The sequence below is a fragment of the Calothrix sp. UHCC 0171 genome (assembly GCF_034931845.1).
GTDB lineage: Bacteria > Cyanobacteriota > Cyanobacteriia > Cyanobacteriales > Nostocaceae > Brunnivagina.
Map to the genome: position 1 here is coordinate 11,400 of NZ_JAYGHN010000020.1, position 101,684 is coordinate 113,083.

The following is a 101,684-nucleotide window of genomic DNA, read 5'->3' on the forward strand; positions in this document are numbered from 1 at the left end:
ATGCTCCCACTACAAATTGTATTTTTGCAAAATTGAGATGCTCCCAAACTTGCAGTCTTTTAATTCTAATTTCTGAATTTACCTCCTATCAAATATCAGTAAAAACATGTTGAATTCAAAACGAAACTATCCCAAATATTTACTTGGTTTTGTAGTGTTATCTCTGGGAATTTCTCCTCTGGATATTGGAGGCGATCGCACAACTTTAGCAATATCAAAAGCAATGTCAAGCCCCAGTCAAAATCTCAATAATATAAATTATTTACAGCCAGAAAATACACTCATATCTCAACAATATACAGGTTGGATCGCAAATATTTTTCAACGTCGTCCCCGCCGCCGAAATGGTGCGAGAAATGATGTTTGCTCAATTTCTCCAGGTTGGGTAGATACCTATATGGTTTGGAACGATAAACCGTTATTTTTATGGCGAGCGATGCCAAACGGAGAACAAATAAAAAATCCAGAAACAAAATTAATAGTTCGCGAATACGAGAGTCAAAAAGTCATTTGGACAGAACCAATTAATCTGGCTCAACAAAAAGCATTGTACAAGGGTACAGAAGCTCTACAACCAGGAAAATTATATCAATGGTTAATTGTTCAACAATCTCGCGAACTTACCAATCCCGGATTATTTAAAATTATGCCCACCGAAGAACGCGAAAAAATCAAAGTTGAATTACAAGCGATTGAACAACAAGCAAAATCAACAAGAATTTCCCCAGAAGAAATAGTTTTGAAAAAAGCAGATTATTTTCTTAATTATCAAGTTAAACATAACACAGATAAAAAATCTGCAAATCTTTGGTCTGATGCCTTAACTCTACTCTACACAGTCGAAAATCCATCATATGTACAAGAACGGGAAAAACTCGTTCAAGATATTTGTACTCCATCAACATCTACAAGTAGTTGATGCAAAATTGCGATCGCACAATCCGACAGACTGAGAAATGGGAACATCCCAAATGTGTAAATTGTTTTTTTGTAGTGCGGGCTTCTAGCCCGCTTCCTGGAGATTAGGGAGCTTCCTGCTCCCACTACAAATTATATTTTTGCAAAATTGGGATGCTCCCCTGAGAAAGTGCGATCGCATTTCTATAAATTTAACCTATCAAATGCAACCTAAAAATAAAACTGAATAATCGCTTGATAATTGCTGTATTAGTTGATTATCAGCAAAAATACTGGTAAATGTAAGGTTAATAAGAAACATTCATAATCATTCACAGAATAATCGGGACTGGGCGATGAATCAGGTAGCAAACTCACTCGGAAAGTTGTTGACATGTGGTTTTTTAGTATTTGCCGCACCAATATTTCCAGTTACAGCACAAATTACTCCCGATAATACCCTGGGCACAGAATCATCCCGTTTAGATACGAATGTTTTAATTAACAATGTCTTAGGGGACAAAATTAATGGTGGAGCGGTTCGAGAAAGCAATCTTTTTCACAGTTTCAGTGAATTTAATATTAATGATGGGCAAAGAGTTTATTTTAGCAATCCCTCTGGAGTGATAAATATATTAACGCGGGTGACTGGTGGGAATGCGTCGAATATTTTGGGGACTTTGGGCGTTGATGGTAATGCGAATTTATTTTTAATGAATCCGAATGGAATCTTGTTTGGGCAGAATGCCAGCTTGGATGTACGAGGTTCGTTTGTGGGGACGACTGCCAATGGTTTGCAGTTTGGAAATCAAGGCGTTTTTAGTGCGACAAATCCCCAAGCACCAGCTTTGTTGACAGTGAATCCAAGTGCGTTGTTGTTTTCTCAAGTACAGTCGAGTGCGGGAATTACAAATCAATCACAAGCTCCCGCAGGTGTGAATCCAAATGGTGATAATACTACTGGGTTGCGAGTACCCGATGGCAAAAGCTTGCTGCTGGTAGGTGGAAATGTCAATTTAGACGGTGGTAGTTTGAGAGCCTATGATGGCAGAATTGAGTTAACAGGTTTGACTACACCGGGAAATATTGGATTGAATGTTGCAGGAGATATTTTTAGTTTAAATATTCCCAATGATGTCGCCTTTGCAGATGTATCTTTAGATAATAATTCTGTAATTAGTATCTTTGGCAATCAAGGTGGAGAAATTGTCATTAATGCTGGCAATATCGGGATTGATAATTCGTTTTTGTTTGCAGGAATATCGGCAGGTAAAGGAACCCCGACAACTCAAGCAGGAGATATAAATCTCAGCGCTACTGCCTCAATTTCTATTTCTCAAGATAGCTTTATTGATAACTCCGTTTCTGGAAATGGTAACGCAGGTAATATATTTGTGCGAGCCAAAGATGCTGTCACGGTTAACAGTGGTGGTATTTTCAGTAATGTAGAAGCTGTTGGCATTGGGAATGCTGGTAACATCGATATCCAGTCTGGTTCTCTGAGTCTAAATAACCGTGCTGCCTTATCTACGGGTATTTTTGGGCAGGGAAATGGTGGTAATATTTCGCTGGAAATTTCTGATGGAATTCAACTTTCCAATGCTTTTATGTACAGTAATATTACATCGGGGGGCGTGGGTAATGGAGGTGAGATAAATATTAAAGGGGGTTCCCTTTCCCTAACTGATAGTTCGCAAATTCAATCGCGGATTGAAGATACTGATGGGAATTTACCAGGAGGACAGGGTAATACGGGTAATATTAACATTAACATCAAGGGTAATATTAGCTTCAGTCAACCGATACCAGGGAATGCAAATGGAATTATTACCGAAGTGGGTGTAGGGGCAATCGGTAATGCTGGCAACCTAACTATTAATGCTGGTTCATTAGAAATTAAAGAGGGTTCGGAAATTCAAGGTAGTACCCGTGGTAAAGGGAATGCAGGGAATATTACAATCAATACCCGTGATAGTTTAACTATAGATGGTAGAGATGGGAAACAACCTTTTTTTAGTCGCATTATTGCCGCAGTTCAACCAGGTGCAGAAGGTAATGCCGGAAATATCAATATTACTGCTAATAACTTGAACATCATTAACGGTGCTTTCTTTAGCAGTAGCACTTTCAGCAAAGGAGATGCTGGTAATATCACAGTTGATGTTCGTGATACTACTAAGTTTGAGGATAGAGTTTTTATAGCCAGTAATGTCTTTGGTATAGGTAAGGGTGGAGATATTCGGCTGAATACGGGAACTCTCTCCATGACTGCTGGTTCCTTTTTATCTACCAACGTTCTAGGACAAGGTAATGTAGGTAATATTATTGTTAATGCTAGAGACACAATAATATTAGATGATGTGACAGGAGACAAACTGACTGGAATTCAAAGCAGCTTGTTGACTGGAGGTGTCGGTAAAGGTGGCAATATAGATATTACAACAGGTTCACTGTTCGCCATAAATGGAGCGTCATTGTTAGCCGTTAGCGATGGGCAAGGAGACGCTGGTAATATTACTATTAATGCCCGTGATGTAATTAGCTTTGACAGTTCTGAGGGAAACAAATTTAAAAGCAGTGTTGGAAATGAAATCGGTTCTGATACTGTTGGCAATGGGGGAGATATCCGCATCACAGCTAGGGAAATATCTTTTAAAAATGGTAGTAAAATTGGTGCTTCCAGCTTTGGACAGGGGAATGCAGGAAATATTTTAATTGATGCTAGCGATAAAGTTAGTTTTGATGGAGTTGGCGGTAGTTTTCAAGTTTCAAGTGGTGTCGATACTACTACATCCAAGACAGGAAATGGTGGCGATATTTCGGTGAAAACCGGAACTCTTTCTTTGATTAATGGCGCTCAAATTAATGCCAGTACAGCAGGAAAAGGTAATGGTGGTGATATTACCATTGATGCACGCGATCGCATAAATTTTGAAGGCATTGGTAGTAATCAAAATTTCAGTGGTGTTTTTTCTATTGTTAATGCAAATAGTGTAGGTAATGCAGGCAATATTAAACTCACAACTAATTCCCTCTCTTTAAGTAATAGTGGACGAGTGAGTGCTTCAACTGTTGGCAAGGGAAATGGGGGAGATATTACGATTAATGCTGGTGAGATTACAGCTAGCGGTCTTGCAGATGGTCTTTATCCGAGTGGTATTTTTAGTACAGTTGAGGCAACTGGTGTAGGAAAAGGAGGTAATATTAATGTTAATGCTGATTCCCTGGCACTAAGCGATCGCGCTCAAATTAATGCTAGTACTTTGGGACAAGGAGACGCAGGTCAAATATTTCTCAACATCAACAAAGCACTCACTCTCAACGAAGGTTATATTTTAAGCAGTGTTAGTTCAGGAGGGGTGGGAACTGCTGGAGATATTGAGATTAGAGCAAGTACGTTGTCAGCTACAGAGGGTTCTCAAATCCAATCTGCACTTTTGCGTCCTTCCAAAAATCTACCTGCTGCTCAGGGACGTGGAGGTAATATTCGCGTCAATGCAACTGATACTGTTAACCTCTCCGGTTACGGTAAGACGGGATTTTCTACTGGTTTGATAACTGTTGCTGACAGAGGAACATCGGGAGAAGCTGGAGATATTACCGTGAACACAGGTAATTTTACAGTTAGTGATGGAGCAATCGTTTCGGCTGCAACCTCCAACTCAGATAACGGTGGCAACATTACAATTAATGCCAAAAACTTTACAGCAAATAATGGCGGACAATTAGCAACAAATACCCGTGGTAGTGGGAATGCTGGTAGCATCAAGCTGAATGTTACAGACAACATTACCATAACAGGCAGTGATCCCAATTTTCGCGATCGCGTTACCAAAGTAACTCAGAGATTACAGCAACCTGGAGAAACAGACCAACTCAACGATGTAATTTTCAATCAAGGTGCTGAAAGTGGACTTTTTGCCAATACTGAAATTGGTTCCACAGGTAGAGGTGGTAGTATTTTCATTGATCCACCGCAAATTACCATCAGAGATGGAGCTAAAGTATCAGTAAATAGCGATGGTACGGGAGATGCTGGTAATATTTCCATTCTTGGTGGTACTCTAAGCTTGGATAATAGGGCGACAATCTCCGCCCAAACCGCCAGCAGTCAAGGTGGTAACATCAACTTGCAACTTGCTGATTTTGTACTACTGCGTCGTGGAAGTTTGATTTCAACTACCGCAGGTAATACACAGGCTGGGGGTGATGGTGGCAACATTACAATAAATACACCTTTCATAGTTGCCGTACCTGGCGAAAACAGTGACATATCCGCTAATGCCTTCACGGGAAAAGGTGGTCAAATTAACATTGCAACTCAGGGAATATTCGGTATCGAACCCAGTGCCCAAGCATCAGACGCAACCAACGACATTACAGCGAGTTCTCAACTGGGTATTCAGGGAGAAATTGCCATTAACAACCCAGAAATTGACCCCACAAAAGGGATTATCGAACTACCAAATGATGTAGTAGACGCAACTAATCAACTGAGTCAACTTTGCCCCAGAGGTTATGACGCTTTTATCAAACCTTTAAGTAGTTTCACGATTACCGGACGTGATGCTTTACCCCTAAGTCCCCTCGAACCCCTACAAGGTACAGCAACTATTCCCCTAGCGACTTTGGATAATGAAGGAAATGCAGGGATACAACAAAGAACTAATTATACTTCCCCCCTCTCCGCGTCTCCCCCTCTCCCCCTCTCCCCATCTCCGCGTCTTCCCTCTCCTCCTTCTCAAATTATTGAAGCGCAAGGATTGGTAAAAAATTCTCGCGGTGAAATTTTTCTGGTTGCTCAAGCGCCACAAACTACACCTTCATCCCAGCCAACGGTTTCTGCATGTCTTCAAAATTACTCCAAAAACTAAAATCTGATATCAACCTCATAATTGCTGTATTAGTTGATTATCAGCAAAAATACTGGTAAATGTAAGGTTAATAAGAAACATTCATAATCATTCACAGAAGAATCGGGACTGGGCGATGAATCAGGTAGCAAACTCACTCGGAAAGTTGTTGACATGTGGTTTTTTAGTATTTGCCGCACCAATATTTCCAGTTACAGCACAAATTACTCCCGATAATACCCTGGGCACAGAATCATCCCGTTTAGATACAAATGTTTTAATTAACAATGTCTTAGGGGACAAAATTAATGGTGGAGCGCAACGAGACACGAATCTTTTTCACAGTTTCAGTGAATTTAATATTAATGATGGACAAAGAGTTTATTTTAGCAATCCATCGGGGGTAATAAATATATTGACGCGAGTTACTGGTGGGAATGCGTCGAATATTTTGGGGACATTGGGTGTTGATGGTAATGCAAATTTATTTTTAATGAATCCGAATGGAATCTTGTTTGGGCAGAATGCTCGGTTAGATGTGCAGGGTAGTTTTGTGGGGACTACTGCCAATGGTTTGCAGTTTGGAAATCAAGGGGTTTTTAGTGCGACAAATCCGCAAGCACCAGGTTTGTTGACAGTGAATCCAAGCGCGTTGTTTTTTAATCAATTAAATCAAGGGGAAATTCGTAATCGTACCCGTTTTAATGAGAATGACAGTGCAAATAGTGCATTATTTTTTCCACAGCAGGGAAGCAGATTTTTTGTGGGTGGGGATGTTATTTTTGATGGTGGTCAAACATTTACACTAAACAATCGCCTGGAATTAGGGGGATTAAAAGCAGAGGGAAGCATCGGGTTAATTGGTAATGGGAATGAAATGCGGTTAGCATTTTCGGAAGATGTACCAAGGGCGGATGTAGTGCTGCAAAATGGTGCTGCTGCAATTACACCTGGAGGGGGAGCAATTACTGTCAATGCTCGTAATCTCAGTTTCTCGGCGACTAGTTTTATCGGTACAGTTCTTAGAGATGGGGAAGGAACACCAGGTGTTGCAGCAGAAGACGTGACAATTAATGCAACTGGTACTGTTAGTTTGGACGGTGAGAGTTTTATTACCAATCAAGGTTTTGATAACTCTCTCGGTGATAGCGGCAATGTGATAATTAATGCCCAGTCTATCCGTCTTAACAATAACAGCCAAATTGCTACAGGTGGTCAGAGAAATCGAGGAAATATTAGTCTTAATGCGACTGAGGATATCACCCTAGATAGTAATAGCTTAATTAACACCTTTGGAAGCCGAGACTCAATTGGTAAAGCTGGTGATATTAACTTGAATGCAAAGACAATCAATTTAAGCAACCAAGCAGCAATTAATTCTGGCAATATTGGTCAAGGACAAGGGGGAAAAACAACCCTGCAAGCTCAAGAGAATATTTTTCTTTCTAGTGGAGCTATTATTTCTAGCGCTTCTGGTGCGTCGGTTTTTGGCGGAACAAATAACGAACCCAGTGGTGATATTGAAATTAAAGCTAGGAGCCTTTTCCTGGATGGTGATTATACTTCGATTAGTTCCAGAAATTTCGATGATGGTAGGGCTGGAGATATTCGCATCACAACAGATAATTCTATTTCCCTGAATCAATTCGCAAACATTACATCTTCGACAACGGGAGAAGGTGAGGGGGGGAATATTCAACTACAAACAGGAAGGCTAATAATTTCTAATGGTGGTGTCATTGATACACTGACACGGGGAGTTGGAAATAGTGGTGATTTGTTGATTAATGCTGCTGATTCCGTTACTTTAACTGGCTCCAAATTAATCAGTTCAGAAAGAATTGGTAGTTTTTTGGCAACGAGTAGGATCGACACAAATTCCCAAGGTTCCGGGAACGGAGGGAAACTAACTATTAATACTGGAAAACTCAGCCTGATCGATGGTGGAAAAGTCAATTCTGTAGTTGGTATTGGTCTACCCGGTCAAGGGGGAGATATTAATATCAATGCAACAGAATCCATAGAAGTTGTAGGAGTTACACCTAATGGTGACTTATTAAGTGGGATTGTAGCTGGAACCCTTGGCTCAGGGAATTCTGGAAATCTAAGTATTACAACCCCTAGTTTAAGCGTCCGAGATGGAGGTACTGTTAGTACATCTGCTAATAAAGATAGTACAGGGGAAGCTGGTAATTTAACTATTAATGCTTCAGACTCTGTTGAGGTTGTGGGTGTTTCTCCCGATAATCGATTTTTTACCGATATTTCATCTATAACTTTAGGTTCTGGCGATGCTGGAGATATGACCATTAATACTGGTCGCTTAAGTATTCGTAGTGGTGCAATAGTGGGTACAGGTAATCGTTCTGGAAGCAAAGGACGAGGGGGAAATTTAATAGTAAATGCTTCCGAATCAGTTGAGGTTGTTGGTAGAAGTCCAGATGGTCAACTCAGTAGTATCCTAGAGGCATCATCTCGAGGGGCTGGCAATGCAGGTAATATAACCATCAATACTCGTCGTCTGAGTATCCGTGATATTGCTGTGGTTGGAACAAGTACATTTTCTAGCGGACAAGGAGGTACTTTAACAGTAAATGCTTCCGACTTAGTTGAGGTTGTAGGGAAAACTCCAGACGGTCAATTTAGTAGTGTTTTGTCTGCTTCTACTTTTGGTTCTGGCGATGCTGGCAATATTAATATTAACACTCGTCGTCTCAGTGTCCGCGATGGTGGATTTATTTCGACAGATGTGCCCGAAGGTAGTACAGGGAAAGGTGGCGATATGACCATTGACGCATCAGATTTGGTAGAAGTTATTAGTAACACTCCCGACGATGCATTTAGCAGCAATATCACAACTTTTACCTCAAGTTCTGGCGATGCAGGACGCTTAAATATTACTACCAGTCGCCTTAATATCGGTAACGGGGGATTTATCACCACATCTACAGGTGGTTCTGGTCAAGGTGGTGATATAGATATTAATGCTACGGACTCCGTAGAAATCTTTGTCAACCCAAATGATATAGACTTAACTGATGGAATATTTGCAGGAACATCTGGTTCGGGAAGAGGGGGAAATATAAATATTCGCACCCAGCGTTTAAATGTTCGTAATGGTGGAAGTATTGCCACAGGGACAGTAGAAGGTAGCACAGGTAAAGGTGGCAATCTCACTGTTAATGCTTCTGAATTTGTAGAAGTTTCAGGTACATCAAACGACAATCGCCTCCAAAGTTTCCTCTCGGTTCGCAGTCGAGGTGAGGGACAAGCGGGAAATATCCTCGTAAATTCGCCCCGTATTACCGTTAAAGACAAAGGTGTCATCAATGCGGAATCCTTTACCACTGATGGCGGTAATATCACCCTCAACAGCAATCTATTACTACTGCGACGTGGTGGTACTGTTTCCACTACCGCAGGTACTCAACAAGCGCCTGGCAACGGTGGTAATATCACACTAAATACGGTTTTCATAGTTGCTGTACCTGGCGAAAACAGCGATATCACTGCCAATGCCTTCACCGGAAAAGGTGGTCAAATTAACATTACAACTCAGGGTATTTTCGGGATCGAACCCCGTGCCCAAGCATCAGACGCAACCAACGATATTACAGCGAGTTCTCAACTGGGTATTCAGGGAGAAATTGCCATTAACAACCCAGAAATTGACCCCACAAAAGGGATTATCGAATTGCCAAATGAAGTAGTAGACGCAACTAATCAGCTGAGTCAACTTTGCCCCAGAGGTTATGACGCTTTTATCAAACCTTTAAGTAGTTTTACAATTACCGGACGTGATGCTTTACCCCTAAGTCCCCTCGAACCCCTACAAGGTACAGCAACTATTCCCCTAGCGACTTTGGATAATGAAGGCAACGCAGGGATGCAACAAAGAACTAACAATACTTTCCCCCTCTCCGCATCTCCCCATCTCCCCCTCTCCGCGTCTCCCCATCTCCCCATCTCCGCGTCTTCCCTCTCCCCATCTCCGCGTCTCCCCCTCACCTCTTCCTCTCCTTTTCAAATTATTGAAGCGCAAGGATTGGTAAAAAATTCTCGCGGTGAAATTTTTCTGGTTGCTCAAGCGCCACAAACTACACCATCATCTCAGCCAACTATTTCTGCATGTCTGTAGATGTCTTGCAGTAAAAGTCTCGACAGAATTTCGACTCAAATTATGCAACTAAAATCATGCAATTTTAAATCACAATATAGTATCTCAAGATGAAAAAATCTCCAACCAAATTCAAAAAATACCACAAGATATTACTGCGTTTTTTCATGCCAATGGCGATCGCAGCTTTATTATCTATTACATCACCAATTTTTGCCCAAATTATTGCTAATAATCCTCCAACTCCATCCATAGTTCAAAGTCAATCGGGAATATCCCTCGATAAACAAGCACAAGCTTTATATCAGCAGGGTGATTTCTCGACAGCTGCAAAGCTGTTTCAAGAAGCTGCACAAGCTCACAAATCCACAAATCCCATCCGCCAAGCCCTGAGTCTCAGTAATCTGTCACTGTGTTTTCAGGAATTGGGACAGTGGGATACCGCTAATAGTACAATTAATGAGGCGATCGCATTATTAGCAGCAAATAAAAAATTAAATCCAGAACAATTATCTGTATTAGCAAAGGCTTTAGATATCCAAGGCTCGTTACAGCTAGCACAAGGGAAAGCAGACATTGCCTTAAAAACCTGGGAACGTGTAGGCAAGATTTACACCCAGTTAAATCAACCAAATCGCCTACTGGCAAGTCAAATCAACCAAGTCAAAGCATTGCAACATTTGGGACTTCATCGCCGAGGTATTGAATTACTAGCTAAGGGTTTAAAGTTACCGCCATTGCTAACTACTGAGACAGAAAAACTCAAGTTATCATTATCTATGGTTGCAGCATCGCCCGAAAGTGCAACTGCATTAAGGACTTTGGGAGAATCGCTGCGAACAATTGGTAATTTACCCTCAGCAAAACTACTATTAGAGCGTAGTCTGGCTATTGCCCAAGAGTTAAAGTTACCGGAAACCACTGCGCTGGTACAAATTAGTTTAGGTAATACCGCTCGCGCCCAACTGAATTTTGACAAGAACTTTGGTAATAGAATCGGGGATGCAGAAAAAACAGCCGCAAATCTACAAACAGCAATCAATTTTTACCAACAAGCTGCCAAAAATGCCTCTGGAACTCCCAAAATTCAGGCACAACTAAATTTACTCAGTTTGCTGGCAGAGAATAACCAACAGGATGCAGCAAAAAACCTTTTACCCCAAGTCCAACAAGAAATTGAAGCCCTACCCTCAAACCAAGCTGCCATTGATGCCAGGGTAAATCTTGCTCAAACCATGATACAAATGCAAGGAGCCCAGGCAAATACACCCATCTCTGCAAAGGGTGAAAATATTGCCCAACCTGCCCCAATCTCAGAATTAGAAGCAGCAAAACTCTTGGCAACTGCAATTAAAGACGCAAAAAAACTAGGAAATCCGCGAACAGAATCCTATGCATTGGGTACTTTAGGTAACATTGACGAACGTCAAGGAAGATGGGCGGATGCCCAAAAGCTGACAGAACAAGCACTACAACTTGCTCAACAAATCAATGCCAGTGATATTTCATACATTTGGCAATGGCAATTGGGAAGAGTCGCCAAAGCCCAAGGTAATAACGATCGCGCCATTACATATTACCAAGAAGCGATCGCCACAATCAAATCCCTACGTTCCGATTTAGCTGCTGCCAATCCTGACATCCAGTTTTCCTTCCGTAACGCCGTCGAACCCATCCATCGTGAACTTGTAGAATTACTTGTAGAATCCAATCAAGAAAAGAATTGGAAAGTAGCACGGAATGTCATCGAAGGTTTGCAGTTAGTGGAACTAGATAACTTCTTCCGGGAAGCTTGCTTAACCGCCAAACCGGAACAAATCGATCAAGTCGATGCCAAAGCTGCGGTAATTTACCCAATTATTTTACAAGACAAACTAGCGATCGTTGCCAGCTTACCGAAAGTAACCCAAGATTCGCCAAATCAAAAACTAAATAAACTAAATAAACAACAAAGCAAAAATACAACCCCAGAAACACGAGATTTCCGTTACTACAAAACAGATATTAGCAAACAAGAAGTTGAACAGTTAGCCTCACGTCTACGGGAAAACCTCGGACAAGCAACCGCATTTGACGTGACTTTGCCTCAACTCCAAAAAATGTACGACTTGGTGATTCGTCCGGAAGCGGCAGATTTAGCTGCCACCAAAGTCGAAACACTAGTATTTGTTTTAGATGGGGTACTGCGGAATATACCAATGTCTGCATTGCATGACGGCGAGCAATTCCTCGTGGAAAAATACAGCGTCGCCCTCACACCCGGCTTACAACTATTAACACCACGTTCCTTGAAGCAAGGGCGTTTAGGCGCTTTAGTCGGGGGAATTGATGCAGCCCGTCCAGGATTTACAGCTTTACCCTATGTTGGCGAAGAAGTCAAAAAAATTCAATCTGAAGTTCCCAGTCGAGTTTTATTCAACGAGAAATTTACCAATCCCCAATTTCAAAATCGTATCTCGACTGCCTCATCACCAATTATACATTTAGCAACCCACGGTCAATTTAGCTCCAATGCCGACGAAACCTTTATTATTACCTGGGATGGCAAAATCAAAGTCAACCAACTCAGTAGCTTGCTGAAAACAGTCGAGCTATCAGGGAATAACACCCTCGAACTCCTCGTACTCAGTGCCTGTGAGACAGCCACAGGAGACGCACGTTCAGCATTAGGGCTGGCAGGGGTTGCTGTGCGTTCCGGTGCCCGCAGTACCGTTGCTACCCTCTGGCGCGTCAACGATAAAGCCTCAGCAATACTCATGAGTCAATTTTACGACCAAATCGCCAAAGCGAATACAACAGGTGTATCCAAAGCCGAAGCTCTGCGTCGTGCCCAAGTGGCAATTTTGAAAAATCCTGACTCTGACTACACATCACCCTACTATTGGGCTGCCTACGTACTATTGGGCAATTGGATTTAGGGAAATAATATCATGTCCGGTTGAATACTTATTATTTAAGACTGACACGGAGACTTAGAGACGCGGGGACACGGAGAAATTTTAATTGTAAGTGATTAGCCGAACATGATATGAAGGGAATAAATTGAGACAGTTGTGAAGAATGTAAAAAATTATCTAAGTGTGGTAATTTATTCTCAATTTCAACCACCAACTGCAATTGGAACCTTATCAATTACCCTCATAGCTTGAGAAAAGATAAGGGATTGCTCATATTTTCAGCAAAACCAAGAATACCGCGATCGCGATGCTCGTAAATTAATTTACCTTGAGAATCAAATAGAAAAGTTCCTCCCCTCTGGGTCAAATAAGATGCATCTGGGACATAAGTATTCCAGTTGCTCAACACTTCCGTCATGTTTCGCAGGCGCAGGGTTGCTAATTCAAAAGGACGCTGAAAGCCTTCTCCTCCAGCAGCTTTGAAAAAGGAACCTTTCATCGGTGGTAGGGGAGTACCACGAACAACTTCCTCATCTGCAATTAACTGAGGGGCTTTTTTATCACCTTTATAACCTCGAAAAACTTCCTTGAGAGTTCCGGGACTACCAATCCCAGCACACATGAGCATTAAATTCAGCCAAGCTTGTTGTGACGTTGATAGCAAAGGCAGTTGTAGAGATAAACCGCGATAAAGCCCTAAAAGAGCGTGAATTTCCGCCTTCGTATCCACAAACAGCCATTCAGTCGGAAATTCCGTATACTCACAAAACTTGATCCCAGAATTGCGATCGCCAATTCCAATCGCGCGAATGCTAATTCCCTTTGCTTCGAGCTTTTCTCTTTCTCTTCGCAGCCACCAAGCATATTCTAAATTATCAAAATCTCCCAATTGTGACCAAATTAGTACAAGCAACTGTGAACTATTCGAGCATCCATCTAAAACGGGTTTAATCTCGCCATCGCTCACTCGCAAGCGTTGAGTTTGATGCAAAATCGAGTAAATATCTGGAGAATTGGAGCGTGTTGGGCTATTCATTTCGGTGAGGTGAGAGCAAAAGTCTTTATATCATGTCCGGTTACATACTTATCATTAACACTGACACGGAGACTTAGAGACGCGGGGACGCGGAGAAATTCTAATTGTAAGCGATTAGGCAAACATGATATCATTCCCGCTTATGAAAAAACAATCCTGTTTTATACCAAAACACAACTTGTTCCTTGTCTCTGGCAAGGAAACAGAATTGATGAGGCTCTGCCTCCAGTTTATACAAGAGGCTCTGCCTCTTGACTATCGGTTCCCAGGCAGAGCCAGGAGAACCAGTCTACAACACAAAAGTTGTAGGAACAAAATGTCGGCAAATTCTACCAAAGTCAACACCCTAGCTAATAGCTAACCGCTTGCAGTATACTTAATTCCCAATAGGTTCAGCTTTCTCGACTGAGTTATCTCCAACTCCCAAAGTCAATTCTAAGGGTGTACGTGATGGATATGCTTTTACTACCTGCCTGTAGACTTCATAATTAGTAGTCAATGTGTTTTTTTCGGAGCCGACTTGATAAGTTAGTTCGTACTTTACAGATTTTAATAATTCGGGCTGACCTGACTGTTGTCCCTCTTGGCGTTGTTCTACCTCATCAACTGTTGGTCGTGGTGGTAGTGTAGTCCACCATAGTCCTTTGTCATCAGGACCTGTAACGGCTCCCGATGGTTGCAAACCATTACGATTGAGTAGGGAAGTTGTCGCGAATTCTTCCAAACGTGGTGATGGTTCCGAAGTTAAATCATTCGCATATTTTACCTGCCAGGTATAAGTTGTCAGCGCTGTCGCTTCATATTGGCTGGTAGTGACATTGCTGCAACCAGTTATTACAGCCGAAAATAGAAGCGAAAATAATAATTTTTGCATTATTCCTGTAATCCAAAGAAGGGCTGGCTAGAAGCAGAACTATATCCTAGCAGCTATCAAGAACCATTTTCATGTTGCGATCGCGTCAAAGCTGGGTGTTATTCTCGTAGGTTCTTTGGTAATTTCGGGTAGTTCAAAATCATTCTAACAGCAGCTTTTAGTCTTAGCCCCTTTAATCCAATACGGTTCAGTTAAGGTTATTAGTCAATCGATTTGTTGAGAACCAAGATTTGGGGGATTCTCCCCCAAGCCCCCTCCAAAAAAGTCGATCTGTTTTATTCGCAGTAATTGATTTTATTCTTAACTGAACTGTATTGACCTAAAAGGAGGTGATGAGAGGAATTGCGAGATAAAAGAGAGGGATTAAACCAGTACGTTTGTCGAGATTCCTAGGCGATTTGCAGTCACTCCATTCAAAATCGCCAAAGTGCTGAAGTTCGTTCCACCTGCTGCGCCATTCGGGTCAATCTCTACCAGAGTATTGCTACCAGATTGGGTGAATCTCAGGAAGTCGTTGGTGACGGAGGTGACACCAAGGGATACAAATACACCACTCAAATCCAAGATGTCTTGACTGGGGTTGAAATCAGTTATGGTATCCATTCCTTCATTAAAGGCTTTGTAGACAAAGCGATCGCTGCCGTTACCACCTGTCAATAAGTCATTTCCCTTACCACCATACAGCAGATCATCACCATTTCTACCTAGTAAGGTATCGTTACCGTCATCGCCATATAAGGTATCATTACCATTGCCGCCATCTAGGCTATCATCCCCAAGACCACCATACAACAGATCATCGCCATTTTCACCTAGTAAGATATCGTTACCGTTATCACCATATGAGGTATCGTTGCCATTGCCGCCATCTAGGCTATCGTCCCCAAGACCACCATATAAGGTGTCATTACCGTTGCCACCTCTCAAGGTATCATTACCAGCTAGACCCCGAATAATATCATTTTGGTTAGTACCTGTGAGATTATCGTTGCCTGTGGTTCCTAAAATCCCATCAATATTTAGGGCAGAACCTAAGGTAATGACTTCGCTGCGGAATTTTTGGAAGTTATCTTGAGATAAGTCTTTGGAAATTGTGCTGTTATTGTACCAAATGCTATCGCCATTATCTACCAGTAGTTGAATTTGGGTAGTGTTGGTGAGGGAATCTGGCACTTCTACAATCGACTCAAAGCTACCGTCAGCAAGCAAAGCTGTTAAATCGGCACTACGCAACACAGGCGCATCAATAGGATTACCAGTCCAGGTGTAGAGACGGAAATCGTTGGGTACGTTTCCTGTAGCAGCACCGGCGGGTCCAGCAATGATGAGGTATTCGTTATTAGCATTACGCTCGATACTGCGGATACCACGATTCTCCAAATCTAGGAAGATAGGCGCACCAAAGTTTGCAGAACCAGTTGTTCCACCTGTGGAATTAAGAATGCTGGTAAAATTAGTGACAGGAATAATTAGGGCTTGGGTGCGATCGCTGGTGGGTTGATTGGGGGCGCGGAAGGCAACGTAAGCTGTGTTACCATCGGGAGCCACTGTCAAGCCTTCAATATTAAATCCGTTGGGAATTTCGGGAGATACGCCATTTGCAGCACTCGCAGCCAGTCCCAGGAAGCCAGCACCTAAACCATGACCGTTGCTATTATCCCAAGCAATCATGTCATCTTCAAGAAACTGGTAGTATCCCTGGAATGTCAGGGTGGTATTGGCTCCCGTACCAGAAATCTGCGTAGCGAAAATCCGCTCGCGGTTGGGTCTATCTTGACTGCTGCTATTATTACTATGGGAACCTGACCAGTAAATTACGTCACCAATGCGGGTTGAGGCTTCAATGTCTACTTCGCTAGAACCTGATAATCCCAGTAATGAGGTAAAGTCAAAGCTAGCTAATGGTAAACCCGAATTATTGCGATCATACAGCCGAATTGTTTGGTCTTCGTCGTCGGCAACGAACATATAATTGGTATCAATCGCGATCGCACTAGAAGCGTCACTTGTGCCTGTCAGGAAACGAGTAGTAGGACTTATGGAACCTGCGGAGGCGGCGTAGTTAATGATGTAGGAATTACTGAGTGTACCGTCACTAACGGTGACAGTAATATTTGCCAGACCAACACCAGTAGGATTAATCTTTAAATTCCGGTCTGCACCAGTACCAGTCAGACTGAGGTTGCCATTAGAAACAACCGCTTGATTGCTGCTGGTGACTGTCACTGTGAGGTCGCCAATTGCTGTATCCGGGTCACTCAGGGTAAAATCTATACCCAATGTCTTAGCAGGATCGGTAGGATCGTTAATTACACCACTAATTGCACCAGCACCAGTTAGAGGTAGGGGAATTGGTAAATTTTGCCCATCGAGGAAATTAGTTGTGCTGGGATTAATTGCAATTCTCGGTGCGCCAACAGTTGATACAGGGTTAGGAATGTAAATACCTGGGTTGCCAATATCGCTACCTGTAGATGTGCGAGAATTTTGGGCATCATTGATGGTGGAAAGCTGCCAATCGGTAGTAATTGTGAAAGAATCGAGATTAGCTGCATTTGTCCAGCCACTAGCATTTTGGGTACGAATTGTGCCTGCAAATCCTTGGTCGTTGTAGGTGAGGCGATCTATGAGTTGTCCAGCATTATCATATAGGTTAATCTCATCGTCGCGTCCTAAACCTTGGTTGGAGTTACCAATGATTTTTACTGATGCGGGTAAGTTCCATGCAGTACGGAATGCTGCTGCTGAGGCTTCTGTTAAAATTACTGACTCTCCAGGTTGGACAATACCAAATGCACTCAGGGAGAAGGAACCAGGAATGCGAGTATTGTCATCGTAACTCCAACCAGTGAAATCTACTGCTGTAGTACCGAGGTTTGTAAATTCGACGAATTCCCCATTAGCACCAGTGTACATATATTCAGTAATTTGAATATTGACATTGGTGTTGGGTAGTGTATCGTTGTCAGTAATATTTACGGTGATGTTAGCGATCGCAGTTCCATTATAGTTAGTATCACTACTGCTAACGCTGTGGGTAATTGTGCCTGTATGTGTCCCTTCAATGAAATCATCATCAACAGCAGTCACAGTTACAGCTTGGGCTACATTCCAGTTCTGGGGAGTAAAAGTTAAAGTTGGTGAATTGGTGGTAACTTGATTATCAACTGTGATGTTGATAGTGACATCTGCTGTGGGCTGAGTCTTCAGCACGATTGTATAAGTGTCTGTAGCACCACCTTCAGCTACATCAGTGCGATCGCCAGATTCAATAATGGTTATACCTGGTATGGGTGCAATGTTAACGTTATAAAAGCCTGGGTTGCCAATATCACCACCTATAGACGCGCGAGAACTCTGAGCATCACCGACAGCAGAAGATACCCAATCAGTATTAATATTGACAGCATCTAGATTACCTGGGGCAGTCCAACCACTCACGCCTTGAGTACGAATTGTCCCCGCAAATGTTTGATCTCCATAGGTAAGGCGGTCTATCAGATTGCCGTTATTATCGTATATGTTGATTTCATCAGCCCTTCCTAGATTCCTAGTCAAGCCACCAATTACCTTAACTGAAGGTGACAATCCCCAAGCTGCACGGAAAGCTGCTTCTGTTGCTTCTGTGAGAATAACTGACTCTTCAGGCTGAACAATCCCGAAAGCACTTAAATCGATAGTACCAGGTGTGCGACCACTATCATCAAAACTCCAACCAGTAAAGTCTACTGCTGTGGTGCCAAAGTTGGTAAATTCGATAAATTCACCGTTAGCACCTTGGTACATAAACTCGGTGATTTGGATATTTGCCATGAAAATTCTCCGTGAAAGATTGGTGTCTGCTGGTGTGATTTGCAGTCTTACCTGCATCACTACTCCTAGGAGTCAAAGGAATGAAACTCCTGCCCGCTACAAAAAGAAGAAATTACCCATGAAAAGACAGCACAGCAAACTTTGCTATGCACTTATAGTAGTTGCTGTAAAATTACAGAGTAATTAGGTAATTTTGCGCGGTTACGCTAATCAACCTCCCACATGGGGTTTAAAGAAATATTAAGAAGTGATTAATGCTAAGTAAATCACAGGAAAATATACTGAATCTTCATAAAAACTCGCTATTAAAGGAAATGCTATTTTTGAATTTAAGAGATTCCGGCTTGTTGAAAAATCTGCTGAGGTGTAATTTGTAACCCTTCCAATAGAGAATCCTCCAAACTATCATTACCCTGTTTGGTGCGAGATGGAGCATCTGGATAGTAAACGGTAACAGTTTTTGCTCTTGCATCCACCACCCAAAACCGTAAAATACCAGCATTAAGATAGTCAGTGGCTTTAGCACTAATTTTCCCAAAAGTTTGTTCGGGGAAATAATTTCAATGGCTAAATCTGGTGGGATTGGACAAGCTTCATCCAAGATATTATCTTGTGGTAAACGGGAATAGGATATGTAGAGTAAGTCGGGGACAGGAACCCAGTCTTTACCGTTTCGCTTTAATTTAACAGCCCATTCGATACCTACCTCGCCACGATTTTGTGCCCATAGGCTGATGAGGGTATAAATTACACCTGTGATTCAGGAATGAAAACGTTTTGGTGACATTTTCGGTACTGCTTCCCCGTTGATTAGTTCGTAGATGATGTCCCCTTCGGGAAGTGCGAGAAATTCTTCGAGGGTAAGTTGAGTTTGAAGTTGAGTCATGGCTGGTTTAAAGGTTAAGGGATGACTCTATTTTGAACAAGATTAAGAAATTTGAGTCAATTCTTTTGTTTGTGAATTTTGGGCGACAATACTGCCTTTGTTTCCCATATATTCCTCTAAAGTAAACGAATCTACCTGAATTGCATCATTACGGGCAAATTGGGCTTCGCAGAATAACTCAACTTCTGGTTCTCCAATAATGCCAGCATGTAAAGCTGCCGATATCAGTAATTCCGGTTTTTGAATTGGTAATTTTCCCTCATGACTAGCATTTTTAATCTTTTTCAAAATTGGTTCCACTTGATGCAACAAATTAAATGCACGTTCTAAACGTCCTAACGATTCATCTACAGCTACAGGAATATAAATACCTGCGGTAATGCGATCGCGTTGTTGTCCTGGTATTTGTATAATATGGGCTATCTGACTACCAAGTGTGTCGCTGGGCATTGTCCCAATTGGATTCATTCTCCACCACCAGGCGAGGATATTACCCAAACTACGGATTATCAGTGAGATTGACGCGGAGATGAGGTGACGCGGGGATAAGGAGAGGGAAGATTTATTTGGATTTTGCTGTCTTTCTGGTTGTATGGATAAGTTACTAAATATACCTGTAAATCCTTGTTGAATTTGAGCAAAGGCATATTGCATTGCCCAATCTACAAACAGTAAATCTTCAGCTTTACGTCCTTCAGCTTCAAAACGTCTGAGGGTGGCGCTGCCTAAATACATCCACGAAAGAATATCTGCAAACCTACCAGTAATTTTTTCGCGTCGTTTCAAACTACCACCAAACATAAACATCGCCAAGTCGGTGAGACATGCAAAGGTTGCTGATGCCCATGCTAGTTTGCGGTAATATTTTGCTGTTGCCCCTGTGACTGGAGACACAGCTAAATAACCACGAGAAATACTCAGGAAAATCGCTCGGAAAGTGTTACGAATCATCCAGCCCAGATGATGCCAAAAGGCAGTATCAAAGGCAATTGTTGCCGGAGACACCGAGAATAGATGCGGAAAGGGGGAGAGAGAAGATTTCTGTAAGTCTTTGTCCACCTTCCCCTTGTCCTCTTCCAGTGCTGCAATCTCCGCATACACATAAGGATGACAGCGAATTGCACCCTGTCCAAAAATCATCATAGTGCGGGTAAGAATATTTGCACCTTCAACGGTAATGGAAATTGGTGTTGCCGTATAAATATTTGCCAGCAAATTTCTCTTGCCTCTGCAAATTCCCGCACCCCCCATAATATCCATCCCATCATTAATTATCTGACGCGAAAGTTCTGTTAGATTGTATTTAGCGATCGCCGAAATTACCGCAGGCTGTTCACCTTTATCTACCGCCGCAGCAGTATAAATTCGAGCCGCATCCATTAAGTAAGTCAATCCACCAATCCGTGCTAAAGGTTCTTCAATCCCTTCAAATTTACCGATAGATAAACCAAATTGTTGTCTGACAACGGAGTGAGCGCTGGTGACTCTTGTGACTAACTTGGCGACACCCGTACAGGTAGCAGGAAAACTAATACCCCTGCCCGCCGCGAGGGACTGCATCAGCATCTTCCAACCATTACCAGCTTGTTCGACACCACCGATAATTTGGTCAATTGATACAACTACATCATGTCCTTCTGTGGGAGAATTATAGAAAGGAACCCCCATTGGGTCATGTCTGCGTCCCATAATCACACCGGGAGTATTGGTAGGAATGAGGGCACAAGTAATGCCAATATTTTTACCTTTACCTAAGTAATTTTTGGGGTCTTGGAGTCGAAATGCTAATCCCAGAAGAGTTGCGATCGCGCCCAAGGTAATATATCGTTTTTTCCAATGCAAACGGATGTAAAGTTTACCGTCTCCACCTTTAAATACAACTCCTTCCGACTGGATACTTGCTGCATCTGAACCCGCAGTCGCTTCAGTCAGGGCAAAACAGGGAATTTCTTCACCCCTTGCTAGTCTGGGTAAATAGTCATTTTTCTGTGTGGGAGTGCCATAGCGTAATAGTAATTTAGCTGGTCCGAGGGAATTAGTCACGCCAACGGTGGCAACATGGGTAAAAGAACGTGATGCGAGCTTTGTCATCACTGCACTGTAAGCAAAGTTGGAAAAGCCCAATCCGCCGTATTCTTGAGGAATCATCATTCCTAAAAATCGCTCTTTTTTCAGATATTCCCAGACTTCGGGGGGTAAATCCTGGCGTTGGTAAATTTCCCAGTCACTAACCATTTGACAGACTGTTTCCACTTGATTATCGAGGAAAGATTGGAGTTCAGGTGTGACTTGGGGATATGGTTCGCTGTTGATGCGTTGGAAGTTGGGTTTACCGGAGAAAAATTCCCCATCTACCCAGACTGTTCCCGCTTCAATTGCTGCACGTTCGGTATCAGAAATTTTCGGGAGGATTTTGAGTGTTTTGATACCATACATCAAGGGGGAGGTGATGATTTTTTGCCGCAGTATGGGGATATTGAGGATTAATAGAATTGTGCTAAACGCTACTAATACCCAAATATTTGGATTGAATATTGCTAATAATATCAGGAAATAAAGTGACCACACCCACAGGGGAACACCGATGTAACCGAGAAGTAGGATGAGGATTGACGCGGTGAGGATGTGAAGAGAATCTAGAAAGGGGGATATTGACGCGGTGACGCGGTGAGGGGGGGACGCGGTGAGGATGTGGAGGTAGTTTAGTGAAAGGAAGTTAATCATAGTTTTATTGCCATACATTTAATATTTGGAGACGCGGAGATATGGGGACGCGGGGACGCGGGGATGCGGGGATGCGGGGATGCGGAGATGCGGGGATGCGGGGATGCGGAGATAAAGAGATATATAGGACTCCTATTTGATTTTTGAACAATCAAGCTGCCTAAAAGCTTGACATACAAAGCTTAAGGGACTTCTCAGTATACTGAGCAAGATTCAAGTAGGATTCCTATATAGAAATATGTAGGAATAGAAAATTTTATTCGTGTCTCCTCCTCTCCGTGTCTCCCTCTCTCCGTGTCTCCCCTCTCCCCCTCTCCCTGTCAGCATCATCTCATCTCAAATCATCAAATTCTCAAACACCGCAGCAGCACCCATGCCGCCACCAATGCACATTGTGACTAAGCCATAACGGACACCGCGACATTTCATTTCGTGGAGGATAGTTGCAGTCAGTTTTGCCCCTGTACAACCAAGGGGATGACCTAAAGCGATCGCACCTCCATTCACGTTTAATATTTCTTCGTTTAATCCCAGTTTGTGAATTACTGCTAAACTTTGGGCTGCGAATGCTTCGTTGAGTTCGATTAAGCCGATATCTGCTAATGTTAGTCCGACTTGTTTGAGTACCTTGGGAACTGCTTCAACGGGACCAATACCCATGATTTCCGGGGGAACTCCGGCAACTGCAAACCCTAACATTTTCCCTAAAGGTTTGACATCGAGTTCACGGAGCATGTGCTGACTCATTAATACCGTTGCTGCTGCACCATCGGACATTTGCGAAGAATTTCCAGCAGTCACAGTGCCACCGAAACGAAAAGCAGGTTGTAATTTAGCGAGGGCTTCCATACTGGTATCTGCACGCACTCCTTCATCAACTTGAAAGACTGTTTCGGTTGTTTGCGGCTTCCCATCTATGTATAAAGTTTCTCTGACCGTGAGGGGAATAATTTCCTCAACAAAACGATTTTGACGAATAGCAGTTAAAGCCTGTTGATGCGATCGCAATGCAAAAGCATCCTGTTCCTGTCGGGAAATTTGGTACTGTTGCGCCACATTCTCAGCTGTAATTCCCATCGTACAATAAACCTTGGGCATTTCCGCCAGCATCTCTGGATTGGGCGCGAGATAATGTCCCCCCATGGGAATCAAACTCATCGACTCCGCACCACCCGCAACAATCACCTCCGCACCACCAGCCAAAATTGCTTGATGTGCCATGGCGATCGCTTGGAGTCCAGAAGCGCAGAAACGGTTCACAGTCACACCTGCGACTGTATCGGGTAAACCTGCACGTTGAGCAATCACCCGTCCCAAATTAAAACCCTGTTCGGCTTCGGGAAAAGCACAACCAAAGATAACATCGTCAATAAATACAGGTTCTAAATTCGCAACTTGATTAATTGCACCTTTGACAACAACAGCACCCATATCATCGGGACGCATATTATGTAGAGTCCCGCGAGGCGCTTTACCGACGGCTGTTCTCACACTACTGACTATGTAGACTTCTTTCATAGTTTTTTACCGATTTTATATGTAGAAATGACACGGAGAGGGGGAGATGGGGGACGCGGAGATTTATTTTATGTGTTGCCAGATTTTGGAGAAAGGATATAAGTGATATGAGTAAGCAGAAGCAGGGAAGAATAAGGGGGTAGAAAAGAAATATAGGGGAGATGGGATGATGGTTAATATTCGGTCATTCAAAGATTTGAGGGCGTGGCAAAATGCAATGGATATCGCGATGAGGATTTTTGAGTTAACTAAATCTTTCCCAGTAGAAGAGCGTTATTCATTGACAGATCAAGTACGACGTTCCTCTCGTTCTGTGGCTGCAAATATCTCAGAAGCTTGGAGAAAAAGAAGATATCCAGCAGCATTTGTCAGTAAATTGAACGATGCTGAAAGCGAAGCCGCAGAAACCCAAACCTGGATTGAAGTTGCTTTGAGAAGTGGTTATCTCAAAAAAGAAATAGCTTTTGAATTGGATTCTCAATGCGAAGAAGTGCTAAGTCAATTAGTCAAAATGGCTTCACATCCTGAACAATGGACTATTAATTCTCATCATTCTAAACCCCCGATTTCTCAGACACATAAAACTGACACGGAGACACGGAGATAAAGGGATGCGGAGAAAAACTAATAATAACCCACTTACCAAACTTGATACCAGTTCCCCAGGTAGTGCTTTGCGCTACCTGAAAAGAGAAATTTTTAACCATAAGTGATTATAGTAATTAAGCAGACTTGATCTAAAATTCCAAACTTTTCTGCCCATTCCTCCTGATATATTCCCGCATCTACCCATCTCCTCTTGATATTTCCCCGCGTCCCCACGTCTCCCCATCTCCCCATCTCCTCTTGATATTTCCCCGCGTCCCCGCGTCTCACCATCTCCCCATCTCCTCCTGATATTTCCCCGCGTCTCCGCGTCTCCCCATCTCCCCATCTCCTCTTTCCCCTCCCTAATTCCGCAAAGGCTTCTTCGTTTTCAAAATATGGGCTATCCGTTCCTGCGTCTTCACCTGTTGTAATAAGGGTAGAAATGACTCCCTCTCCAACTGCAAGAGGTAATCTTCACTTACCAAACTCGGCGTAGACAACTCTCCACCAGTCATCACATAAGCCAAACGATTCGCTAGATAATTGTCATACTCGGAAATAAATCCTCCCTGTTGCATTACAGCCGCCGCATGTTCTAAGATTGCTCTTCCTTGCCTACCCAGTACCATAATGTGATGACGCTCTACAGGTGGAATATAACCCGTACGTTCCAAACAAATTACCTCTTCCTTCGCCACATACAAACGACTGTCTGCATTCATGACTATCTTGGTTGTCGGTGGTAGAAAACCTAACTCTACTCCTTCCTCGGCACTACTAGATACCTTCGCCATGCCGATGGTTGCAAATACTTTTCGTAGGAATGGCTGAATATCTTGCGGTGATTCACTTGCGGCTTTGTCAGCAGCCCATGTCACCATCCGCATGATGCCACCCGCACCGGGAATTAAACCGACACTGAGTTCGACTAAGCCAATATAGGTTTCCGCAGCCGCGACGACATGGGGACAAGCTAAAACTAATTCACAACCACCGCCCAATACGCGCCCAACTATCGCTGCCACAATTGGTTTGGGAAAGTATTTAATCCGTTGGAGTAGAGCTTGGAATCTGACAATTAAATCGGCAATTCCTTGTCCGTTGTGAGTTTGTGCCAACATTGCCATTTCCGCCAAGTTTGCACCACCGGAGAAGTTGGCGTTATCGTTACCAATGACTAATCCTCGGTAATTACCATTTTCAATTATATCTAGCGCGATCGCTAAACCATCAACTACCTTGAGGCTGAGGGTATTACCTTTGGAACGGAATTCATACAGGGCGACTCTATCACCCAAGTCTATCAAAGCGGCTTCGGAGTTTTGCCACAAGATATTTTTGGAGTCAGATTTTAATGCAGCTAAATTAATTCCTGTTGTCAAAGGCGATGTGGGTAGACAAAAATCATCAGCACATTCAGTCACAGGAGGGAAGTAAATTTTTCCTGGTTTGGCAATATCCTCACTTTTGTGTAATCTTTTCTCAATTTTTTCTGGTACAGCAATATCAGCAGCTTTCATATCTGCTAATACCCTTTCATATCCCAAAGCATCCCAAATTTCAAAAGGTCCCAGTTCCCAACCAAATCCCCAACGCATAGCTTTGTCAATATCACTGGGATTGTCGGCGATTTCGGGAATCCGACGGGTACTGTATGCGAGGATGTGCAGAGTTAGTTGGCGGAAAAATTCACCCCCACGACTTGTATCTTGATACAAAGTACGTAACCGTTCTTTCAAATCAGGAATTTTGGCGATCGCCTCTATATTACCTAAATCAAGAGGTTTTGCTGATTCATAAATAAAGGTGCGTGGATTGATGGAGAGAATTTCTTTTCCTTGTTTCTTGTAAAATCCTTGACCTATTTTTGCTCCTAATGTCCCAGTTTCTACCAGTTTCCGTAACAGGGGAGGAACACGGAAAATTTCCTGACTTTCATCGTTGGGAATTACTGGATACAAGTTTGCTAATACGTACATGAGGGTATCCAATCCGACGATATCAGCAGTGCGGAATGTCCCTGATTTTGGTCGTCCGGCAATTGTCCCTGTTAATGTATCAATTTCTTCGATTGTATATCTTCCTTCCGTAAAAGCATGGATAGCAAACATGGTTGCATACATGCCAATGCGATTGGCAATAAAATTAGGTGTATCTTTGGCAACAACTATACCTTTACCTAAATACAGTTCACCAAACCACTTCATTCTCGCCAGAGTTTTCACCTCAGTATCAGTAGTAGGAATTAATTCTAGTAATTTCAGATAGCGAGGTGGGTTGAAGAAGTGAGTACCCAAAAAGCGCTTACGGAATGACTCTGAACAACCTTTGGCAATTTCCCGAATTGGTAAACCGCTAGTATTGGTTGAGATGATTGTGTCATCACGAATCACTTTTTCTAACCTTGCCATTAATTCTTGTTTAATTGCCAGATTTTCCACCACTGCTTCAATTACCCAATCGACATCAGCAAGACGATGAAAATGTTCGTCAAAATTCCCCAAAGTGACACGGCGAGCGATTTTTTCGCTAAAAAATATAGGTGGCGATTGTTTTACAGCTTTTTTAAATGCAGTTTCCACTAATTCATTTTTTTTGCCAGTTTTTGCGGCAATATCTAATAAATGAACAGTTAGTCCTGCGTTGGCAAGGTGCGCGGCTATTTGGCTTCCCATCACTCCTGCACCAAGAACAGCAGCAGTTCGGAATGGTTTATGCATCATGTTTAAACCTGCCTTTTTTGGATTTTGAATTTGAGTTTTCAGTAAGTAGATTTAATTAATGATTATTAATGTATAAATATTAGTAGATAAGATGCCCACTATATTTTAATTGTTTAATTCCAACTACTTACTTCACTTTTTTCGATAACTTAAAAACTACATTGGCAACTAAATTACGAGCTTAAAGATTGAGCATACACAGGGCAGTATGAAGTCGGAATTACCGGACAAATTTCATTTAAATCAGATATTTTTCCTGCATCTAATTGTCCTCGCTTCTCCCAATCTCTTCCCCAAACTTCCCCATACATAGCATTGATTTCTGGAGCAAAAATCTCTGCAACTTGGGCACGATTTACTTGTTGATTTGCTGTTAGTCCTCCATTTTCAATAGTCAGACTATAATTAATTAGTTGAAAGCGTTTAATAGTTGACCAATAGGGTAAATGACAATTGGCTTCGTCAACTAACATTTGATATAAAGCAATGATACAAGGATGTTTGAGTAAAGTTTCACTTGCTAAATTCAACCCTACAGATAAAGCATACTCATGAAGATTTTCCAAATGGGGAAAAATCAACATGCTGCAAAACTTACGTTCGGAACCAACAGTGACAGCTTTGGCAACTAAAGATGATTTTTCCAGCTTGCTTTCTAGCGGTTCTGGAGTGACATATTTACCAGTCGAAAGTTTAAAACGGCTTTTCTTTAATCCAGTAATTTGCAGAAAACCTGCTTTGTTAATTTTGCCTAAGTCACCTGTATGTAACCAACCATCTACATCAATTAACTTTTGAGTCGCTGCCTGATTTTTGTAATAGCCTTGAGTCATGTAAGGGCTACGAGTTAGAATTTCGCCATCAGTTGCGATCGCAATTTCGACTCCTGGTAAAGCTACACCAACTGTTCCTGCATAGTTGTACTCTCCTCGACAGCATGTCACAGCCGAAGCTGTTTCTGTCAATCCATAGCCTTGTAATACTGTAATTCTAGCAGCCGCTAGCAAGTTTGCAATCTCTGCTTTTAAAGAAGCTCCTCCACAAATCAGATATTTGAGATTACCTCCAAATACAACTCGCCATTTGGAGAATACTAATCTATCGAATAATTTCAACATTAAGGCATATCTACCTCGTGGTATTTCCCCAAGTTTGTATTTTTTCGCCAGATTTAGCGACCATTTTAAGATTAAGCGCTGAGGAGAGGGAGGGGGAGAGGGGGAGAAAAGATTTTCTTGTCTCCGCGTCCCCCCGTGTCTCCGCGTCTCCTTGTCCCCTTGTCCCCGCGTCCCCTTATCCCCGCGTCCCCTTATCCCCGTGTCTCCGCGTCCTCTTTTCGCTTCTTCAAGAATCTTGCTATAAAATTTCTCCAAAAATAGTGGAACCGTGGCAAATATCGTCGGTTTCACTTCTGGAATCAGTTTCATTACTTTGGTGATAGTCGTAAAGTAAATGCTGTGTCCATAATTCAAATGACCATATAGTAAAACACGAGCGAAAACATGGGTGAGGGGTAGAAATGAGAGAACTACCTCTTTTGCTCCCAATTCCAAATTGGGAATCCCAGAAAATGCTGCTAATGCATTTCCAGACAGGTTCTCATGGGTGAGCATGACTCCTACAGGTTCTCCCGTTACTCCTGGAATATAGACAATACTCGCAAGGTTATCTGGGGCAAGTTCTGTACGTAGTTGCACACATCTCTCCTCAGAAATGAGAGCTTTTCCGCGACTACGAAGTTCATGCAATGAAAATATACTTTCCGCATCTCCCCTTCCCCGTCTCTCACCCTCCTCTTCGGCAACTATCACCCTCTGCAAACTTGATATATCTGGCAAATAAGATGCAATTTGATTAAATAAATTCAGATTAGAGACAATTAGTACCTTTGCTTCCGAGTGGTGCAGAATAAAAACGATGTGTTCGATAGTCTGGGTGATATCGATAGGTACATTTACTAACCCAGCTAGGAGAGTACCCATATCCGCGATCGCCAAGTTAATATCGCTATGCATGAGTAATGCGACTCTGTCTCCCTTCTCTAACTGCAAATCTAGTAATCCGCAGGCGACTTCTTCCACAGCAGACTGGAATGCTTGGTTAGATAAAGATTGCCAAGTTGATTTTACCCTTTGATTAAAGGCGGTTTGATTGGGCGATCGCCTACAAGCTTCATCTAGTAAAGATGGCAAAGTTCGCCCCAAAAATACTTCTCCGGAATTAGGAGGTGCTTGATAAGTTTGCTCGCAACATACCATTCTATTTAAAAAGAGTGTTCAACTCTTCCCTCTTAAATAGTTTTGTGGGTTGATGACTAATTGAATATAAGCAATTTCAATGCTGAAAAATATCTATGTTTATGCCTCTATTTCCTGTTCTACTCTTATTGATGTGGGATTAGAAAACATTTATTTATCTGTGATATTTCTAGCTATACCAACAGTAGAAAATAAAAGTTTTAGCACTTGATTCAATCCACATTTTTAAGTCCAAGCTTCACTGAAAACACAATATACAAAACTCAACACATCAGTATTTGCTGACTTCTGATATCTGAATTTATATTTTGCGATTTTCTCCTGATTCATTGGTAATTAATAGCAGATTTATTTTTTTCTAGACTTAGGCTGCTGCTAAACCTAAGTGGTCTTATACCTATGTACTTTGTACATATTACTAATGTAGAACATAGCAGGGATCAAAATCCACTATTGTATCTTTTTTGTAAAAAATAAAACGAAAATATCGATAAAAAGCAGAGTTTAGACTTGAGTAGATAGTTTTACAAATCAGAATAACCAACTTGGACTATGGGTGCTGACTCTTGGCTCCTGAGTTCTATTTTCAGGGAACTTGATTGTAAACTAGGGGTTTGAATCTGACATTGGCTGGCGCGATCGCTCGTGACTTTATCTAAATGCTTTTCTAGCCAATTCTCTAAGTCTGTCAGCATCACTTTGTAGTTAATGTCTTGGTGCAGGTCGTGGTAGTCCCCTTGATATAGATAGCGTTCTTTATCGACAAAAGTGACTTGTTGAAAAAATGCCAAACTCCCCTCTGGAGGTGCGACTTTATCTTTACTGCCATGCAAGATTAATAAAGGAACTTCTAATGTAGATGCGTGTTTTGCCACCCATTTTTCGGTCGTAAAAAACTCTGTTGCCAGTCTTGCTGTACCGTATTCATGCCTTAATGGGTCTTTCGCATTTGCAGCTATTACTTGTGGGTCGCAGCAACTTGTACCCTGTTTAATGCCAACTTTGAGGGTAAAACGAGGATAAACTCGCGAAAGCATTCTTCCTAAGACAACTTTGAGCGGTGGAACTTTGACTTTTCCCAATGCCGGCGCTGTTAAGATGAGTCCCTGTAAACTTTCGGGAAACCGCAAGGCAAAGTCTAGGGCAATAGTTGCTCCTAAACTATGTCCCCACAAAAAACAGGCGCAGGTTGGTGCTTGTTCCTGAATCCGCATTAAAAAGGTATGTAAGTCTTCCCGAAACTCTGCCCAACTATTTATATGTCCCCTTTGTCCAGGCGATCGCCCATGCCCCCGGAGGTCAAATGCATAGGCTGCATAGTTTTGACTAACCAAGTCCTGAACAGCAGTTGTAAACAATCCACTATGTCCTCCCAGTCCATGAACGATCGCAATAATTGCCTTGATTTGCCCCTCTGGCTGCCAAGTTTGGTAATACAGGTTAAATCCTCCCGTACCAACGAACGTTCCTTCTATATGCGACATTTCTCAACCTCCACATGCATTATTTTTATTGAAGAAGAATAATTCCGGAGTTATCACCAGAATTAGTCCAAGTTATGTCTGATTTCTTGGCACTAAATAGTGGAATCAAACCAAAATTTCAAAGTTTGATGATATCTTGAAAGTGATTTCCAGAATTTGTGAGAAACATTTATGATAGGCAAGTGAATCTCTAATACTTAGATTTTTGTAATCAGCAAATAACCTAGTATTAAAAGTTAACATTTCCTAAAATTTAGTCACTAAATTTGTGAAGCTATATTGCGTTAGCTTGAAGACTCAGAAGTCAGCGTTGATTTACTTATTATACTGTTTTTTAGATGGAGATTGCACAAATTACTCTTAGCCCTTAAAGGGATTAAGAACTACTGATTCACCAAGCTGAAATTGACTGCTTGAGGTTGACTAGTATAAAAATATCTAAACTAGCAATAATTGCTTTGTTAACATAGGCACAAATCTGCAATAATCACCAATAATTAAATGTTGCCAACATTTCCCGTACTTTTGTGGCGGAATCTTGTTTGAGTGCTTCTGAGGCGATCGCTTCGGCTTCGATTAAACTTAATCTGGTAATGGATTTTTTAAATCTTGGTATTGCTTGCGGGTTCAAACTCACGTCATCGATGCCAAAACCTAATAATATTGGTGTGGCAATGGGGTCAGAACCAAGTTCCCCACACAAACTGACTGCAATTCCGGCTTTATGTCCCGATTGTACTGTTTGCAATACCATTCTTAATACCGCAGGATGGAGGGCATCCGCTAAACTGGCAACTTGGGGATTTGTGCGATCGCAAGCCATGACATACTGACTGAGGTCGTTAGTACCAATACTAAAGAAATCGACTTCGGCGGCAAGTTGATCGGCAATGGCGACTGCGGAAGGAACTTCCACCATAATACCTACTTTAATGTTTTCGTCGAAGAAAATTCTCCCTTGTCGAAGTTCATTTTTTACTTCTTCTAAAATGATTTTCGCTGCATGTAGTTCCCCGATTGTGGAAATCATGGGAAACATTATTTTTATTGTCCTACTGATACTAGCCCGTAAAATTGCCCGTAATTGGATTTTAAATAATTCCTGCCGATCCAAACAAAATCTAATTCCTCGCCACCCTAAAAATGGGTTATTTTCTGGTGGTAAGTTTAAATATGGTGCGGGTTTATCGCCACCGACATCAAGCGTGCGAATTACAACCGGACGAGATTCTAAGACTTGAGTAATCCCTTGATAAACTGCAAATTGTTCTTCCTCACTGGGTGCTGTGGTTCGATCTAGATACAAAAATTCGGTACGCAACAATCCGACACCCTCTGCACCCATACTGACTGCAACTTGAGCATCCGCAACACCACCAATATTTGCGAGGACTGTCATTTGTTTCCCATCGGTAGTAATGGCTGCACGATGGGCATTTTCCCGCACCTTTTGTTGGGAGGTTTGCCATGCTTCAGATTCGGCTGCCAGGGCGGTGACTATATCTGCATTGGGTTCGATCCAAACATAACCCTTGTCACCATCAATCCCAATTACCGTGCCATCATCAATCCGCAAAATCTCGTCCGGAATGCCGACAACTGCGGGTATCCCCAAACTCCGGGCAATAATGGCTGTGTGTGATGTTGAACTACCTGCTGTAGTACAAATACCTAACACCTTACTCGTATCCAGTTGTGCCGTATCAGAAGGGGTGAGGTCTGTGGCAACTAAAATCGCTGGCTGAGTCAGATTCAGATGGGCAGCCGCAGTACCCAGTAATAAACGTAACACACGCTGTCCTACGTCCAAAACATCCGCAGCACGCGATCGCAGGTAGGAATCGGAGTGGGTGCGGTATTGGTTGGAGAGTTCTTCGACTACAGCTTGCCATGCGGAGGCGGCGTTGATATGTTCGACGAAAATGTAATGTTGTAAGGCTTCAAGAATTATCGGGTCGCCAAGGAATAATAAATGCGCGTCAAATATTGCTGCTTCTGCGTCACCGATTTGGGTTGATGCTTGGGAAAGCAGGGTTGTAATTTCTTGGGCAGCAGAGTTGAGGGCATCTTGTAAACATTGCCACTCATGCCCTGTGTCTTCTACATAATACTGCGGTGATTTGAGGGTTGGAAGTTGATGTCTAATCAGCGAGACAACTGAGTAGCGGTAAATAGGAGCGATCGCCACTCCTGGGGATGCGGGAATGCCTTTGAGGGATGGGGCAGCAATGGATACTGGTGTTGTTTCCCTGGGAATCTGGGGAATTTCTTCGGGAATATAGATTGGGTTATCGCCTTCGCCAAAGTTATCTTCTACTAGGGCTTGTAATGCAGCTAGTGCGGCATCCGCATCAACTCCGGTGGCGGAAATTGCCAGTTCATGCCCATGACGGACTCCGAGCATGGCAACTTGGTTAATGCTATCGGCACGGACGTATTCTGTTTTCTTGGTAATATTTCTAACTTTAATTTGAGCCAGAAAGCGAGCGGCTGTAGCGACAAATTGGGCTGCGGGACGGGCATGTAAGCCCATGCGGTTACTGACAGCAAGATGGATTTCTTTTGTTTGTGATGTTCCCGGTGTTGGCGCTGGTTCGTAGCTATTAGTTACAGGCACATTAATCCCTAACTGCGAAGCCTTTGCCATTAAAGCGCCCCGTGCTTCGGCAATCACCTGTTCAATATTACTACCAGCCGCAGCCGAAACCACAGCTGCGATCGCTCCTTCAACTAATGGTGCTTCACAAAGGTGAATATTTTGACGTTGTGCTTCCGTGAGAAATTCCAGTGCCATTTCTGCACTCATTAAAGCACTGCCCATATCCATTAAGACAACAACACCAGCATCACTGTAAACAGATTCAATCGCTTGATGAACCTGTATCACATCAGTTCCCAGTGGATTTTCGACATCATCAACACCACCAGCAACCGCGAGGGGAACAATACCTTGAACCATCTGCACTGCGAGTTCCCGTACGCCTTCTGCTAGTCGCTTGCTGTGAGAAACAATGACAATTCCAACCACTGTTACGTTGTTAACCCCGACGCAAAGTTACATTCAAGCTAAATTATAGTTAATTTGTTAGTGGGTAATAGTTACTTGGTAATTAATTACTAACCATCAATGACTAACATTAACTATTCCCTATTTTTACAAACTTTCATACAAACACTTCAACATTAAGTAACATGAAGTTGCTCCAGGGTCTTGATGTCCGATGCTACGCTCGCCGAGATAACTGGCACGTCCTTTTTTTGCCTGCATGAGTGCTGTATCTTTCATGGCTTGTTCGGCGGCGACTAAGGCTTGCCCCATGGCATCACGCATTTGTTTTCTCTCATCCACGGCTTTTTCAAATGCTGTTACGGCTGGAAAGAGTACATCCAGCATGGTTTTATCACCTAATTGGGTTTTTCCGCGTTCAATTACACCATTTAAACCAGCGCGGAGCATATCTAGCATATCCTGTTCATCGAGTTCTGAGCGATCGGCAACGGCAGAGCTAGCTCTTAAGAAAAAAGTCCCATACAAAGGACCACTAGCACCGCCAATACTAGAAATTAGCGTCATACTAACTGCTTTTAAAATGCTACCAATATCCTTATTTGTAATAGTTGGTAATTGAATCAGTAATTTCTTAAAACCACGCTCCATATTAATACCATGATCCGCATCACCAATTGCTGCATCTAATTCCGTCAAATATTCTTTATTCTGTTCAATTTTGGTTGCGAATCGCTGCAACCACCGCAAAATTTGTTCTGTATTCATATAACTTATTGCAGTTATTAATTATTAGTTAATTAATGGGTGCTGCTGAATAGATATTGGTAAATAGGTATTGGGAATTACCCATTCATCCTTGTTCCTTTCCCCGATTAAACTCCCCAACGCCAAGTAGGAGTATTGACGGGCGCATCCCACAACTCAATCATCTCATCATCTAATTTAAGTAAAGTTATTGAGCAACCTTGCATCTCCAAGGAGGTAATATAGGAGCCGATTAAATTACGAACAATTTGGATTCCCCTGTTTTGGCAAATCTCCGCCAGCTTTCTATAAACAATATAAAGTTCTGAAATTGGAGTTCCCCCCATCCCATTGACAAAGGCTAAAATGCGATCGCCTCTTTGAAATGGTTGATTAACTAACTCACAATCAAACCATTTACCGTTATCCATATCCCACTCCCGCACGACACGGGTATATGCTGAATCTTCGAGAATAGATAAAGCTAACATTGATACCAACTCATTCGCTGGCATTAAATCCATCCGCTTTCTACCAGGTTCCCCGTGGATGCCAATACCTACTTCTATCTCCTTTGCACCTAGAGCAAATGTTGGCGACATTCGCATCGGTACAGTACAGGAACTCAAGGCGATTCCCATACTGCGTCCACTTAAATTTACCCGGCGACACAAATCTGCTACTTGCTGCAAACTATATCCCCTTTCTGCCGCCGCCCCACAAATTTTCTCGGCTAAAACTGTTGTGCCGACACCCCTTCTACCTTGGGTGTATATATCCCTCACCGCCACATCATCATCAATTAAAATATTCAGTACCCGAATACCTTCAGAGTGAGCTAATTCCGTCGCCATCTCAAAATTCATCACATCGCCACTATAGTTTTTGACGATATAAATTACACCAGCACCACCATCAACTGCCTGTGCTGCTGCCAACATTTGGTCGGGGGTTGGTGAAGTGAAAATCTGTCCTGGACAAGCTGCATCTAGCATCCCCATGCCGACAAACCCCGCGTGCATCGGCTCATGCCCGCTACCACCACCGGAAATAATTGCTACCTTTCCTGACTTCGGTGCATCTAGGCGATGAATAAAAGTTGGGTCAAAGTTAATTTTAATTAAATCTGCATGGGCAGCTGCCATACCTTCGAGACTTTCGCGAACAAAGTCTTCCGGATTGTTAATCAGCTTCTTCATGATTCTGTCACTCCCGGTTCCAAGGGTGTATATACCCCCAGTCACAGATTACCACGTCCAAAGTGGGCAGTGTTGTAGCTTACTTTTCCCTAGGTTAATTCCTGAAAGAAGTCCGAATCTAAAATTCAGGAGTCAAAATAGAAAGGAAGACTCAGTTGAATTGAGATTCTCCTAAGTCCTTTTCACAAGCAAAATTATTCATAATTGTGGATATATGTTGTCTTTTTCAATCCGCCTGTTGTTCGTAACTATTTTGGTGCTACCCTTTGTATTTGGATGTACTAATCCGATTAGTTTTGCTGTCCCCAAAAATTCTCACTCTGCCAATACTCAACCACAACTGCAATCAGGGCAAGCTCAAGGTGTAAGTGGTACTGTTGTCCGTGTCACAGGTAATCAAATGCCGAGTGTTGGTGAAAATCGTCAACGCAGTCAACCACAACCCGTAAAAACTGACGTTTGGATTTTTTCTGGGCGTATCCCAGCCAAGGGAACTCGTATACCGGTGACGGAAGCAAAACAAAATTTTCAGCTAGTCACGCAAGTGAAAACTGACAAAAATGGTAAGTTTTTTGTCAAATTACCTCCGGGAGAATATACAATTTTCGCTCAGTATGGTAGCGATTTGTACTTAAATTCTTTTTTGGGTGATGGCAGTTTTAAAACTGTGCAAGTTACTGAAGGAAAGATGACAGAAACACGCTTAGTTAATCGTGAAACTGCCTCTTTTTAAGCTCTGGAAATAGAGACATAAAAACCGGGCGGAAAAGCCCGGTAACAAAATGCTTAAAATATGGGAAAAACTAGTGGTTCGCCAACCCATAATTGACGGGTTGAGATTGACTCGGAGATTTTTGTCCCTGCTAAAGTTACTTTGGTGAACTACTAGAAGAAATTATTTTTTACCACCGGGTGTACGTCCACCTTCGTCATTGCTGCCACCGCGTGGCTGGGAGTTTCCAGGGTCGCACCCTTCAGCTCCGTTACCAATTCCTTGGTTACAATTACGTTTGGGTTTATCGTCGTCGTCATCGTCGTCATCGGAACGCTGACCTTGTCCAGACATTTTATCATCGTCATCATCGTCATCATCATCATCGTCATCCGAGCGCTGACTTTCCCGCGACATATCCATTTGTTGTTGAGTCTGATTTTGCTCAACAGCATATTGGGAAGAAATATCTGTGGCTTCCCCAGTGCTAACAAGGGCTTTATATATTAAAGCTGCGACTTCAGCACGGGTGGCAACTTTATCGACATTGAGAGTGGCAGCATTCGGATAATTGACAATTATACCTCTTTGAGTCAAAGCCGCGATCGCATTGCGTACGTCACTACGAATTGTTGTGGCATCGCTATAGGCATTCAATATGGCTTCAGTAGAGCCAGTAACAGTGTAGTTCAAACCGCGTGCGATCGCCAGTAGAGTTTCTAAACGTGATAGCTGGGCTGTCGGCTGAAATTTAGTCCCAGAAGTTGTTAAAAATCCAGTTTGATGAGCTTCACGGATAGCATTAAATGCCCAGTATCCCTGGGAAACATCTGTGAATTTTACTTCATTGCGAATTTTGGCTTTGGTAAAGGCTTGGGCAATCATCGCCGCAAATTGGGCACGAGTCACCTGTTCATCGGGACGGAAATTACCATCGGGGAATCCTTCAATAATTTCCATTGCTGCTAATTCAGCAATAAAATCTTTTGCCCAATGATTTACGGATACGTCAGAGAATTGGATTTGAACACCGTTGGCGACACCTACTTCCCGGTAAGCCATCAACATTTGCCCAACATCATAAGCTGATGTCTCATCATCACTGACTTCGTTGATTTGCACTAATTGGTTTGGTGTAGCTTTGAGGGCAGCAGCGAGGTTAGAACCAAAAGCACTCATGGATTTCTGAACTAGTGCGTACTCTCCTTTGGTAAAAGATGTGGGATAGACGCTATTAGTAAAGGCTGACATGCCTTGAACTTGGAATTGGCTAACTTGAATTTCGCGGGAATTACTGATAAAGCTGACATTTTGGTTGCTAACTTGGGTAAAGTAGTCGTACGTGGTGCTACCGGAGTCAACTTTGCCATCGAAGTCAGCATCTAAGCCATAAATAGTACGTACAACTTTGTATTCATTGGGCTTGGCGGATAACACCAAGTTCACAGTGCTATTTGCCGACAAACATTCAAATTCACTGTAGCCCAGAAACCGATTTTGGGTATCGTACAAGCGAACAACAATTCTATCGCCAGCTTTCAAGCCCTTCGCAAATTTGGCTTTTTGCTTGATTTTGTATTTGTAATCACCAAAAAATCGCTCTTTGGCATATCCTTTGCCACGTTTTGCTTTCACCGAAATACGGGCAATAATGTCCTCAGAGAAATTCCCGGCTGGTTGCAAAATTCCCAGGGTAAAGCCAGGTTTTTTGCTCTTGCTATCAACTGTGACGGTGCGATTTGCGGCAACAGTTTGCACTGTACCCATTTTCACTTCTTGACTACTACTACTGCTAGTAGTACGAGCCGACAAAACTTCACTACGACGTTGAATAGTGCTTCTGCTGGTAATTTGTTGCCTGGTACTTTGGATTTTCTGCATGGTTGCAGTTAGGGTTTGACTGGAACTTTCGTCGATTTTGGCAACAGTACCAGTTTCATCGGTGCGGTAAGCCCAGGTTTGCTCACTACCAGCAACAATTACTTGCCAACCAGGAACCAATGCTTGTGTACAGCTTGCATTTGATTTTAGACCCAAGCAGCCATCTGACCAAGTTATTTTTTCTGCTTTGAGGATACGCAGAGATGACATCTCTACATTTGTGCGTTCTGTAACATCTTTGAAAATCGATGCTTTGACTGCTTCTGGTAAATTTTCAGTTGTTGATTGGTTGGCTTGTTCGTCAACCATATCCTGGGCAACTAGTGGGAAATTTTGAGTATTTTGAGTATTATTTAGCTTTTCTTCAATGCTGGTAGGCAACCCTGATGCTGCAAAAGCCGAAGCAACCGGCGAAACCATTGCTACATAGGCAGTTGCGAAAATTACTTTACCGAAGGAAGTCAATAGATTTTGATTTTGCTTGCTCATTTTATACTAGTCCAGCCGAGTAAACAGTTTATAAAGCAAATAATGTGCTTCTGGGTTTAGTAATCCCGGATGAGCTAGAAAATAAACAAAAAATGCATATCCTTAATGAAACTTTTACAATTTGCGCGATCGCACGTAGTCATATTATGTCCGGTTTAATACTGCTAATTTAGACTGACACGGAGGCTTAGAGACGCGGGGAAATTTTAATCACCGGGCATGACAATAAGTCCCCGACACTCAGTCAGGTTTGATACTTGATCGAAGTCTTCATCACAAAACTTAATTGCGAATTAATTTATGAATATCCTTTGGCATCACATTCTTTATGCCAACAACGTTCTAAAAGTTCGATGTGATAAATTTGTGCGAAACGCCGGGGATTAAATATGGGTGGTTTTTCTGCACTTAGTAATGGCTGGTTAAGATACTGCCAAAACGGAAATTTTATTTTGGTTTCTTCTGGTGTCATAAGAGAAGCAAACAAATTTAGTATAAAAATGTTGTTACAGTGTTTGACTTCTGGTAAAAATCCATGCCATCCACTGAATATACAAGTTAAAGATGACACATCACTTATACTGGTGTCTTGGTGACAATTGCGGAATATTCAGGAACGATGAAGCAGCATACTGATAGGGGAATATATGGGGAAGAAAAAATGCGCCAGTCACAACTAGCGCACTCTCAACAGTTATCTTTGGCAGTTAGAACTCAGAATTCGGCTGAAGAATAATTATTCATGGCAGCTTAATAATAACTACCAGACTTACGGTGATGAATAGCTGTCATCGCATCAGGCTTAAGTAGCTTACCATTATCAACGATCGCGTACATTACCCAATGATCACCGCATTCCATCCGCTTACTAATGGTACATTCCAGATAAGCAACAGCATCCTCTGCTAAAACAACACAACCGTTATCAGCCGTAGCGGTGGCAAACCCAGCAAATCTATTTTCTCCTGGGGCAAAACTCTTACGGAAGTGTTTCATATATTCCTGATGCTTGCCTTCCGCGAGAATATTCAAGGCAAACTTGCTACCAGAATGTAATAATGACTCAATTGCTCGTTCCTTGGCGATCGCAATTGTCAATCCTGGTGGGTTAAATGTTGCTTGTGATACCCACGCCCCCATCATGGCGGTGGAAATTTCTCCTTGCTGTGCCGTAATCACACATACCGAGCCGATGATACGACCGACGGCTTGTTCGATAGGGCTGGCGGCTGGTTGGGGCAATCTGAGTTTCCTCGCACGTTTTAGGGTTTGGGCAAAATCAATTGCCGCTTCTTCGCAATCTTTCAGTATTTTGTCGGATGGTTTAAATCTAGCACGTATCGTTTCAAACCCAAATTTAAAACCTGCTTCCTTGAGTTTACCTTCGATTAAATCAAATGCTTCCCCACTCCAACCGTAGGAACCAAATACACCCGCTAATTTGTTATTGTCACCAATAGTTAAAACTGTGCCCAAGGCGGTATGAATCGGTGTGGGTGCATGTCCACCAATAGTCGGAGAACCAATAATAAAACCTTCCGATTTTTGGACTGCGTCCTTAATTTCGTCAGCCTCAGCAAATTCACAGTTGATTAATTCGACTGCCACACCACCCTTAGTTAAGCCCAATGCGATCGCCTGTGCTAAGGTTGCTGTATTTCCATAGGCGGAAGCATACAATAAGGCAACTTTAATCTCCCTCTCTGCCTGCGATTGACTCCATTGTTTATAGGATTTGATCAGTTCCATCATGCCGTAGCGCAGCAGAGGACCATGTCCGGGAGCAATGAGACGAACTTGATAATCGGCAATCTTTTCTAAGGCAGCTTTGATGTGGACGGCATTTGGAGCCATGACACTATCATAGTAATAGCGCTGGTCTTCCTTAAATTTGCCCCAATCCTCATCAAATATTTCATCACCGCAAACATGGGCACTAAATAACTTATCGGTGTAGAGTATTTGTGTTTGCTGGTCGTAGGTACATAGCCCTTCCGTCCATCTAGGGCTGGGAGTCGGGATAAATTTGAGGACATGACCTTTACCCAAGTCGAGAGTTTCCTTACCCCGCATCGCCAATACTTTGAGATTGGGATTTAAATTGGAGTTAGAAAAAGCCGTTTTCAGATAATTTGCACCCGTAACCGTAGTTACAAAAGTTACATCTGGAGCCATTTCCATCAAGAACCGTAGTGTTGGCATCCGGTTCGGATTAAAATGACCAATGATGACATAGTCAATTTTTTCTAATTCAAAGCAACGACGGATTGCTTCCTTATATATTTCCGTAAAACTTTCCGAAGGTGGGTCAATAATCGCGATTTTGTCAGCTTGGATGACATAGGAATTTGACGTTGTACCCCGAGAAAGTGCATATTCAATTTCAAAACGTAGTCTCGTCCAACTGCGCGATCGCAATACTGTGGTGTTGGTAGCAATTGGCAACACCTGTACGTCACGAGGATTTTCGCTCATATTTTATTACTATTTATCTGCGTGTGGAGGGATGAGAAAAAAGGATGTGGAGATGTGGAGACAGGAGAGAAGCTTAATTTCTTATCCCTCCCTATGAAGGGAGGGACGGTTTTTGCATAGCAAAAACTAGGGAGAGGTTCCGTCGAACTCACATCTAATTAGTAATAATTACCAACTTTGCGGTGACGAACTGCCGTAACACCATCCTGTTTCGCAACTTTACCTTCTGTGACGGAACAGTACATAATCCAATGGTCGCTACATTCCATGCTGTCGGTAATTTCGCATTCCACATATGCTAGGGCTTCAGTGAGAATGGGGCAGCCATTTTTAGCAGTTTGGGTTTTGACTTCCGCAAACCTATCAGCACCGGCAGGTAAACGCTTCAGGAATTGTCTTTTGAGTTCCTTGTAGTTGCCTTCTTCGAGGACGTTGAGGACTATTTTGTCACCAATTTGCATAAAGGCTTCAATCGCCCTATCTTTAGCGACAGCAACGGTAAAGCCCAGTGGTTGCAAGCTTGCCTGGGCTACCCAAGAGGCGAGCATCGCACTTTTTGCACCGTTTTTCTGGCTAGTAATGATATACAAACCACTACTAATCCGTCCCAAGGCTTTTTCCATGTTGACATCAAGGGATTTCACCTGCTTGATGTTGCGATCGCGAACCAACAATTGTCCAATATCAGTCCCAGCTTCTTCGCAGAGTTGGAATGTGTCTGGATTGGGACTTTCTTTGATTTTGATGGCAGAAAATGCTTCCTTAACACCTTGTTCGGTAAATTGTCTGCGTAAAGAATCAATTGGTTCGTCGTCACCACCAAAGGATTCAAATAAACCGACAAATTGTTTCTCTTTAGCCACCGCCAATAAGGAGCTAACCCCAGCTTGTGCCGCTAAATTACTACTGGGTGGCATCCCCACAACTATACCTGCTGCACGTCCGGCAAGTCCCTGAATCTCCTGGACATCAGCATTGCTCAAGTCGAGGACTTCGACACCCACACCTGTTTTTTGGATGCCGTGGGCGATCGCATGGGCAAGTTTATCACCATAGCCGTACCCAGCCACATAAAACATGCCAACGGTGGTTTCTGCTTTGGCTTGTACTTGACTCCAGTTCTGATATCTTTCCCGGAGGAAATCGAGGTGGTGATATAGTAAGGGTCCATGTCCATTGGCAATCATTTTAATGTCACCAAGTTCCCGCATTTTCTTCATTGCATTCAACAACGAACGGGCATTTGGTCCCATCAAACAATCGTAGTAAAAGCGGAAATCAGGCTCGATCGCTTCCAAATCGACATCAAAGGTATCATCGCTACAGTAATGCATCCCAAATGCATCACAGGTAAATAGGGTTTTTGATTTGCGATCGAAGCTAAAAATGGTATCGGGCCAGTGTAAATTTGGCGCACTCACAAATTCAATTTCGTGACCATCACCTAAGTCTACAACATCCCCCGACTTCACAATCCGCTTACTGAAAGGGTCGTGAACTAAATTTTCCAGGAATTGTAATGCCACTTTTGATGCAAGTACAGTCGCTCTCGGCGCTAACTGAAGCACATCTTCGACCAATCCACTATGGTCGGGTTCGGTGTGACTGACAATAATATAATCAATTGCTTTGGGATTAACTAAGGTTTTTAGCGTTTCTAAATATAAATCGCGAAACTTGCTATGGGAAGTATCAACCAGGGCAATGCGATCGCCTTTAATTAGATACGAATTATAGGTTGTACCGTTTTGTAGACCAAATTCAATATCAAAGCGATCGCGATCCCAATCGAGCGATCGAATCGCCGTGATATTGGGGGCAATTTCAACAGTTTGTATAGTTAAACGACGTTGGACGTTCTCTGTGACAGCTACCATGATTTGTCTCCGAAGCACCAATCATCTTATAGTTTTGCTGTCTTTATTTTGCTCATAAATATTTTTGTAAAGTTGTCAAGTATTTTAGTTTTCTCAAAAGTCAAGATGTATTCAAAATATCTATTTTTGGGAAATTCTCTATACTCAAAAACTGTTCATCAAGATGTCTTTTACTATGACGCATATTATAGCGATTCATAGTGTAAATTTATATAAATATTTATGAGAATATTTCTGAAGTACATAAATTGAGGAGCGAGGTGAGAAAATGCTGAATTTCCATCGCTCACAACTTGGGAAACATTTCGCTAAAATTATCTACACTGGTAGTATTGCTGACTAAAATTAACCAGAGGAATTTACTGTGGACAATCTGGAGGAAAATCGGTTTATCGAACCTTTCCATCGCCAAAAATCAACATCAAGGGTAGAAGTGCTTGATTGTGTTTCTGGAGACAATTTCAAAGTCGAGATTCTTGGTTATAAATCATTATCAGGTATTAATGACCCGGAAACCGCGCAAGCAATTTATTACGCCAATCAAGTGGGGATGCAACTCAAACAGGTAAAAATCACCCTGCAAGGCGGAGAAGCGCAAATTGAAGCGGGTGCATTGCAATATTTATATGGACATATTCAAATTGAAAGTAAGGCTGGGGGAATGGCTGGTTTAGGAAAAGCCATGCTCAACAAGTTCATTACCAATGAGTCGGCGTTTATTCCCCGCTATCAGGGACATGGCTGTATTTTCCTCGAACCTTGCTTCAGTCATTTCTTGACTTACTACCTCAATAACGAAGAAATTATTTGCGATCGCGGTTTGTTTTATTGTGGTGAAGGTTCCCTGGAAATTAGTGCGGCAATCCAAAAGAATGTTTCCTCAGCTTTGTTTGGTAATGAAGGTTTATTCCAAACTAAGATTCGCGGTACGGGGATTTGCGTGTTTGAGTTACCTGTTCCCGCTTCCGAAGTTCATTGTGTGCAGTTGAATAACGAAACTCTGAAGGTGGATGGTAATTTTGCTTTAATGCGTACTGGCAAAATTGAGTTTACCGTTGAAAAATCCACAAAGACTATTTTTGGGACTTTGACGAGTGGTGAAGGATTATTACAAACCTTTCGGGGTACTGGTAAAGTTTGGTTAGCACCAACCCAAAGTGTTTACGAACAAATGCGGGTGGCTGGTATTGATAGTTTAACTCATGCACCAAAGTCATCAAATAATTGGACTGATTCCTAATTCTCAGTATTCATTAAATACTCACGATTCTATTCAAAGCATCAATAATCAATGGTATTTCATCACTTTCAGATGATTTAACTATTTCTATAGCTTTGTCGATGATGCGACTGGGACTAGCAACAATATGCCCTAAAAAGGCGACTTTTTGATCCAGTGAAATAATCGTTGCTTGCTGCTGTTCTGTTGTTTGTTGTACCAGAATTTGTGCCTGATTCCAAGCTTCTTGACGTGCTTTTTTGATGCTAAAACTGATGATTGCTTCATCTGTGATACCACCAACCTTATCCAAAATTTCCAGAAACGGGGAAAATTGATTGACAACATCCTGAATGGGGTTGAGCAAATCGACAATGATATTATTTATTTTCTCAAAATCACCTGCAAAATTTTGTAATTCTTGCTCTGGACAAATTTCTGCCGCTACAATTCCTAAATCTAAATTAATATGAGCATTAATACCCAATAAAAGGTGCTGAAGAATGATAAAATCGGGTTGTAAAGCTGCTTCAAATGAAACTTTCCAGCTTTTTGTGGGTTTACCACCACTTCTGTATGTATCGATCGCAACTAAATAACGGTTTGCAAATGTAGCAGCAAATTGATTCATGCGATCATAATCATCAAAATGATTACTTTCCATTCCCATTTTAATCTTGAGCGTCACCTGACGATATAATGCAGCAAAGAAACCAATACGATCGCGCGTTAAAGTTGCTTCAAAAATAATCGAGTCTAATGTCTTGATTACCTCGTCAATATTTGTCGTCAGCATTGTTGTATTTTTAACTACCTAGTATTGCTTTAGCCAGAATACAACTATCCGGTAGTTATTTTGTTGATGCAACTGATGAATTTGTTAGCGATCGCATTAAAAAAGGTTAGAGAACCTGTAGGTTTTATCTCTAACCTCAATTTACTGAATGGGCAGTACCAGACTCGAACTGATGACATCCTGCTTGTAAGGCAGGCGCTCTACCAACTGAGCTAACCGCCCGTTTTGTCTCACAAGAACTAATATTAGCAAAGTTTTTTGAATTGCGCTAGTCTTTCGGAAATTTTTTTTTGCTGAGGAATCGGAACTGGGGGATGGGGAGATGGGGGGATGGGGGGATGGGGAGACGCGGAGATGGGGAGACGCGGAGATGGGGAGATGGGGAGACGCGGAGATGGGGAGATGGGGAGATGGGGAGAAAAATGAGCTATTACTGATTAGCCGGATTTGATATCAAATCTGTAACTTGGGAGCATCTGCAATTTTCTCAGTCAAGAGTTATTTGCAGAAACTTATTTAAATTGCCTCCACTCAGGAGGCAGAGCCTTGGAACAAGTTACAAGTCATGTCGCAAAAACTGTATGAACTCTTATCCCCTAAAAATGCACAGAGTCAACAGCCTAGTTTCCGGGTAGATGTTCTTCACGGAAAACTCCGGGGCATCTTGCCTGCGCCTTATATACTAAATTAGATGCGTCACAGCCTATTCGGTTTGTAATAAAGCTTGGAATGCGGGATTTTCACGAATTTTATCAAAGTCTGAGTCTGTTTTCGCATCGTTAAGATACAAATCTGGATTCAAACTAATGGCTTTTTCTAAGTTGTGGATTGCCAGTTCTAAATTATTTTCCTGAGCGTAGCAACAAGCAATATTGTAAAAAGCGGGAGCAAAATCTGGCTGAATTTGAATAGCTTGCTGGTAAGCTGGAATTGCTTCTAGATGATTTTGCGTCGCAGTTAATGCTAAACCTTTCTGAAACCAGGAATCTGCATCTTCTGGTTTGCGTCTGAGGGTTTTTGCCGCATTTTGTTTTGCTTGTTGAAATGAAATTTTTGCTTCGTTGTCACGATTTAGTTTTTGTAATATCAAGCCACGACGGTTCCAAATATTGGCATTCTCTGGCTGATATTTGAGCTTTGTATCGTAAATGGCGATAACCTCTTCATATCTTTCTAACTTTTCTAAAAGCTGGACTAAATTATGCCAAGCGTTAGATTTTGGCTCTATCTTTAAAACCTGTTGATATGCATTAATCGCTTCTACATCATGTTGTAATTGACTGAGGGCATCACCCTTCCCATACCAAACAAAACTATTATTTTTATCTATGGCAATTGCTTGCTCGAAATCTGTCAGTGCTTGTTCATAATTTTCCTCATCCAATAACAAATAGCCTCGCTGACATAAAGCATCTACATAATTTGGTTGAATTTCTATCGCTTTATTATAACTATCCAATGCTTGATTAATTTGCTGCATCTCTGCAAAAATAATACCTTTGTAATACCAAGGTTCACCCACATCAGGTTGCAACTCGATCGCTTTATCGTAGGAAACTAGTGCATCTTCATAACGTTCCAGTCGATACAGCCCATAACCACGCATCATCCAAGCACGATTATAACTGGGTTCTGCTGCGATCGCTCGATCTAAAATTGCGATCGCCTTTTCGTATTTTCCGTCAGAAATTAACTGAGTCCCTTTTCTATATAAATCTTTACGTTTATCGCGAAATAACCACAGCAATGCAATTAAGCCTAAAACTATATATTGTGCGTGGGTTCTAAACATAGAACCACCAACATCAACAAAAATATTGGGTATGGAAAGAAGTGAAATAATACTATCGCTGATATTCCGCAAAAATTGACCAAACGGGCGATAAAACCAGAGTAAAGCAATTAAAATCCAGAATCCATAGGAACTAAATTTCTCTAACTTTTTATTAATAGCAACTGGCAACCAAGGTTGAATTATTCCATATCCATCTAAACCGGGAATTGGTAACAAATTAATGAAAATTACGTATATATTCAGAAAAATCACATAGGCAATGCTCAGAATTACGCTGATGTAGAGACTATTTTCCCCATTCCTTTCCAGATTAAATTCCTCTTGATTCCAAATAGCATGGAATAACACGGCAAGTGTGATGACGACAAAAACTTCCGCTACACACCCAGCAGCAGAAACGGCACTATTCCACCAACGACTTCGTAGTTTCTGAGTGTTTATATATACAGCGCCACCTGGCAAGGCAAATCCACCCAGCATGAGAAAAAATAGAGGGAAGAGGAGACTTAAACCTGGGTCGGTATACTTAAGAGGATTTAGAGTTAGGTATCCTTTCTCTTTGACTGAAGTATCTCCACCCCAATATGCCACAATCGCATGACCAAATTCATGCAAACATAGGGAAATCATCCAACCCAGACAGACGAATATTGCGACTAGCCACATGGAATTTTCAGTTTTAAAGTTTAAATTTTAAAGTTTCAATTTTTGGTTTACAGTGAGTTTATAAAAACAATCTTAAGTTTTGGCATTATTTTGTGAGTATGTACTACAGCTAATATTTTTTAATTCTTAATATTATTTTTATGGATCAGGTTTCAATCCTTAGTATATACCTAAATACTGGAGTGTCTAATTTTCCATTGAAAATATGCGACTTTGAACATATCTAAAGTTAGAGGACAGTTACTTACAAGCTTAGGGATAATAAACAGTTACTTACAAGCTTAGGGATAATAAATTTAACTAAAACCAAAATATCAATAGAATAATTATTATGTTTAAATTTCAGTCAGAAATGGATAGTCTAGAAAAGTATATTCTCATAGTTGACGATGTTCCCGACAACTGTTGGATGCTACAAACATTTTTAGAAATGGAAGGTTATAAAGTTAAGATTGCAAAAGATGGTTATGAAGCCTTAAATGCGATCGCATCTCATCCACCAGCACTGGTATTATTGGATATGATGATGCCTGGGATTACGGGGTTAGAGGTGGCAAAAAGAGTTCGCGAAAACCAAAAGCTGCCTTTTATCCCCATTGTGATGCTAACAGCTTGGGAAAATTTATCGGAGTCGATTGATTATGATAGTAAAGTTGATGGCTTAATTACTAAGCCAATTGATTTTGAGCAATTGTTTGCCAAAATAGAATCCTTCTTACCTGCTCGCCCGCAAGAATATGTGAAAGCCTCCCAGAAAAATCATGTAGAAGTGAGAATGTAGATTCTTTGACTCTCTACTGACTTCCTAACATCTGCAAGTTATGCAGAGTCGCATACAAGCCACCTTGACTGACTAAATCGTCATGACTACCTTGTTCGATTAATTCACCACGCTTTAATACAAAAATTCGATCTACATTCCGAATTGTCGATAAACGGTGAGCAATAATAATTGCTGTTCTTCCTAATAATAATTCATCTAAAGCTTCTTGAACTAAAGCCTCAGTTCCCACATCCAAGCTTGCAGTTGCTTCATCGAGTACCAAAACTTGCGGATTCCGAATTGCTGCACGGGCAAAAGCAAGCAGTTGTTTTTGACCACTTGATAAATTTGTCCCGCGTTCGCGCATTTGAGTATGATAACCTTGGGGAAGCTGTTCGATAAATTGTGATACATTTGTCTTTCCGGCGGCGGCTTGGACTTCTTCAAATGTGTAACCGTCACCCAATGTAATATTACCCTTCACATCCCCAGCAAAAATAAATCCATCTTGGAGAATTACCGCTAAATATCGCCGTAATTCGCCTTGGGGAACATCACGAATATCAATACCATCGACAAGGATGCGTCCTTTTGTGGGTTCGTAGAGACGACATAATAGCCGAATAATCGAGCTTTTACCTGCACCAGTGGGACCAACTAAAGCAATTTTTTCACCTGGATGAATGGTAAAATTTAGGTTTTTAATGACATAGTCGTCATCTTTGTAAGCAAACCACACATCTTCAAATCGGATTTCACCACGGGCAGCTTCATTTTCGTGATTTTCAACAGTATCGAGGTTTTCGATGATTTCATCAATGTACCCAAATTCAAATCCAGCCAGAGTGCGAGAATTTACTTTATCCCGGATTTCAATGGGTTCATCTAAAATATCACTCACCCTTTCAATTGCGGTAAAACCTGATTGAATGACGGTAAATTTTTCGGCAAATTGTTGCAACGGTTCAAATAATTTTTGAGCGTAGAAAATAAACGTAGATAAGATTCCGAATGTTAATTGCTCTTTGAGTAGCAACCAACCCCCAATCAATAAAACTCCCGCAACAGCAATTAATGCAATCCATTCCAAGGTTGCGGAAACAGAAGAGTCAAAAAAGATAGTTCGATCTACTTCTCTGACATAATCTTTGTTAGTTTGGTAGAATAGGCGACTATTGAATTTTTCCCGTCGAAATAACTGTACAACCCGAATTCCCGTGATATTTTCTTGGAGTTGTGAATTTAATCCCGAAAGTTCTTCCCTGGCTTTGTAATTGGCTCGGCGATATTGCTGTTGGAAGTAGATAATTAATAAAGCGATGGGAATGAGTATAATGATTAAAAACAATGCCAATTGCCACTGAATTGAAAACATAAATCCGGCAATCACTAACATTGAGAATAAATCAGCGATAATACCAATCGCCCCAGTTGAAAATACATCTCCTAAAACTTCAACATCACTAGTTAATCTTGTAATTAATTTACCTACAGGAGTACGATCAAAAAAACGTACCGCCAACGATGTGACATGATGGAATAAATCTTGGCGAATTGAGGCAGTAATTTTTTGTCCGACTTGCTGGATGAGATAACCCTGAATCCCGTTCAGAAAAAGTTTGATAAGTACCGTTATCAGTAAACCGATTTCAACAACATATAACCCTTGCATGAGGGTATCGCGTTGGAAAAACCCATAGGTACTAGGTTCATTGCGGATGAGGGAAATTGCTTGTCCAATTAATAACGGTTGTGCCGCATTGGCGATCGCGATCGGTACTAACATAGACATAGCGATGATAAGCGATCGCTTGTGTTGTTTAGCGTAGGGTACTAACCGTAAAAATAACCGCCAATCGGTTTCACGACGACGGTGGGCTGTATTGTGGGATTTGGCAGGAGATTTACCAGGAAATGTAGTATTGCTCATAACAGCAATTATATAGATTTTTACCCACTAACCAATATTGCTTCCCGCATCTTACTAATCAAATCACTCATATTACCCACATTCAAACGATAACTTAAAGGATGAGCAATTAATCTGGCAGTGCTTTCATACAGAGTTTCAATCTCAATTAAGCCATTTTCCTTCATCGTTCTTCCAGTGGAAACAATATCAACAATCGCCTCAGATATACCCGTAATTGGACCTAATTCTACTGAACCAGATAAAGGAATAATTTCCACAGGTAAATCCAAATTTTGGAAATATTCACGGGCACAATTGACATACTTTGAGGCGATTCTCACCTGTGCAGGTAAATCTAAACTCGAACGATACGTACTCGACTCTTTCACTGCTACAGATAGGCGACAATAACCAAATTTTAAATCGACTAAATGAGCCACATTCGGCTTTTTCTCACGCAAGACATCATATCCAACAATGCCCAATTGAGCCTGCCCATAATCTACATATACGGGAACATCTTGCGCCCTCACTAGCAATCCCTTGGCTTTTCCACTTGCATCGACAATTTGCAACTGCCGAGTTCCTGAGTCTAGAAAAGCGCTAAAATCTAATCCAACTGTTTGCAGTAGGCGAATGCTATCTTTTAAAAGTCCGCCTTTCGGCAATGCGACGGTAATCATAGGATTTGAGATTTTAGATTTTGGATTTGAGATTTAGATCAGAAATCAGAGTTATCAGCAATTATTGTATTTTTAGAGTGGCTGGAAAATGCTTTTTTCACTCTGTTAACCAATAATTTTAAATTTTTAATGCTGCATTCTGAATTAGACCCGATTTTTACACCAGTAATATTTGATTTTATCACCAGTAATATTTGATTTTATCAATAGTGTGGCTCAAGTTTTACTAATCCCCAATTTAAAATCTGATTATGCGAATACTCTTAGTTGATGATGAAGCCGAATTAACCGACCCACTAACTCGCTTACTGAGTCGCGAGGGCTATAATGTCGATACAGCATACGATGGAACTAAGGGCAATCAGTTAGCGCAAAGTGATAATTACGACCTTTTGATTTTAGACTGGATGTTACCCGGAAAAACAGGACTGGAAATTTGCCAAGAATTGCGTCGCCAAGGGAAAACCACCCCAGTATTGTTTCTCACAGCCAAAGATACCCTTGATGATAGGGTGGAAGGTTTGGATGCTGGTGCGGATGATTATTTAGTCAAACCCTTTGAACTGAGGGAGTTGCTGGCTAGGGTACGTGCATTGTTGCGTCGTTCAACTACGCCCACGCAGGAGGCAACTACAGAAAAATTAATAGTTGCAGATTTAGAACTCGATCGCGAAAATCAAGTAGCATATCGTCAAGGTAGAGTCATCGAATTATCGGAAAAAGAGAGTCAGTTATTGCAGTATTTTATGGAGAATACCGGACAATTGCTAACTCACGCCCAAATTATGGAATATTTATGGAGTGAGGACGAACAACCTAGTAGTAATGTGATTGCAGCTTTGATTCGCCTGTTGCGGCGGAAAATTGAAGTTACAGGGGAAATGCAATTAATTTACACTGTTTACGGTAAAGGTTATCGTTTTGGCATTTCGACATAATTAATTTGTTGAGAATTTCAGTAAATCACAAAGTTTCTTTCAATAAAAAGAAATTACGAAAAGATGTAGCTATATATACAATTATTTTAAAATAAACCTTAAATTTTAGAAACAAATAGATTATATTTACTTATGCATGATTTGCTACGAGTAAGATATTTAATTAAGTTTTAATATCTAAATAACAATAAATATGAATTAAACAAACTCGAAGAGTGTGGTGAATTCAAACTCTTCAATAAAGATGATAAAATAGAAATTAATTCCAGCACAAAATTGACTTTCTATGACTGACTCGAAAATCTTATATTTATTCAATGTAATTTATCGCTAATTAATCAGCATTCATTATTAATGTTCAATCTCGGATGAATGCTGACTAAAAAGCTTTATTAATTAGATGGGATATAAATATTTCGAGCCGTTAAATATTTTTGCTCAATAACTTGACGTAAAAAAGCAAGCATTTGCTTTAATCCAAATAGCTTTAAAAAAATTATTCTTTTACCTTTTCGAGGGCGACTAACTTTAAACCAGAGAAGATAAATCCAGATATTAATAAGAATGAAAGAGAGACCAACAAATGGTAATCTTAAAGCAGGTTTTTTATTATTAGTTCTAATACGACAAATATTTTTTAGTCTATAACTACTTTCAATTCCAAATCTTTTTCTATAATCTTGATGCACATAACTTAAATTAACTTTTACGTTATATACAACATAAGCAAAATATTCTACACCACGTTTTTTTCTTTTTCCTTTTCTATATTTACAAACAATCCATAAATCAAAAGTTACATCATCATCTTTACCTCTGCTCATTGTATAAGTTTTTTTAGAACTACTTTTACCTTTTAAAAATTGTTTTATCCCTTTTTTCTTTCCTCTTCTAATCGCTGGCATTATAAAAGGAATATTTAAAGCTTTGAACCATATAATAACAGGAACATTAAAGAAACCTCTATCTAAATAAAGGCTCTTTATATCTATCTCTAAATTACTAATTTCAGCTAGTAAATAGGTAATTATAGCGACACTTGTATCACTCCAACGAACTCCTCTAACAGCTAATGTAACTCTTTTATTTTTGGTTATTATATATAGAGTCGCGTAAGCGTAAAAAGAACAAGTCCCAAGTTTGGCTTCACTTCTATAGATATATTCTTTTTCGTTTTCGTCTGGTTCCCCATAATAGGGAATCAAATTTAAGTCAATTGCTATTTTGTGACGACCTTTTTTAATTCGATGGGGTATCCGACTTTTTAAAGCTTGATTGATTTGACTTTCAAGCTGCTCAAAATTATTGATTTTATTCAAGTGATACCTAATATCATTACCCGATGGGCTTTGATTTAAAACTTTGCTTGTATTTTCGATGCTATCACCGATGCTTGCCGCTCTTACTAAAATCTCAAATAGATTTTTTTGATTAAAAGCTCCTTGGGTTTCAATCGTAAAATTTTCAGTTAAACAATCTATAACTTCGTCTAATGTTTCCTCGTCTGTAAGAGCTAGTTTTTTTGATATCATTGTATTAAAAGAATAAATGTCACCCTTCATTTAATTTAATTCAAGAAGACATAACTCTCATAATTTTTTGTAAAAAGAAATATTTTTATTTAAGAAAAATTATTATTTTTAATACCCGACTGTGATAGAGATTCTAAAATGTAATTCATAAAAACTTCTTAACGGGTGACAAGGCGGCTCAAGATGAGATGTGGCAATAATTTGAGAAAATAAAGTGGTAAAAAAATAGGGGGAATTCATCCCCGCTCAAAAAAAATAAATGTTGCCACAATCATACCAAACTATCTTCCGAAAGCATTTGAGTGAACAGCAGTATCTGACGCTAGAAGTATTGTTGCTATTGATACAAGCACATCGACAAGTAAAGCTCTCCACATTGGCTAGTTTATTTCCTCAACCAATAAAATATGAAAGTCGTAAACGCAACCTGCAACGGTTTTTAGTTGTAGGTAAATTCTGCGTTAAATTATTGTGGTTTCCATTGATAAAATATTGGATTAGACAAGAGCAAACAGGAAAAAACATCAATCGAGAACAACGCCGTTATCTGAAAAAACAAAAGCATAAAAAATATGGTTATTGGATGATTGCTATTGATAGAACTCAATGGCAAGGACGCAATTTGTTTATGGTTACTTTAGTGTGGGGTACTCATGCATTACCCTTGTATTGGGAGATGTTGAACCATGTGGGTAACAGTAATTTCTCAACTCAAAAGCGTTTATTAAGTGTAGCTCTTAAGCTGTTGAAGAACTATCCGGTTCTAGTATTAGGAGACAGGGAATTCCATAGCCCAAAACTCGCTCAATGGCTTGATGAAAGGGGAATATCCTTTGCTCTACGTCAGAAAAAAGACCTTCATTTTCAAGAACATTCTGGTGAAGAATATCAAGTCCTGAAAGAGCAAGGATTTAAACCGGGAATGTCTCAATTTTATGTAGGAGTGAGGTGCAATAAAGGTGATGGTTTGGGTCTGTTTAATATAGCTATTTATTGGAAACGAAAATATCACAAAAAAGGTCCGAAAGAGCCGTGGTATATCTTAACTAATCTCCCAACTCTGAAACAAACTTTAGAGGTTTATCGATGTCGGTGGGGAATTGAACAATTCTTCAAGGATTGCAAAACTGGAGGATATAATCTAGAGGATGCTAAAGTGAATGAAACTCGGTTTTTATCCTTAGTATTACTAATTGTAATTGCTTATAGTTTGGCGACAATACATGGTCAACAGATGCAAACACTAGGGATCGAAACTTACGCTGGACGTATTCAAGAACACAAGGACAAGACCCCACGTCAGAGCGATTTTAGCTTTTCTCTTTATGGACAAAGATGGATATATGGTATGGAATTATGGGCAGATTGGGCTTTCAGGTTGATGGCACTCAAACCTCATAAACGGCTCTATTTTCAGCGTGGATTTCATGCTCTATCCCTTATGAAACAAGCTGTGTAGCTATGTTGTCACCCGTTAAGTAAAAACTTTATCTATTATTGATTTTTAAACATAATAAAAACTTATAGACTAAGTATTTAAAGTTACTTGCCTATACTTGGTGATTGAATGAGCATAAGCCTAGTAAAAAACTTTGTGATTTACTGAATCTGTTTAACAGCAGATTTAACTCCGCCAGAACCGATGGAGCATAAGCTTTCTTGGGAAAAATACTCGTAATTGACAATTCGTTCTGAATGCTTTTTGATGTAATTAATCAAGTTTTGGGCGGACTTTTTTTTCAAATCTGCATATTTTATTACACTGTGTACACACTCCATGCACGAATAGCTTCCTTTCTACCCCGATTTTTTGAGCGGATACCTATTATCTACCTTGCTATGATCCGTATTATGGTGAGGCGATTGGCATAACATTTGACTTCTAAAACCTTTTCAAACACCCTCTAAGTGATGAGGATTTTTTGCTACTCTTTCAATTGCTCAAAGAAAAACTCTTTATGCTGAAATCCAGCAGGACATTCAGTTTTACCAGCAGCTAGAAAAGCGTATTTGCTCAACATGAATTTTGCATGTTCCATTCCTTGAGGGGAATGCTTGGTTACAATATTCAAGCTGTCCTTGGGCACAATAGCTCGATTAACAATCACAATTGGTGAATTTGCATTCACACGCGCAATTGACTGAAAACGAATTACACTGTCATTATCGCGTATAATTAAAAAGCCATGCATTTCGTTCTTGGAATTGATACAAGAACCAATGTAAGCGTTACCAGTCCGTGGCAATTTTGAAGAAAAAGCTGGATATTCAATGTTAGCAACCTTGATACGTTGAGCATTAGCAGTTTTGACGGCTGTCAATAACAATACTCCAGCGACCAAAACTGATGAAAGCAATTTACTTTTCATGAGAAAATAGTACCATTAGATGTACTTAATTAGACTGAGAAACGCTACGAAATATCACTTACAATAAAAATGACATTTATAAAACAAGAATAAACCTAAATACAGGTAATTTTACAGTTAACACAAAAACTTTAAAAAAACTATTTAGTATCTTTAAAAAATAACAATAAAATGTAAGTATCTACAAGCCTAAAAAATGGTTAGCATAGACAAACACAATAGTTTTAGAGTCAGTTAGTAAATATTAAATAAAGCTAAATAAATTAGCTCCTAAAGATACAGCAGATTGCAAGTTTATAGGGTACATTAAGCAAACCAAATCGTAAAAGCTAAACACTTTCCCTTCCATTGCTGTACCTCACTTACCTGAAAAGTACTGAAGATATCTTATGCCGCTCTAAAATTAACCCCTACACATATCTTCCACCTTCTCAATAAGCTCGGAAACAAACCTAACTGCTTGCGATAAATCAAGGCTTTCAAGTCCTAATTTTCTCAATAGTCTTTTGGTGCAAGATGTCAGCCTACGCTTGCATTAAACGATTCCAAGCGATAAAAACCTAATTATCAACGCCCAATTTCCTCTAACCGCGAAAGCCACTGATGAAAATGTTGACACTGCCCACGAATGGCATCTAAACCAATATCCATCGCTATCAAGGAGCCATGCAAAGGATTGTCATAACCTGGACATGAGCGTAAAATCCGCTTAGATGGTGCAGTTTGCGGATCATCGTTAATATGTTCTGGTGATGGAAATTCATTGCGCTCTGCCTGTAAACCTTCAACCACATTTTGGTCAAACCACGCTAAAAATGCTTGCGGAGAGGTGTATAAAAGCCCTTCAAACTCATGCACCGGTAAATTAGGAAGAAAATTCAGTAAACCAAAAAGTTTTTTCTAAAAAGGAAATTATCAACAAATTTGTATTGTGTAATACTTTTTCTCTTAATTCATCTCACCAGCAGACAGTCCTTGAGTTTCAATCGGAAAATGTTCTATCAAACACTCAATAACTTTATCCAGCGTCTCTGAGTCGCTGAGAACCAATTTTTTTGATGAAATAGTCATTTTTTGTCCGAAAAGGTAAATGCTACTTCCATCATTTCATTTTTAGAGACACCTCAATGTGTTATAAGTTCTTATTATATATTTGGTAAAATAAAGCACTTTAATATACGTAAACATTTATTAGCGATCGCCATTGAGAAAAACTTTTTGGTTTACTGAATTTCTATTCCTGATTTTCTGGCAGATTTTTTGGTAAGCCAGGGGATTAAATTTTTCTTGAAATAAACCTGATATTTATCAAATACGTTCATTAATTTGCATTTGCATATATTCGCGTAACTTTTGTGCTTTTTGATAAGCTGCTGAACGTTTATTATCTAATTCACTATCATTGAGATTTACATTTTCAACAGGTTGAATAAAATAATTTAATTGCGATCGCATTGCCCAAACTCCCATTGAGGGGAAAAGAAAAAACAGAATAATTAAAGGTGATAATGGGAAGAATGGCATTTTTAATAATCGCTGCAACCAGCGAACATTGATTGTGAATGGATGCAATTTTTCATTGCCAATACAAATAATAGGAAGAATGGGAACTTGGTAATTTTCACTTAGTTGAACAAAGCTAATATCAAAAGTTTGTAATTGATAACGTTTTGCCCATCCTTTCATGGGACCACGTAAACCTTCGGGTGCATAAAGTACATTTTTATGTTCTTGAATTGCTGCTTTAAAACTATTGCGATCGGCGCGCACACCACCTAAAATTTTTGACCATCCACTAGGTAGCCACCACTCCATCAAAGCATGGTCAAATAATGCTGTACCCGCTAATGGTTGAACTATCCAATTATATTTTTCACTGAGTAAATAAGCCAAGGTAATAAAATCCCAAGGAAAAGACATCCCCGCATGATTCATAATCACAATGACTGGTTCTTCTCTGGAAATATTTGCAATGGGCAAATTTTCAAGTTGATGTAATTGGGCTTGAAAATAATGTTTAACAATGGGGGCTAATATTTCTTGACGAAATAACTTTTGGTAATTGGGATTAAATTCTTGATTATTATTAGTACCTGGCGAGCGAAAACCTAAACGTAACCAACGAATGAATAATGCTAAATAAAATCCCAAGGGAATTAAAAATAAACAATATTCAAACCATTTCCAGCCATCTGGCTCCGAGTGATAATGTTGCCAATGACGATTAAATAAGATTAACCAACCTGGTGGATACCATAAACAAAACCAGTCTAACCAAGTAAATTGATAACCCTCAATCTGAGGATTTTTAAGTTGAGTATTCAAAGGACTTTTTGAATCTGGATTCATCACAAATATACAAATATACAAATATAAACAAACTGAAGTTTGAGTTCAGAAATTATACCTAATCTGACATGGCAAGATTAGAAATTGCTCCTTTTAGTTAAGCAAACTAAATATTTGATTTAAATAGACATTCTGTGGTTAGGAATCATATAAAAATTAAGTAGTGCAAGCCTCTCGCTTGCTATTTCCCAAAGGTGGATGCTCCCGCGTGAGCGCGGCTCGACTGAGGGCTGCCCACATTACTGGTTCAATTTATTTTTACACGAATACTTATATATTCTTTCTATCTTTGGATAGACTAAATTTCTACCTGTATGCAGATACATGAATCAAAATTTATGAGGTTTGTGTTCTGACATCTAATAATATTCGTACTCAATTTTCAGAGTCTTCTCCTTTGAGAGAATAATTATTAAATTTATGTAACTACCGTCTCCTGTCTTTCTAAGAAATCTCTCATACAATTTTTAAGAAACTTTCACAAACAAACCCTACTGTAGAAGTAGTCAAGGCTTACGAGTCCATTCACATCAACTAGGGTAGTTCCATGAAAATTACAAACATATTAGCGATCGCTACTTTTACAAGTCTGAATCTTGCTATTGCTCCTGCTATAGCTGAAGAAATCTCCTGTCAAGGTTCTCTGGGAGCCATCACTGTTGATAATGTGAAAGTACCTTCTGGTAAAACATGTACTCTCAATGGTACTCGTGTCGAAGGTACTGTTAAAGTCGAGTCTAATGCCACGCTGAATGCCAAAGGGGCAAGAATTAAAGGAAATGTCCAAGGTGAAAATGCTGCTGCTGTGAATGTTTTATCGAATTCAACAGTGGGGGGCAGCGTACAAGTTAAACAAGGTCTGGCGGCGAATGTTTCCTCATCTACTATTAATGGAGATATTCAATTTGATGAAAATAGCTCTCGGATAGTGGCAAACAACAACCGAATTGGCGGTAATTTGCAGGCAGTTAAAAATACTGGTGGTATCCGCATTCAGAGTAATCGTATTAACGGTAATCTGCAATGTAAAGAAAACCAGCCCGCTCCCCAAGGCAGTGGTAATATTGTTCAAGGTAGCAAGGAAGACCAGTGCGCTAGTCTATAGAGCAGTTTTTGGTGGTGTTGGGGTAAAGTTTAATATTGCTGTTCTTGCTTTTGCTGTGCTATCTGTGCCTTGGCTTGTTGCCAAAGTGCTTCCAATTCATCCAAACTATAATCAGTTAAGGGACGATTTGCAAAAGCTTCCATTTTCTGTAAACGCTGAATAAAGCGCTGATTTGTTCCTTGTAATCCTTGACTAGGGTCAAGTTGATACCATCTAGCAACTTGAATCAGAGAAAATATTAAATCACCTAATTCAGCTTGCTGTTCTTCGGGTGTTTCGTGAATTAATGCATGTTGAAATTCTTGTAATTCTTCGCGAAATTTATCCCAAACACCATCAATGTTTTCCCACTCAAAGCCAGCTTCAGCAGCTTTTTTAGAAATGTTCATTGCTGCTGTTATCGGTGGGAATTTGCGCGCATAACTACTTAATTTACTACTCAATAATTGTTTTTCTGGTGCTGCTTCTCCCTTTTCTGCGGCTTTGATTTCTTCCCAATTTTTGCGAACATCATCAACATTTGTGACAGACACATCACCAAATACATGGGGATGGCGACGAATTAACTTTTGGGAAATTCCTTCCGCAATTTCTTTTAATGTAAATTGTTGGGATTCACTAGCTATTTGTGCTTGCAATACAACTTGTAATAATAAATCTCCCAACTCCTCACAAATTGCTTGATTATCCTCACTTTGAATCGCATCCACCACCTCATAAGCTTCTTCAATCACGTAGGGGGTAAGGGTTTGTGGAGTTTGCGCTAAATCCCAAGGACAACCACCATCTGGATTTCGCAATTTGGCGACGACATCGATTAATTCTTGGAGTGCTGTTAATGTATTTGTCATTGGTTATTGATGATTGAGTATTACGTAAATAAATTACCGTTTTCTTTTTCCGATTCTTCTTTTCCCTTTCCCCTTTCCCCTACTACTTTTTGGAAGTATGCCGGCAATTCCTTGTTTTTTAAACCGCTTGTAAGCTGAACCAGTCCAATCGCTGAGGGAATGACTCATTGCACCAACTTCTAACCCTAAAAATAACGCGAAAAATTCTGTTTTATATTTGGCGATCGCACCTAATATACCATCACCCAACCCCTGCCAATTCAATGGCATATTCCCGACTTTCTCGACAATCAATAATCCTAATGTCGTAATAACACTCAATAATATAGTGATATAAATAACTCGTATCGTCGTACCAATTAACGGACCATGGGAAAAAACCGAACGATGTCGCAGACTCTTTTGATATGGCAACCAAATCCAGCGCAACCATCCCCAGCGTTGAAACTGTCGCGAGTAAATATCCAAATCGGGACCAAACATTAATCCCCCTAACATAAACCCCGTCGCCACCAACAAAGTCAGGTTGCCACTGCGCGTTTGCCAAAAGGTAATCGCAACGACGATAGGTAAAGTCCAAATTGTAATGCGATCGTGCGTCCGTCCTGATGGCATAAAGGGAAGGAGGATGAATGCTGAACTCTGAGTAAGTATATTACGTTTACTAGGAAAAAATACTCTAAGTTCAAGCTACACCTTGACAATATTCCAGAGTCATATCAAGTCCAGCTAATTCTCCCCATCTTTGCATCAGCTTTTTCAGACAAACCGGATATCACGTACCAGTCGCATAACTTCTATTTTGTTGTAGACTCACAACCTTTTCGGAAGCCTTCCACAAACTAGTAACAGAATATTTTGTAAATACCGATTCCTTAGTCGCACCACAAGAACTTTTTAATTCTACAGTTTTCGCATCATCTCTAACTAAATGCGCTCGATGACAATAGGTACAACCATCGGGTTTTTCAAATGTTATTTCCGCCAAAATATTCCCTTTATCTTGACTCTGTTCAACAATTCTCCCTGTGACTTTATACTTGAACCAATCCCAGCCATAACGAAGAATCAATTCCCTTTCCAACACTTGAATTTCCGGCGGTAAAATTCCCCAACCTCGGTAAATTTTACTCAAACATTCAATATCACCAGAGTGCATCAAAACAGATTTGAAATCATCTTTTTCAAACCTGCCATAATACCTTCCCTCTGGTAAATCTATAACGGTAGGTGCAAATCTATGCCCACCAAAATGTGTTGATTTCCAAATACGCACATTATCAAGATGCGAATCAGCAATCATTTCTGACGCATAAAAATAAAAAGGATTTCCATAACGCGCACAACAGCGATCGTGACTTCCGTGAGCGCAGACTAAAATATCCCTAGTGACATGTGCTTCTAGGTCGCAAATTGGCAGTTTTCCCCACAGCCACGCTCTAATAATAGGGGTGACATCTTCTATACTTGGTAAATTAAATTCTTGCTTCCTATAGCCACTTCCCAGTCCTTCTTTTCGCTGGTAAATTAGCAATGTCGTACTACTAGATTTATGTGATAAATTATTCGCAATTAATAAAAATTTTATTGGTAATCTAGCTTTTTTAACTTCTTCCACCAGCGATTTTAAATTACTCGGAACCCACTTAGAATTAAATGCATCCGATACCCAAGGAGGTGGACATTCTATTAATATATAAGCCTGACAATTGGCAGCGCTACCAATAATATCCTCCCCAAGTTTTTGGGAATTATCAGAACAAAAAACATTATTATCCATTGTACTTGTAGTGTATTGATGTGATTTACGAACAAAGGATTTTACCGACAGAGATACTTTGATTCGCTCATACCTCAATGCATTCAGTAAACTTTCTATGGCAAATTGATACCAATAAACAAAACTTTAGAACATACATAACTTGAGAATTGAATTTTGGCGATCGCAGAGCGTACTGGAGAGTTATCGCTCTATTCCATAATCATCATCTACTGGAAATTTATCTCGGCAAAATTATTTTTACAAATATTTAAGCGCAATCTAGAAATTAAATAATTCCCTCCTCAATCATAAAATTTAAACTTTTCTTACTGTTGTCGCCAACAATACGATATTTGACTGAACTGGCATAAATTGAATTTATTTAAACCTGTATAAAAATCAGTTTTGAGAAAATTTGCGTTTTTCTCAGATTCTCTCACCGTATTTAAATGTAATCTATCCATCTACAGATAGATTATCGGTAACTTTTAGCAACACACGATTTAAGTATTTCTGAGCATAAAGTTTTATTAACAAAAGTCTTATGTCTTTTCGCAACATCAAAGTAGGAGATTCACTACTATTTTGCTCGCAGACAATAGTCAATTCCTGGACTCAGGAAAATTGTTTAGTTATTTTTGCACTGTTATCCTTGTTCTCCTCCTGAATATTGGATCAAGACTGGATTCAAGAACAGACTAAAAAGTGTAACTTGAGCCATGCCTAGACTCTAACTCAAGTCAATAATAAATGCAAGCAATTGCAAATAATTCTCTTTTATATCCAGAAATATAGAACATGATTTCTTGGCTAAATGCCTTGAAACAACCTTTTCAAGAAAGTAATCCTATATATAGAAGTAAATCTATGTCTAAAATTTAATACTAATTTTTATTAATAAAATTCCTAATATCGTTTCTCCAAAATCTGGCAACACATTAATCTTTGTGTCTCCCTATTCCCGCGTCATCATCTGTGACTTGATATATCGTCAAGCCCCCATTCTGTAAGTGTCTGCATGACGATGAGTGACTCCAAGCAAGCCCTAAATAATCAAGCGTGAAAATCGCACATTTAGTATTCGTGTAAAATAAATTGAACAAATAGTACGGGCAGCGCGTTTGGGAAATAGCAAGCGAGACGCTTGCACTGCTAATTTTTACATGATTCCTTAGGCGAAACTGGTAGAAACATATATCCCCGACTTTTTTCAAAGCTGGGGATATCGATGATTTTACGAATCTACGAAGAAAGATAAGTGTACCTACTTAAACTTTGCTCATATGTCTGTAACAACCTTTGCGACTCAGCCAATGTAATCCGCTTTTCTTCTAACGCCAATTCGCAGCGCTGACGAATATTTTCCACCATGTCTTCAGCATCATACTGCACATAGCTCACCACTTCGCTCATGGTATCACCCTTGACAACATGCTCGATTTGATAACCTTTCGGTGTCAGTTGGATATGAACCGTGTTGGTATCGCCAAAGAGGTTGTGTAGATTACCCATAATTTCCTGGTATGCACCATTGAGGAACATACCCAAATAATAAGGCTCTCCACGTTTGTATTGATGTAATTCCAGCACAGGTTTGACATCCCGCAAATCGATAAAATTATCGATTTTACCGTCACTATCGCAAGTTAAATCAGCCAATATTCCCCGTCGAGTTGGTTCTTCACCCAAGCGATGAATTGGCATAATCGGAAATAACTGATCGATCGCCCAACAATCGGGTGCTGATTGAAACACTGACAAATTGACGTAGTAAATGGAAGCCATGATTTGCTCGATATCTTCCATCTCATCGGGCACGTATTCATGCTGACGAGTGAGGTAAAGAATTTTATGACAGCAAGCCCAGTACAACCGTTCAGCCTTGGCACGTTCCGTGAGGCTAAAAATTCCCAGTTTGAAACGACTAATAGCTTCTTCCTTAAATTGGGTTGCGTCGTGGTAAAGTTCTTGATAATTATCGTTATTAATCGATTGGTAGGTTTCCCAAAGGTAATTAATAATGTGGGACTCTCCTTCCTTGGGTGGTTCCGGTTCTTCCCGGAGAACTTCGCAAGTGCTGAGAACATCAAAAATTAATACCGATTGATGAGATGCGATCGCTCGTCCGCTTTCACTAATTAGGGTTGGTACAGGTATATTCCGCTCAGAACATGTATCTTTTAACTCCGCCACAATATCATTAGCGTAGTTTTGCATGTTGTAATTTTTGGATGCATAGAAGTTGGTTTGGGAACCATCATAATCAACCCCCAAGCCGCCACCAACATCGAGATACTTCATATTTGCACCCAATGCCGCCAATTCTACATAAATTTGGCTAGCTTCTTGGATAGCATCTTTAATTACATGAATTGCAGATATTTGCGAACCGATATGGAAGTGTAAAAGCTGCAATGAATCCATTAAATCAGCATCTCGCAACTTATCCACAGCTTGGATAATTTCGGGAATACTCAAACCAAACTTGGCTCTATCTCCCGATGAAGTGCCCCACCTCCCCATACCTTGGGTACTGAGTTTGGCGCGCACACCCAATATTGGTTTTATCCCTAACTGACGATTAGCTTCAATTACCAAATCAACTTCTTCAACTTGTTCAAGAACAATAATTGGTGTTTGCCCTAATTTAGTCGCCAGCATCGCCGTTTCGACATATTCACGGTCTTTATAACCATTACATACCAATAAAGCCCCAGGAGTATCAAGTAAAGCCAAGGCAATCATTAATTCTGGCTTGGAACCAGCCTCTAAACCAAATTGATGGGGTTTGCCAAACTTAACTAAATCTTCGATGAGGTGACGCTGTTGGTTGCATTTAACAGGAAATACCCCACGATACACACCAGGATAATTGTAGCGGGCGATCGCCTTGGCAAAGCAAGCATTTAACCGTTCAATTCGATCTTCCAAAATATCGGAAAAACGAATTAACAAGGGTAATCCTAAATTACGCTGTTTGATGGCATTAACCAACTCAAACAAATCCAGCGAACCACCCCTATCACCCTTCGGGGAAACTGTGATGTGTCCGGCTGCATTAATCGAAAAATAAGGTTGTCCCCAGCCCCCAATACGATACAAATCTTCGCTATCTTCAATTGTCCATCGGCGGGCGGTATTTGACTCACTACTTGGTAAAAGCAGTTGTTTTTGCTTGCGCTTGTGTTCCATAGAAGCCTTTTTACCATTAGCGGCTGGAGGCTTTTGCACCTCATCAGTTGTAGTAGTTGACTCAACACCCATTTCTTACTAAACCTCTTCTTTTCACCCACGAATCTACAATGTAACGCATTCACTAGGTCAGTGAAAAACACTTTTTTATTGGGAATGCTGTAGGGGGGATTGGCTATGGAAAATGATTAAAAAAAGATTAACGGTAGGTAAATAAAAATAGTGATTCGCCACCAACTAATAGCTAAACCATTGACAAAGAGCAAACGACGAAGGACAAATAACAATGGTATATAAACTTTGAGGAGTAACTGCAATGGAGCGTACTTTTTTAGCAATTAAACCTGATGGAGTACAGCGTGGACTTGTTGGCGAAATCATTCGCCGTTTTGAAACCAAAGGTTTTACGCTGGTTGGTTTAAAATTTTTGCAGCCTACTCGCGAATTAGCAGAAGCACACTATGCTGTGCATAAGGAAAGACCTTTTTTCCCTGGCTTAGTTGAATTTATAACTTCTGGTCCTGTTGTGGCAATGGTTTGGGAAGGTGATGGTGTTATTGCTGCCGCCAGAAAAATGATTGGTGCAACCAAACCTTTAGAATCTGAGCCAGGCACAATCCGAGGGGATTTTGGTATTAATGTTGGACGCAACATCATCCACGGTTCTGATGCACCGGAAACTGCACAAAATGAAATTGCTTTGTGGTTTAAATCTGAAGAGTTAGTTGGTTGGAAACCCCAGATGACTCCTTGGTTAACTGAGTAATTGATGTAGAGAGGCGCGGGAAGTGATTTACTGGTTATTTCTCCGCGTCTGTTTTATAGACTCGGTGAAGATGACACAATTATTGAAGAAAACGCTAAACTTGTACAATGAATAGTACAGGTTCGCGGAAAATGAAAGTTATCTCTTTTAGCGAGGCGAGAAATAACCTGAAGACGGTTTTAGATCAGGTGACTGAAGATGCTGACTATACGATTATTACCAGACGGGATGCAGAGGATGCGGTGGTAATGTCGTTAGAGTTTTTCAATAGCTTAATGGAGACTGTGCATTTATTGAAGTCTCCAGCTAATGCAGCCCATTTAGAACGTTCGATTGCTCAATTTAAACAGGGAAAGGTGGTGGAGCGAAATTTGTTCAATGACTAGAATGTTGGCATGGACAGATGAGGCTTGGGCTGACTATCTTTACTGGCAAGAGCAAGATAAGAAGACTCTCAAAAGAATTAATAAACTGATTTTGGAGACAATGCGGATGCCTTTTGAGGGTATCGGCAAACCAGAGCCTCTAAAGGAAAATTTAGCTGGATTTTGGTCGAGGCGAATTGATGATACAAACCGTTTGGTTTATGCCGTAGAGGATGTTTATTTAACAATTATTTCTTGTCGATATCATTATTGAACCTGAGAAAAATCGTGCTAGGTAACATCAAGCCTATGGTTATATTTTGATTACTCCCAGTTGCCCATTTTTTCATCTCTAAAAATTCTATTTTTAGGCAATTTCAAATGGGCAAATACTGAGTGAGCAAATGATTTTTTATTCTGTAACTTCCTGTTTTTCTAATTCAGGCGTTGGTGTTGGTGTCGGTACAGAATCATCTTCGAGCAAGTTGCGTTTCGAGAAACCCCAGGCGAGAATAATTGCGATCGCACTAATTACGACCCATTCTGGGGGAACAAGTGATTCATTGACAACTCTGAGCAGCAAGCGCACACCGACAAAAGCAACAGTAATATAGCCCGCATCTTCTAAATGGGTAAATTCATCCAACCAGCGAATAAATAAACCCGCCATAAACCGTAGGGTAATCACGCCAATTGTTGTCCCCGTCAAAACTAACCAAGTTTCTTGAGAAAATGCGATCGCAGTTGTGACACTATCCAATGAAAATGCTAAATCTGTGAAGGCAAGAATGGGGATTACCTGCAACAGCGAAGTGAAACGGGGACCATGATGTTGATGTTCTTCATCTTCTTCCGAGGTAAAATGCTGGAAAACCAGCCACAGCAGATAAGCCGCACCAATTAATTCAAATTGCCAGTATTTTTGCACCCAAGTCGCAGTTAGCAGCAAGGTAATACGCAGCACATAAGCAATTAATAAGCCAAAATTTAAAGCTTTAGCTTCCTTTTCCTTATCCTCTAATCCTTGGGCGATGGCTGCAAGTGCGATGGCATTATCCGCAGATAACACTGCCTCTAAAAATATCAGCAACAACAGCACGATAGATGCCTCAATGCTGAAGTGGAAGTGAAGATAATCAAAAATTTGGTCTAGCATTCCCGTATTCTCTGACTGTAAAAATTAACAAAAATAGCGGAATTAATATAAAGTACGGCAGTTGCCAAGGTAAGTAAGACAACCTCAAAAACTCTGATACTTACTTCAGATAAGAGTTGGAAAAAGCTGACTACTGATAACTGAAGGCTATCGGTCACATTTTTCTACCTTAATCAAGCTTAACTTGTGGCTGGATATTTATAAAATACGGTTTTCAACCCAAGCTGTGATTCGCAATTAGTGACAATCTATCTCCAATTCTTAAATTTTTCTAAACAAATGTCTCACGTTGGGGTGTTCTCAATCAACCTAAATTCAATTTATTGTATAAATAGTTACTACAAAATTATGATTTTCTTTTAACGCTAATATCATCATTTTCAAACAATAATCAATTATTTTCCAGGGTAATAGCTGATTTTTCTGATTGATTCGGGAGCAAAAATTATGTATTCACTGTAATTAAATATGTAAATAAAGTAACTATACTATCATTAATAATAATTAGATATAAATTAAGTACGATTTTGATACGCCAAGCGATCGCACCACCAAAGTGAGAAGTTATAGATGAAATTATACTTACAGATATCGTTATTTTTGCTAAATGGACTGTTGATATGGGGAACTAATACAACAGCAAATTTGGCGCAAAACACTCCCAAGTCAGTTCCACAAACCTTGCCCCCGCCCAATTGTAAAGACCCCCAGACACCGCGAGATAATATTGAATGTGGTAGAAGCGCCTATCGCGAAACAGATAAAAAGTTACTTTCTGTGTATAAACAATTGCAATCTAAATTAGGGGGAACTCAAAAAAAACGTTTAATTGTATCCCATGAAAACTGGATGAAATATCGGGATAGTGCCTGTGCCTTTGAAAGTGGGATGTATGAAGGTGGGAGTCTGGAACCGCCAACCAGAATTAGTTGTTATGCCAGGGTGACAACGCAAAGATTGAGAGATTTAGATGTGTGGCTGCAAGAATTAAATCGGCGCTAATTACTTAGAGCGCGTTTATAAATAAGTAATTAAGGACACCACAATCATTTCCCAAAAAACTCATTCTCTTTGTCAGAAGTAGTGTTTTTTGAAGTAAGTGTAATGAGTTGAAAACCTTATCCTACAGACGTTTACGATGCATAGTGGGATTTAATTAAATCACTAACTTTCCAGAGAATGTAAGGGTAAAAGAGGAAAAACGCGAAGTTGATATCCCAGAAGTGGTGAATGCCAAAAAATAAATTGCAGGTGTTAGTTTTTCTTTTCTAAGGGGAGCATAATAAATATATACCTATCTACCTCTGGGTGTACTACTGGTAAATCTATTGTGATGCGAATTGCTTTCTTACATACCAAGCTGCAAAAATTAGCAAATTGGAAAATACAAGCTGACAAGTTAGTCGGGGACTCATCTTTTCCCACGGTGCTAGGACACCTTGAGTTACACTGTTGCCTCAGTCTAGATTATTATGCTAGTAGGCTCCGCGTTAACACTGTCTCTGTGTTAGAGAAGCTATTGTGGAAAAAGCCAATAGCAAACGGATACAGTGTTCTACATACGTGCTATGGGAAGGTTAATGCTAACGTACTTAGTGGATTTGAAGTATGATAACACTTGGTTCGTTGGTACGTTCCCGAAATAACAGCTTGGGCATAGGGAAGGTAATTGATATATCTGATACTCAAGCAACAGTTGAGTATTTTTGCTCAGTAAATCAGCGCAGAGAAAAAAGTTTACCCTTAAGTTCGCTAGATCGGTTCAAACTGGAGCGTCAAACTCGATGCTATATTTACCTAGAAAGCCAAGAAATATGGCTGATGGGCAGAATTTACGAATGGGATGAGGAAGTTCATAAATATCGCATTGACTTACCTGATAAAAAAACGATCGCAGTAAGTGAGCAGGGAGTCTACGTGCGTTGTAGTTTACCTCAACCAGACCCCATCGAAACTCTGGCAATGAAGGGGCAAGAAACGCCCTATTTTCACGATAGACGCTTTGCTTTTGTTAAAAGCTTAATTTTACAACGCGCCGTCAGTCGGGGAATAACAGGATTAATTTCCGCCAATATTCAGCTTTATCCACATCAAGTTGAAGTTGTCCGTCGTGTACTCGAAGACCAGATTCAACGCTATCTACTTGCGGATGAAGTTGGACTCGGAAAAACCATCGAAGCTGGGGGGATTCTTCGTCAATACTTATTGGATGAACCTTCTGGATATGCGCTAGTGCTAGTTCCGCAATATCTACTTCAACAATGGCAGCAGGAATTAGAAAATAAGTTTTACATCTCCCACTTTCCCAAACGGTTAGCAGTGCTGGCGATTGAGGACATTCACAAAATCAACCCAAAAGCGAATATTGGCTTGCTAATTTTAGATGAAGCACACCATATTGCGGCAATGGCAACCTCTAGCGATGCAGCAGTACGCCAGCGTTTTGAGACTTGCAAAAATATTGCCCATAAAAGCGATCGCCTGCTTCTATTATCGGCTACCCCGGTTCTTAACCACGAGCAAGATTTTCTCGCCATGCTGCATCTGCTCGATCCGACAACTTATCAACTTGATGACTTAGCAGGTTTTCGTGAAAGGGTAGTAAAACGCCAAGAGATTGGTCGAATTCTGCTGTCATTTAAAGAAGGTGCAAACCCTTTCGTCCTGAAAACTAATCTCAAAAATCTCCGTAAGCTGTTTGCTGAAGATGAGTATTTACTGGAATTGGTAGACAATGTAGAAAATAGTTTACAAGCAAAGACTGGCGATACAGTTGAAATTGTCAGGGCAATTCGTACCCATATTAGCGATACCTACAGACTTCATAGAAGGATGCTTCGCAATCGTCGTGCTTCCGTAGAAGATGTGATTTTTGACCGTAATATTACACCCAGAGCCGAATACGATTTAGATGAGCGATCGCCTGACATCCACGAACTAATTGAGGAGTGGCGTGAAGTAGCTCCTGACAACAAACAATATCACCACATTTTTCTATTGTTGTTCCGTGCTTCTGGTACTTGGCTGGGTATTTTAAAACAGGTAATTCAAGCACGTTTAAGCGGTGTGTCCACTGCGGAATTAATTCAGGAGTTTGGCGCTGATAGTGTTCGTATCCTGACTGAAACTCCTAAATTTGCTGGGGAAGTAGAAATTTTGCAAACCCTACTGCGAATTATAGAACAACCTTCAGAGGATGGCGATCGCCTGGAATTACTCCAAACAGTCATACTTTACCAACTCTGCGAACCTTTAAAATTACAATCCTTGAAATTCAACCGCCCTAAATTGCTTGCAGAGGTTCAACAACGGCTAAAAAGACCGATACCGGGCGACAGTCTACCCAAAATTGTTGTATTTACCAGCTTTGTGCAAACTTGCGCGGAAATTGTTCGTTACTTGAGCGATCGTTTTGGTGAGGAGACTGTTGTCAGTCATCAAATTGGACAAACCCCCTCTCAAGTGGAGGAAAACTTAAATCGGTTTAAAAAAGACCCCAAATGCTTTATTTTAGTTTGCGACTCCTCCGGCGAAGAGGGTCGTAACTTACAATTTACCAACTACATGATATGTTTTGACCTACCTTGGTCGCCAAATCGTCTAGAACAAAGAATTGGTAGGATAGACCGGATTGGTCGTCAATTAAAAGTTGAGTTTACAGTATTTGCTGGCGTAGACTTACCGGATAGTCTCCATGATGCATGGTATCGCTTATTAAAAGAAGGCTTTAATATCTTTGAGCAATCTATTGCCAGTCTCCAATTTTATGTAGATGAAAAATTACCAGTATTAGCAGAAATATTGTTTAAATTTGGTGCAGATGGAATTTTAGAAAGTATCAATGTAATTCAGCAAGAAATTGAGCAGGAACAAGTCAAAATCAGCGAACAAAATGCCCTAGATGAAATAGATGCTCTGGATGAAAACGCTACCCAATATTTTCAAGCTTTAGACGATTATGATGCTCGTCATCAAGAAATCCAGCAAATAACTGAAAATTGGATTTGCAATGCGTTGAATTTTAAAGCGATCGCTAATCCTAATTTATCGACAATAAGGCGTTATCAACCTACCGGAAATACATTAATTCCAGCAAATGATTTGAGCAGCAATTTTGCCGGGGTTTTAGAAAAATTTGGGACTTTTAACCGTAGGGTAGCAAATCAACAGCCTGATGTGAAACTCTACCGCATTGGTGAACAATTTATCGAAGCACTATTATCTTATATTCATTGGGACGACCGAGGTAAAGCTTTTGCGATGTGGCGAGTTGAAGAAACTTGGGACGCGGGCGAAGGTGAAGAGTGGTATGGTTTCCGATTTAATTACGTTATTGAAACAAATTTAACAAATTACAAAGAAACCACTACAAAATCTAAAATTTTGCAAAGACGTGTCGATGGGTTATTCGCTCCAATTGTAGAAAGTGTATTTATTGATGCCAGATATGAACCAATGTGTGCTGTTGAAGATGAGACTCTATTAAATATTTTGAAACGGACTTATAAAGGCAAAGGGAATAAATGCCGAGATTACAACTTAGCTAAAAGTCGTTTATCTATTCTTGATAATTTTATAGATGCGAGCAATTGGTCAGAATTTTGCTATCAGGCGCGTAGTAAGTCTTTAGAATTACTTAGCCAACGTCCCGAATTTATTGCATTATGTGAAGATAGCGCCATTCGGGCTGAACAAAAGTTAGGTAAGAGACTAGACCAATGGCGCTTGCGTCTCAACCGACTTACTAACCAAGAGCGTATTTCTAATAAAGTAATGGAGCAAGAACTCAATAACGAAACGGCATTAAGCCAAGTAATTATCGAAGGAATTCGTCATCCTACCATTCGTCTTGATTCTGTTGGTTTTATTATCGTTTCTGGGCGACTTCCAGCTAAATCTGAGGAGGATGATTTATGATTGACTCATTCTCAGAACTTCGGGAAATTCTTAAAACAGGTAAAATCCCTGAAGATATTAGTAATGTTTCAGAACCTTGTCATCGGCGCTTGTTGGATGCGCTGCAAAACTCACCTGCGTCTGGGGATATTGTTAGTCTGGTGCGTCATGTGTTGCGACGGGAAGATGAAAAACAGGGTGGAAGTTCTCCAATTTATCTCCAAATACCTCGAAAACCGCCTTTTCTCGATAGCACTATTTGGGAGCAGGCTAGTATAACCGTGCTGCGCGAGGATAAAGAACACTATCTCATCAGCGCCCGTCCTTGGCAACCGGAATGGCTTAACCTGGCTGACCAATATCCGCCAGATGCACCTTTATTTAAAGAAGAAAACCGACGGAATTATGAACTCGTTGTCGGCGACCCGTTTTTGCAACTCGTAGAGTTAGACGCATATCGCAGTAGCGGACAGCGTGAAGCAATTCGTGCAGTTTTGACTGCTCCTGATAATTCAACTTTAATTATTAACTTACCTACGGGTGCGGGAAAAAGTCTTTGCGCTCAACTACCTACATTGCTCAACTCCAGAAACAATAATGGTGTCAGCGTGGTAGTTGTCCCGACTACAGCATTGGCTATTGACCAAGAACGGGCATTAAAACCTTTTGTACACCATGCCACAGCTTATTATAGCGATGATACTGTGGAGGGTAAAGAAAGAAGAGCAGGGATACGCGATCGCATTCGTGCTGGAACTCAAAGAATAATTTTTACCTCTCCTGAAAGTTTAATGGATTCTCTGGCACCTGCTCTGTATGAAGCAGCTAAACTGGGAATTTTGCGGTATTTTATTATCGATGAAGCGCACATGGTAGAGCAGTGGGGTGATGATTTTCGTCCCGCATTTCAAGAAATTCCTGGTTTGAGAAGAGATTTATTGCGTCTTAGCTCTTTTAATACTTTATTACTAACAGCAACTTTAACTGAATCCTGTTTAGACACCCTAGAAACATTATTTGGTCAAGATTTACAAGTTATATCTGCTGTACAGTTGCGACCAGAGCCTGCTTATTGGTTTAAAAGATGTGCGAGTGAAGAAGTTAGAAAACAAAGGCTACTTGAGGCAGTTCATCATCTTCCTCGCCCGTTAATAATTTATGGGACTAAAGTTGCAGATGTTGAGTATTGGCAACGAGAATTAACCCACGCTGGGTTTAAAAGATGTGACCTGATGACAGGTAAATCTACTACTCAGGAACGTGAGCAGCTAATTGAAAAATGGCGGTCAGGAAAGATTGATATAGTTGTTGCTACTTCTGCCTTTGGATTAGGTATTGACCAATCAGATGTCAGGGCTGTAATTCACGTTTGTATTCCTGAAACCATTGACCGTTTCTATCAAGAAGTCGGACGCGGAGGAAGAGACGGTAAAGCCTCATTATCGCTCACATTATATACAACAGAAGACTTCAGTATTGCTCGTGGTTTAAATGAAAAATCGACAATTACTATCGAGAGAGGATTACAGCGTTGGCAAAGTATGTTTGCGAAAAAAGAAGCCTTAAAAAACGGTAAATATTGCGTGCCTATTGATAATCCTCCGTCTTTTCTAGAAAAAGATATTGATATGCAAAGTGACCAAAATAGGGCTTGGAATATTCGCACTTTGACGCTGATGAACCGAGCAAATCTAATTGAAATTGACTCAGCAGAACCTCCCCAGAAGAAAAACTTTGAATCAGAAACTGAAGAAGCTTATCAAGCAGCTTGGGATTTGTACCGAAATTCTCGCATTATTCGTATTTGTAATGAGTTTCATTTAAAAAAATTCACTTGGGAATCTGAAGTTGAACCAGTGCGCCAAGAACGTCAAAGCTGGAGTTATAAAAATCTGCAATTAATGAAAGAGGCTTTAAAACCCCAACGTTGTATTTCAAAAATATTTGCACAAGCGTATAGTATTCCCTCACGTCACACTCCAGAACCCAGAAATCCCGTGATAGTTTCTCATGCTTGTGGAGGTTGTCCTGTTTGTAGAAAAAATGGAGTCACACCTTTTCCCGGAATAATGCCTGCTTCTAGACCTGTATGGCAAAAACCCAATTTTATTCAGGGTAAAGAAATCCAAAGGTTGCTTGCAGGTGAAAAAATTCTGCTTATTTTCTATGATTCGCTGGAACAATTAAATAAGTTGTCAAGAGGTCGAAAATTGTTTAAGTGGCTAATAGAACAGGGGATGAAGAATATTGTAATTTCTCCAGAATATAATCAATTTTTGAAAGAAAGTAGTAAAATACATAACTCATTTATTTTTCTATTTGATAGTTACGAACCTGTACTTATGCCACGAATACCCACTCTGATTTTTCATCCTCCAGGAACACCTCTACCTGCAAAATATTTATCTAATTACAGTACATCAAGCAGAACGCGCATCATTTTACTTCCTATAAATACACCAGACCTAGAGAGAGAAGACCGACTATTAATTAATATTTTTTCAGGCAGATATTTTAAATTTGATGTATTTTGTACCGAGGTTAGTATATGAGTGTTCTAAAAACAGGTTTGGCTCATCCCAGTAGAATGCGGGGAATATTTAGATATTTACTTCATGCCGAAGGACAGAGGGAAAAGAGAGACGTATTAGAAAGAATATTATCTCCTGATAAATTAGTTGAACATCTAGCAATCGAAGAAAAATCGAAAGACAAAAAACCCTCTCATCCCATGTTCAATGATGCTATTAGGGAAAGCATAAAATGTAAACTTTTAATCGAAGAGAATGAAGAAGTTACAATTAATCAAAATTTACCAAAAGATGCAATAAATCCTCAGCTTGGTGACAAGCTATTACCTGATACTTTCACTTACCTGTTTTTAAACTGTGATAATGAAGATGAAGCAGACTTTGGTCGGATTTGTGCTTGGTATTTAGCACAGGATATTTACGATGCGCCTGGGACTTGGGAAGAAGTGGAAAAGCGTATTAGTGAACAAAAAGTAGGCGATTTTTTGAAAATGTCAAGCAGTCGCCTCTTTGTCCAAATGGATGACTGGATGCGATACCTGGGTTTCGCATGGGGTCACACTTTGGGAGGAAAAACTGTCACAGTTCCCGACCCGACAGCTTATATTAAACGCAATCTCAAGCATTTGTTTAATGGACAAAAAGAAATTACAATCCAAGACTTTATTAATAGATTAGCAAAACAATGTCCTTTATTTGAAACTGGAAAATTTCGAGAAGAGGTAGAAACACAAATTGGCACACGCGAAACTAATTTTCTTTCTACCAGTACAGCTTTTGCCTTATTTCGACTTCACGATGAGGGTGATATTCAGCTTTATAGACAATCTGATTTAGCCTTTATGATTTTACCGAAAGTCAATAACCAAGTTGATAATGATGGGCGAATTTCTCACATTATTTGGAAAGGAGAAAAATCATGACTTTTGAAAAGTTTGTCTGTTGGAAGCTGGATATGATTCGTCAGGTGATGAATGTGGAAGCAACCCAAACTGCAAATCATTTATTTTTAGCGACACATCATCCTATTGCAATGTATCGTCAGGACTCTATTAAGGCGTTATCACAAAAGGAATATGATGAAGCACAGTTTCTCAAAGATTTTTTAGGTGAAAACGATTTTGCCTTTGTGCCTGTTTTGGGTGAGACTGGTACCGGAAAATCTCACCTGATTCGCTGGTTGCAAGCTCACATAAATTCAACGGATAGAAGGAAAGTGCTGTTCATTCCCAGAATTGGCACAAATTTAAAAGATATAATTGAAAAGATTTTAAATATTGCAGAATTTGAGGCAGATAAATTAGATGAGTACCGCAAACGTTTAAATCAATCTAGCCGTACTTTCACAGATAAAGGTGCAAGAGAACAATTATTAAACAATTTAGCTTTTCAAGTTGGTATTAACGGACAACATACACGCGCTAAACTTGCTGATCAAGAGACTCAGGACTATCTGATAAAATATTTACCTGCTTTGCTATATGATGATTTTTTTCGAGAAAATTTATTAAGAGATGGAGAGATTATTCATCGTTTAGTAATTCATATATTGGGATATCAATATACTATTGAAGATATTAACGAACGTCGTGAGTTTTCTATCGAAGATTTGCCTCTTAATATTTTAGATATTCAAAAAGCTGGAGAAAAGGCACGAGAATTTTATAGTTTATTAATAAATGATGAGGATATACAAAAACAAACTGTGACTTGGTTGAATGATCACTTAGATGAAGCTATCACCCAAGTTTTGAATTTTGGTCGAGAAGACTTGCAACAATTAATGCGCGAAGTCCGAGAGACATTAGCCGAAAAAAATATTGAATTAGTGCTTTTAATTGAAGATTTTGCTAAATTGCAAGGTATTGATAGAGAAGTATTGGAAGCAGTTTTAGCACGACCTCAGCAAGGTGAAAATAAGCCACTATGTGCTATGCGTACAGCCTTAGCTTGCACTACAGGTTACTTTAAAAACTTGATTGATACAGTGCAACAGCGTGTTACCTTCAGCGTCAATCTTAATATTGATACAGTTGGTGAGAAATCTTTAATTACTCAGGATGATATTCAAGTATTTGTTGCTAGATATCTGAATGCTGTTCGCTTAGAAGAAAAGGAAATTGAAAACTGGGCTAATTCTCAAAATAGAGATGAAATAGAAAGTGCTTGTAACGAATGCGAACATTCCCACGCTTGTCATACAGGTTTTGGTCATGTTCAGGGAATGGGTCTTTATCCTTTCAATGCTAAAGCTTTAGAACAGATGTTTAATAGAGTAAATCCAGGTGAATTTAACCCCAGGATTTTAATTAGAGATGTATTAAAATACACGTTAGAAAATTCTATTGATGATATTGAAAATGGGCGTTTCCCTTCAGTTACTTTAGGAAAACACTTTGGTAACATGAGATTGAGTGCTGAATTTAGGTTAAATATCCAAGCTAAAGACGCGCAAAATATCAAGCGTCGTGAGGTATTTTTAGACCTGTGGGATGATAGTAATGAGCTTTGCAATTTGTCGCCAGAAGTTCATAGTGCTTTTAATTTACCTCTGCTTGATGTCAAGACTAAACCAAGAGAAATTCAGCAGGTTACACAACCTCGTCAAGTAACACCAAGTGTTGTAGATACTCCAGGGTATTTAGTACAAGAGATTCCAGAAACACTGACAAAAAAGTTGGAAATCCTCGACAGTTGGAACAATCAAGAAATTCTACCAGATGCGATCGCCAAAGATATCCGTGAGTTGCTTTTCCCCGCTATCATCGAAAAAATTGAATGGGATACTGAAATGCTAGTGAAAGGTAGTTTTGTCGGTAGTGGTGGTAAGTTAGTTCAGCAGCGAAATCTCATTTTCTATAACCCTAAAGTCAAGAGAGGGACTTATTCTGGGGTTGTTTTATCGCTTCCCCTGAACCCAGACGATGAGAACGAATTTACAGAAACTGCATACGTATTTCAAGGTATTTTAAAGTACAACTATTATAAGAACTGGAAGTTTGAAAATGGCGATCGCTATTTTCGGATGTATGCAAAGTATCTAGAACGTTGGAGTCAGTATGTCATCGAAAAAATTCGCCTTTATCCCCGCGAGTCTGGTGAAGCTTGGAACCCTGTACCGGCTGCGGTGGAATTGCTAGCGATTAGCGCCACAATGGCAGGATATCCTACTAATACGCTCGAAAATCTGATTAATTCTTTGTTTATCGACTTAGATAAAAGCGATGATACGACTCGTGCATCTAGTTGGAAAAAGCTGTTTGATACCTTTAGTCTCAAGAAAAACCGGGAAGCATTATTAGATATTGTTAAAAGTCGAATTGCTTGTACAAAAGGCAGTAATTCAACGTTTCAAATTATTGATGCAATTCAAATTATTGAACCTCTAGAAAAAGTGCGTAAATCTTGGCAACCTCAAAAGCAAATTCCTGAAGATATCCGCGATAAGTTTCCAGAGTTGCAAAAAGTACGTCAACAAGTCGATGAACTTCTAGAGAAAGCTATTCAAGAAGAATACGAACGACAGATTAATATTTATCAATCTCTAGTATCTGAGTTGGGAGAGGAGATTAATAAAGAGAAAGTTATTAAGACTCTCGACACTGCAATGATTTCAGCACAAAGTGAGGGGTTGTTTCGTGGTAGAAAAGACTTTGTTGGGATGAAAGATATACTAAATAAATTTAGACGTACCGCAATTAGCAAGTATCAAGATACAATGAAGCGCGTACAAACTGAAAAAGAAAACCCAGAAAATAACATCGGTAAATTACTTCAGTATTTGAGTGAAGATTATCAAAAAATTATTACTGATTCTTCAGAATTTCTCGATAACACTAATAATTTTCTGGATGCTTCGATTCTTGAAGCTAAAAGTCGGATTGCAGAATTAGAAAAATCTGAAGGTGCCACAGTAGAGTCTAGTTACCAAAAAATTTGTGAGGGGTTAGCTAATTTACGAAATCTCATGAATGAAATTAAAGGAGATACAAAATGCTCTTAGATAAAGCACAGGAACTAGTCGAGTTATCTCAACGTAAAAAATCTCTGCAAAGTTTTGCGGCTAATCTTCAAATTATTCAAACTAGGCAAAAGCAAATTACTGATGCACTTACAACTATTCAGCCACTTGTGGAAGCATTAAAGGCTTTTCGACAAAGGGGTATCAACAATATTGATTTAACTCAGAAGGCAGATTCTATCTTAAGTTTTGTTATCAATGCTGAGGAGAATTTAGAAAATAATCCTGATTGGATTCTTGGCGATAAAAATTTTAAAGGTGATATTTTAAAGCGCTATGTTGATAACCTAAAAGCTACACTAGAACAGCAACTGAGCGAAGCATGGAAAAACTACCGGGATAAACAAATGCCTAGCACTAACAATGAAATTCTGAATTTGCTGGCTAAAGTGAAGGCTTTTAAAAACACAGTTCGGGACATTCAGATTATAGATAGAGAAATAAAAAACGTTATTTATCCGAAAAACAGTGCTGAGTTTGCCGTATATGAAAGTAAAATTGAACAATTAAAATATTATTGGAATAGTCTCAGTTCTGATGAAGTTCCACAATCTGTATTAGATTTTCTCCGAGCAGCAGCAAATCAAGGAGCGCCTTTAAATCTTTGGACTCCAGAAGTTGAAGATTGGATTAATCAATATAATATTTCTAATTCTTTTAAAATTCGCTTGACTTAAAGTCAAGGCAGAGCAAGGGTGACTACCAACTGGGATAAAATAATTAGGGAATTTTTAGATAAGTTGGAACGCCATTACAGTCAATAAAGAAATTGTAACTTATGAAACATCCCCAGAAGCGATCGCCGAACAACAGCTAATTTTTACTAACCGATGGGGAGGAGTGTAATCCTCTATACTCATCTGCTCCATTTCTGCTGTCAGTATGGCGATATCATCGACTCGTTTTTATAATTATGGGTTCTGTTTCCATAATTCTGAACTCATACCTACTTTGCTATTTTTGCAAATATGCCTTTCGGTATACTTATTTCTCTAATTTACAACTCCAGATGCGATTACCGCTTCTAAAATAGTTGAGGTAGGCACTATTAAGACTCCATGTGCCGTAAAATGACTTGCACTGGAATATCGAAAAAATATGACTTTTTCTTCCATCGTGCGTGCTTTGGGACGCTCACCACTCACTAACGAACTACTTACTAAGTTAAATAAACAACAAGATATATATTTAAATGGTATTCCCCGATTACCAAAAGGTTTAGTTTCTTCGGCATTGGCAAAGGCTGAGGGACAAAATTTATGTGTATTTTGTGCGACTTTGGAAGAGGCTGGACGTTGGACTGCACAACTTGAGGCGATGGGGTGGAAAAATGTGCTTTTTTACCCCACTTCTGAAGCTTCTCCCTACGAACCATTTGACCCGGAAACGGAGATGATTTGGGGGCAAATGCAGGTTTTGGCGGATTTGGTGAAAATGGGTAATGGTGAGCCGGAGAAAAATAATTTCTCCAATTCGACAAATCAAATTGCCCTCGTTGCGACTGTTGGTGCATTACAACCCCATTTACCACCTATAGAGGCTTTTAAACCCTTTTGTTTGACGATTACACGGGGGATGGAGTTTGATTTAGATAACTTTGGCGATCGCGTCACCCAATTGGGCTATAGTCGAGTTGCTTTGGTGGAAACTGAGGGGCAATGGAGTCGTCGCGGTGATATTGTGGATATTTTCCCTGTGTCGTCGGAGTTACCCGTGCGTTTGGAATGGTTCGGGGATGAAATTGAACAAATTCGCGAATTTGACCCCGCCACGCAGCGTTCGGCACTCGATAAGGTGCAGGAATTAGTTTTAACTCCAACTAGTTTTAGTGTCATTATTAATGATGCTCTCAAGGAGACTACTGAGTATCAAGAGCGTTTGCAATTAAATACGGAAAATTCAACCCAAGTCGAAGGCAGTCGGAGATTTCTGGGTTTAGCCTATGATCAACCTTCATCGTTATTAGATTATTTACCTAAAAATACTTTTATTGCGATCGATGAACCTGAACAATGTCATGCTCATAGCGATCGCTGGGTGGAGAATGCTGAGGAACAGTGGCAAGTTTTAGGGGAAGAGGTAGAAGAGGGGGAGACGCGGAGACGCGGAGATGCGGAGAATATAGTTAATGCTTCTAACTTTGTTCTGCCCAAAGTTCATCGCCAGTTTGGTGAATGTTTAGTTGCGGCGGCGGAATTTAAGTTAATTTACTTGTCGGAGTTGGCGGAAACTATTATTACGGAAGCGGGGAATTTATCAGGATTAAACCTTGCCAGTCGTCGAGTGGCTGTGACACCGCACCAGTTTGCTAAGATTGCCGAGGTATTACGGGGGGAACGCGATCGCAATTTTTCTGTGTGGATTATTTCTGCACAACCAAGCCGTTCTGTATCTCTACTCCAGGAACATGATTGTCCGGCACAATTTATCCCGAATCCGAATGATTTTCAGGCGATCGAGAAATTACAAATTAACCATACTCCCGTAGCCCTGAAATACTCCGGGTTGGCGGAACTCGAAGGTTTTGTCTTACCGACATACCGCATGATAGTTGTTACCGATCGCGAATTTTTCGGTCAGCATTCCCTTGCCACTCCCAGTTACGTCAGAAAGCGCCGCCAATCAACCTCCAAACAGGTTGATTTAAATAAATTGCGTCCTGGAGATTACGTAGTTCACCGCAATCATGGTATCGGAAAATTTCAAAAACTCGAAAGTTTAACAGTTAGCGACGAAACCCGCGATTATATTGTTATCCAATATGCCGATGGTTTATTACGGGTAGCAGCAGATCAAGTTGGTTCCTTATCTCGCCTACGGACAACAACCAATAAAGCCCCCGAACTCAATAAGATGACGGGTAAAGCTTGGGAAAATACCCGGAATAAAGTTCGCCGAGCCATCAAAAAGCTGGCGGTAGACCTGTTAAAATTATACGCATCGCGATCGCAACAAACTGGTTTTTCCTTCCCTCCCGATATGCCTTGGCAAGAGGAAATGGAAGATTCTTTCCCCTATCAAGCTACACCCGATCAACTTAAAGCTACCCAAGATGTGAAACGGGATATGGAAAGCGATCGCCCGATGGATCGATTAGTATGTGGGGATGTGGGTTTTGGGAAAACTGAAGTGGCAATTCGTGCCATTTTCAAAGCCGTCACCGCCGGTAAACAGGTTGCTCTCCTCGCCCCTACCACCATCCTAACGCAACAACATTACCATACCCTCAAAGAACGGTTTTCACCCTACCCCATCAATGTCGGTTTATTAAACCGCTTCCGCACTGCTAGCGAACGACGCGAAATTATCAAACGTCTGGCAATGGGGGAATTAGATATTGTTGTCGGCACGCATCAACTTTTGAGTAAAGAAATTCAAATCAAAGATTTGGGATTGTTGGTGGTAGATGAAGAACAAAGATTTGGGGTAAATCAAAAAGAGAAAATTAAAAGTCTGAAAACCCAAGTTGATGTATTAACTCTGTCAGCAACGCCCATCCCCCGGACATTATATATGTCACTTTCGGGTATCCGCGAAATGAGTTTGATTACAACTCCTCCCCCCTCGCGTCGCCCCATTAAAACCCACCTAGCACCGCGAACTACTGAATCTGTTCGTGCCGCTATTCGCCAAGAATTAGACAGGGGTGGTCAAATATTCTACGTAGTCCCACGGGTAGAAGGAATTGAAGAAACAGCCAGCCAACTTCGCGAACTCGCAGGAGGAGCCAGAATTGCGATCGCTCATGGGCAAATGGACGAAAGCGAACTGGAATCAACAATGCTTACCTTTGGAAATGGGGAAGCGGATATTTTGGTTTGTACAACAATTATCGAATCGGGTTTGGATATTCCCCGCGTCAACACCATCCTCATCGAAGATGCACACCGCTTTGGCTTGGCACAGTTATACCAATTGCGGGGAAGAGTGGGACGTGCAGGAATTCAAGCACATGCCTGGTTGTTTTACCCCCAGCAACGGACACTTTCAGATGCCGCCAGGCAAAGACTGCGGGCAATTCAGGAATTTACGCAACTAGGCTCCGGCTATCAATTATCAATGCGGGATATGGAAATTCGCGGAGTCGGTAATTTACTGGGAGCCGAACAATCAGGGCAAATGGATGTCATTGGTTTCGACTTATACATGCAAATGCTGGATGAAGCAATTCGGGAAATCCGTGGACAAGAAATACCCAAGGTTGAAGACACGCAAATTGACTTGAAACTCACGGCATTTATTCCCGCCGATTACATTCCCGATTCTGACCAGAAGATGAGTGCCTACCGATACGTAGCCGCAGCCCAGTCTAAATACGAACTGACGCAAATAGCCGCAGAATGGAGTGATAGATATGGAAAATTACCCGTACCAGCGAACCAACTATTGCGGGTGATGGAACTCAAACAACTGGCGAAAAACTTAGGTTTTAGTCGGATAAAACCCGAAGCCAAACAGCACATCGCTTTAGAAACACAGATGGAAGAGCCAGCATGGAATTTACTAGCCGAGAAATTACCAGATAGCTTGCGAAATAAATGTGTTCACGCACCTGGTAAGGTAATTGTGCGGGGTTTAGGAGTCATGAAAGCCGACGTACAACTGCAAACTTTGATTGATGCCTTTACCAAAATGCAAGATGCAGTCCCCGAAGGAACAATAGTTTCATAGTTTAAATATAGTTTCAATCGCCTTGAGTGTTATTCATGACAACCTATCGCAAGGTTAAACTAGTACAGCAAGGTGACTCCACAGGAAAATATGACAGACATGACAAGCGATCGCGATTACACTCTCATTATCGATAAAAGTGGCAGTATGTCCACACCAGACCAAGCTGGCGGCAGAAGTCGCTGGGAAATAGCCCAGGAATCCACCCTGGCATTAGCAAGAAAATGTGAGCAATTTGACCCTGATGGCATTACTGTTTACGTGTTTTCCGGTAAACACAAGCGCTATGATGATGTTACATCTGCAAAGGTAGCGCAAATCTTTTTAGAAAATGATCCAGCCGGAACTACCAACTTAGCTGGAGTTTTGTTACATGCAACAGATAATTATTTCCAGCGCAAAGCTGCGGGGAAAACTAAACCCAATGGCGAAACTATCTTAGTTGTCACCGATGGGGAACCTGATGATCGCAAAGCTGTATTTGAAGTGATTATCAATGCTACCCGAAAAATGGAACGGGATGAGGAGTTAGCAATTTCCCTAATTCAAGTCGGTTCAGATGCACAAGCAAGTAAGTTTCTCAAAGCATTGGATGATCAATTAACGGGTGTGGGGGCAAAGTTTGATATTTGCGACACTATTACCCTTGATGATATGGAAGATATGAGTCTTGCGGAAATATTAATGAATGCCATTAATGATTAGTTCGTGGTTAATTGTTGGGGGCTAATTATGTACTGAATAAATACTTGATAGTTTTTGGTATATGGTTCATAATTACCGTTTTTTAATATGTGATTAAATGTGATTAATCATGTATCTCCTGACTATTATTTATTCATTCATCACTAACTATTAGCTGTTAATACTTAAAAGGAGAAAATAACAATGTTAGAAAATCGAGATTATACTCTCATTATTGATAAAAGTGGTAGCATGGCGACTCCTGACCAAAAAGGTGGTAAAAATCGTTGGTCAGCTGCCCAAGAATCAACTTTTGCATTAGCAAGTAAATGTGAACAATTCGACCCAGATGGGATTACCATTTATCTTTTTTCCGGCAAATTTAAGCGTTACGATAATGTTACTTCCAGTAAAGTATCGCAAATTTTTATGGAAAATGACCCTTCGGGAACTACAGATTTAGCTTCTGTTTTAAAACATGCGACAGACAATTATTTCCAGCGTAAAAATGCTGGACAAACTAAACCGAACGGTGAAACAATTTTAGTGATTACAGATGGTGAGCCTGACGATCGCAAGGCTGTAATGCGCGTGATTATTGAGGCTTCGCGGAAGATGGAACGTGATGAGGAATTAGGAATTTCATTTATTCAAGTTGGTACAGACCCCCAAGCAATGCGTTTTTTGAAGGTGCTGGATGACGAATTGCAAAGTGCTGGTGCAAAGTTCGATATTTGTGACACGATTACAATGGAAGATATGGAGGATATGAGTTTATCGGAAATACTTCTAAATGCGATTACTGATTAGTTTTAGAGTTAGAATTTGAATTTTAAGCTGAAGACAGGATAGATGGGGCGACAACCGCCCCCCAATCCCTACGATTTCTAAAGTTGAGCAAATCATGGTAAAAATAACCTGAATTCGTGATAAGCTAAGATAGGAGTTGTAATATTACTTTGTTCAAATTTAAGAACAATTCCTTGAACCCAACTGATAGTTTTTCTGTTATTGCAGCTAAAACCAAGCCCCCTCCAAATAGGAAATACAAAAATTTTTAGGTTCGACGAATTGCAAGCCTTCTTAATTCAAATTGAAACAAAACTCTTAAGCAGAACTCAGGTTATATTCACGCCATAATTGTAAACCATATACTATCCATGAACCTTGAAGCTTATTGCATGAAGTAATAAATTTCTGAGATTTATTTCTTTTTTGTTTAATCCAGATATAAAAATCTGGTTCAGCCCCATATTCGACCATGAGAATTGCTTGATAACGTCCACTAAAATCCAAGACAGCATGACGCAAGTAGCAATTTTTAAATTCAAAAAAAAAGGCAAATTTACGAACTATAGTTAAATCCTTTGTTGTCAGTTCAATCCGAATTACTTGACTACCTGTAAACGCAAATACACATCCCAACCCTGCTAAAAATGTAAAACCAGCAATAGCATTCCCGAAACTCCCTGTTTTGATTAAACTCTCAATAGCCGTTAAAATTGCCAAAGCAAACATGAAATAGCCCAATAGCACCGCTATATTTCTACCAATACTAGAACGCTGAGGTAAAAAAATGATGCTGCGATCGCTCTTATCTGTTAATGTTAAATTTAGTTCTGGATTGGGAATGCGCCACCGCCAAATTTCACTATTCGCCTGAGATTCCTGCTGGTAATCTGTTACAGCTTCTTCTTTACTGATGCGACGTGATTGTCCAAATAGCTGTCCTATATGTGCTATTAATGTGAAAATCCTAAGTATATCCATACAAAAAGGTAAATTTATATACAGCGATAAATAAACCTATTATATGGTTGTTGGTACAATTAGCCACAGTATATTCAACTATCTAACATGGATGAGATTGATAAATTACTCCAAGAGTTACAACAAGAGTATTCTGAAAATAAACCAAAACCGCAGTCACCAAATTATCCCAAATCGACTCAATCTACTCCAGTGAATTCTGGGGTTGATAAAATGCTGAATGATATCAAAGCTGATTTTGAGGAGAAAGATTTAGCGGAGAAATTGCAGCAACAGCAGTTAATTGAAGCGGAAAGAATTCGCCAAAAACAAGCTTTGGAAAAAACAGCGAAGCTCTGGTTAGAAAAGTTAGAACCTTTATCTCAAGAGGGACTTTGGTTTGATAAGTTTGCTGAGGGTTATCCATCAAAGTTAGCGGCTGCTATTGAATATTTACAAGGTTTGGAAACTGAGTCTTAGATGAGTGCGGGAGATGGGGAGATGGGGAGACGCGGAGAGAAAAATAAATGATTAATAAATAATAAATTGAAAAAATCATGAAAAAATCTAGGTGAAATCAACACTATTGAATCATACTAATACTAATCACTTTGATTGTTGATTTTTGAATATTGTACACCCCATTCATGCATGGCATAAAGAAGAGGTTTGAGAGTTTCTCCCAGAGGCGTGAGGGAATATTCGACTTTGGGTGGAATTTGTGGATAAACTTCACGATGAATAATCCCATCATCTTCTAATTCGCGAAGTTGTTGAGTTAGCATTTTTTGAGTAATTCCTGATAATGCACGTTGTAACTCACCAAAACGCTTGATATCTAGCATTAATTCGCGAATAATGAGAACTTTCCAGCGTCCACCAATTACTTTTAAAGTTGATTCAACTTCACATGTAAGTCTATCGTGATGTTCTGCGTTAGCGTGCATAATTTTTTTTAATTTACTGTCTAAAATTCTGACACATAATTCCCATCATAGCTGTAGATATTTTAAATTGAAAAATTAACCAAAACTTAATCTAAAACAGCTAAAACAGCTTTTGGTAATAATTTATCTTTAAACCAAATAATTTTTGCCGGAACATCATTTAATTTCACCCCAGCTTTTTCTAAATTCAATCTTTCGGAAATAGCCAATATTAAATTATCACAACCAGAACGCCTAACTTGAGAGAATTTTTTTTGTAAATACTCTGGTCGCCAATATCCCACAATCTCTAATAAATAGCTTCTACCATCGGGATGAACTAGGCGAAAATCAGGTATCATGACGCTACCTGGAATCGGAATTAAATCGACTTCCCTTTCTAATTCCCACTGGCTCTTCAAGGAGTCCCATTTATCAGCAAATGAAGCTTCTATCATGCTATCGTAGGGCTTTCCAGGTGGATAATGGGTGACTAAACCGCAGTCAGCCGAATTCAGGGCAAATCTTCCTGTTTTCCAAGTATTGCTGTAGAAATCGCGGGTTTGTAATGTCGCTGCCAGACTCCATTTTGTCACATGGAGTAAAGCTGGAATTAGTTTGGCGATCGCAAGTCCGTAGCGTGTACTAGGATTAAATAAGCTAACTGGACCATCTATGGTAATTGTAAATCCTTTGTCGGCATCTCCTTCGATATAAGCCATTAATTGAAATAGCTTTAAATAGCGAAATAAAAGTTTATATTCTCCGGGATTATTACGGTGGGCGTTGATGAGTAGTTGACTGGCTTTGTAGAAGATTCCTTGTACTTGGGAAAGGTTGTAGCGATGTAATATATCTTCTGGGTTAGGTTGCTCAAAGCTTGTCATGATGCGATTTTCAAATAAATCAGCATACAAGCCAGTTTTTACTTGTTCTGGTAAAACTTCCCGTTCGAGTTCTTGGGTTAATTCATCGGCAATTCGAGTCAGTGTAGTGGGCGATTGTTGTAAACTGGGGATTGATTTTGCTGCCAGGGCAAAAACTCTTTCTCTTAATAGTTGTGGTTCGAGGGGACTTACTATTTCAAAGGTGGAAAAACTGCTTTTGAGGATATAAGCCAAGCCTCTTTTGATGCGGTAATCAGTGTCTTCTCCTTCTAACTCTGATAGTTGTCTTTCTAATTCACCTTGGGTTTTGCCGAGCATATTTTGAAAACATGCGATTAATTCGCTGGCTAATCCGAGATTTTTGGCTTCAATTTTAAGCCGTTTGGGAATGATTTGTTCGCCATTTTGGCGGTAGATGAGTAAGTCGGTGGGAAGCATTTTAAAGTTGGGAATGAGGAATTAAAATTTGGGATTGTCGTCACTATCTTCAGATTCAACGGAGTTATCTTGCCATAATCCTAATTGTTCGGCAGCACGTTGTGTTTTCTGCTGCTTAGTTCCATAAACCACATGCAAATTCCCTTTTTTCTCGGCTTGATTTTCTTCTCTCTGGGTTTTCTGTGCTTCATTATCCCGAAAACCTCTCCTCCTCACCGAAGTTCCTTCCTCACTCGTATCCTCAGCAATTACTTCATACAAAATCGCTTGTTTATTCACCTCTTGCCCCTTCCTTAACACCCTGCCCAAACGTTGCGTATATTCCCGTGCGGAAGCTGTACCTGAGAGAATGATGGCAATTCTGGCTGCGGGAACATCAACACCCTCATTCAACACATGGGATGCTACCAAACTTTTATATGCACCTTCGCGAAATTTAGTTAAGATTTCGTGTCTCTCCTTGACAGGTGTTTGGTGGGTAATTGCCGGAATTAAAAACTCATTGGAGATTTTATATACAGTGGCATTATCAGCCGTAAAAATGAGAATTCTATCGGGAAAATGTTCCCCTAATAAATCTGCAAGAATGCGAATCTTCCCATCCGTACCCAAAGCAATTTCCTTAGCTTGGCGATGGGCTAACATTGCCTTTCTTCCCGCTTGACTTCGGGCACTTGCCATGACAAATTGCTGCCAGCCCTGAAGACTACCAAGAGATATCTTTGACTCTCGCAAAAAATCATTACGAATTTTAATTAAATTTTTGTATCTTTCCCGTTCCAATGGCGATAACTTCACCTTAATTTGGACTATTTCATGTTCCGCCAGTGCCTTCCCAGCCAAATCTTCGGCACGTTTGCGATATACCTCCCTACCAATCAAAATATTTAAATCGGCATGTTTCCCATCACTCCGCTCAGGAGTCGCAGACAAACCCAAGCGATAAGGAGCGATCGCATATTCGGCAATGACTCTGTTAAAATCAGTTGGCAGGTGATGACACTCATCAAAAATGATGAAAGCGTACATATTCCCTAAGGTTTCTGCATGTATTGCGGCACTGTCATATGTTGCCACCAAAATTGGACTTTTATCCCGTGAGCCTCCCCCCAATAAGCCAATATCCGCATCGGGAAAGGCAGCTTTGAGATGTGCATACCACTGATGCATCAAATCCAACGTTGGCACCACAATTAAAGTTGTTCGTGGTGTCGATTGCATTGCCATTTGGGCTAAATATGTCTTCCCCGCAGCCGTCGGTAAGACAACAACACCTTGCCTACCCGCCAACTTCCAAGCTGCTAAAGCCTCATTTTGATGGGGATAGGGTTCCATTTCCAAACTAGCTAACAACTCTAGTGGATAGAAAGCCTTGGCATCATCTAAATAATCAGTCCCCTCAGCTTGTAAAGATTCTACCAAAGGTCGATATTGAATTGCCGGGATGCGGAATTTTTCGACTCTGTCATCCCACGTCGCAAAGTCAGTCCAAGCTTTGCCACGCGGTGGTGGATGCAAAATTAATGTGCCGCGATCGAATGTTAAAGTAGGGGTGCGAGGCATGTCCGCGATGCTGCTTGATGCAGTTGAAAACTAGCTATTGACTACTTAACTACTAATAGCGCAAAAAGTGTGCAGACGATTCACTTCTATTCATTCATATTCCGATAAGTTGCCACTGCCGAAGGGGAAACACGATTTAAATAACGGAATATCCAATATTTAAAAATAGTATCTAAAATTACAGGGAATGTCGCAATGAATAGGTAAATAAAGTTATGACTTCCTGGTAATCCCCAATGTCGTGATACTCCTTCGAGAATTACTTCCCAACCATGAGGTGAGTGAAATCCCACAAAGATATCGGTGAACAGAATAATAATAAATGCCTTGGCACTATCGCTTAAACCGTAAACAACATGGTCTAAAAAGTCTTTAAAAATAGCTATTTCTCGCTTACTAATTAATAATAGCCAAATAAAGGCAAGAACGGACATCATATCAGAAAAAACATTTTTAATCGCATTCCGACTTTCTCCTCGATATTCATCGGCAATCTCACGAGCTTTGTCCTTAACTTTGACTTCTATTTCTGCTGCTGATAGGGGAGAACTTAGTCCAATTAAATTTTGAAAATTGAGCCTTGCTTCATATCTTTGTAACTCAACTAATGCTTCTTCCTCCATTTCTTCATTAATGAAAATATTCAGCGTTTGTTGATTGCGAAAATGGTCAACTATTGGACCCACAACAAAGGCTTTAGAAAGCTGATGTACCAGAATGGGAATAATAATTAGTAAGAGGATAAATCTAACTGAAATAATGGTGCGGCGTTGAGCTTTGCGGAAATTTTGGACAACATCTTGTTCGGCATTGGGGTCTAATTCTACCTGAATTCTGCTAATTGTACTTAATATTGAACGGGGTAAAACTCCTGTTGTATTAGTTTTGCTACGTTGACTATTATTGTTATTTTTATTAACTGCTACATTTTGTAATGTACTATGTGATTGTACTATTTTCCCCGGTTCACCTAGCTGATTCTCTGCTGCTGTGGAAAAGTTTTCCGTGATATCAAAATCATCACCTTCATCTATATATTTTGTCGTAATTGTATCGATTATTTGTAACTTTTCTAAAACTTCTGCGGCTGTAATTAATTCCACACCATATTTTTTTGCACCTTTTTGATTCGATTCACTGAAAAAGATGCGACTATAGTTAAATTCAGTGAGCCGCATTCTGACAATTTTGAGTTGTTGGCGTAACTCCGATGCAAAAAAAATATTGACACTCCCAGATGTTGTCAAGTCAATGTTAATTTTATTACCATTAAAATGTTCATCTTCGATTTTTTTGATTTTTAATGCAGCCGCATATGCTTCGTATAATGAACGTTGTGGTGTTTGTAAATACCACTTATAAACAGAGACTAAATACAAGTAAATTTTTTGACTGAGACTGGGGTTATTCATCGCAAACAATTATCCAGCATTATTTTGATGTTTGATTAACCTAAATGTGAATTTAAGAGTTATGCTAACAAATTAGCAAGGAGAAGGTTCGTGACTTTAGATTCGCTGTGGATTGTTGGTCCAAGTCGCTGTGGGAAAACAACTCGCTTGGTAGAACAGTTTTGTATTTGGGTACAAGGTGCAAATCACAGTCAGGATTTATTTTATACTATAAATTCTGTTGAGAGTAGCAAGAGTTTTATACCGCGTCGAGTGTTTCTACACCCTAATAATCCAGGTGTTTTAATGTTTGCTGCTAATAGTGATAATCAACGTGAACTTAACGATAAAATCATGACATCAACTCAGGGAAAACACCCAATTAGGGTGAAAACTCCCTTAGGTTTTTTTCAGGATGAAGTAATTTTATATTTTCCTTTATTAGTTAAATTATTAAATTTAAAAGCGCAATTTCCAGTACGGTTACGCCCAGAAACAGAGCAAGAATTAGCGACAAAATTGTGGAAAAATTATCTCACCGATGATATTTTGCGACGGGCGGGGGTGAATGAATATCGTTTGGTACGAAGAATTCTCGACTTGTTGCAGTTAGCTGCTTTGAGTGGTACGGCTTGTGAGGAAATTGGTAATGTTTTAGCAACGGCATTACAGCAAGAAAGTAATTCCCATTTGGAAGCGGATTTTTTGGCTGACTTGCTATTGGAGTGGCGTAATTGGTGTTTACAACGGGGATTTTTAAGCTACGGGATTATTACAGAACTATACAGCCAGCATTTATTACCAAATCCCAGTTATCAACAGAGGTTGGTGCAGCGATATCAGGCAATACTAGCGGATGATGTTGGCGATTATCCCGCGATCGCCCGTAATTTGTTTGAGGTACTCTTAGATCAGGGTGTAGTGGGGGCATTTAGTTACAATCCTGATGGGGTGGTGCGGTTGGGATTGGGTGCAGACCCGAAGTATGTGGAAGGGTTAGCAGCAAGATGTGAAGTGGAAACCTTGACGCAGCGACATGTAAAGAGTCTAGGGGATGTTTTAGCGACTCCGATAATTGAACTCATCACTGAACCAATGACATTATTGAGTTTACCAGATACAGTCCAGTCCATGGAAACGATGTCGCGGGCATTGTTATTGCGTCAAACCGCCGAGATGATAGTCAAGGCAGTCAAAGAAAAGCTTGTGGAGCCTAAAGATATTGTTATTATTGCACCTGGTTTAGATGCGATCGCTCGATATTCTCTGGTGGAAATCCTCAGCAAACAAAATATTTTCCTACATTCACTCAATGACCAAAGACCTTTGATTGCATCGCCCATTGTCCGGGCTTTACTAACCCTGGTAGCTTTAGTTTATCCTGGTTTGGGACGTTGGGTAGATCGGGATGCGGTTGCCGAAATGTTGGTGGTTTTGAGTCGAGGGAATTTGCAGAGGGAAGGAGAGGGGAAAATCGACCCAGTGCGTGCTGGTATAATTGCCGACTACTGCTTTGTCCCCCATCCTGACCAACCCGACTTACTTGCTGCGACTGCATTCGACCGTTGGGATCGATTGGGTTTTGCGGCTACAACAGCCTATGGTGATATTTTGCAGTGGATTCAGGAAAAGCGGGGTCGAGTGGTAGCACGTTTACTGCCGAGTCCAATTTCCTTGATATATACAGCAATTGAAAAGTTCTTTCTCAATGGCAGTATTTTACCTTACGACCAGTTAGCTGTATTGCGGGAATTACTGGAAACGGCACAGCATTATTGGGAAATTGATACTAGATTGCGCCCTCAAGAAATTGGCAAGGAAACGGAATTGTCTCAGTCAACAATTGCCGAATTTATCCAATTACTACGACGGGGCACTGTTTCCGCAAATCCATACCCCATGCGTCCCCTGGGTTTAGCTGCCAATGCCGTGACGTTGGCGACCATATTTCAATACCGTGCCAGTCGCAAATCCCATAAATGGCATTTTTGGCTAGATATTGGTTCTCCCTTGTGGGCAAAAGGTGGTGCGGCAACCTTGTTTGGTGCGAATATATTTCTACGCGATCGCTTGGGACAACCTTGGACGGCGGAGGATGAAACTATTGCTGAACATCAACGAATCAAGCGAATTTTAGCCGATTTATTGGCGCGAGTTTCCGAAAGATTATATCTATGCCATAGCGAATTGGCGGTAAATGGACAAGAACAATTAGGTCCATTATTACCTTTGGTTAATGCTTGTGTTTCTGTGGTGAATGAAGCTATCGAAGTTTAAAATTCTCAGCAGATTCTTACTTGGCGATCGCTTTATACTCACATTCCCTTGGCAAAAGTCTCTACAATATTAAGTAAAGTAACAAATATAAACAAATACCAGGGAGTTCAGATGATATTCGGATTTGGTAAAAAACTCAGCTTGCCGAAACCCGAGGAAGCGTTACCGGGACGCAGTCAAAAAATGCCAGTTCCCGCCAGCCACTTTGTCAATGGCAACCCTCTCCAACCTCCTTTCCCTGAGGGAATGGAAACCGCCATGTTTGGTATGGGTTGTTTTTGGGGAGCGGAACGTAAATTTTGGCAGTTGAATGGTGTATTTAGCACTGCCGTCGGCTATGCTGCTGGTTATACTCCCAATCCCACATACAAGGAAGTATGTTCGGGGATGACTGGTCATAATGAAGTGGTATTGGTGGTATTTGACCCCACAGTAATTAGTTATACGGAAATTCTGAAAACATTCTGGGAAAACCACAACCCCACCCAAGGAATGCGCCAGGGCAATGATGTGGGAACTCAATACCGTTCAGGGATTTACACATATTCCCCGGAACAAAAGCAACTTGCCGAGACTTCACGGAAGATGTATCAGGAAGCACTTATTTCTTCTGGTTACGGAGAAATTACCACAGAAATTTTGGATGCACCGGAATTTTATTACGCCGAAGATTATCATCAGCAATATTTAGCCAAGAATCCCGGTGGTTACTGTGGTTTAGGTGGGACTAACGTTGCTTGTCCGGTGGGATTGATGCAGCAGTCTTAGAGTTGTGAATGGTTAATGGGTATTAGGAGATTTCCAGGAAATAATGTACCGAAAATTCTTGTAGTGTGGAGAGGAGTTTCCGGGGAGATATTCTTCACGGAAAACTCCGGGGCATCTTGCCCACTACAGCAACAACAAGATGGGTAATTTGTTTTTCGCAAATCACCTTAACTAACCATTAACTATTAAAAAACATGAAGTAATGCCGCCAGAGCCACTGCCCACAATATCATGCTAAAGGGTGCGCCAATGAGTAGACCGGCGATCGCCCATCCACGTTGATGTTGTTTAAAATGTTCGATACTGCGCCAACGTCTACTTTTCCAAGCCCATTCATTACCTTTAGCACCAAGTAAGATTGCCATAATCAAGCCAATAGATGGGAAGAAACACAATAACCCAATCCAAACTTGATTCGTCCACAGCCAACACCAAGGCATGAGGAAAGCACCCCAATTCCAGCCCAAAATTTCGTCGGGTATGGTTTCGTTATTATTTTGAATCCCGCATCCAGAATTATTCAATGCCTGTTGACGTGGTGGTAGTTTGTTGACATTCACCAACTGTAAACCTAAACCAGATTTTAGCGATTCTAAAGCTAGGGATGCAGTTGCGAAGCGGTTTTCGGGTGCGGGTTCCGTTAATTTTTGTAACCAAGCTAGAAAATGGGGACTCAAGTTTACCAAATGGCTAAATTGGATGCGTAAGTCGCGCTGGGGTAACTCCGCCGGAGGAATTCCCGTGAGTAAATGGATGAGGGTTGCGCCCAATGCATACAAATCGGAGGCGGGTACAGCTTTGCCACCAAATTGTTCCATCGGTGCATATCCATAGGTTCCCACCACAGTAAAAGTCACACCTTCTTTGATAGCTTTGTCTTGAACCGCACCAAAATCAATTAAATATATGCGATTATCTGCCCCTAACATTAAATTGCTGGGTTTTACATCACGGTGCAACACTACAGGGTTCAATTCGTGGAGATAAATTAATATCTTTAAAATATCAATAGCAATTTTTCGAGCTTGCTTTTCCGTAAAACGTTGATGCTTTGCTAATTTCTCCTTGAGAGACTCCCCAGGAATATATTCCTCAACCAACCCAAACCATAAACTGCGATCGTCAATACAAAAATAATCTATATATTGGGGGATGCGAGGATGTTGAAGTTGTTTGAGGATTTGCGCTTCCCGTTCAAATAGTTTCAAATCATCCCATTGCACAGCACCACCAAATGCTAGCAATTTGACTACAACCCGCGCATCTTTAGCATCTTCCGGTGCTTCTAAATCTTGAGCCAGCCATGTTTGGCGAATACCATTGTTACCAAGTAAACTTTTTAACTGGTAACGATTCTGTAAAATCTGTTCTGTTTCCAGCATCTTACCCTTGCTAATGATGGAGATTGTACGCAGAGAGTTGGTGTAAATTAGTGTTGCTAAATTTATCAACCGATCGCTTATAGTATCCTCAACAATAGCTAAAAACACGAATTTTTAGATATTGTTATTCTCAAGAAACCGGATTTTTCCCCTTTGTAATCAGCAGTATTTTTTATCTACTGCTACAGGTAGATTGTATTTTGATTCAGCAGTACCAATTCTTATATGGTAGCGAGAATCAAGAAAGCTGGGTAGTTTTTCAATAAAGTCCAAAAGCGTAACCCACCATTCTCAGGCATCAAGTAAAAATAAGTAGTGGGGGCATCTTGCGCGAGCTACTTAATTTTTACACAAAAGTTGCAGGTTATTAAGTTCTCATTCCTTAAAGACTGTTGAAGTTAATAATCAAAATAAATCATACATAATTTGACTATGCCATCAGTAAGTATTGCCTCCGGTTCCCAAATATCCGCAGATGCAGGTGCAACGGTAGCGAATCAAGGTGGTAACGCCGTTGATGCTGCCCTTGCTGCGACTCTGGTTGCGATGTGTACAGATTTGGGGGTAATGGCTCCCGGAGCTAGCGGATTTATTAATATTTCCCCACCAGCAGGAGAACCCGTTGTGATTGATGCCTATGCAGAGATGCCAGGACGGGGCTTGGATTTTGAGCGTTTCGGCAAGGGAATGGAGGAGGTATTCTTTGACTATGGTGGTAGTGATGTCGTTAGAACTATGGTTGGCTATGGCACTATTGCCACACCGGGGATTTTTGCTGGTTTGGCAATGGCTAGCCAGAAATATGGCAAGCTGCCCTGGGAAAACATAGTTGCTCCATGTCTGCAATGGGCGGAACAGGGATTTCCTCTTTTGGGAGGGGCGGCAGATTATTTGCTCCATACCCACAAAGCAATCTTTAGCTGGCATCCAGAAAGTTATCGGGCATTGCACCACGATGATGGTAGTCCTTTGGTAGAAGGGGAAATAGTACATATTCCTGGACTGGCAGATAGTTTACGCCTCATTGCTCAGGAAGGTGTCGCTACTTTTTATACTGGGGAATTAGGGCAGCGAATTGTTGCGGAAATCCAAGCCAATCAAGGACTGTTAACGGTGGAAGATTTAGCAGCTTATCGAGCAATTGAGCGATCGCCTATTTGTATTGCTTTTGACGAGTGGGAAATCATCACCAATCCGCCACCAGCAGTCGGTGGAGCTTGTTTGGCGGCGATGTTGTTGTTACTGGAACGCCAATCTTTTCGGGAATGGAATCCCCAAATGGTGCAAAAACTAGCAGAAATTCAGCAGGCTGTATTGGAGTATCGCCAACATTATCTACATGAAGATAATTCCCTGGCGGAAGTTACACAACTGCTGGAATTAGCCGGGATGGGGAATCATCAAAAGTTATTAAAATCACCCTCAACTATCCATATTTCCACGGTAGACAGTGACGGCATGGCTTGTTCTGTCACCGCTTCTGCTGGTTATGGTTCCGGGGTGATGGTTTCCGGTACTGGGTTGTGGTTGAATAATTCCTTAGGGGAAATGGAACTGCATCCCCAAGGGTTACATGGCTTAACCCCAGGCACTCGTCTTGTTTCCAATATGGCTCCTGCCATTGCTCGCCATCCTGATGGTAGGGTTCTTGCCATTGGCTCTCCCGGTGCTTCGCGAATTACTACCGCGATCGCTCAAGTATTGTTAAATTATCTACATCTGGGAATGTCCTTAGAAGAGGCGATCGCTCATCCTCGACTACATTATGAGGTGTTAGAAAAATTACCAACTATCGTTTTAGAAACTGGGGTGACTGTAGGGGAAATAGAGGGATTTATTACCCATGAATTTCCAGGGTTATCGATGTATTTTGGCGGTGTGCAAGCTGCCTTGTGGAGTCCGCGAATGGGTTTGTCGGCAGCAGCAGACCCCCGTCGTGCTGGAGGTGTGGCATATTGCTCAGAGTAGCGCAGATAGCGCCACTACAAAAGTTTACAATTGTGGTTTAAGTTTTGTTGATAAATTTCTCCGCTTGGGCGATCGCATATTCAAATTCTTCTTTGCTACTGACTTCTACTTCTAATTCTCTACCATCAGGTGTTTTAATTTTGACTTTAATCGGTTTATTTCCTAATCTGTCAGAGAGAAAGGCAAATAACTTTTTCAAGTTGGCTGGATTGACTTCCGCCATCAAAATGCCTGTCAGAAAGCTGACTATTGCTTTATGTCTGATGGGTGGGTTGAGATCAACTACTGGTTCTATTGTCTCAACTCCTTCTAGTTCTCGCAGTTCTCTTTGCAAGTTTTGTACTTGTTCTGCATTTTCTTCGTCGTTCAAGTCAGGGTCGTTAAAATCGATAGTTAACAGGAGGTTGGGTGATTCTGTCATGGTTGCCACCGGAAGTTATAGTATTTTGATTACGGCATTACAATAATTAATACCAGTTGTGAATACAAATTTTCCGAGAATTTGATAATCAAAAGTTCACCATCACTTCTTGCAGATGCTCTTTGTCAGATTTTTTGGAAAAAGTTTGCATATTTTCACGAGGAGAACCCGTTATTATAGAGGAGACGTTCTAGTGGGGATTTGGTGGTTTGTACTGAGTTCTCACTATGCCCACCATGCTTGCTCATTTCCCCCTCTGCAAGTTTGGTGGGCTTTTCAATTTTTATTTTGCGAATAAAAACTGAGTTATCCGGACTTGATATGAGATATGGGGAAATTAGATTGGTTGAGAATTTATACTGATGATGAAGCATAAGCCCTGGGGATTATTCTGCAAAGAAGCAAGCCCTATCTAGAGAGAATTGTTTTCGGGAATGTGATGATTAGATTTGTATTTAACATAGATGTCAAAGTCTTTTATCTTCAAGAGATTGGTAGTAATGTGTCAGAATTCAGAACTTAAAAAAACTAATTTGAAAACAAATTATTAATTTATCTTTGAGAAGTATAGGTGTGAAGTGATGAAGAAAAAAGTTAGTTTGTTAGCTGTGAGTCTGGCTGTATTTTGTTTTAGTCCAGTCATGGCGCAGCAAAATCCGGAGTTGACGCGGGCAGAGGTATATAAATTAGCTAATTTAGTCGATTTGTTGTTGTCCAATCAAGCACCACGTAAAGCCAAGGTTAAGGATGCATTGCGTCCTCTGGATGCATTGCAAACTAAGCAAAATTCGCTGGCGGAGTTACTGTTTAATGAGGGTTCGTTTTTGCGGGTTGGTTCTAAGGCGATATTTAGGTTTAAACCCGGTTTAAGACGGATTCAGCTTAAAAATGGTCAAGTGGTAGCTGAGACTATATTTGAACTGCAAAGTGGGACTGTGGTTGCCATTACACCTCCTGGAAGTGGGGGGACAACGGTTGAGGTTCCAGGAAAGACTAGGGTAGAGGCGAATATGAGTGAGTTACCATCACAAACGGAGGCTTTATATTCCAAAAATGATGGTAGTGCTTTTTCTATGACTGCCTACGAAAGTCAAGATATGGTTGTTGTTTCCAATTTGGGAGTTCCCATTAAGGTTTTTAGTGGTGATGGTCAACAATTTAAAATTTTACAACCTGGACAAACGATTGATGTTAAAAATGGTGTTTTGGGTGAGGTAAGAACTTTTGATTTGAGTCGTTTTTATGCTACCACTAAGTTGGCAGCAGGTTTGGGACCAGGGCAGGAAGGTTTGCTTGTAAATGAATCTCCCCAGGTTCAAGAAACTTTTAGATTAGTTAGAAAGGATACGATCGCTGCTTGGAAAGCACAGCAAGATTGGATTGAGGGATTATGTAGTATAAATGGTCGTGGTGTTTCGAGTACGCTATCGACTAATTGTATCAATACTAATTCTGATGAGCCATTGCGGGGGTTTGAGGATAGAAGGGATGTGACTGTACCGGAAAGAAGGCGTGAAGTGCCACAACCACAACCTGAGCCTGAACCACAACCGCAACCGGAGCTACAGCCACAACCACAACCACAGCCTGAACCACAACCACAACTGGAACCACAGCAAGTACCACCACAACAAAACAACTTTAACCAGTAATTTTGGGGATAGTATTTAGTGCAACCGCAAACATTTAGTGGTTCGCCAATTCAGAATTGACAGGTGGAGATTTTTGTGACTGCAAAGTTACTTTGATGAACTACTAGATAAAAGTTGCGGAGTCAAAATATGGATTTGTATTACACAGAGAGTAATTATGTACAGAGGTAAGTAAAAACCGCACATATAGATGCAGGCTAGTTAGGAATCATCTAAAAATAAGTAGTGCAAGCGTCTCGCTTACTATTTCCCAAAGTGGGCAAGACTTCGGCATGAAAGCCTCAGTCTAACGCTATTTATTTTTACACGAATACTTATCCTAAGGAATGGGTTTTAGCATCTGTATATCCCTAAATTTCAATCTAAGATACTGCATCTGTTTCGTGACTCTTAATTTCTAATATTCTTTCAGATTCTGAGGTTTAATTTATGCGCGTTTATTCAATTACTTTTTATTCTTTAATGACTTTGCTCCTATGGGATATGCATTATGTTGCGGCGGCTGAGGTGGAGACAACAACGACATCGCCAAACATAGTAGAATCAGATGTGGCAAATGCGATCGCCAATGTTACTGAACCAGTTGCACCTCCGGAAAGAATATTGGATGAGATGGGGACGCGAACAGAAGTTGGAGGATTTACTTTACCAGCCAACTTCGACGGAGGCGGAAAAATTGGTAGTGATTACCTCACACAAGCATTACCCAATCTTGGAGAGCCAAATAATCCAGCTATTTTCCCAGATGCGGAACCTTTGAGTGAGAAGGAAGTCGAAGAGGAATTAGGGGAAATTAGATATATCAAACCACGCCCGGTGAAACAACCACCACAACCGCGTCAACCTAATGTGCAGCTATTATTACGTTCTTCGACATTTTCGAGTTCCAATATTACGGCTGTTGATTTCCTCAAACGCAGTGATACTGTGTTTGTAAATAGTGCAACTCTGCTAGCAACTCCCAAACTTGGGGAGGATACTCGCTTGGTTGCTTCAGCGACGGGAGGTTTAACGAGGTTTGCAACCAAGGATGATTTTAACTATAACTTCCTGAGTTTTAATGCCGGAGTGCAGCAGCGACTAGCTCCGGGTATGTATGCACAATTGGGATGGGTACAAGATAGACTTTATAATCAAGATAGAGGCGATCGCATTTTACTCGATGATTCTGTGCGTTTTACTATTGGCAGACAAGACCAATTAAGTCAAAGATTGCGACTAGATTCATTTTACGATTTGCGTGCTAGTTTTTCTGAACCGAAGGCACAAAGTCGTGTAGCTAATTCCTTGGGTGCGCGTTTGCGTTATGATTTGACTCCTAAGTTACAAGGTGCTTTAGATTATCGTTTAACTTTGAAAGATTATACAAATCAAGATAGATTTGATACGCAGCATCAAGTGGGTGTTGATTTAATTTATAACGTGAATCAAGATTTGTTTGTTGGTAGTTATGCCTCTTATTTGTTTGGCTCGTCTTCTGCCAGTTCAATTGATTTCAATAATTTCTCTGTGGGTGTAAATGTTGGGTTGAATATATCTTTGTTTTGATTTTATTCTGGAACTGAAATAGCTATAGATAGATATTATTCTTCTATATATCTTGGTGCTGACAATATCAAGAATATCAAGGTAAATATTTTTACAAACTCTATCTAGAAATGCGATCGCATTTCTATTTGATTTGTATAGATGTGAGTAGTTGAGAAGATAATTTCCAGACTTTGATATAACTACTTACGTAAACCTTAAATTTGTGAGTTTTTGATGAAATAAACCTGCATATCTCCCCTATCTCAGACCTATTGAATATTAAAGATAGGTAAAGTGAGTGGAGAAAATGAAGGCGAAATCTATATTAATTATTATAATTTCGATGATGACAGCAGGAATATTTGCTGGCATTTATAACTATACAGAAAACAATCCATTTTTCAATATTTCGACTGATACGAATCAAGTAGTTGTAAACTTCCAACAACAAGATTTACAACTTAGTTTGAAACTGCGTACTCCTCCGAAAAGAGGATTACCAAATCGTCGTGAAGTTGGAGGTACTCGTTTTGGTTAATTCTTAAGTATGAAACTGATTAATTACTAAAATTATCTCCACTATCACCAAATATCTGGAATTATGAGTAAAAAAAATCATAGAAACCCGGTTTTCCCAGGAACCGGGTTTTTTTAA

Annotated in this window: 68 protein-coding genes, 1 tRNA gene and 1 pseudogene; 31 read left to right on the forward strand and 39 right to left on the reverse strand. The window is 40.5% G+C overall.

Going from position 1 to position 101,684, the window contains the following annotated elements; genetic code table 11:
- The first annotated feature begins 106 nt into the window (after positions 1 to 106).
- The 4 genes from VB733_RS15940 to VB733_RS15955 all read left to right on the forward strand — a co-directional run bounded on the left by VB733_RS15940 (position 107) and on the right by VB733_RS15955 (position 12,785).
- Positions 107 to 919 (forward strand): hypothetical protein, encoded by an 813-nt coding sequence (locus VB733_RS15940; RefSeq protein ID WP_323341044.1) that lies wholly within the window; start codon positions 107 to 109, stop codon positions 917 to 919.
- Positions 920 to 1,253: 334 nt separating this feature from the next.
- Entirely contained in the window at positions 1,254 to 5,771 is a 4,518-nt protein-coding gene (locus tag VB733_RS15945; RefSeq protein WP_323341045.1) for a filamentous hemagglutinin N-terminal domain-containing protein, read from the forward strand.
- Positions 5,772 to 5,886: 115 nt separating this feature from the next.
- On the forward strand, positions 5,887 to 9,888 hold the full coding sequence (locus VB733_RS15950) for a filamentous hemagglutinin N-terminal domain-containing protein (RefSeq protein ID WP_323341046.1): 4,002 nt from the start codon (positions 5,887 to 5,889) through the stop codon (positions 9,886 to 9,888).
- Positions 9,889 to 9,977: 89 nt separating this feature from the next.
- Positions 9,978 to 12,785 carry a CHAT domain-containing protein gene (locus VB733_RS15955; RefSeq protein WP_323341047.1) on the forward strand — a complete coding sequence of 936 codons (2,808 nt, stop codon included), beginning with the start codon at positions 9,978 to 9,980 and terminating at the stop codon, positions 12,783 to 12,785.
- A gap of 220 nt (positions 12,786 to 13,005) precedes the next feature.
- On the opposite strand, the gene VB733_RS15960 is transcribed toward VB733_RS15955, so the two are convergent.
- From VB733_RS15960 to VB733_RS15985, 6 genes and pseudogenes are all read right to left on the reverse strand, one after another.
- Positions 13,006 to 13,800, reverse strand: coding sequence for a peroxiredoxin-like family protein (locus VB733_RS15960; protein ID WP_323341048.1), 795 nt, complete (start codon positions 13,798 to 13,800; stop codon positions 13,006 to 13,008).
- A gap of 376 nt (positions 13,801 to 14,176) precedes the next feature.
- Entirely contained in the window at positions 14,177 to 14,674 is a 498-nt protein-coding gene (locus VB733_RS15965) for a hypothetical protein (protein WP_323341049.1), read from the reverse strand.
- A gap of 363 nt (positions 14,675 to 15,037) precedes the next feature.
- Positions 15,038 to 18,544, reverse strand: coding sequence for a DUF3616 domain-containing protein (locus tag VB733_RS15970; protein ID WP_323341050.1), 3,507 nt, complete (start codon positions 18,542 to 18,544; stop codon positions 15,038 to 15,040).
- Between the two features lie 272 nt (positions 18,545 to 18,816).
- A pseudogene (locus VB733_RS15975) lies at positions 18,817 to 19,373 on the reverse strand (Uma2 family endonuclease).
- A 42-nt stretch (positions 19,374 to 19,415) separates the two neighbouring features.
- Complete coding sequence (locus VB733_RS15980; protein ID WP_323341051.1) at positions 19,416 to 22,097, reverse strand: acyl-CoA dehydrogenase; 2,682 nt, start codon at positions 22,095 to 22,097, stop codon at positions 19,416 to 19,418.
- Positions 22,098 to 22,433: 336 nt separating this feature from the next.
- The gene (locus VB733_RS15985; protein WP_323341052.1) at positions 22,434 to 23,615 is read right to left on the reverse strand and encodes an acetyl-CoA C-acyltransferase; all 1,182 of its coding nucleotides are present in this window, start codon (positions 23,613 to 23,615) and stop codon (positions 22,434 to 22,436) included.
- 166 nt (positions 23,616 to 23,781) lie between these two features.
- Here VB733_RS15985 and VB733_RS15990 point away from each other — a divergent pair, with 166 nt between their 5' ends.
- On the forward strand, positions 23,782 to 24,222 hold the full coding sequence (locus VB733_RS15990; RefSeq protein WP_416336325.1) for a four helix bundle protein: 441 nt from the start codon (positions 23,782 to 23,784) through the stop codon (positions 24,220 to 24,222).
- Between the two features lie 92 nt (positions 24,223 to 24,314).
- Here the strand turns inward: VB733_RS15990 and VB733_RS15995 are convergent, their stop codons facing one another.
- The 7 genes from VB733_RS15995 to dhaK all read right to left on the reverse strand — a co-directional run bounded on the left by VB733_RS15995 (position 24,315) and on the right by dhaK (position 35,621).
- Positions 24,315 to 24,494 (reverse strand): hypothetical protein, encoded by a 180-nt coding sequence (locus VB733_RS15995; protein ID WP_323341053.1) that lies wholly within the window; start codon positions 24,492 to 24,494, stop codon positions 24,315 to 24,317.
- Between the two features lie 71 nt (positions 24,495 to 24,565).
- On the reverse strand, positions 24,566 to 26,923 hold the full coding sequence (locus tag VB733_RS16000) for a 3-hydroxyacyl-CoA dehydrogenase NAD-binding domain-containing protein (protein ID WP_416336326.1): 2,358 nt from the start codon (positions 26,921 to 26,923) through the stop codon (positions 24,566 to 24,568).
- A gap of 176 nt (positions 26,924 to 27,099) precedes the next feature.
- Complete coding sequence (locus tag VB733_RS16005) at positions 27,100 to 29,184, reverse strand: AMP-dependent synthetase/ligase (RefSeq protein WP_323341055.1); 2,085 nt, start codon at positions 29,182 to 29,184, stop codon at positions 27,100 to 27,102.
- 524 nt (positions 29,185 to 29,708) lie between these two features.
- On the reverse strand, positions 29,709 to 30,668 hold the full coding sequence (locus VB733_RS16010) for an alpha/beta hydrolase (RefSeq protein ID WP_323341056.1): 960 nt from the start codon (positions 30,666 to 30,668) through the stop codon (positions 29,709 to 29,711).
- 487 nt (positions 30,669 to 31,155) lie between these two features.
- Positions 31,156 to 33,696 (reverse strand): phosphoenolpyruvate--protein phosphotransferase, encoded by a 2,541-nt coding sequence (gene ptsP, locus VB733_RS16015; protein WP_323341057.1) that lies wholly within the window; start codon positions 33,694 to 33,696, stop codon positions 31,156 to 31,158.
- A gap of 126 nt (positions 33,697 to 33,822) precedes the next feature.
- Complete coding sequence (dhaL, locus tag VB733_RS16020) at positions 33,823 to 34,443, reverse strand: dihydroxyacetone kinase subunit DhaL (protein ID WP_323341058.1); 621 nt, start codon at positions 34,441 to 34,443, stop codon at positions 33,823 to 33,825.
- Positions 34,444 to 34,550: 107 nt separating this feature from the next.
- Complete coding sequence (gene dhaK, locus VB733_RS16025) at positions 34,551 to 35,621, reverse strand: dihydroxyacetone kinase subunit DhaK (protein ID WP_323341059.1); 1,071 nt, start codon at positions 35,619 to 35,621, stop codon at positions 34,551 to 34,553.
- Between the two features lie 214 nt (positions 35,622 to 35,835).
- Here dhaK and VB733_RS16030 point away from each other — a divergent pair, with 214 nt between their 5' ends.
- Positions 35,836 to 36,354: a hypothetical protein gene (locus VB733_RS16030; RefSeq protein ID WP_323341060.1), complete on the forward strand. Its 519-nt coding sequence runs from the start codon at positions 35,836 to 35,838 to the stop codon at positions 36,352 to 36,354.
- Between the two features lie 162 nt (positions 36,355 to 36,516).
- Here VB733_RS16030 and VB733_RS16035 read toward each other — a convergent pair whose 3' ends face one another.
- The 4 genes from VB733_RS16035 to VB733_RS16050 form a co-directional block, all read right to left on the reverse strand.
- The gene (locus tag VB733_RS16035) at positions 36,517 to 38,703 is read right to left on the reverse strand and encodes an S-layer homology domain-containing protein (RefSeq protein ID WP_323341061.1); all 2,187 of its coding nucleotides are present in this window, start codon (positions 38,701 to 38,703) and stop codon (positions 36,517 to 36,519) included.
- Between the two features lie 298 nt (positions 38,704 to 39,001).
- The gene (locus VB733_RS16040) at positions 39,002 to 39,175 is read right to left on the reverse strand and encodes a hypothetical protein (RefSeq protein ID WP_323341062.1); all 174 of its coding nucleotides are present in this window, start codon (positions 39,173 to 39,175) and stop codon (positions 39,002 to 39,004) included.
- 278 nt (positions 39,176 to 39,453) lie between these two features.
- Positions 39,454 to 41,178, reverse strand: coding sequence for a diflavin flavoprotein (locus VB733_RS16045; RefSeq protein WP_323341063.1), 1,725 nt, complete (start codon positions 41,176 to 41,178; stop codon positions 39,454 to 39,456).
- A 158-nt stretch (positions 41,179 to 41,336) separates the two neighbouring features.
- Entirely contained in the window at positions 41,337 to 43,055 is a 1,719-nt protein-coding gene (locus VB733_RS16050) for a diflavin flavoprotein (RefSeq protein ID WP_323341064.1), read from the reverse strand.
- A 364-nt stretch (positions 43,056 to 43,419) separates the two neighbouring features.
- Here VB733_RS16050 and VB733_RS16055 point away from each other — a divergent pair, with 364 nt between their 5' ends.
- Positions 43,420 to 44,295: an AIM24 family protein gene (locus VB733_RS16055; RefSeq protein ID WP_323341065.1), complete on the forward strand. Its 876-nt coding sequence runs from the start codon at positions 43,420 to 43,422 to the stop codon at positions 44,293 to 44,295.
- A 13-nt stretch (positions 44,296 to 44,308) separates the two neighbouring features.
- Here the strand turns inward: VB733_RS16055 and VB733_RS16060 are convergent, their stop codons facing one another.
- Complete coding sequence (locus VB733_RS16060; protein WP_323341066.1) at positions 44,309 to 45,070, reverse strand: DUF5995 family protein; 762 nt, start codon at positions 45,068 to 45,070, stop codon at positions 44,309 to 44,311.
- A gap of 149 nt (positions 45,071 to 45,219) precedes the next feature.
- Positions 45,220 to 45,292, reverse strand: a tRNA-Val gene (locus tag VB733_RS16065).
- 100 nt (positions 45,293 to 45,392) lie between these two features.
- On the opposite strand from VB733_RS16065, the gene VB733_RS16070 reads away from it, so the two are divergent.
- Positions 45,393 to 45,521, forward strand: a complete 129-nt coding sequence (locus tag VB733_RS16070; RefSeq protein WP_323341067.1) for a hypothetical protein — start codon at positions 45,393 to 45,395, stop codon at positions 45,519 to 45,521.
- 252 nt (positions 45,522 to 45,773) lie between these two features.
- On the opposite strand, the gene VB733_RS16075 is transcribed toward VB733_RS16070, so the two are convergent.
- Positions 45,774 to 47,531 carry a tetratricopeptide repeat protein gene (locus VB733_RS16075; RefSeq protein WP_323341068.1) on the reverse strand — a complete coding sequence of 586 codons (1,758 nt, stop codon included), beginning with the start codon at positions 47,529 to 47,531 and terminating at the stop codon, positions 45,774 to 45,776.
- Between the two features lie 331 nt (positions 47,532 to 47,862).
- Between VB733_RS16075 and VB733_RS16080 the strand changes: the two genes are divergently transcribed.
- Positions 47,863 to 48,312: a response regulator gene (locus VB733_RS16080; protein ID WP_323341069.1), complete on the forward strand. Its 450-nt coding sequence runs from the start codon at positions 47,863 to 47,865 to the stop codon at positions 48,310 to 48,312.
- A gap of 13 nt (positions 48,313 to 48,325) precedes the next feature.
- Here the strand turns inward: VB733_RS16080 and VB733_RS16085 are convergent, their stop codons facing one another.
- Positions 48,326 to 50,224: an ABC transporter ATP-binding protein gene (locus VB733_RS16085; RefSeq protein WP_323341070.1), complete on the reverse strand. Its 1,899-nt coding sequence runs from the start codon at positions 50,222 to 50,224 to the stop codon at positions 48,326 to 48,328.
- A gap of 20 nt (positions 50,225 to 50,244) precedes the next feature.
- Positions 50,245 to 50,889, reverse strand: coding sequence for an ATP phosphoribosyltransferase (gene hisG / locus VB733_RS16090; RefSeq protein WP_323341071.1), 645 nt, complete (start codon positions 50,887 to 50,889; stop codon positions 50,245 to 50,247).
- Between the two features lie 251 nt (positions 50,890 to 51,140).
- Here hisG and rppA point away from each other — a divergent pair, with 251 nt between their 5' ends.
- On the forward strand, positions 51,141 to 51,827 hold the full coding sequence (rppA, locus tag VB733_RS16095) for a two-component system response regulator RppA (protein ID WP_323341072.1): 687 nt from the start codon (positions 51,141 to 51,143) through the stop codon (positions 51,825 to 51,827).
- A gap of 392 nt (positions 51,828 to 52,219) precedes the next feature.
- Here the strand turns inward: rppA and VB733_RS16100 are convergent, their stop codons facing one another.
- Positions 52,220 to 53,389: an ISH3 family transposase gene (locus VB733_RS16100; RefSeq protein WP_323341073.1), complete on the reverse strand. Its 1,170-nt coding sequence runs from the start codon at positions 53,387 to 53,389 to the stop codon at positions 52,220 to 52,222.
- Between the two features lie 229 nt (positions 53,390 to 53,618).
- Here VB733_RS16100 and VB733_RS16105 point away from each other — a divergent pair, with 229 nt between their 5' ends.
- Positions 53,619 to 54,818, forward strand: a complete 1,200-nt coding sequence (locus VB733_RS16105) for an IS4 family transposase (protein ID WP_323341074.1) — start codon at positions 53,619 to 53,621, stop codon at positions 54,816 to 54,818.
- Between the two features lie 466 nt (positions 54,819 to 55,284).
- On the opposite strand, the gene VB733_RS16115 is transcribed toward VB733_RS16105, so the two are convergent.
- From VB733_RS16115 to VB733_RS16130, 4 genes are all read right to left on the reverse strand, one after another.
- Entirely contained in the window at positions 55,285 to 55,728 is a 444-nt protein-coding gene (locus VB733_RS16115; protein ID WP_323341075.1) for a hypothetical protein, read from the reverse strand.
- Positions 55,729 to 56,295: 567 nt separating this feature from the next.
- A complete protein-coding gene (locus VB733_RS16120; protein WP_323341109.1) occupies positions 56,296 to 56,610 on the reverse strand; it encodes a DUF4276 family protein in 315 nt (104 codons plus the stop codon).
- Between the two features lie 66 nt (positions 56,611 to 56,676).
- Positions 56,677 to 56,799 (reverse strand): hypothetical protein, encoded by a 123-nt coding sequence (locus VB733_RS16125; RefSeq protein WP_323341076.1) that lies wholly within the window; start codon positions 56,797 to 56,799, stop codon positions 56,677 to 56,679.
- A gap of 237 nt (positions 56,800 to 57,036) precedes the next feature.
- Positions 57,037 to 58,080: a 1-acyl-sn-glycerol-3-phosphate acyltransferase gene (locus tag VB733_RS16130; RefSeq protein ID WP_323341077.1), complete on the reverse strand. Its 1,044-nt coding sequence runs from the start codon at positions 58,078 to 58,080 to the stop codon at positions 57,037 to 57,039.
- Positions 58,081 to 58,624: 544 nt separating this feature from the next.
- On the opposite strand from VB733_RS16130, the gene VB733_RS16135 reads away from it, so the two are divergent.
- Positions 58,625 to 59,182, forward strand: coding sequence for a hypothetical protein (locus tag VB733_RS16135; protein ID WP_323341078.1), 558 nt, complete (start codon positions 58,625 to 58,627; stop codon positions 59,180 to 59,182).
- Between the two features lie 29 nt (positions 59,183 to 59,211).
- Here the strand turns inward: VB733_RS16135 and mazG are convergent, their stop codons facing one another.
- The 4 genes from mazG to speA all read right to left on the reverse strand — a co-directional run bounded on the left by mazG (position 59,212) and on the right by speA (position 65,059).
- The gene (gene mazG / locus VB733_RS16140; protein WP_323341079.1) at positions 59,212 to 60,033 is read right to left on the reverse strand and encodes a nucleoside triphosphate pyrophosphohydrolase; all 822 of its coding nucleotides are present in this window, start codon (positions 60,031 to 60,033) and stop codon (positions 59,212 to 59,214) included.
- A 33-nt stretch (positions 60,034 to 60,066) separates the two neighbouring features.
- Positions 60,067 to 60,648, reverse strand: coding sequence for a metal-binding protein (locus tag VB733_RS16145; RefSeq protein WP_323341080.1), 582 nt, complete (start codon positions 60,646 to 60,648; stop codon positions 60,067 to 60,069).
- Positions 60,649 to 60,808: 160 nt separating this feature from the next.
- A complete protein-coding gene (locus tag VB733_RS16150; RefSeq protein ID WP_323341081.1) occupies positions 60,809 to 61,813 on the reverse strand; it encodes a sucrase ferredoxin in 1,005 nt (334 codons plus the stop codon).
- A gap of 1,224 nt (positions 61,814 to 63,037) precedes the next feature.
- Positions 63,038 to 65,059, reverse strand: coding sequence for a biosynthetic arginine decarboxylase (gene speA, locus VB733_RS16155; protein ID WP_323341082.1), 2,022 nt, complete (start codon positions 65,057 to 65,059; stop codon positions 63,038 to 63,040).
- Positions 65,060 to 65,303: 244 nt separating this feature from the next.
- Between speA and ndk the strand changes: the two genes are divergently transcribed.
- The 3 genes from ndk to VB733_RS16170 all read left to right on the forward strand — a co-directional run bounded on the left by ndk (position 65,304) and on the right by VB733_RS16170 (position 66,392).
- The gene (gene ndk, locus VB733_RS16160; protein WP_323341083.1) at positions 65,304 to 65,753 is read left to right on the forward strand and encodes a nucleoside-diphosphate kinase; all 450 of its coding nucleotides are present in this window, start codon (positions 65,304 to 65,306) and stop codon (positions 65,751 to 65,753) included.
- A 131-nt stretch (positions 65,754 to 65,884) separates the two neighbouring features.
- Positions 65,885 to 66,139 carry a type II toxin-antitoxin system Phd/YefM family antitoxin gene (locus VB733_RS16165; RefSeq protein WP_416336327.1) on the forward strand — a complete coding sequence of 85 codons (255 nt, stop codon included), beginning with the start codon at positions 65,885 to 65,887 and terminating at the stop codon, positions 66,137 to 66,139.
- Positions 66,132 to 66,392 (forward strand): Txe/YoeB family addiction module toxin, encoded by a 261-nt coding sequence (locus VB733_RS16170; RefSeq protein WP_323341085.1) that lies wholly within the window; start codon positions 66,132 to 66,134, stop codon positions 66,390 to 66,392. The genes VB733_RS16165 and VB733_RS16170 overlap by 8 nt, the downstream gene beginning before the upstream one ends.
- A 138-nt stretch (positions 66,393 to 66,530) precedes the next feature.
- On the opposite strand, the gene VB733_RS16175 is transcribed toward VB733_RS16170, so the two are convergent.
- A complete protein-coding gene (locus tag VB733_RS16175; protein ID WP_323341086.1) occupies positions 66,531 to 67,274 on the reverse strand; it encodes a TerC family protein in 744 nt (247 codons plus the stop codon).
- A 570-nt stretch (positions 67,275 to 67,844) separates the two neighbouring features.
- Here VB733_RS16175 and VB733_RS16180 point away from each other — a divergent pair.
- The 9 genes from VB733_RS16180 (at position 67,845) to VB733_RS16220 (ending at position 84,887) form a co-directional block, all read left to right on the forward strand.
- A complete protein-coding gene (locus tag VB733_RS16180; RefSeq protein WP_323341087.1) occupies positions 67,845 to 68,276 on the forward strand; it encodes a lysozyme inhibitor LprI family protein in 432 nt (143 codons plus the stop codon).
- Positions 68,277 to 68,882: 606 nt separating this feature from the next.
- Positions 68,883 to 72,191, forward strand: coding sequence for a protein DpdE (gene dpdE, locus VB733_RS16185; RefSeq protein WP_323341088.1), 3,309 nt, complete (start codon positions 68,883 to 68,885; stop codon positions 72,189 to 72,191).
- Positions 72,188 to 74,722 (forward strand): protein DpdF, encoded by a 2,535-nt coding sequence (dpdF, locus tag VB733_RS16190; protein ID WP_323341089.1) that lies wholly within the window; start codon positions 72,188 to 72,190, stop codon positions 74,720 to 74,722. The genes dpdE and dpdF overlap by 4 nt, the downstream gene beginning before the upstream one ends.
- Complete coding sequence (gene dpdG, locus VB733_RS16195; protein WP_323341090.1) at positions 74,719 to 75,624, forward strand: protein DpdG; 906 nt, start codon at positions 74,719 to 74,721, stop codon at positions 75,622 to 75,624. Before dpdF ends, dpdG begins: the two co-directional genes overlap by 4 nt.
- Positions 75,621 to 78,704, forward strand: coding sequence for a protein DpdH (dpdH, locus tag VB733_RS16200; RefSeq protein ID WP_323341091.1), 3,084 nt, complete (start codon positions 75,621 to 75,623; stop codon positions 78,702 to 78,704). Before dpdG ends, dpdH begins: the two co-directional genes overlap by 4 nt.
- Positions 78,695 to 79,399, forward strand: coding sequence for a hypothetical protein (locus tag VB733_RS16205; protein ID WP_323341092.1), 705 nt, complete (start codon positions 78,695 to 78,697; stop codon positions 79,397 to 79,399). The genes dpdH and VB733_RS16205 overlap by 10 nt, the downstream gene beginning before the upstream one ends.
- Before the next feature lie 421 nt (positions 79,400 to 79,820).
- Positions 79,821 to 83,393: a transcription-repair coupling factor gene (mfd, locus tag VB733_RS16210; RefSeq protein ID WP_323341093.1), complete on the forward strand. Its 3,573-nt coding sequence runs from the start codon at positions 79,821 to 79,823 to the stop codon at positions 83,391 to 83,393.
- Positions 83,394 to 83,492: 99 nt separating this feature from the next.
- Positions 83,493 to 84,098 (forward strand): VWA domain-containing protein, encoded by a 606-nt coding sequence (locus VB733_RS16215; RefSeq protein WP_323341110.1) that lies wholly within the window; start codon positions 83,493 to 83,495, stop codon positions 84,096 to 84,098.
- 183 nt (positions 84,099 to 84,281) lie between these two features.
- On the forward strand, positions 84,282 to 84,887 hold the full coding sequence (locus VB733_RS16220; RefSeq protein WP_323341094.1) for a VWA domain-containing protein: 606 nt from the start codon (positions 84,282 to 84,284) through the stop codon (positions 84,885 to 84,887).
- 297 nt (positions 84,888 to 85,184) lie between these two features.
- On the opposite strand, the gene VB733_RS16225 is transcribed toward VB733_RS16220, so the two are convergent.
- Positions 85,185 to 85,847 (reverse strand): hypothetical protein, encoded by a 663-nt coding sequence (locus VB733_RS16225; RefSeq protein ID WP_323341095.1) that lies wholly within the window; start codon positions 85,845 to 85,847, stop codon positions 85,185 to 85,187.
- A gap of 87 nt (positions 85,848 to 85,934) precedes the next feature.
- On the opposite strand from VB733_RS16225, the gene VB733_RS16230 reads away from it, so the two are divergent.
- Complete coding sequence (locus tag VB733_RS16230) at positions 85,935 to 86,306, forward strand: salt stress protein, Slr1339 family (RefSeq protein ID WP_323341096.1); 372 nt, start codon at positions 85,935 to 85,937, stop codon at positions 86,304 to 86,306.
- Between the two features lie 122 nt (positions 86,307 to 86,428).
- Here the strand turns inward: VB733_RS16230 and VB733_RS16235 are convergent, their stop codons facing one another.
- The 4 genes from VB733_RS16235 to VB733_RS16250 form a co-directional block, all read right to left on the reverse strand.
- On the reverse strand, positions 86,429 to 86,773 hold the full coding sequence (locus tag VB733_RS16235; protein WP_323341097.1) for a helix-turn-helix domain-containing protein: 345 nt from the start codon (positions 86,771 to 86,773) through the stop codon (positions 86,429 to 86,431).
- 86 nt (positions 86,774 to 86,859) lie between these two features.
- Entirely contained in the window at positions 86,860 to 88,077 is a 1,218-nt protein-coding gene (locus VB733_RS16240; RefSeq protein ID WP_323341098.1) for a DUF790 family protein, read from the reverse strand.
- Positions 88,078 to 88,098: 21 nt separating this feature from the next.
- Entirely contained in the window at positions 88,099 to 89,640 is a 1,542-nt protein-coding gene (locus VB733_RS16245) for a DEAD/DEAH box helicase (RefSeq protein WP_323341099.1), read from the reverse strand.
- Between the two features lie 86 nt (positions 89,641 to 89,726).
- The gene (locus VB733_RS16250; RefSeq protein WP_323341100.1) at positions 89,727 to 91,052 is read right to left on the reverse strand and encodes a proton extrusion protein PcxA; all 1,326 of its coding nucleotides are present in this window, start codon (positions 91,050 to 91,052) and stop codon (positions 89,727 to 89,729) included.
- Between the two features lie 90 nt (positions 91,053 to 91,142).
- Between VB733_RS16250 and VB733_RS16255 the strand changes: the two genes are divergently transcribed.
- Both VB733_RS16255 and msrA read left to right on the forward strand, forming a co-directional pair.
- Positions 91,143 to 93,308, forward strand: a complete 2,166-nt coding sequence (locus VB733_RS16255; RefSeq protein WP_323341101.1) for a recombinase family protein — start codon at positions 91,143 to 91,145, stop codon at positions 93,306 to 93,308.
- Between the two features lie 111 nt (positions 93,309 to 93,419).
- Complete coding sequence (gene msrA, locus VB733_RS16260; protein ID WP_323341102.1) at positions 93,420 to 94,076, forward strand: peptide-methionine (S)-S-oxide reductase MsrA; 657 nt, start codon at positions 93,420 to 93,422, stop codon at positions 94,074 to 94,076.
- A gap of 185 nt (positions 94,077 to 94,261) precedes the next feature.
- Here msrA and VB733_RS16265 read toward each other — a convergent pair whose 3' ends face one another.
- The gene (locus VB733_RS16265; protein WP_323341111.1) at positions 94,262 to 95,458 is read right to left on the reverse strand and encodes a serine/threonine-protein kinase; all 1,197 of its coding nucleotides are present in this window, start codon (positions 95,456 to 95,458) and stop codon (positions 94,262 to 94,264) included.
- A 432-nt stretch (positions 95,459 to 95,890) separates the two neighbouring features.
- Here VB733_RS16265 and VB733_RS16270 point away from each other — a divergent pair, with 432 nt between their 5' ends.
- Complete coding sequence (locus tag VB733_RS16270) at positions 95,891 to 97,426, forward strand: gamma-glutamyltransferase (RefSeq protein ID WP_323341103.1); 1,536 nt, start codon at positions 95,891 to 95,893, stop codon at positions 97,424 to 97,426.
- A gap of 37 nt (positions 97,427 to 97,463) precedes the next feature.
- Here the strand turns inward: VB733_RS16270 and VB733_RS16275 are convergent, their stop codons facing one another.
- Complete coding sequence (locus tag VB733_RS16275; protein ID WP_323341104.1) at positions 97,464 to 97,847, reverse strand: hypothetical protein; 384 nt, start codon at positions 97,845 to 97,847, stop codon at positions 97,464 to 97,466.
- A 581-nt stretch (positions 97,848 to 98,428) separates the two neighbouring features.
- On the opposite strand from VB733_RS16275, the gene VB733_RS16280 reads away from it, so the two are divergent.
- The 3 genes from VB733_RS16280 (at position 98,429) to VB733_RS16290 (ending at position 101,567) form a co-directional block, all read left to right on the forward strand.
- Positions 98,429 to 99,499, forward strand: a complete 1,071-nt coding sequence (locus VB733_RS16280; protein ID WP_323341105.1) for a hypothetical protein — start codon at positions 98,429 to 98,431, stop codon at positions 99,497 to 99,499.
- A 429-nt stretch (positions 99,500 to 99,928) separates the two neighbouring features.
- On the forward strand, positions 99,929 to 101,047 hold the full coding sequence (locus VB733_RS16285) for an outer membrane beta-barrel protein (RefSeq protein WP_323341106.1): 1,119 nt from the start codon (positions 99,929 to 99,931) through the stop codon (positions 101,045 to 101,047).
- 289 nt (positions 101,048 to 101,336) lie between these two features.
- The gene (locus VB733_RS16290) at positions 101,337 to 101,567 is read left to right on the forward strand and encodes a hypothetical protein (RefSeq protein WP_323341107.1); all 231 of its coding nucleotides are present in this window, start codon (positions 101,337 to 101,339) and stop codon (positions 101,565 to 101,567) included.
- The last annotated feature ends 117 nt before the right edge of the window (positions 101,568 to 101,684 follow it).

What these genes read in the sequence shown, in the direction of transcription:
- VB733_RS15940 (WP_323341044.1), top strand. Translation starts at nt 107, where the DNA reads ATGTTGAATTCAAAACGAAACTATCCCAAATATTTACTTGGTTTTGTA.
- VB733_RS15945 (WP_323341045.1), top strand. Translation starts at nt 1,254, where the DNA reads ATGAATCAGGTAGCAAACTCACTCGGAAAGTTGTTGACATGTGGTTTT.
- VB733_RS15950 (WP_323341046.1), top strand. Translation starts at nt 5,887, where the DNA reads ATGAATCAGGTAGCAAACTCACTCGGAAAGTTGTTGACATGTGGTTTT.
- VB733_RS15955 (WP_323341047.1), top strand. Translation starts at nt 9,978, where the DNA reads ATGAAAAAATCTCCAACCAAATTCAAAAAATACCACAAGATATTACTG.
- VB733_RS15960 (WP_323341048.1), bottom strand. Translation starts at nt 13,800, where the DNA reads ATGAATAGCCCAACACGCTCCAATTCTCCAGATATTTACTCGATTTTG.
- VB733_RS15965 (WP_323341049.1), bottom strand. Translation starts at nt 14,674, where the DNA reads ATGCAAAAATTATTATTTTCGCTTCTATTTTCGGCTGTAATAACTGGT.
- VB733_RS15970 (WP_323341050.1), bottom strand. Translation starts at nt 18,544, where the DNA reads ATGCAGGTAAGACTGCAAATCACACCAGCAGACACCAATCTTTCACGG.
- VB733_RS15980 (WP_323341051.1), bottom strand. Translation starts at nt 22,097, where the DNA reads ATGATTAACTTCCTTTCACTAAACTACCTCCACATCCTCACCGCGTCC.
- VB733_RS15985 (WP_323341052.1), bottom strand. Translation starts at nt 23,615, where the DNA reads ATGAAAGAAGTCTACATAGTCAGTAGTGTGAGAACAGCCGTCGGTAAA.
- VB733_RS15990 (WP_416336325.1), top strand. Translation starts at nt 23,782, where the DNA reads ATGATGGTTAATATTCGGTCATTCAAAGATTTGAGGGCGTGGCAAAAT.
- VB733_RS15995 (WP_323341053.1), bottom strand. Translation starts at nt 24,494, where the DNA reads ATGGTGAGACGCGGGGACGCGGGGAAATATCAAGAGGAGATGGGGAGA.
- VB733_RS16000 (WP_416336326.1), bottom strand. Translation starts at nt 26,923, where the DNA reads ATGCATAAACCATTCCGAACTGCTGCTGTTCTTGGTGCAGGAGTGATG.
- VB733_RS16005 (WP_323341055.1), bottom strand. Translation starts at nt 29,184, where the DNA reads ATGGTATGTTGCGAGCAAACTTATCAAGCACCTCCTAATTCCGGAGAA.
- VB733_RS16010 (WP_323341056.1), bottom strand. Translation starts at nt 30,668, where the DNA reads ATGTCGCATATAGAAGGAACGTTCGTTGGTACGGGAGGATTTAACCTG.
- dhaL (WP_323341058.1), bottom strand. Translation starts at nt 34,443, where the DNA reads ATGAATACAGAACAAATTTTGCGGTGGTTGCAGCGATTCGCAACCAAA.
- dhaK (WP_323341059.1), bottom strand. Translation starts at nt 35,621, where the DNA reads ATGAAGAAGCTGATTAACAATCCGGAAGACTTTGTTCGCGAAAGTCTC.
- VB733_RS16030 (WP_323341060.1), top strand. Translation starts at nt 35,836, where the DNA reads ATGTTGTCTTTTTCAATCCGCCTGTTGTTCGTAACTATTTTGGTGCTA.
- VB733_RS16035 (WP_323341061.1), bottom strand. Translation starts at nt 38,703, where the DNA reads ATGAGCAAGCAAAATCAAAATCTATTGACTTCCTTCGGTAAAGTAATT.
- VB733_RS16040 (WP_323341062.1), bottom strand. Translation starts at nt 39,175, where the DNA reads ATGACACCAGAAGAAACCAAAATAAAATTTCCGTTTTGGCAGTATCTT.
- VB733_RS16045 (WP_323341063.1), bottom strand. Translation starts at nt 41,178, where the DNA reads ATGAGCGAAAATCCTCGTGACGTACAGGTGTTGCCAATTGCTACCAAC.
- VB733_RS16050 (WP_323341064.1), bottom strand. Translation starts at nt 43,055, where the DNA reads ATGGTAGCTGTCACAGAGAACGTCCAACGTCGTTTAACTATACAAACT.
- VB733_RS16060 (WP_323341066.1), bottom strand. Translation starts at nt 45,070, where the DNA reads ATGCTGACGACAAATATTGACGAGGTAATCAAGACATTAGACTCGATT.
- VB733_RS16070 (WP_323341067.1), top strand. Translation starts at nt 45,393, where the DNA reads ATGGGGGGATGGGGGGATGGGGAGACGCGGAGATGGGGAGACGCGGAG.
- VB733_RS16075 (WP_323341068.1), bottom strand. Translation starts at nt 47,531, where the DNA reads ATGTGGCTAGTCGCAATATTCGTCTGTCTGGGTTGGATGATTTCCCTA.
- VB733_RS16080 (WP_323341069.1), top strand. Translation starts at nt 47,863, where the DNA reads ATGTTTAAATTTCAGTCAGAAATGGATAGTCTAGAAAAGTATATTCTC.
- VB733_RS16085 (WP_323341070.1), bottom strand. Translation starts at nt 50,224, where the DNA reads ATGAGCAATACTACATTTCCTGGTAAATCTCCTGCCAAATCCCACAAT.
- hisG (WP_323341071.1), bottom strand. Translation starts at nt 50,889, where the DNA reads ATGATTACCGTCGCATTGCCGAAAGGCGGACTTTTAAAAGATAGCATT.
- rppA (WP_323341072.1), top strand. Translation starts at nt 51,141, where the DNA reads ATGCGAATACTCTTAGTTGATGATGAAGCCGAATTAACCGACCCACTA.
- VB733_RS16100 (WP_323341073.1), bottom strand. Translation starts at nt 53,389, where the DNA reads ATGAAGGGTGACATTTATTCTTTTAATACAATGATATCAAAAAAACTA.
- VB733_RS16105 (WP_323341074.1), top strand. Translation starts at nt 53,619, where the DNA reads ATGTTGCCACAATCATACCAAACTATCTTCCGAAAGCATTTGAGTGAA.
- VB733_RS16115 (WP_323341075.1), bottom strand. Translation starts at nt 55,728, where the DNA reads ATGAAAAGTAAATTGCTTTCATCAGTTTTGGTCGCTGGAGTATTGTTA.
- VB733_RS16125 (WP_323341076.1), bottom strand. Translation starts at nt 56,799, where the DNA reads ATGACTATTTCATCAAAAAAATTGGTTCTCAGCGACTCAGAGACGCTG.
- VB733_RS16135 (WP_323341078.1), top strand. Translation starts at nt 58,625, where the DNA reads ATGAAAATTACAAACATATTAGCGATCGCTACTTTTACAAGTCTGAAT.
- mazG (WP_323341079.1), bottom strand. Translation starts at nt 60,033, where the DNA reads ATGACAAATACATTAACAGCACTCCAAGAATTAATCGATGTCGTCGCC.
- VB733_RS16145 (WP_323341080.1), bottom strand. Translation starts at nt 60,648, where the DNA reads ATGCCATCAGGACGGACGCACGATCGCATTACAATTTGGACTTTACCT.
- VB733_RS16150 (WP_323341081.1), bottom strand. Translation starts at nt 61,813, where the DNA reads ATGGATAATAATGTTTTTTGTTCTGATAATTCCCAAAAACTTGGGGAG.
- speA (WP_323341082.1), bottom strand. Translation starts at nt 65,059, where the DNA reads ATGGGTGTTGAGTCAACTACTACAACTGATGAGGTGCAAAAGCCTCCA.
- ndk (WP_323341083.1), top strand. Translation starts at nt 65,304, where the DNA reads ATGGAGCGTACTTTTTTAGCAATTAAACCTGATGGAGTACAGCGTGGA.
- VB733_RS16165 (WP_416336327.1), top strand. Translation starts at nt 65,885, where the DNA reads ATGAAAGTTATCTCTTTTAGCGAGGCGAGAAATAACCTGAAGACGGTT.
- VB733_RS16170 (WP_323341085.1), top strand. Translation starts at nt 66,132, where the DNA reads ATGACTAGAATGTTGGCATGGACAGATGAGGCTTGGGCTGACTATCTT.
- VB733_RS16175 (WP_323341086.1), bottom strand. Translation starts at nt 67,274, where the DNA reads ATGCTAGACCAAATTTTTGATTATCTTCACTTCCACTTCAGCATTGAG.
- VB733_RS16180 (WP_323341087.1), top strand. Translation starts at nt 67,845, where the DNA reads ATGAAATTATACTTACAGATATCGTTATTTTTGCTAAATGGACTGTTG.
- dpdE (WP_323341088.1), top strand. Translation starts at nt 68,883, where the DNA reads ATGATAACACTTGGTTCGTTGGTACGTTCCCGAAATAACAGCTTGGGC.
- dpdF (WP_323341089.1), top strand. Translation starts at nt 72,188, where the DNA reads ATGATTGACTCATTCTCAGAACTTCGGGAAATTCTTAAAACAGGTAAA.
- dpdG (WP_323341090.1), top strand. Translation starts at nt 74,719, where the DNA reads ATGAGTGTTCTAAAAACAGGTTTGGCTCATCCCAGTAGAATGCGGGGA.
- dpdH (WP_323341091.1), top strand. Translation starts at nt 75,621, where the DNA reads ATGACTTTTGAAAAGTTTGTCTGTTGGAAGCTGGATATGATTCGTCAG.
- VB733_RS16205 (WP_323341092.1), top strand. Translation starts at nt 78,695, where the DNA reads ATGCTCTTAGATAAAGCACAGGAACTAGTCGAGTTATCTCAACGTAAA.
- mfd (WP_323341093.1), top strand. Translation starts at nt 79,821, where the DNA reads ATGACTTTTTCTTCCATCGTGCGTGCTTTGGGACGCTCACCACTCACT.
- VB733_RS16215 (WP_323341110.1), top strand. Translation starts at nt 83,493, where the DNA reads ATGACAAGCGATCGCGATTACACTCTCATTATCGATAAAAGTGGCAGT.
- VB733_RS16220 (WP_323341094.1), top strand. Translation starts at nt 84,282, where the DNA reads ATGTTAGAAAATCGAGATTATACTCTCATTATTGATAAAAGTGGTAGC.
- VB733_RS16225 (WP_323341095.1), bottom strand. Translation starts at nt 85,847, where the DNA reads ATGGATATACTTAGGATTTTCACATTAATAGCACATATAGGACAGCTA.
- VB733_RS16230 (WP_323341096.1), top strand. Translation starts at nt 85,935, where the DNA reads ATGGATGAGATTGATAAATTACTCCAAGAGTTACAACAAGAGTATTCT.
- VB733_RS16235 (WP_323341097.1), bottom strand. Translation starts at nt 86,773, where the DNA reads ATGCACGCTAACGCAGAACATCACGATAGACTTACATGTGAAGTTGAA.
- VB733_RS16240 (WP_323341098.1), bottom strand. Translation starts at nt 88,077, where the DNA reads ATGCTTCCCACCGACTTACTCATCTACCGCCAAAATGGCGAACAAATC.
- VB733_RS16245 (WP_323341099.1), bottom strand. Translation starts at nt 89,640, where the DNA reads ATGCCTCGCACCCCTACTTTAACATTCGATCGCGGCACATTAATTTTG.
- VB733_RS16250 (WP_323341100.1), bottom strand. Translation starts at nt 91,052, where the DNA reads ATGAATAACCCCAGTCTCAGTCAAAAAATTTACTTGTATTTAGTCTCT.
- msrA (WP_323341102.1), top strand. Translation starts at nt 93,420, where the DNA reads ATGATATTCGGATTTGGTAAAAAACTCAGCTTGCCGAAACCCGAGGAA.
- VB733_RS16265 (WP_323341111.1), bottom strand. Translation starts at nt 95,458, where the DNA reads ATGCTGGAAACAGAACAGATTTTACAGAATCGTTACCAGTTAAAAAGT.
- VB733_RS16270 (WP_323341103.1), top strand. Translation starts at nt 95,891, where the DNA reads ATGCCATCAGTAAGTATTGCCTCCGGTTCCCAAATATCCGCAGATGCA.
- VB733_RS16275 (WP_323341104.1), bottom strand. Translation starts at nt 97,847, where the DNA reads ATGACAGAATCACCCAACCTCCTGTTAACTATCGATTTTAACGACCCT.
- VB733_RS16280 (WP_323341105.1), top strand. Translation starts at nt 98,429, where the DNA reads ATGAAGAAAAAAGTTAGTTTGTTAGCTGTGAGTCTGGCTGTATTTTGT.
- VB733_RS16285 (WP_323341106.1), top strand. Translation starts at nt 99,929, where the DNA reads ATGCGCGTTTATTCAATTACTTTTTATTCTTTAATGACTTTGCTCCTA.
- VB733_RS16290 (WP_323341107.1), top strand. Translation starts at nt 101,337, where the DNA reads ATGAAGGCGAAATCTATATTAATTATTATAATTTCGATGATGACAGCA.